At 61.7% G+C, this 115,343-nt stretch carries 105 protein-coding genes, 1 pseudogene and 1 riboswitch (1 of these 107 cut by a window edge); of the genes and pseudogenes, 65 read left to right on the top strand and 41 right to left on the bottom strand.

The window, feature by feature from the left end:
- Nucleotides 1–213 precede the first annotated feature (213 nt).
- The gene (locus CO657_RS18000; RefSeq protein WP_003590057.1) at nt 214–1,173 is read right to left on the bottom strand and encodes a helix-turn-helix domain-containing protein; all 960 of its coding nucleotides are present in this window, start codon (nt 1,171–1,173) and stop codon (nt 214–216) included.
- A gap of 199 nt (nt 1,174–1,372) precedes the next feature.
- On the opposite strand from CO657_RS18000, the gene msrB reads away from it, so the two are divergent.
- Nucleotides 1,373–1,858 (top strand): peptide-methionine (R)-S-oxide reductase MsrB, encoded by a 486-nt coding sequence (msrB, locus tag CO657_RS17995; protein WP_054186015.1) that lies wholly within the window; start codon nt 1,373–1,375, stop codon nt 1,856–1,858.
- Nucleotides 1,859–1,904: 46 nt separating this feature from the next.
- Here the strand turns inward: msrB and CO657_RS17990 are convergent, their stop codons facing one another.
- Both CO657_RS17990 and CO657_RS17985 read right to left on the bottom strand, forming a co-directional pair.
- A complete protein-coding gene (locus CO657_RS17990; RefSeq protein ID WP_054186016.1) occupies nt 1,905–3,113 on the bottom strand; it encodes a TIGR03862 family flavoprotein in 1,209 nt (402 codons plus the stop codon).
- Nucleotides 3,114–3,180: 67 nt separating this feature from the next.
- Nucleotides 3,181–3,603, bottom strand: coding sequence for a MerR family transcriptional regulator (locus CO657_RS17985; RefSeq protein ID WP_003590060.1), 423 nt, complete (start codon nt 3,601–3,603; stop codon nt 3,181–3,183).
- A gap of 71 nt (nt 3,604–3,674) precedes the next feature.
- Between CO657_RS17985 and CO657_RS17980 the strand changes: the two genes are divergently transcribed.
- From CO657_RS17980 to CO657_RS17955, 6 genes are all read left to right on the top strand, one after another.
- Entirely contained in the window at nt 3,675–5,951 is a 2,277-nt protein-coding gene (locus CO657_RS17980) for a heavy metal translocating P-type ATPase (protein ID WP_054186017.1), read from the top strand.
- A gap of 202 nt (nt 5,952–6,153) precedes the next feature.
- Nucleotides 6,154–6,380, top strand: a riboswitch (cobalamin riboswitch).
- A 254-nt stretch (nt 6,381–6,634) separates the two neighbouring features.
- The gene (nrdH, locus tag CO657_RS17975) at nt 6,635–6,856 is read left to right on the top strand and encodes a glutaredoxin-like protein NrdH (protein WP_012559071.1); all 222 of its coding nucleotides are present in this window, start codon (nt 6,635–6,637) and stop codon (nt 6,854–6,856) included.
- 15 nt (nt 6,857–6,871) lie between these two features.
- Nucleotides 6,872–7,288, top strand: a complete 417-nt coding sequence (nrdI, locus tag CO657_RS17970; protein ID WP_054186018.1) for a class Ib ribonucleoside-diphosphate reductase assembly flavoprotein NrdI — start codon at nt 6,872–6,874, stop codon at nt 7,286–7,288.
- Nucleotides 7,267–9,471 (top strand): class 1b ribonucleoside-diphosphate reductase subunit alpha, encoded by a 2,205-nt coding sequence (gene nrdE, locus CO657_RS17965; RefSeq protein ID WP_054186019.1) that lies wholly within the window; start codon nt 7,267–7,269, stop codon nt 9,469–9,471. Before nrdI ends, nrdE begins: the two co-directional genes overlap by 22 nt.
- A 199-nt stretch (nt 9,472–9,670) precedes the next feature.
- Complete coding sequence (nrdF, locus tag CO657_RS17960) at nt 9,671–10,645, top strand: class 1b ribonucleoside-diphosphate reductase subunit beta (protein ID WP_054186020.1); 975 nt, start codon at nt 9,671–9,673, stop codon at nt 10,643–10,645.
- Between the two features lie 99 nt (nt 10,646–10,744).
- Entirely contained in the window at nt 10,745–11,968 is a 1,224-nt protein-coding gene (locus CO657_RS17955; protein ID WP_054186021.1) for an adenylate/guanylate cyclase domain-containing protein, read from the top strand.
- Nucleotides 11,969–11,983: 15 nt separating this feature from the next.
- Here the strand turns inward: CO657_RS17955 and queE are convergent, their stop codons facing one another.
- The 4 genes from queE to CO657_RS17935 all read right to left on the bottom strand — a co-directional run bounded on the left by queE (nt 11,984) and on the right by CO657_RS17935 (nt 14,918).
- Nucleotides 11,984–12,712, bottom strand: a complete 729-nt coding sequence (queE, locus tag CO657_RS17950; RefSeq protein ID WP_054186022.1) for a 7-carboxy-7-deazaguanine synthase QueE — start codon at nt 12,710–12,712, stop codon at nt 11,984–11,986.
- The gene (gene queD / locus CO657_RS17945) at nt 12,709–13,065 is read right to left on the bottom strand and encodes a 6-carboxytetrahydropterin synthase QueD (RefSeq protein WP_054186023.1); all 357 of its coding nucleotides are present in this window, start codon (nt 13,063–13,065) and stop codon (nt 12,709–12,711) included. The genes queE and queD overlap by 4 nt, the downstream gene beginning before the upstream one ends.
- Nucleotides 13,065–13,775: a 7-cyano-7-deazaguanine synthase QueC gene (gene queC, locus CO657_RS17940; protein ID WP_054186024.1), complete on the bottom strand. Its 711-nt coding sequence runs from the start codon at nt 13,773–13,775 to the stop codon at nt 13,065–13,067. The genes queD and queC overlap by 1 nt, the downstream gene beginning before the upstream one ends.
- Before the next feature lie 90 nt (nt 13,776–13,865).
- Nucleotides 13,866–14,918 carry a LacI family transcriptional regulator gene (locus CO657_RS17935; protein ID WP_054186025.1) on the bottom strand — a complete coding sequence of 351 codons (1,053 nt, stop codon included), beginning with the start codon at nt 14,916–14,918 and terminating at the stop codon, nt 13,866–13,868.
- Nucleotides 14,919–15,225: 307 nt separating this feature from the next.
- On the opposite strand from CO657_RS17935, the gene CO657_RS17930 reads away from it, so the two are divergent.
- From CO657_RS17930 to CO657_RS17915, 4 genes are all read left to right on the top strand, one after another.
- Nucleotides 15,226–16,485: an ABC transporter substrate-binding protein gene (locus CO657_RS17930; RefSeq protein ID WP_054186026.1), complete on the top strand. Its 1,260-nt coding sequence runs from the start codon at nt 15,226–15,228 to the stop codon at nt 16,483–16,485.
- Between the two features lie 103 nt (nt 16,486–16,588).
- Nucleotides 16,589–17,542: a carbohydrate ABC transporter permease gene (locus CO657_RS17925; RefSeq protein ID WP_054186027.1), complete on the top strand. Its 954-nt coding sequence runs from the start codon at nt 16,589–16,591 to the stop codon at nt 17,540–17,542.
- On the top strand, nt 17,539–18,510 hold the full coding sequence (locus tag CO657_RS17920; protein ID WP_054186028.1) for a carbohydrate ABC transporter permease: 972 nt from the start codon (nt 17,539–17,541) through the stop codon (nt 18,508–18,510). The genes CO657_RS17925 and CO657_RS17920 overlap by 4 nt, the downstream gene beginning before the upstream one ends.
- 3 nt (nt 18,511–18,513) lie before the next feature.
- Nucleotides 18,514–19,629, top strand: coding sequence for an ABC transporter ATP-binding protein (locus CO657_RS17915; protein ID WP_128715568.1), 1,116 nt, complete (start codon nt 18,514–18,516; stop codon nt 19,627–19,629).
- A 6-nt stretch (nt 19,630–19,635) separates the two neighbouring features.
- Here CO657_RS17915 and CO657_RS17910 read toward each other — a convergent pair whose 3' ends face one another.
- From CO657_RS17910 to CO657_RS17900, 3 genes and pseudogenes are all read right to left on the bottom strand, one after another.
- Nucleotides 19,636–21,882 (bottom strand): glycoside hydrolase family 2 protein, encoded by a 2,247-nt coding sequence (locus CO657_RS17910; protein ID WP_054184136.1) that lies wholly within the window; start codon nt 21,880–21,882, stop codon nt 19,636–19,638.
- 139 nt (nt 21,883–22,021) lie between these two features.
- The gene (locus tag CO657_RS17905) at nt 22,022–23,020 is read right to left on the bottom strand and encodes a LacI family DNA-binding transcriptional regulator (protein WP_054184137.1); all 999 of its coding nucleotides are present in this window, start codon (nt 23,018–23,020) and stop codon (nt 22,022–22,024) included.
- A 6-nt stretch (nt 23,021–23,026) separates the two neighbouring features.
- Nucleotides 23,027–24,034, bottom strand: a pseudogene (locus CO657_RS17900) (Gfo/Idh/MocA family protein).
- Nucleotides 24,035–24,238: 204 nt separating this feature from the next.
- Between CO657_RS17900 and CO657_RS17895 the strand changes: the two are divergent.
- The 5 genes from CO657_RS17895 (at nt 24,239) to CO657_RS17875 (ending at nt 29,306) form a co-directional block, all read left to right on the top strand.
- A complete protein-coding gene (locus tag CO657_RS17895; RefSeq protein ID WP_054184138.1) occupies nt 24,239–25,531 on the top strand; it encodes an ABC transporter substrate-binding protein in 1,293 nt (430 codons plus the stop codon).
- Between the two features lie 102 nt (nt 25,532–25,633).
- Entirely contained in the window at nt 25,634–26,521 is an 888-nt protein-coding gene (locus tag CO657_RS17890) for a carbohydrate ABC transporter permease (protein WP_054184139.1), read from the top strand.
- Between the two features lies 1 nt (nt 26,522).
- On the top strand, nt 26,523–27,434 hold the full coding sequence (locus CO657_RS17885; RefSeq protein WP_054184140.1) for a carbohydrate ABC transporter permease: 912 nt from the start codon (nt 26,523–26,525) through the stop codon (nt 27,432–27,434).
- Between the two features lie 18 nt (nt 27,435–27,452).
- Nucleotides 27,453–28,535, top strand: coding sequence for an ABC transporter ATP-binding protein (locus tag CO657_RS17880; protein WP_054184141.1), 1,083 nt, complete (start codon nt 27,453–27,455; stop codon nt 28,533–28,535).
- Nucleotides 28,536–28,556: 21 nt separating this feature from the next.
- Nucleotides 28,557–29,306: a ThuA domain-containing protein gene (locus tag CO657_RS17875; RefSeq protein WP_054184142.1), complete on the top strand. Its 750-nt coding sequence runs from the start codon at nt 28,557–28,559 to the stop codon at nt 29,304–29,306.
- A gap of 38 nt (nt 29,307–29,344) precedes the next feature.
- Here CO657_RS17875 and CO657_RS17870 read toward each other — a convergent pair whose 3' ends face one another.
- The 3 genes from CO657_RS17870 to CO657_RS17860 form a co-directional block, all read right to left on the bottom strand.
- Nucleotides 29,345–30,256: an SMP-30/gluconolactonase/LRE family protein gene (locus tag CO657_RS17870; RefSeq protein WP_054184143.1), complete on the bottom strand. Its 912-nt coding sequence runs from the start codon at nt 30,254–30,256 to the stop codon at nt 29,345–29,347.
- Between the two features lie 92 nt (nt 30,257–30,348).
- Complete coding sequence (locus tag CO657_RS17865) at nt 30,349–31,170, bottom strand: SDR family oxidoreductase (protein ID WP_054184144.1); 822 nt, start codon at nt 31,168–31,170, stop codon at nt 30,349–30,351.
- Nucleotides 31,171–31,377: 207 nt separating this feature from the next.
- A complete protein-coding gene (locus CO657_RS17860; protein ID WP_054184145.1) occupies nt 31,378–32,565 on the bottom strand; it encodes a phytanoyl-CoA dioxygenase family protein in 1,188 nt (395 codons plus the stop codon).
- A 92-nt stretch (nt 32,566–32,657) separates the two neighbouring features.
- On the opposite strand from CO657_RS17860, the gene CO657_RS17855 reads away from it, so the two are divergent.
- Together CO657_RS17855 and CO657_RS17850 are read left to right on the top strand one after the other, a co-directional pair.
- Nucleotides 32,658–33,686 carry a LacI family DNA-binding transcriptional regulator gene (locus tag CO657_RS17855; RefSeq protein WP_054184146.1) on the top strand — a complete coding sequence of 343 codons (1,029 nt, stop codon included), beginning with the start codon at nt 32,658–32,660 and terminating at the stop codon, nt 33,684–33,686.
- Nucleotides 33,687–33,750: 64 nt separating this feature from the next.
- Nucleotides 33,751–34,968, top strand: coding sequence for an adenylate/guanylate cyclase domain-containing protein (locus CO657_RS17850; protein ID WP_003590104.1), 1,218 nt, complete (start codon nt 33,751–33,753; stop codon nt 34,966–34,968).
- An 18-nt stretch (nt 34,969–34,986) separates the two neighbouring features.
- Here the strand turns inward: CO657_RS17850 and CO657_RS17845 are convergent, their stop codons facing one another.
- The 4 genes from CO657_RS17845 to CO657_RS17830 form a co-directional block, all read right to left on the bottom strand.
- A complete protein-coding gene (locus CO657_RS17845; protein ID WP_054184147.1) occupies nt 34,987–35,766 on the bottom strand; it encodes an SDR family oxidoreductase in 780 nt (259 codons plus the stop codon).
- Between the two features lie 71 nt (nt 35,767–35,837).
- Entirely contained in the window at nt 35,838–36,233 is a 396-nt protein-coding gene (locus CO657_RS17840) for a DoxX family protein (protein WP_012559051.1), read from the bottom strand.
- A gap of 97 nt (nt 36,234–36,330) precedes the next feature.
- Nucleotides 36,331–37,479, bottom strand: a complete 1,149-nt coding sequence (dgoD, locus tag CO657_RS17835; RefSeq protein ID WP_012559050.1) for a galactonate dehydratase — start codon at nt 37,477–37,479, stop codon at nt 36,331–36,333.
- Nucleotides 37,480–37,534: 55 nt separating this feature from the next.
- Entirely contained in the window at nt 37,535–38,290 is a 756-nt protein-coding gene (locus CO657_RS17830; protein ID WP_054184148.1) for a FadR/GntR family transcriptional regulator, read from the bottom strand.
- 209 nt (nt 38,291–38,499) lie between these two features.
- Here CO657_RS17830 and CO657_RS17825 point away from each other — a divergent pair, with 209 nt between their 5' ends.
- The 10 genes from CO657_RS17825 to CO657_RS17780 all read left to right on the top strand — a co-directional run bounded on the left by CO657_RS17825 (nt 38,500) and on the right by CO657_RS17780 (nt 51,538).
- Nucleotides 38,500–39,483, top strand: coding sequence for an arabinose ABC transporter substrate-binding protein (locus CO657_RS17825; RefSeq protein ID WP_012559049.1), 984 nt, complete (start codon nt 38,500–38,502; stop codon nt 39,481–39,483).
- A gap of 65 nt (nt 39,484–39,548) precedes the next feature.
- A complete protein-coding gene (gene araG, locus CO657_RS17820; RefSeq protein ID WP_012559048.1) occupies nt 39,549–41,054 on the top strand; it encodes an L-arabinose ABC transporter ATP-binding protein AraG in 1,506 nt (501 codons plus the stop codon).
- Nucleotides 41,055–41,071: 17 nt separating this feature from the next.
- A complete protein-coding gene (gene araH / locus CO657_RS17815) occupies nt 41,072–42,022 on the top strand; it encodes an L-arabinose ABC transporter permease AraH (RefSeq protein WP_012559047.1) in 951 nt (316 codons plus the stop codon).
- Entirely contained in the window at nt 42,019–42,909 is an 891-nt protein-coding gene (locus CO657_RS17810; protein WP_054184149.1) for an aldose 1-epimerase, read from the top strand. The genes araH and CO657_RS17810 overlap by 4 nt, the downstream gene beginning before the upstream one ends.
- Nucleotides 42,909–43,688, top strand: a complete 780-nt coding sequence (locus tag CO657_RS17805) for an SDR family oxidoreductase (protein ID WP_054184150.1) — start codon at nt 42,909–42,911, stop codon at nt 43,686–43,688. Before CO657_RS17810 ends, CO657_RS17805 begins: the two co-directional genes overlap by 1 nt.
- A gap of 151 nt (nt 43,689–43,839) precedes the next feature.
- Complete coding sequence (locus CO657_RS17800) at nt 43,840–44,271, top strand: OsmC family protein (RefSeq protein ID WP_054184151.1); 432 nt, start codon at nt 43,840–43,842, stop codon at nt 44,269–44,271.
- 212 nt (nt 44,272–44,483) lie between these two features.
- Nucleotides 44,484–45,092, top strand: coding sequence for a TetR/AcrR family transcriptional regulator (locus tag CO657_RS17795; protein WP_003590122.1), 609 nt, complete (start codon nt 44,484–44,486; stop codon nt 45,090–45,092).
- Nucleotides 45,093–45,142: 50 nt separating this feature from the next.
- Nucleotides 45,143–46,282: an efflux RND transporter periplasmic adaptor subunit gene (locus CO657_RS17790; protein ID WP_054184219.1), complete on the top strand. Its 1,140-nt coding sequence runs from the start codon at nt 45,143–45,145 to the stop codon at nt 46,280–46,282.
- A 25-nt stretch (nt 46,283–46,307) separates the two neighbouring features.
- Nucleotides 46,308–49,454, top strand: a complete 3,147-nt coding sequence (locus CO657_RS17785; protein ID WP_054184152.1) for an efflux RND transporter permease subunit — start codon at nt 46,308–46,310, stop codon at nt 49,452–49,454.
- A 173-nt stretch (nt 49,455–49,627) separates the two neighbouring features.
- Nucleotides 49,628–51,538 (top strand): beta-N-acetylhexosaminidase, encoded by a 1,911-nt coding sequence (locus CO657_RS17780; RefSeq protein ID WP_054184153.1) that lies wholly within the window; start codon nt 49,628–49,630, stop codon nt 51,536–51,538.
- Here CO657_RS17780 and CO657_RS17775 read toward each other — a convergent pair.
- Nucleotides 51,528–52,451, bottom strand: coding sequence for an ROK family protein (locus CO657_RS17775; RefSeq protein WP_054184154.1), 924 nt, complete (start codon nt 52,449–52,451; stop codon nt 51,528–51,530). The genes CO657_RS17780 and CO657_RS17775 overlap by 11 nt on opposite strands.
- A 294-nt stretch (nt 52,452–52,745) precedes the next feature.
- Here CO657_RS17775 and CO657_RS17770 point away from each other — a divergent pair, with 294 nt between their 5' ends.
- The 9 genes from CO657_RS17770 (at nt 52,746) to CO657_RS17730 (ending at nt 62,659) form a co-directional block, all read left to right on the top strand.
- Nucleotides 52,746–53,324, top strand: coding sequence for an exopolysaccharide biosynthesis protein (locus CO657_RS17770; RefSeq protein WP_172643306.1), 579 nt, complete (start codon nt 52,746–52,748; stop codon nt 53,322–53,324).
- A gap of 136 nt (nt 53,325–53,460) precedes the next feature.
- On the top strand, nt 53,461–54,411 hold the full coding sequence (locus tag CO657_RS17765) for a sugar-binding transcriptional regulator (RefSeq protein ID WP_003590141.1): 951 nt from the start codon (nt 53,461–53,463) through the stop codon (nt 54,409–54,411).
- A 145-nt stretch (nt 54,412–54,556) separates the two neighbouring features.
- The gene (locus tag CO657_RS17760) at nt 54,557–55,867 is read left to right on the top strand and encodes an ABC transporter substrate-binding protein (RefSeq protein ID WP_012559024.1); all 1,311 of its coding nucleotides are present in this window, start codon (nt 54,557–54,559) and stop codon (nt 55,865–55,867) included.
- A 137-nt stretch (nt 55,868–56,004) separates the two neighbouring features.
- The gene (locus tag CO657_RS17755; protein ID WP_003590143.1) at nt 56,005–56,877 is read left to right on the top strand and encodes a carbohydrate ABC transporter permease; all 873 of its coding nucleotides are present in this window, start codon (nt 56,005–56,007) and stop codon (nt 56,875–56,877) included.
- Nucleotide 56,878: 1 nt separating this feature from the next.
- The gene (locus tag CO657_RS17750; protein WP_054184155.1) at nt 56,879–57,709 is read left to right on the top strand and encodes a carbohydrate ABC transporter permease; all 831 of its coding nucleotides are present in this window, start codon (nt 56,879–56,881) and stop codon (nt 57,707–57,709) included.
- Between the two features lie 17 nt (nt 57,710–57,726).
- On the top strand, nt 57,727–58,725 hold the full coding sequence (locus CO657_RS17745) for an ABC transporter ATP-binding protein (protein ID WP_003590145.1): 999 nt from the start codon (nt 57,727–57,729) through the stop codon (nt 58,723–58,725).
- Between the two features lie 82 nt (nt 58,726–58,807).
- Nucleotides 58,808–60,289 (top strand): mannitol dehydrogenase family protein, encoded by a 1,482-nt coding sequence (locus tag CO657_RS17740; RefSeq protein WP_054184156.1) that lies wholly within the window; start codon nt 58,808–58,810, stop codon nt 60,287–60,289.
- A 97-nt stretch (nt 60,290–60,386) separates the two neighbouring features.
- Nucleotides 60,387–61,076 (top strand): HAD family hydrolase, encoded by a 690-nt coding sequence (locus tag CO657_RS17735; RefSeq protein ID WP_003590147.1) that lies wholly within the window; start codon nt 60,387–60,389, stop codon nt 61,074–61,076.
- The gene (locus tag CO657_RS17730) at nt 61,076–62,659 is read left to right on the top strand and encodes an FGGY-family carbohydrate kinase (RefSeq protein ID WP_054184157.1); all 1,584 of its coding nucleotides are present in this window, start codon (nt 61,076–61,078) and stop codon (nt 62,657–62,659) included. The genes CO657_RS17735 and CO657_RS17730 overlap by 1 nt, the downstream gene beginning before the upstream one ends.
- 4 nt (nt 62,660–62,663) lie before the next feature.
- Here the strand turns inward: CO657_RS17730 and CO657_RS17725 are convergent, their stop codons facing one another.
- Nucleotides 62,664–63,518: a MurR/RpiR family transcriptional regulator gene (locus CO657_RS17725; RefSeq protein WP_003590149.1), complete on the bottom strand. Its 855-nt coding sequence runs from the start codon at nt 63,516–63,518 to the stop codon at nt 62,664–62,666.
- Between the two features lie 235 nt (nt 63,519–63,753).
- Between CO657_RS17725 and CO657_RS17720 the strand changes: the two genes are divergently transcribed.
- Complete coding sequence (locus tag CO657_RS17720) at nt 63,754–64,467, top strand: sulfate transporter family protein (protein WP_054184158.1); 714 nt, start codon at nt 63,754–63,756, stop codon at nt 64,465–64,467.
- 29 nt (nt 64,468–64,496) lie between these two features.
- Here the strand turns inward: CO657_RS17720 and nth are convergent, their stop codons facing one another.
- Nucleotides 64,497–65,306, bottom strand: a complete 810-nt coding sequence (gene nth, locus CO657_RS17715) for an endonuclease III (RefSeq protein WP_172643267.1) — start codon at nt 65,304–65,306, stop codon at nt 64,497–64,499.
- On the opposite strand from nth, the gene CO657_RS17710 reads away from it, so the two are divergent.
- Together CO657_RS17710 and CO657_RS17705 are read left to right on the top strand one after the other, a co-directional pair.
- Nucleotides 65,305–65,802 carry a DUF2244 domain-containing protein gene (locus tag CO657_RS17710; RefSeq protein ID WP_037073447.1) on the top strand — a complete coding sequence of 166 codons (498 nt, stop codon included), beginning with the start codon at nt 65,305–65,307 and terminating at the stop codon, nt 65,800–65,802. The genes nth and CO657_RS17710 overlap by 2 nt on opposite strands.
- 78 nt (nt 65,803–65,880) lie before the next feature.
- On the top strand, nt 65,881–66,753 hold the full coding sequence (locus CO657_RS17705; RefSeq protein ID WP_054184159.1) for a methylated-DNA--[protein]-cysteine S-methyltransferase: 873 nt from the start codon (nt 65,881–65,883) through the stop codon (nt 66,751–66,753).
- A 138-nt stretch (nt 66,754–66,891) separates the two neighbouring features.
- Here the strand turns inward: CO657_RS17705 and CO657_RS17700 are convergent, their stop codons facing one another.
- Nucleotides 66,892–67,869: a sugar-binding transcriptional regulator gene (locus tag CO657_RS17700; RefSeq protein ID WP_003590156.1), complete on the bottom strand. Its 978-nt coding sequence runs from the start codon at nt 67,867–67,869 to the stop codon at nt 66,892–66,894.
- Between the two features lie 419 nt (nt 67,870–68,288).
- Here CO657_RS17700 and tal point away from each other — a divergent pair, with 419 nt between their 5' ends.
- The gene (gene tal / locus CO657_RS17695) at nt 68,289–69,254 is read left to right on the top strand and encodes a transaldolase (protein WP_054184160.1); all 966 of its coding nucleotides are present in this window, start codon (nt 68,289–68,291) and stop codon (nt 69,252–69,254) included.
- A gap of 93 nt (nt 69,255–69,347) precedes the next feature.
- On the top strand, nt 69,348–70,016 hold the full coding sequence (locus CO657_RS17690) for a DUF1345 domain-containing protein (protein ID WP_054184161.1): 669 nt from the start codon (nt 69,348–69,350) through the stop codon (nt 70,014–70,016).
- A 60-nt stretch (nt 70,017–70,076) separates the two neighbouring features.
- Here the strand turns inward: CO657_RS17690 and CO657_RS17685 are convergent, their stop codons facing one another.
- Nucleotides 70,077–70,874, bottom strand: coding sequence for an anti-sigma factor family protein (locus CO657_RS17685; RefSeq protein WP_054184162.1), 798 nt, complete (start codon nt 70,872–70,874; stop codon nt 70,077–70,079).
- Nucleotides 70,871–71,623, bottom strand: coding sequence for a sigma-70 family RNA polymerase sigma factor (locus CO657_RS17680; RefSeq protein WP_054184163.1), 753 nt, complete (start codon nt 71,621–71,623; stop codon nt 70,871–70,873). The genes CO657_RS17685 and CO657_RS17680 overlap by 4 nt, the downstream gene beginning before the upstream one ends.
- A 299-nt stretch (nt 71,624–71,922) precedes the next feature.
- Here CO657_RS17680 and CO657_RS17675 point away from each other — a divergent pair, with 299 nt between their 5' ends.
- From CO657_RS17675 to CO657_RS17640, 8 genes are all read left to right on the top strand, one after another.
- On the top strand, nt 71,923–72,897 hold the full coding sequence (locus tag CO657_RS17675) for an MBL fold metallo-hydrolase (protein WP_054184164.1): 975 nt from the start codon (nt 71,923–71,925) through the stop codon (nt 72,895–72,897).
- A gap of 20 nt (nt 72,898–72,917) precedes the next feature.
- Entirely contained in the window at nt 72,918–73,379 is a 462-nt protein-coding gene (locus CO657_RS17670; protein WP_054184165.1) for a tetratricopeptide repeat protein, read from the top strand.
- A 59-nt stretch (nt 73,380–73,438) separates the two neighbouring features.
- Nucleotides 73,439–73,885: a DoxX family protein gene (locus CO657_RS17665; RefSeq protein ID WP_054184166.1), complete on the top strand. Its 447-nt coding sequence runs from the start codon at nt 73,439–73,441 to the stop codon at nt 73,883–73,885.
- Nucleotides 73,886–73,983: 98 nt separating this feature from the next.
- Nucleotides 73,984–74,475, top strand: coding sequence for a hypothetical protein (locus CO657_RS17660; RefSeq protein WP_054184167.1), 492 nt, complete (start codon nt 73,984–73,986; stop codon nt 74,473–74,475).
- A 122-nt stretch (nt 74,476–74,597) separates the two neighbouring features.
- Nucleotides 74,598–74,876 carry a hypothetical protein gene (locus tag CO657_RS17655; RefSeq protein WP_054184220.1) on the top strand — a complete coding sequence of 93 codons (279 nt, stop codon included), beginning with the start codon at nt 74,598–74,600 and terminating at the stop codon, nt 74,874–74,876.
- Nucleotides 74,877–75,064: 188 nt separating this feature from the next.
- Entirely contained in the window at nt 75,065–75,805 is a 741-nt protein-coding gene (locus CO657_RS17650) for a response regulator (RefSeq protein ID WP_054184168.1), read from the top strand.
- Nucleotides 75,802–77,175, top strand: coding sequence for an ATP-binding protein (locus CO657_RS17645; protein WP_054184169.1), 1,374 nt, complete (start codon nt 75,802–75,804; stop codon nt 77,173–77,175). The genes CO657_RS17650 and CO657_RS17645 overlap by 4 nt, the downstream gene beginning before the upstream one ends.
- 152 nt (nt 77,176–77,327) lie before the next feature.
- The gene (locus CO657_RS17640; protein WP_054184170.1) at nt 77,328–77,984 is read left to right on the top strand and encodes a DUF3313 domain-containing protein; all 657 of its coding nucleotides are present in this window, start codon (nt 77,328–77,330) and stop codon (nt 77,982–77,984) included.
- 192 nt (nt 77,985–78,176) lie between these two features.
- Here the strand turns inward: CO657_RS17640 and CO657_RS17635 are convergent, their stop codons facing one another.
- The gene (locus CO657_RS17635) at nt 78,177–78,350 is read right to left on the bottom strand and encodes a DUF1328 domain-containing protein (RefSeq protein ID WP_003590176.1); all 174 of its coding nucleotides are present in this window, start codon (nt 78,348–78,350) and stop codon (nt 78,177–78,179) included.
- Between the two features lie 269 nt (nt 78,351–78,619).
- Here CO657_RS17635 and CO657_RS17630 point away from each other — a divergent pair, with 269 nt between their 5' ends.
- Entirely contained in the window at nt 78,620–79,243 is a 624-nt protein-coding gene (locus CO657_RS17630; RefSeq protein WP_054184221.1) for a YjbE family putative metal transport protein, read from the top strand.
- Between the two features lie 141 nt (nt 79,244–79,384).
- Here CO657_RS17630 and CO657_RS17625 read toward each other — a convergent pair whose 3' ends face one another.
- From CO657_RS17625 to CO657_RS17600, 6 genes are all read right to left on the bottom strand, one after another.
- A complete protein-coding gene (locus tag CO657_RS17625; RefSeq protein ID WP_054184171.1) occupies nt 79,385–80,812 on the bottom strand; it encodes a gamma-aminobutyraldehyde dehydrogenase in 1,428 nt (475 codons plus the stop codon).
- 13 nt (nt 80,813–80,825) lie between these two features.
- Nucleotides 80,826–81,638 (bottom strand): ABC transporter permease, encoded by an 813-nt coding sequence (locus CO657_RS17620; RefSeq protein ID WP_054184172.1) that lies wholly within the window; start codon nt 81,636–81,638, stop codon nt 80,826–80,828.
- A complete protein-coding gene (locus CO657_RS17615) occupies nt 81,628–82,590 on the bottom strand; it encodes an ABC transporter permease (protein WP_012559007.1) in 963 nt (320 codons plus the stop codon). Before CO657_RS17615 ends, CO657_RS17620 begins: the two co-directional genes overlap by 11 nt.
- Nucleotides 82,587–83,573, bottom strand: coding sequence for an ABC transporter ATP-binding protein (locus CO657_RS17610; RefSeq protein WP_054184173.1), 987 nt, complete (start codon nt 83,571–83,573; stop codon nt 82,587–82,589). The genes CO657_RS17615 and CO657_RS17610 overlap by 4 nt, the downstream gene beginning before the upstream one ends.
- A gap of 146 nt (nt 83,574–83,719) precedes the next feature.
- The gene (locus tag CO657_RS17605) at nt 83,720–84,880 is read right to left on the bottom strand and encodes an ABC transporter substrate-binding protein (RefSeq protein ID WP_054184174.1); all 1,161 of its coding nucleotides are present in this window, start codon (nt 84,878–84,880) and stop codon (nt 83,720–83,722) included.
- A gap of 119 nt (nt 84,881–84,999) precedes the next feature.
- Entirely contained in the window at nt 85,000–85,908 is a 909-nt protein-coding gene (locus CO657_RS17600; protein WP_017995223.1) for a LysR family transcriptional regulator, read from the bottom strand.
- 179 nt (nt 85,909–86,087) lie between these two features.
- Between CO657_RS17600 and CO657_RS17590 the strand changes: the two genes are divergently transcribed.
- Entirely contained in the window at nt 86,088–86,828 is a 741-nt protein-coding gene (locus tag CO657_RS17590) for a hypothetical protein (protein ID WP_054184175.1), read from the top strand.
- Between the two features lie 67 nt (nt 86,829–86,895).
- On the opposite strand, the gene lysS is transcribed toward CO657_RS17590, so the two are convergent.
- The 5 genes from lysS to CO657_RS17565 all read right to left on the bottom strand — a co-directional run bounded on the left by lysS (nt 86,896) and on the right by CO657_RS17565 (nt 92,726).
- Nucleotides 86,896–88,389 (bottom strand): lysine--tRNA ligase, encoded by a 1,494-nt coding sequence (gene lysS, locus CO657_RS17585; RefSeq protein WP_003590188.1) that lies wholly within the window; start codon nt 88,387–88,389, stop codon nt 86,896–86,898.
- A 109-nt stretch (nt 88,390–88,498) separates the two neighbouring features.
- Entirely contained in the window at nt 88,499–89,953 is a 1,455-nt protein-coding gene (gltX, locus tag CO657_RS17580) for a glutamate--tRNA ligase (RefSeq protein WP_054184176.1), read from the bottom strand.
- Nucleotides 89,954–90,197: 244 nt separating this feature from the next.
- Nucleotides 90,198–90,947, bottom strand: coding sequence for a TerC family protein (locus CO657_RS17575; protein ID WP_054184177.1), 750 nt, complete (start codon nt 90,945–90,947; stop codon nt 90,198–90,200).
- Nucleotides 90,948–91,101: 154 nt separating this feature from the next.
- A complete protein-coding gene (locus tag CO657_RS17570; RefSeq protein WP_054184178.1) occupies nt 91,102–91,941 on the bottom strand; it encodes an AraC family transcriptional regulator in 840 nt (279 codons plus the stop codon).
- A gap of 104 nt (nt 91,942–92,045) precedes the next feature.
- Complete coding sequence (locus tag CO657_RS17565; RefSeq protein ID WP_003590194.1) at nt 92,046–92,726, bottom strand: TetR/AcrR family transcriptional regulator; 681 nt, start codon at nt 92,724–92,726, stop codon at nt 92,046–92,048.
- A gap of 152 nt (nt 92,727–92,878) precedes the next feature.
- On the opposite strand from CO657_RS17565, the gene CO657_RS17560 reads away from it, so the two are divergent.
- The 5 genes from CO657_RS17560 to xylA all read left to right on the top strand — a co-directional run bounded on the left by CO657_RS17560 (nt 92,879) and on the right by xylA (nt 99,953).
- Nucleotides 92,879–94,099: an HlyD family secretion protein gene (locus CO657_RS17560; protein ID WP_054184179.1), complete on the top strand. Its 1,221-nt coding sequence runs from the start codon at nt 92,879–92,881 to the stop codon at nt 94,097–94,099.
- A gap of 27 nt (nt 94,100–94,126) precedes the next feature.
- Nucleotides 94,127–95,725: a DHA2 family efflux MFS transporter permease subunit gene (locus CO657_RS17555; RefSeq protein ID WP_003590198.1), complete on the top strand. Its 1,599-nt coding sequence runs from the start codon at nt 94,127–94,129 to the stop codon at nt 95,723–95,725.
- A gap of 206 nt (nt 95,726–95,931) precedes the next feature.
- On the top strand, nt 95,932–96,954 hold the full coding sequence (locus CO657_RS17550; RefSeq protein ID WP_054184180.1) for a LacI family DNA-binding transcriptional regulator: 1,023 nt from the start codon (nt 95,932–95,934) through the stop codon (nt 96,952–96,954).
- Between the two features lie 19 nt (nt 96,955–96,973).
- On the top strand, nt 96,974–98,428 hold the full coding sequence (xylB, locus tag CO657_RS17545) for a xylulokinase (RefSeq protein WP_054184181.1): 1,455 nt from the start codon (nt 96,974–96,976) through the stop codon (nt 98,426–98,428).
- A 214-nt stretch (nt 98,429–98,642) separates the two neighbouring features.
- Nucleotides 98,643–99,953, top strand: a complete 1,311-nt coding sequence (gene xylA, locus CO657_RS17540) for a xylose isomerase (protein ID WP_054184182.1) — start codon at nt 98,643–98,645, stop codon at nt 99,951–99,953.
- 61 nt (nt 99,954–100,014) lie between these two features.
- Here xylA and CO657_RS17535 read toward each other — a convergent pair whose 3' ends face one another.
- Nucleotides 100,015–101,046, bottom strand: coding sequence for a LacI family DNA-binding transcriptional regulator (locus CO657_RS17535; RefSeq protein ID WP_003590203.1), 1,032 nt, complete (start codon nt 101,044–101,046; stop codon nt 100,015–100,017).
- A gap of 274 nt (nt 101,047–101,320) precedes the next feature.
- Here CO657_RS17535 and CO657_RS17530 point away from each other — a divergent pair, with 274 nt between their 5' ends.
- From CO657_RS17530 to CO657_RS17510, 5 genes are all read left to right on the top strand, one after another.
- Nucleotides 101,321–102,847, top strand: coding sequence for a sugar ABC transporter ATP-binding protein (locus tag CO657_RS17530; protein ID WP_054184183.1), 1,527 nt, complete (start codon nt 101,321–101,323; stop codon nt 102,845–102,847).
- A 59-nt stretch (nt 102,848–102,906) separates the two neighbouring features.
- Nucleotides 102,907–103,911 carry an ABC transporter permease gene (locus CO657_RS17525; protein ID WP_054184184.1) on the top strand — a complete coding sequence of 335 codons (1,005 nt, stop codon included), beginning with the start codon at nt 102,907–102,909 and terminating at the stop codon, nt 103,909–103,911.
- Nucleotides 103,912–104,011: 100 nt separating this feature from the next.
- A complete protein-coding gene (locus CO657_RS17520) occupies nt 104,012–104,959 on the top strand; it encodes a substrate-binding domain-containing protein (RefSeq protein WP_003590207.1) in 948 nt (315 codons plus the stop codon).
- A gap of 249 nt (nt 104,960–105,208) precedes the next feature.
- Nucleotides 105,209–106,261, top strand: coding sequence for a sugar phosphate isomerase/epimerase family protein (locus CO657_RS17515; RefSeq protein WP_003566650.1), 1,053 nt, complete (start codon nt 105,209–105,211; stop codon nt 106,259–106,261).
- Between the two features lie 198 nt (nt 106,262–106,459).
- A complete protein-coding gene (locus tag CO657_RS17510; RefSeq protein WP_012558993.1) occupies nt 106,460–107,647 on the top strand; it encodes a Gfo/Idh/MocA family protein in 1,188 nt (395 codons plus the stop codon).
- Between the two features lie 76 nt (nt 107,648–107,723).
- On the opposite strand, the gene CO657_RS17505 is transcribed toward CO657_RS17510, so the two are convergent.
- Nucleotides 107,724–108,128, bottom strand: a complete 405-nt coding sequence (locus CO657_RS17505) for a DoxX family protein (RefSeq protein ID WP_003590210.1) — start codon at nt 108,126–108,128, stop codon at nt 107,724–107,726.
- Between the two features lie 236 nt (nt 108,129–108,364).
- Here CO657_RS17505 and CO657_RS17500 point away from each other — a divergent pair, with 236 nt between their 5' ends.
- Nucleotides 108,365–109,738, top strand: coding sequence for a GH1 family beta-glucosidase (locus CO657_RS17500; RefSeq protein WP_054184185.1), 1,374 nt, complete (start codon nt 108,365–108,367; stop codon nt 109,736–109,738).
- Between the two features lie 135 nt (nt 109,739–109,873).
- Nucleotides 109,874–112,087 (top strand): putative bifunctional diguanylate cyclase/phosphodiesterase, encoded by a 2,214-nt coding sequence (locus CO657_RS17495; protein ID WP_054184186.1) that lies wholly within the window; start codon nt 109,874–109,876, stop codon nt 112,085–112,087.
- A 54-nt stretch (nt 112,088–112,141) separates the two neighbouring features.
- Here the strand turns inward: CO657_RS17495 and trhO are convergent, their stop codons facing one another.
- From trhO to CO657_RS17475, 4 genes are all read right to left on the bottom strand, one after another.
- Nucleotides 112,142–113,071 carry an oxygen-dependent tRNA uridine(34) hydroxylase TrhO gene (gene trhO / locus CO657_RS17490; protein WP_054184222.1) on the bottom strand — a complete coding sequence of 310 codons (930 nt, stop codon included), beginning with the start codon at nt 113,069–113,071 and terminating at the stop codon, nt 112,142–112,144.
- Nucleotides 113,072–113,142: 71 nt separating this feature from the next.
- Complete coding sequence (locus tag CO657_RS17485) at nt 113,143–113,619, bottom strand: VOC family protein (protein ID WP_054184187.1); 477 nt, start codon at nt 113,617–113,619, stop codon at nt 113,143–113,145.
- A gap of 124 nt (nt 113,620–113,743) precedes the next feature.
- On the bottom strand, nt 113,744–114,652 hold the full coding sequence (locus CO657_RS17480) for a CHAD domain-containing protein (protein ID WP_054184223.1): 909 nt from the start codon (nt 114,650–114,652) through the stop codon (nt 113,744–113,746).
- On the bottom strand, nt 114,630–115,118 hold the full coding sequence (locus tag CO657_RS17475; RefSeq protein ID WP_003590219.1) for a CYTH domain-containing protein: 489 nt from the start codon (nt 115,116–115,118) through the stop codon (nt 114,630–114,632). The genes CO657_RS17480 and CO657_RS17475 overlap by 23 nt, the downstream gene beginning before the upstream one ends.
- Before the next feature lie 152 nt (nt 115,119–115,270).
- Here CO657_RS17475 and CO657_RS17470 point away from each other — a divergent pair, with 152 nt between their 5' ends.
- Nucleotides 115,271–115,343, top strand: the 5' end (the start) of a protein-coding gene (locus tag CO657_RS17470; protein ID WP_054184188.1) for a 2-dehydro-3-deoxy-phosphogluconate aldolase. Its footprint extends 566 nt past the window's final position; only the first 73 of its 639 coding nucleotides appear in the window; it begins with the start codon at nt 115,271–115,273; its stop codon lies beyond the right edge, outside the window.

Below are 115,343 nucleotides of genomic sequence, written 5' to 3'. Positions count from 1 at the left end.
CCAGGTTCCCAAGCGAACCGGTGGAAGGAAAATGTGCGCGTTTTGCCGAAGGGAACAGAGGAGGTCTTCGATACCGCAGCGCACACTGTCGCACAGATGCGACAGCTCGGGTCACGATCGACGGTGTCGGTGGAACGTTCGGGCGTTAGCTCTTTGTTTTGATGCATGTCGTTATGCCGGAACCGCTGCACACTTCCGGGCGACATGCATTCGTCAGTGCAGGTCGAACTTCTTCATCTTCCGATGCAGGGTGGCGCGGCTAATGCCGAGGGCGACGGCCGCCTGCGAGACGTTGCCGCTGGTGCGCGACAGCGCCCGCAACAGAGCTGCTTTTTCCGCCTCGACGATCTCCTCCTGCTGCGAGACTCCAGCCTCATGCAGGGCATCGGCCGCCGGAATGCCGGCGGCGATTCGCTTGTCGTCCAGCTGCAGCGCGATGCGGGCAGCGCGCGTTGCTCCCAGCACCAGATCGTGCCGGTCGACGGCAAGCAGGGCGGCGGCGGAATTGGCGCCGGCCGGAACCATCAGGAAACGGGCGCTGGGAAAAGCCGAGCGGAAGAGGTTGAGCTCGATGCGCATCGCCGCATCGCGCACGGTCTGCGTCAGGATCGTCAGCGTCATCTCGTTGACGTCTTCGCGGCAGGTGGAAATATCGAGGGCCGCGGCCACCCGGCCACGGTGATCGCGGATCGGTGCCGTGGTGCAGCTGAGGCTGGTATTGGCGCAGAAAAAATGCTGGTCGCGGAAGATGGCGACGGCGCGTTCGTCGGCAAGCGCGGTGCCGATGCCGTTGGTGCCGATGCTCGCCTCGGTCCAGACGGAGCCGGTCCATAGGCCGAGTTTGTGGAACTCCTTGTCGTCGCCGGCAGCCCCCCGGCGCTCCAATGCAATGCCGTTCCTGTCGGTCAGAAGCAGGCAGCAGCCGGCCCTGCCGACGGTGGTAAAGAGACGATCGAGTTCTTCGGTCGCGCTGGCGATCAGCTGCCCGGACTGTTCGCGGGCACGGCGGAATTCCTCGTCGGTGACACGCAGTGGCGCCCGTTCGTCTTCCGGAGCGAGTTGATGCATGGTCATGCATCGCCGCCAGGAGGCGACAACGGGAGAACTGGCCGCGGCGGAATCGCGCTGGGCAGAGGTGTAGACATGCTCGGCGTGTGCTGAGTGTTCGTGCATCGGCTCCTCCCACGGAACTTCAGCACAGTCTGATGGAAAAGCCGCTGGTTTGCAATCAGGCGGCGCGTGGCGGCCGTCAGCGTGCGGCGGAAGGGGCAGCATCACATTTCGGTGTTTGAGCGGTGAGGGTGTAACAAAGATGTCTCCCGCCCGTATTTCCTTAGAGAGCGAGGCTTTGCCAGATGGGGAGATCCTGATCATGCTGAACAGACGATTATTGCTGATGACGACCGTTTTCGGGGCGCTTGCCGTTCGCGCGAGCCTGGCCGGCAAGGCGATCGCCGGCGAGACGTTTGCGGTGATGCACACAGAGGATGAATGGCGCAAGCTGCTGACGCCGGATCAGTTTGTCATTCTCCGTCAGGCTGGGACGGAAAATCCCTTCACCAGCGCCCTGCTGCATGAGGAGCGGAAAGGCACTTTCGCCTGCGTCGGCTGCGACCAGAAGCTCTTTTCTTCGGCAACGAAATTCGACAGCGGCACCGGCTGGCCGAGCTTTTGGGCACCGCTCGACCATGCGGTCGGCACCACGAACGACACGACTTTCGGGATGGCACGCACGGCCGTCCATTGCGGTCGCTGTGGCGGCCATCTCGGCCACGTCTTCGATGATGGTCCGAAGCCAACCGGGCTTCGCTACTGCATGAATGGCCTTGTCATGACGTTTCATCCAGCCTCGGCCTAGTCGAAGGAGGTCTTGCTTGCTGTTCAGTGCCGGCGAGCGCCGGGGCCTATCCTCGCAGCCATGCCTCGATGCCGCGGGCGGCGGCGCGGCCGGTCGCAAGGCAGGCGGTAAGGAGGTAGCCGCCGGTCGGCGCCTCCCAGTCGAGCATCTCGCCGGCGACGAAGGTGCCCGGCAGCGCCTTCAACATGAAGCCGTCGTCGATGCCGCTCCAGCGGATGCCGCCGGCCGAGGAAATGGCCTCGGCGATCGGCCTCGTATCGAGAACGGGCACCGGCAGGGCCTTGATCAGGCCGGCGATACGTCCGGGATCGGTTCGATCGCGCTCGGGAGCGAGTTCTCGCAGAAAGGCCGCCTTGACGCCGGCGAGGCCGGCGCCCTTGCGCAGGCGGTTCGAGAAGCTCGATTTGCCGTCCTGCCGCGCGAGGTCACGGGTCAGCCTTTCGACCGTCCGGCCGGGGGCGAGGTCGAGCGTCAGGGCAGCGCTGCCGCGGTCCAGCAGCCGGTCGCGGAGGCTCGCCGCATGGGTATAGACCAGGCTGCCCTCGATGCCGCTTGCGGTGATGACGAATTCGCCGGGAAAGGTCCCGGCTTCGGAGGTGGCGGTGACCGACTTCACCGGCTCGCCGGCGAACCGCTCTCTGAAGTTTTGGCTCCAGCCGACGACGAAGCCGCAATTGGCGGGCCGGAAGGCATCGATCTCGACACCCTTCTCCGATAACCACGGCAGCCAGCCCGCATCCGAGCCGAGGCGCGGCCAGCTTGCGCCGCCGAGCGCCAGCAGGGCGGCGTCGCAATGGACGATGCTGCGCCCTTCCGGCGTTTCGAAAACATAGCCCTCATCGGCAAAACCGATCCAACGGTGGCGGGTGCGGAGCACAGCACCCTGCGCCTCCAATCGCTTGAGCCAGGCGCGCAGCAAGGGAGAGGCTTTCATCACCATCGGGAAGACCCGGCCGGACGAACCGACGAAGGTCTCCGTCCCGAGCCCTGCCGCCCAGTCCCTGATATCGACAGGGGTAAAGGCATCCAGGGCGGGGCGCAGGCGGGCGGAGGCCGGGCCGAAGCGCGTGGCGAAACGGGCATAATCCTCGGAATGGGTGATGTTCAGACCCGATTTGCCGGCCAGCAGGAACTTGCGGGCGAAAGTCGGCATGGCGTCGTAGACGGTCACCGCATGGCCGGAGAGCGAAAGCAGTTCGGCAGCCGCCAGGCCCGCCGGGCCGCCGCCGATGATGGCAATTCGCTTCTGGCTCATGGATGTCTTTGCCCGATTCTTTCTGGTGCCGTTTTGGCGCGGCTGCGCCTTGCCTGCAAGGGCGGGATCAGTGATGCGAATGCGTGCACTGGCCGTGGTCGGCGAGAACCTCGATGACACGGCATTGGTCGACGCGGCCGTGGCCGCAGCCTTCCACCATGGTTTCCAGCTCGGCCTTCAAAGCCATCAGGCTGCGGATGCGCTGCTCGACTTCGACGAGACGAGCCTTGGCGATGGCATCGGCGGAGGCGCAGGATTGGTGCGGATCATCCTGCAGGGTCAGCAGCGTGCGGATCGCCTCGATCTCGAAGCCGAGTTCGCGGGCATGGCGGATGAAGGCAAGCCGGCTGATATCGGCAGGTTCGAAGGAGCGCTGGTTGCCTTCGCTGCGGCTCGGCGCCGCGAGCAGGCCGATGCTCTCATAATAACGCACCGTCGGCACTTTGACCCCACTCTGGCGAGCCACTTCACCGATCGTGATCTTTTTCATGATTTTCCTCTTGCACCTCTAGTCGCTAGAGGATGTAGGAGGGATGCTTCTGTTTGACAAGGAAGCGGATCATGGCTGAGACGAACGAGACACGATACCGGGTCGGCGGCATGGATTGCGCCGCCTGCGCGAGCAAGATCGATACCGCGGTCAGGCGCGTGGCCGGGGTGGCCGATGTTTCCGTCTCGGTGATGGCGGGAACGATGACCGTCCGGCATGACGGCAGCAGCGACCTCAAGGCGATCGAGAAGAAGGTGACGGGGCTCGGTTATTCGGTCTCGCCCTTTGCCGGAAGCGCGGCGCCGGCGCATGAGCGCGGTTCTCACGATCATCACGACCATGATCACGGCGATCACGCGGGCCACGATCACGAGGGGCATGATCATGCCGGCCATGGTCATGATCATGCAGGTCACGATCATGACCATGCTGCTCATGGCGAGACGGAAATCGAAGGTCTGCATGGGCACGATCATACGCCGATGACCGGCCCCTGGTGGCAGAGCAGGAAGGGCCGGCTGACCATCCTCTCGGGTGCCGCGCTCGTCGCCGCCTATGCCATCGGCCATCTCGTGCCTGCGATCGCATCCTATGCCTTTATCATCGCCATGCTGGTCGGGCTGGTGCCGATTGCGCGGCGCGCGGTCATGGCGGCTCTCTCCGGCACGCCGTTTTCGATCGAGATGCTGATGACGATCGCTGCCGTCGGCGCCGTCATCATCAATGCGGGAGAGGAGGCGGCGACCGTCGTGTTCCTGTTCCTCGTCGGCGAGCTGCTGGAAGGCGTCGCGGCCGGCAAGGCGCGCGAAAGCATCCAGTCGCTGACGGCCCTGGTGCCGAAGAATGCGCTGCTCGAAGACAATGGTCAGACGCGGGAGGTTCCGGCGGAAAGCCTCGCCGTCGGCGCGATCATCATGGTGCGTCCGGGCGACCGCATCTCGGCGGATGGCATCATCGTCTCGGGCGAGAGCGCGATCGACGAGGCGCCGGTAACGGGCGAGAGCACGCCGGTGCGCAAGGGTGTCGACGCCATCGTTTTTGCCGGAACGGTGAACGGCGATGCGGTGCTCCGGGTTCGAGTCACGGCAGCCGCTGTCGACAATACCATCGCCCGCGTCGTCAAGCTGGTGGAAGTGGCACAGGAATCGAAGGCGCCGACGGAACGTTTCATCGATCGGTTCTCGCGTTATTACACGCCCGGCGTGGTGGTGGTTGCCGCACTGGTCGCGGTCGTTCCGCCGCTCCTCTTCGACGGCTCATGGAGCGAATGGGTCTATAAGGGCCTTGCCATTCTGCTGATCGGTTGCCCCTGCGCGCTTGTCATCTCGACGCCGGCGGCGATTGCCGCCTCGCTTTCAGCAGGCGCGCGGCGCGGGCTGCTGATGAAGGGCGGCGCGGTATTGGAAACGCTCGGCAAGGTGACGATGGTCGCCTTCGACAAGACAGGCACGCTAACCGAAGGCAAGCCTCAGGTGACCGACATCGTTTCCTTCGGATTGAGTGAGGCGCAGGTCTTGTCGCGCGCGGCGGTGCTGGAGCAGGGTTCCAGCCATCCCCTAGCGCTGGCGATCCTCAACCGCGCCAAGGCCGACGGCGTCCCCGTGCCGCCGGCCTTCGAGCTGGAGGCGCTGCCGGGCAAGGGCGTCAGCGGCAATGTCGGCGGCGAGACGCTGGATCTGCTGTCACCGTCCGCTGCCCGTGAGCGCGGAGCACTCGATGGCGACAAGGATGCACGCATTACTGTGCTGAACGACGAGGGCAAGAGCGTGTCGGTGCTGCTCGTCAACGGTGTCGCGGCCGGCCTGATCGCCATGCGCGACGAGCCGCGCGAGGATGCCAAGGCCGGGCTTTCCACGCTCAAGTCGGCCGGCGTCAAGGCGATGATGCTGACGGGCGACAACAAGCGGACGGCAGCAGCCGTTGCCGGCATGCTCGGCATCGACTGGCGCGGCGAGATGATGCCTGAGGATAAGCAGCGGGTCGTCGGTGAATTGAAGCGCCAGGGCTTCATCGTCGCCAAGGTCGGCGACGGCATCAATGATGCTCCGGCGCTGGCTGCCGCCGATATCGGCATCGCCATGGGCGGCGGCACCGACGTGGCGCTGGAAACTGCGGATGCCGCCGTTCTCCACGGGCGCGTCGGCGACGTGGCGCGGATGATCGAGCTGTCCAAACGGACGATGCGCAATATCCTGCAGAATATCAGCATCGCGCTGGGACTGAAGGCGGTGTTCCTGGTGACGACGATTGCCGGCATCACCGGTCTCTGGCCGGCAATTCTCGCCGATACCGGCGCCACCGTGCTGGTGACGATCAATGCGCTTAGGCTGCTTCAGGTCAAGGGATAAACCCTATTCGCAGCGACGATGCGGCTGATCGGGAATCGACAATCGTAGAGCCGGCTACAAGCCGGCTCTCTTCGTTCCGGCCTTCTTCACAGCCTGTTTGCTTAAGCCTTCGTTATCCATGTTTTTCACAGGAACGTAGTGATTTCAAACTTGCCGTAACGCAACGCACAAACCATCCGTTGACGTGATTTTGGATTCGCGTACTATATCTAGTGTTCAAGGTTCCTTCGATTCGTGTCGGATCGCGGGCTAAGACGGGAATACGGTGCGTTTCGCCATGACGGCGCAGCAAGGCCGGAGCTGCCCCCGCAACTGTAAGCGGCGAGCAACTGTCCGATTTCAGGTCACTGAGGCATGATGCCTCGGGAAGGCTGGGGCAGGGTGCTTCGACCCGCAAGCCAGGAGACCTGCCTTGAACTAGATGTCCACGGGCGGGGTGTCCGGAAGGTCGCGTGCATGACAGCGGAATGATCCGCGCCTGTTGCGCTGCCCGAACGTCCGCATGAGCACTTCGGGGTTGAAGTCATGTTCAGAATATCAAGGCCGCCGCCCGCGCTAATCCCGATCGTCTCAGGCGTCTAAAGCGCCGACTTGCCAGATCACCATCAAGCATTGACCCGGACGCCACAAGGCGCCCGATCCCTGTCTTGCGTCCTGAATTCTTTGACATCACGAGGAACATGATGAGCGTTACCGTCTACAGCAAACCCGCCTGCGTCCAATGCACTGCCACCTATCGCGCCCTCGACCGTCTGGGCGTCGATTACGACATCGTCGATATCTCCGAGGATGCCGAAGCGCTCGATCGTGTCCGCAGCCTCGGCTACATGCAGGCGCCGGTCGTGATCGCCGGCGAGCGGCATTGGGCGGGTTTCCGCCCCGATATGATCAGCGCGCTCTCCTGACCGAGGAAAAAGGCGATGGGGCTGATCGTCTATTATTCCAGCCGATCCGAAAATACCCATCGCTTCGTTGCCAGGCTCGGACTGCGCGCGGCGCGCATTCCGGCGGGCGGTGCGGATGCGTTCCATATCCGCGAACCCTTCGTGCTTGTCGTGCCGACCTATAGCGGCGGCGACGGCCCAGGGATCATAAAGGGCGCCGTTCCCAAGCAGGTGATCCGTTTCTTGAACGATGCGGAGAACCGAGGACACATTCGTGGCGTGATTGCCGCGGGCAACAGCAATTTCGGCGAGACATACGGGCTCGCCGGCGACGTGATCTCGCAGAAATGCCGGGTGCCGTACCTCTACAGGTTCGAGCTCATGGGCACGGAGGAGGATGTCGCCAACGTCAAACACGGAATGGAACGATTTTGGACACGGGAACAACTCTGACGCGGGATGCGGGTGCAAAACCGCATAACAGTTTTGCTCATCCCGCCGGCGAACGCCCTTTGAAAGCGGTGGAAACGCTCGACTATCACGCGCTGAACGCCATGCTGAACCTCTATGACGATGAGGGCAGGATCCAGCTCGAAAAGGACCGCATGGCGGCGAAGCAGTATTTCCTGCAGCATGTGAACCAGAACACCGTGTTCTTTCACAATCTGAGGGAAAAGCTCGATTACCTCGTGACCGAGGGCTATTACGAGCAGGAGGTTCTCGACCAATATTCCTTCAATTTCGTCCGCGACCTGTTCGACCAGGCCTATGCCAGGAAGTTCCGGTTCCCGACTTTCCTCGGCGCCTTCAAATATTACACCAGCTATACGCTGAAGACCTTTGACGGAAAGCGCTATCTCGAGCGCTACGAGGACCGCATCTGCATGGTGGCGCTGACTTTGGCGCGCGGCGACGAGGCCCTTGCCCGCGACATGGTCGACGAGATCATCTCCGGCCGCTTCCAGCCGGCGACGCCGACCTTCCTCAATGCCGGCAAGAAACAGCGCGGTGAACTGGTTTCCTGCTTCCTGCTGCGGGTCGAGGACAATATGGAATCGATCGGCCGGTCGATCAATTCGGCGCTGCAATTGTCGAAGCGCGGCGGCGGCGTGGCGCTGTCGCTGACGAACATCCGCGAGGCCGGCGCGCCGATCAAGCAGATCGAGAACCAGTCATCGGGCATCATCCCGGTGATGAAGCTGCTCGAAGACAGTTTCTCCTATGCCAACCAGCTCGGTGCCCGGCAGGGAGCCGGTGCTGTCTATCTCAACGCCCATCACCCTGACATCATGCGCTTCCTCGACACCAAGCGTGAGAATGCCGACGAGAAGATCCGCATCAAGACGCTGTCGCTCGGCGTCGTCGTGCCCGACATCAGCTTCGAACTCGCGAGGAACAACGAGGACATGTACCTGTTCTCGCCCTATGACGTCGAGCGCGTCTATGGTGTGCCCTTTACCGAGATTTCGGTGACAGAAAAATATCGGGAGATGGTGGCAGATGCCGGCATCTCCAAGAAGAAGATCAAGGCGCGGGAATTCTTCCAGGTGCTTGCCGAAATCCAGTTCGAAAGCGGTTATCCCTACATCATGTTCGAGGACACGGTGAACCGGGCGAACCCGATCGCCGGGCGTATTTCGATGAGCAATCTCTGCTCGGAGATCCTGCAGGTCAGTGAGGCGAGCGAATATAATGACGACCTCTCCTACAAGCATCTCGGCAAGGATATTTCCTGCAATCTCGGCTCGCTGAACATTGCGGCCGCCATGGATTCCGCCGATTTCGGTAAGACGATCGAGACCTCGATCCGGGCGCTGACGGCGGTTTCCGATATGAGCCATATTGCCTCGGTTCCGTCGATCGAGAAAGGCAATGACGAAAGCCACGCGATCGGCCTCGGCCAGATGAACCTGCACGGATACCTCGCCCGCGAACGTATCTTTTACGGTTCCGAAGAAGGCGTCGATTTCACCAATATCTATTTCTACACGGTGACCTATCACGCGATCCGCGCCTCGAATCTCCTGGCGCTCGAACGCGGCACCAGCTTCAAGGGTTTCGAGAACTCGAAATATGCCTCCGGCGAATATTTCGACAAATATACCGAGGAGGAATGGCAGCCGACGACGGAGAAGGTGCAGGCGCTATTCGACGATGCCGGCATCCCTGTTCCGACACAGGAAGATTGGGCAGCGCTGAAGACGGCTGTCATGGCCTCCGGTCTCTATAACCGGAATCTGCAGGCGGTGCCGCCGACCGGGTCGATCTCCTATATCAACCACTCGACCTCCTCGATCCATCCGATCGTCTCGAAGATCGAAATCCGCAAGGAAGGCAAGATCGGCCGTGTCTATTATCCGGCGCCGTTCATGACCAACGACAATCTCGATTATTACCAGGATGCCTACGAGATTGGCGCGGAGAAGATTATCGACACCTATGCGGCGGCGACCCAGCATGTCGACCAGGGCCTGTCGCTAACCTTGTTCTTCCGCGATACCGCGACGACGCGCGACATCAACAAGGCGCAGATCCACGCCTGGAAGAAGGGCATCAAGACGATCTACTACATCCGCCTTCGCCAGATGGCGCTGTCCGGCACCGAGGTGCAGGGCTGCGTGTCTTGTACGCTGTGATTTGAATTCGGCTTTGGACCAGCAAGATGCCCCTCACCCTAACCCTCTCCCCGTAAAAACGGGGAGAGGGGACGTGCCCTGCGAGAGGTTGCGAGGGAACGGAGAGCTTGCGGCTTGCCCCCTTCGCCCCGTTTACGGGGAGAAGGTGCCGGCAGGCGGATGAGGGGCAGATTCGGACATTCCTCAAAAGGACCACCCAATGAACATGCAATTGAAAACCGTCTCCCGCGTGCGCGCCATCAACTGGAACCGCATTGAGGACGACAAGGATCTCGAAGTCTGGAACCGGCTGACCGGCAATTTCTGGCTGCCGGAGAAAGTGCCGCTGTCCAACGACATTCCCTCCTGGGCGACGCTGACGGCGGCCGAGCAGCAGCTGACGATCCGGGTCTTCACCGGGCTGACGCTGCTCGACACGATCCAGAACGGTGTGGGCGCCGTCGGGCTGATGGAGGATGCGGTCACCCCGCATGAGGAGGCAGTGCTTTCCAACGTCTCCTTCATGGAGGCGGTGCACGCGCGCTCCTACTCCTCGATCTTTTCGACGCTCTGCTCGACGCCCGACGTCGACGATGCCTATCGCTGGTCCGAGGAGAACGAATTCCTGCAGCGCAAATCGACGCTGATCATGGAGCAGTATCGCTGCGGCGATCCCTTGAAGAAGAAGGTCGCCAGCGTCTTCCTCGAAAGCTTCCTGTTCTATTCCGGCTTCTACCTGCCGATGTACTGGTCGAGCCGCGCCAAGCTCACCAACACGGCAGACATGATCCGGCTGATCATCCGCGACGAGGCGGTGCACGGCTATTATATCGGCTACAAATTCCAGCGCGGACTGGAGCGGCTTTCCGAGCAGAGAAAACAGGAGATCAAGGATTTCGCCTTCGACCTCTTGCTCGAACTCTACGACAATGAGGCGAGATATACCGAAGCGCTTTATGACGGCGTCGGGCTCACCGAGGACGTCAAGAAATTCCTGCATTACAATGCCAACAAGGCGCTGATGAACCTCGGCTACGAGGCGCTTTTCCCGGCCGAAGCCTGCAAGGTCAATCCGGCGATCCTGTCGGCGCTTTCGCCGAATGCCGACGAGAACCACGATTTCTTCTCGGGCTCCGGTTCCTCTTATGTGATCGGCAAGGCTGTCGCGACAGAAGACGAGGACTGGGATTTCTGAGGCTTTATCGCAGTCGGCCCTTATCATTTGCATCCCCATCGCCCACATTCAGCGGAAATCAAGTCGATCCTCGCCGATTGTGGCGCAGCGGAGTTTTTAATGTTGTCTTATCCAAACAAGGCCGGAACTGCTTCCGAAGCAGACGAAGGCGTCTGGCCGATCCGCAGGAGACGGATCCTCGACTGGCTGGTGAACGAGACGCGCGGCGAGCGCTTCATCGACAATATCCTGGTGGAGATGTGCGGGAAGCTGCTGGCGGCAGGCGTGCCGGTGGCGCGGGCGACGCTGCATTTCAGGGTGAACCACCCACAATGGATTGGTGCCCGCCTTCTCTGGAAGGAGGGACTGCCGGAGGCGAAGATCGATACATTCGCCTATGGCGTCGAAAACACGCCGGATTTCCTGACCAGTCCCGTCAACGCGATCCATCAGGGTGCAGAGGAGGTGCGCAGGCAGCTGGAGGGTACAGCCGCAGGCGACTTGGATTCATTCTATCAGGAACTGCGTGACGACGGCCTGACCGAGTATATCGCCTGGCCGCTCGAGCATACTTTCGGCAAACGGCATGTGGCGACATTTTCCACCAGCCGGCCGGGCGGCTTCGAGCGCGAACATGTCGATTTCCTGCGCGATCTGCTGCCGGCCTTGACCCTCGTCAGCGAAATCAGGCTGAAGAACATCATGGCGCGTACGCTGCTGCAGACCTATGTCGGGCCGCATGCGAGCGAGCAGATCCTGTCGGGCGTGACGACGCGCGGCAGCGGCGCCACCGTCGGCGCGGCGATCATGATCTGCGACCTGCGCGACTTTACGGCAATCTCCGATCTCTGGCCGCGCGACGATGTCATCCATCTGCTCAACGATTATTTCGATGCGATATCGGATCCGATCGAACGGTTTGGCGGCGAGATCCTGAAGTTCATGGGCGACGGATTGCTGGCGATCTTCCCACTGAGCAAGGAAACGGCCTGCGCCGATCTGCTGCAGGCGATCCGCGAAGGGCAGGCGTCGATGGCCGAGCTGAACGAGGAGCATGTGCGCATGGGCCGCGATCCGCTGCGCTACGGCGTCGGGGTGCATGTCGGCGACGTCATGTACGGCAATATCGGCTCACGCCGGCGGCTTGATTTCACCGTCATCGGCCCGGCGGTCAATGTCGCCTCGCGGCTGGAAAGCCTGACCAAGGAGGTCAAGCGCCCGGTGCTCTTGTCGCGGGCCTTCGTCGAGATGGCGGACTGCGCCAAAGACATGGACAGTCTCGGCACCTTCCCGCTGCGCGGGCTCGGAGAGCCGGTCGATGTCTTCGCGTTTCCGGAGCGGTAGGCTAGCTAGGCAGAGTCAGACACCGCGTTTGTTGCCCCACAGCAGCACGTGCAGCTGCGGCAGCACCCGGGGAGCAAACCATCGGTCGGCCGTCACCTTCTCGACCAGCCAGTGCATCCGGTCCATTACGCCGTCGATATCGATGCGGGCATCGTCGTCATCGGGCGGCGGCGGTGTACGGTTGCCCGGCTGAAGGAACAGGGGAATAGCGGGATAGCGCTCGCCCGCCTCCCGGGCGAAGGCATAGTCGGCATCATCGAAGACGACGATTTTCAAGACGATGTCCGGCCCGCCGGCGGCGAGCCGGAGACAGTTGTCGACCTCATCCCAATCCGTCAGCATTCCGCTTGACGGCGGCTTGGGGCTCAAGACCAGCATGTCGAGATCGCGAAACCAGTCCCGGGCGACGCTCCCCTGCGTTTCCAGCGCGAAACGGTATCCTTGCGAATGCCCGAATTCGATCAATGGCCCGAGCGGCTGGATCGCGGGATTGCCTCCGGAAAGGGAAACCGTCAGAGGCCTGCCTCCGGAGAGCTTTGTGACCTCCTGCCAGACCGCCTCGACGGACATGGGAAGCCATTGATCCCGAAAGGCGCTGTCGACCGCATGCAGGCTGTCGCACCAGGAACAGCGATAGTCACAGCCGCCTGTCCTGACGAACACTGTCGGCAGCCCGATCAACGCGCCTTCGCCCTGTATGGTCGGGCCGAAGATCTCGCTGACGCGAATGGTCTCTCCGCTCACGGACGGTACTCCGCCCAGGTCTTCGGCGTCTCGCTGACGCGGACAGAGGACGTCTCCGGGAAACGCTCTTTGCACCAGTCGTAGAAATGCTTTGCCAGGAACTCGGAGGTGACTTTCGAATGGCCGAAGACCTCGTTCAGGTGGCGATGATCGAGAGCTTCGTCGATGTACCGCTTGAGCGGTGACAGGTCGTGATAGTCGCGAACGAAGCCGTCAGCGTTCAGGTTTTCGGCGGAGAGCTCAACGACCACGACGTAGTTGTGGCCGTGGAGCCTGGCGCATTGATGGTCGGCCGGCAGATGATCCAGCTGGTGCGAGGCGGAGAGATGGAACTCCTTGGTGATGCGGTACATCAACGCACCTCCGCGGCAGAGTATTGCGACACCGCCGCTTTCCAGAAATCCTGGTCTTCATATTCCGTCGGATCCGGAATACCGGCGAGATGGAAAGCCTCGCGACGTTCGACGCAGGTTCCGCAGCGCCCGCAATGGAGCCGGCCGCCTTTATAGCAGGACCATGTTTCCGCAAACGGCGTCGCATGTTTTTCGCCGTCTGTAACGATCGCCGCCTTGGATATATCGACATAGGGCGCAAGCAGTCTGACGTTGGCATAACCGTCCAGCGCCTCGTTCTGCATGCGCTGGAAGGCGTCGATGAAGCCCGGCCGGCAATCGGGGTAGATGAAGTGGTCGCCGCCATGCACGGCGACGGCAACGGCATCCGCTTTTTGCGCGGCCGCCAAGCCGAACGCGATGGCCAGCATGATGGCGTTGCGGTTCGGCACCACGGTGGCCTTCATGGTCTCCTCGGCATAATGGCCGTCCGGAACCTCGATGTCGTCGGTCAGGGCCGATCCGCTGAGATGGCCGCCGATGGCTGATATATCGATGATATGATGGGGAACGGCGAGGCGCGCGGCGCACCGGGCGGCGAAATCGAGTTCCTTGCGATGCCGCTGGCCGTAGTCGAAGGAGACGAGGCCAATAAGCTGTTGTTCCGCTGCTATCTTGTGGGCAAGCGAAACGGAGTCGAGTCCGCCGGAGCAGACGACGATAGTCTTCATATTTTGGATCCCTTGTTTTGACCGGGTGGGCTGCGACCGGATTACGGCGTGCTTCTAGGGCAAATCACGCCTGTTGGGAATAGCCTGGGCTTAACCGACCGGGAAATTGATCTGCGGCGGCAGCAGAAGATGCAGGCCTTCGGTGTCGGCATTGTTGATGCGCTGCAGCAGCATGCGGCCGAGATCCTCGCCCGCCGCCGTCAGGTCCTCGTGGATCGTGTCGACCTTCGGCTGCAATTGGGTGAGAAGGCGGGACGTTTCCTTGGCGACGATGTCGTAATCGACCGCGAGTGTCCGGCCGGCGTCGCTCATGCCGCTGATGACGGCGAGTGCGGAGACTTCGCCGGGACAGATGAAACCATCGGGCGCTTCCGGAGCGGCGGCGCGGCTGGAGATGAAATCGCGCAGCACATCCGCCGGCGTATCGAGATCGACCGTTTCGGGGATCTCATAGGCAATGCCCGCCTCCCGCACCGCCGTCATGAAGCCGTGCAGGATATGCTGGCAGAAGGTCAGCCGTTTCGGCGGCAGGACCACGGCCACCTTCTTGCGGTCCTTTGCGATCAGCCGGCGCGTCGCCTCATAGGCAAAGGTGAAATTGTCGTAGTCGACATAAGGGTGCGGCGTCGAAAATTCCGTGCGGCCGTGGCAGATGAAGGGAAAGCCGGTTTCGAGCAGCAGGCGGACGCGGGCATCGAGCGGTTCGGTTCGCGTGAAGATCAGCCCGTCGGCGAGGTGGTTGCGGACGATATATTCGGCGGCCTCGACATCGGTGGTCGACAGGAAGTTCGGGGCGACGACGAGATGGTAGGAAGTCTCCTTCAGCGCCTTGGCAATGCCGTACATGATCGAGGTGCTGAAACCGACGACTTCCTCGTGCGAATCAAGCAGGATGGCGATGACATTGGTGCGACCGGTCTTCAGGCGCTGCGCGGCCCGATCGGGGAGATAGCCGATCTCGCGGGCAATGCGGTGCACGCGCTGGCGGGTCTCCAGCGAAATCTGCGGTGCATCGGAGAGCGCCCGCGACACCGTCGTCACGGCAAGGCCGGCGATCGTGGCGATCGTTCGCAAGGTCGGCTTGCCGCGCTTATGCGTGATCTCGAGATTTTCGCCGCTTCGCGGCCGGGACGGTTCGGTCACTCTCGGCTTTCCATGCTGGAATTGGCGATACAATAACACGATGACTTGGACGCGCAATCGAGGAATGAAAACGTTTTAAATTTTAACGATCTGTTAGCCAAATCAAAAATATCTATAAAATTCAATCATATATAGGAATAACCATATTTTTCTCGGGAGTCGAGAAAGGGCTTGACGATCAGCGACTTATAACGTTTTAAATTAGCAACCGCGCAGAGGAGTGCGGCCGTATGTCGACCGTCGCAACGGCGGAAAACATCGGGCGGCAGGGAAGGCCCGCCGCCGATTTTCAAATGGGAGGAAATTCATGCGCAAGTTTATGAGCTCAGCGGCGGTTGCCGTCGTGATGATGGCTGGCCTCGGTGCGGCGCAGGCAGCCGACGTGAAGGAAGTTCAGATGCTGCATTGGTGGACGTCCGGCGGCGAGGCGGCGGCTTTGAACGTGCTGAAGCAGGATCTGTCGAAGGAAGGTTTTGCCTGGAAGGACGTTCCAGTGGCCGGCGGCGGCGGTGATGCGGCGATGACGGCACTGAAGGCGATGGTTGCGGCCGGCACCTATCCGACGGCCTCGCAGATGCTGGGCTATACCGTGCTCGATTATGCCCAGGCCGGCGTCATGGGCGACCTGACCGAGACGGCCAAGAAGGAAGGCTGGGACAAGTCGGTGCCGGCGGCGCTGCAGAAGTTCTCGGTCTATGACGGCAAGTGGGTCGCAGCCCCTGTTAACGTGCACTCGGTCAACTGGCTGTGGATCAACAAGGCGGTGATGGACAAGATCGGCGGCACCCAGCCGAAGACCTTCGACGATCTGATCGCGCTGCTCGACAAGGCCAAGGCCGCAGGTGTCATCCCCTTGGCGCTCGGCGGTCAGAACTGGCAGGAAGCGACGATGTTCGATTCCATCGTGCTGTCGACCGGCGGGCCGGAATTCTACAAGAAGGCCTTCAACGACCTCGATGAGGAGTCGCTGAAGTCGGACACGATGAAGAAGTCCTTCGACAATCTGGCGACGATCATCAAATATGTCGATCCGAACTTCTCCGGCCGCGACTGGAACCTGGCGACCGCCATGGTCATCAAGGGTGATGCGCTGGTGCAGGTGATGGGCGACTGGGCCAAGGGCGAATTCGTCGCCGCCAAGAAGACCCCGGACAAGGACTTCCTGTGCTACCGCTTCCCCGGCACCGAAGGCAGCGTCGTCTACAACTCCGACATGTTCGGCATGTTCAACGTTCCCGACGACCGCAAGGCCGCACAGGTAGCACTGGCAACGGCGACGCTGTCGAAGAGCTTCCAGTCGGCCTTCAACGTCGTCAAGGGTTCGGTGCCGGCCCGCACCGACGTTCCCGACACCGACTTCGACGCCTGCGGCAAGAAGGGCATCGCCGATCTGAAGGCGGCCAATGAAGGCGGCACGCTGTTCGGCTCGCTGGCGCAGGGCTACGGCGCCCCTCCGGCCATCGCCAATGCCTATAAGGACGTGGTCTCGAAGTTCGTCCACGGCCAGATCAAGAGCTCCGACGAAGCCGTCAAGCAGCTCGTCCAGGCAATCGACGACGCTCGCTGAGACCGTGGTTGATGCACATGCTTCCCCGCGCATGTCGCGGGGAGGCTTCAGGCTCCGCAGCGATAAATGCCGAGCGATCCTGCGGGAAGGGAGACAAGATACCATGAGCACAGTTGCGACCACCGATCCGGTTCTGACGCCGGCGCATTCGACGGCGATCTCGCTGCGCGGCCGGCTGCAGGATGCGCTGCCGAAGATCGTGCTGGCGCCGAGCTTCGTCATCACGCTGGTCTTCGTCTACGGCTTCATCATCTGGACGGCCTATCTCTCCTTTACCAATTCCAAGACCTTTCCGTCCTATGCGCTGACCGGCGCACGCGCCTATCAGCGGCTGTGGCGCTGGACCTTCGAGAGCGATCCGCCGTCCTCCTGGTATACCTCGATCACCAACATGGCGATCTTCGGCTTCCTCTATGTCGGCATCTGCCTGGCGCTCGGTCTGTTCCTGGCGATCCTGCTCGACCAGAAGATCCGCGGCGAGGGGTTATTGCGGCCGATCTTCCTCTATCCGATGGCGCTCTCCTTCATCGTCACCGGGGTTGCCTGGAAGTGGTTCCTCGATCCCGGCCTCGGGCTGGAGCAGACGCTGCATCACTTCGGCTGGACGAGCTTCCACTTCGACTGGATCAAGAACAAGGACTTCGTCATCTATACCGTCGTCATCGCCGGTGTCTGGCAGGCGTCCGGCTTCGTCATGGCGATGTTCCTGGCCGGGCTTCGCGGCATCGACGGCGAGATCATGAAGGCGGCGCAGATCGACGGCGCTTCCCCCTTGCAGCTCTATCGCCGCATCGTCATTCCGCTGCTGCGGCCGATCTTTCTCTCCGCCTTCATCGTGCTCGCCCATATGGCGATCAAGTCCTACGACCTGGTGGTGGCGCTGACCTCGGGCGGGCCTGGCGGCTCGGCCTGGCTGCCGTCCAACTTCATGTATGAATATACCTTCAAGCGCAACGAGATGGCCGTCGGCTCGGCCAGCGCCATCATCATGCTGATGACCATCTCGGCAATCATCGTGCCCTATCTCTATTCCGAACTGAAGGAGAAGGCCCGATGAGCAGCGTCACCGCCTCGACCGTACCTTCGACCGCACCGCTTTCGCAGAGCGGCGACAGCAGGAATAACAACACACGCTGGATCGGCCGCCTCGCCATCTACGGGCTGCTGACGATCTTCGCCATCCTCTATCTGATGCCGCTCTTCGTCATGCTCGTAACCTCGTTCAAGACCATGGACGAGATCCAGGGCGGCAACATGCTGGCGCTGCCGCAGGCGCCGACCTTCGATCCCTGGATCAAGGCCTGGGGCGAGACCTGCGTCGGCCTGACCTGCGCCGGCATCAAGGGCTACTTCTGGAACTCGATCAAGATGGTGGTGCCGGCGGTGGCAATCTCCACCATCTTAGGCGCGCTGAACGGCTATATCCTGACCAAATGGCGGTTCCCCGGCCATACGCTGGTGTTCGGGCTGATGCTGTTTGCCTGCTTCATCCCGTTCCAGTCGGTGCTCTTGCCGATGGCGACGATCCTCGGCTCGCTCGGCCGCTTCGGCGTCACCCTGCAGAACGCCACCGGCTTTAACTTCGGCTTCGGCAATTCGACCGTCAACCTGGTCTTCGTGCATGTCGTCTATGGCTTGGGCTTCACCACGCTGTTCTTCCGCAATTTCTACGAGGCCTTTCCGACCGAGCTGGTCCGCGCCGCCCAGGTCGACGGCGCCAGCTTCTTCCAGATCTTCCGCCGCATCATGCTGCCGAACTCGCTGCCGATCATCGTCGTCACGGTCATCTACCAGTTCACCAATATCTGGAACGACTTCCTGTTTGCCTCGGCCTATGCCGGCACCGGCGACTCCATGCCGATGACGGTGGCGCTCAACAATGTCGTCAACACCTCGACGGGTGTGGTCGAATACAATGTCAATATGGCTGCGGCGATGATCGCGGCCGTTCCCACACTGATCGTCTATATCCTCGCCGGCCGCTACTTCGTGCGCGGTCTGATGGCGGGGGCAGTCAAAGGGTAAGTCATGGCCTTCCTCGAAATCTCCGGTCTCAGAAAGCGTTTCGGCGCCGTCGACATTCTCAAGGGGATCGACCTCGAACTCGAAAAGGGCGGCTTTCTCGTGCTGGTCGGCCCGTCCGGCTGCGGCAAGTCGACCCTGCTTAACACCATTGCCGGGCTGGAGACGATCACCTCCGGCGATATCAGGATCGACGGGCGCGCCATCAACGGCCTGCACCCGTCCAAGCGCGACATCGCCATGGTCTTCCAATCCTATGCGCTCTATCCGAACATGACGGTGGCGGGCAATATCGCCTTCGGCATGGAGATCCGCGGCGTGCCGAAGGAAGAGCGCGCCAAGGCGATCAAGCAGGTCTCCGACATGCTGCAGATCGGCCATCTGCTCGACCGCAAGCCGTCGCAATTGTCCGGCGGCCAGCGCCAGCGCGTCGCCATGGGCCGGGCCTTGGTGCGCAATCCGCAGGTCTTCCTGTTCGACGAACCTTTGTCCAATCTCGACGCCAAGCTGCGCGTCGACATGCGCACCGAGATCAAGCGGCTGCATCAGCGCATGGGCACCACCTTCGTCTATGTCACCCACGACCAGATCGAGGCGATGACGCTGGCGACCAAGATCGCCGTGCTCAAAGACGGCGTGCTGCAGCAGTTCGGCACGCCGGCCGAGATCTATAACAGCCCCGCCAATCTCTTCGTCGCCGACTTCATGGGATCGCCGGCGATGAACCTGCTCAACGCCACCGTCGAGAATGGCGCCGGTGGACTGCAAGTCTCACTCGAGCGGCCGAATGGCGCCCCGCTCCGACTGCCGGTCGTCGCAGGCAACAACGGCCTGTCCTCCTATGCCGGCCGCCAAGTGATCTTCGGCATCCGCCCCGAAGCCTTGACCGACCCCGACGGCGCCGACCGCAAGGCGCGCTCGCTGACCGAGGACGATTGCCTGATCGAAGTCGTCGAACCGGCCGGCTCCGACACCTTCGCCGTCACCAAGCTCGGCGGCAAATCCGTCGTCGCCCGCCTGCGCGCCGATGCCGGCATCGCTCCCGGACAAAACACACGCCTCGCCTTCAATCTCGACAAGGCCGTGTTCTTCGATCCGCAGAGCCAGCTCAGGATTTCGTGACAGCCGTCAGGCGGCGGCCGTCACATTGAGGGTCACCGGGGGGAAGCGCGAGGAGACCGCTTCGACGGTGATCTCGCCGACCATCCCCGTCGCTTCCAGCCAGAAGCCCGCGGTGCCGCCCTGCAGCGGTACATTGGCCGGGCCGACGATCTTTGCGGGCCCATGCACCTTCAGCGAAATGCTGTCGTTCATGAAAGGCAGGCGCTGGCCGCACTGGTCGAGGGCGCGAATGATGACGCGGGTGCTGTCGCGTTCGCGCGCCCTCAGCGTGTGGCTGTCGGCGACGATTTCCAGCGTCGTCGGCAAGGGATCGGCGGCAAAGGTCAGGCTCGTCACCGGCTCGCCGCCGATATAGCCGGTCAAGGTGCCGTCGATCCATTCCAGACCCCAGGTGCCGAGTTCATCGGCGGTGAAGTGGCGATGATCGAGCACGACGGGCGGATGCGGCAGATGCGGATAGTTCTCGCGGTCCGGGCCGATGCGCTTGCTGAGCCCGCCATATTGCAGTTCCACCTCGTCGCAATTGGTCAGGATGATCAGCGGCAGCACGCCGCCGATATTGCGCTCGCCGCGAGCCCAGAAGGTCACCGGCTTCATGACGATCTCGTCGGACGGATCGCACTGGCTGATATAGGCATAGGCCGCGAATTTCGGCTCGCGGAACATGTCCATGACGCCGTGATAGCAGATGCGGTCGCCGGAGCCGAAATCCTTGTGGGTGTTGTAATCGAACATGCACCAGCCGATGGCGCCCGAGATATCGGGATCGCCATAGGCGGCATTCAGCACCTCCAGGTGACGGCGCACATGCTCGGCCTGGCGCTGTTCCTGGTCGTAGATTTTCGTCGGATGCATGTGGCCGTTGAACTCGGTGATGAGATACGGCACCTTCCGGGACAGACCGGTATTTTCCTCCTGGCCGCGCAACGCGGTGCGCGGGCGGTTGGCGCCCGGCAGTTCTTCGTTGCCGAGGATGAAGTCGTTCATCGTGTAGACGTCTTCGAGCAGTTCGCTCTCGGTGATATAACGCACGCCGCCGGTCTGGCGGGTGCTGTCGAGCTCACGGGCGAGGCGATTGGTCTCGACGTAGAAATCGTGACTATCCTGGGACTCGTTGATGCGCACGCCCCAGATGATGATCGAGGGATGGTTCCAGTCGCGCTCGATCATCCGGCGGACGTTTTCGATCGATTCCTTCTGCCAGTCGGCATCGCCGATATGCTGCCAGCCGGGGATTTCCTCGAAAACCAGCAGGCCGATGGCGTCGCAGCGGTCGAGGAACCATTTCGATTGCGGATAATGCGAGGTGCGAACGATATTGCACTTCAGCACCGTCTTCATGATGTCGGCGTCACGCTCCTGGGCGGAGCGGCCGGCGGCATAACCGACATAGGGGAAGGACTGGTGGCGGTTGAGGCCGCGCAGCTTCAGCGGCTTGCCGTTGAGAAGGAAACCTTCCGGAGTGAATTCAGCGGTGCGGAAGCCGAAGCGGGTGGAGATACGGTCGGAGCCGTGCTCGGTCCTGAGTTCGACGGTGACGTCGTAGAGGGTGGGATCGGTAATGTCCCAGAGCGTGATGCCGGTGAGGCCGCCGAAAGAAAGCCTGGTGCGGTCGCCGATCGTCTCGGTTGCTGCGGTGGCGATCACCGTACCGTCCGCCTGCTTCAGCGTGGCGGTGACGGTTGCCGAGAAGCTGCGGCCATCGGGGTTGGCGATATCGACACGGATGGTTGCCGATTTTTCCGGGGCAAGAACGTCTGCGGTTTCGATCTTGAGATTGCGGATCGAGACGGGGTCGGTGACCTTCAGCCAGACGTCGCGGTAGATGCCGGCATAAGTCAGATAATCGATGCGGCCGCCGAAGGGCGGGATCTCAGGGTTTTCGCTGCCGTCGATCTTGACCGTCACCAGGTTCTCGCCCTTGACGAGCTTGCCGGTGAGGCGAGCCTCGAAGGGGGTGTAGCCGTCCTTATGGGCGATGATCTCTTCGCCGTTGAGGTAGACGACGCTGTCGGCCATGGCGGCGTCGAAGACGAGCGACACCTCGCGGCCCTCGAATTCAGGCAGCCAGCGCAGCACTTTCTGATAGGTGAAGGCGCGCTGATAGCTCTTTTCGTCGAAATAGTTGAAAGGCAGTTCGACGGCGGTATGGGGCAGGCTGACCGACTTGGCGGCGTCGAAGCTTTCGAGCAGACGCTGTCCGAAGCCCTCATGGAAACTCCAGCCTTCGTTGAAGGAAACGACGGAACGCATCTCAGGCTCTCCCGATCACGGCATCAGGAGCGGTGCGGCGCTTTTCGGTGCGTGAAAATCGGGTCATGGTATTCCTCCTTGATGCAATTGATAGGTGAGCCTTAGAACATGCTGCCGAAAAGGCCAAGCCGGCCAGATCCTAGGCGGTAGAGCCCCAGCGGGCGGTGCAGGTGAGGGTGATGCTGTGCGGGCCTTCGATCTCGGCGTCATGGCGTTCGATCAGTTCGACGACGGCATCGATAAAGGCGACGTGGTCGAGGCTCAGCGTGGTGAGGTCGTTGCAATCCCAGGCGGCCATGGCGATGCCATCCTGGCCGACGATGGCGATATCGTCGGGCGTGTTTTTGCCGAGCACGCGGCGGGCCGCATCGCGTGCACCGATCGCCATGACGTCGTTGCCGCAGATGATGGCGTCGACCTTTTCGCGATGCAGCAGCAGTACGGCTTCCTTGAAGCCGGAATCATAGGAATAATCGCCAAAGGCCTGGGCTGCGAAGGACAGGCCGCGCTTGGCCAGCGGATCGGCAAACCATTTGCGCCTGAGCTTGTCGATCCAGCTGGAATTGGTGCCGGAGAGATAGGCAAAGCGCTTCTTGCCCTCGCGGACGATCTTGTCGATGATCTCGTCGGCGGCTGCGGATCCATCGATGCGGATCGAGGAGACGTTTTCGTTTTCGAGCGGCTCGAAGGAGACGATGATCGGCTTCGTCGTGTGGAAAATATCGACGGCATCCTGCATCGAGACCATGTCGGAAAAGACGACGACGTGATCGACCTGGTAGGTGGAGGCAAGCCGCATCAGCTGCAGCCGGTCGGAATGATCGGCGCAGCAGAGGATGATCGGCAGCAATTGCCGCGCCTGCAGGCGGTGGACGAGAAGCTGCTGCTCTTCGGCCTCGCACGGATTGCCGATCGCATTGACGACGAGGGCGACCAGCCGCGAACGCTGGTTGTTCAGCGAACGGGCGATGGCATTCGGCTGGTAGCCATGTTCACGCGCGACGGCGAGGATGCGGTCGCGCGTCGCGCTGCCGATGCGCGAATCCGGCGAGAAGGCGCGGGAAATGGTGGCGGAGGAGACGCCGGCGAGTTTCGCCAGTTCCTTCGAGGTGATCCGCCGTCTGTTCATTCCGCTCATCTGCGCCTATTGGGCGACGATCCTGACGGAGGCGCCGCCGGCCGCTGCCGATTCCTTGATTGCGTCCCATAGCCTAGCGAATCTGAGGCCCATTTCAACGGAGCCGGAGTTTTCCATTTTTCCCGCGCGAATGGCGAGGAAATTTTTCATCGGATTGCCGAGAATCTCGGCTTCCTCGCGCGGCTCGGCGTTGCGGCCGACGCTGACCTCGCGCCAGCCGCCCCACGCATCGATGCGCACGATCGCCTTTGAATAGAAGAAGGTGATGTGCGAGGCGCAGCCGGGAGGGCCTTCGCCGGCGGCCGTCAGCGTTGCCAGCGCGCCGTTCTTCAGCCGGGCGGAGACGGCGGTTGCTATATCCACCTTTTTGCCGTGATTGGCCATGTAGGCCGAAACGCTGTCGAAATCGGAATTGGCGAGCAGGCAGACGGTGTTCATCATATGGGCGCCGGTATCGAACATGAAGCCGCCGCCGGAGATCTCGGGCTGCTGCTTCCAATGGCCGTCGTAATTGGACGACCAGCTTTCCCAGATCATGCCCGATATGGCGATCAGCTCACCGAATTCGCCGGAAAGCGCCCGCCGGCGCGTGTCGAGCACCAGCGGCGACAGACCGCCCTGGAAGGCGGTGACGATGGTAACGCCGCTCTTCTTCTGCGCCGCGATCAGCCGCTCGGCCTCGGCGACCGTCGTCACCATCGGTTTTTCCAGGAAGAGGTCGAGACCGGCTTCGGCGACGGCAGTCGCCTACTCGGCATGGAAGGCATGCGGGGTGGAGATGTAGACGATGTCGAGTTCGTCCCGGCATTGGACGAGCATTTCGCGATAGTCCTCGAAGCTTCTCGGCTCGGCTGCGCCGGCGGCGAGGCAGACGTCGATCAGGCGCCGGCGCGAGGCCGCCGTGGTGTCCGCAAGCGCAGCGAATTCGATCTCCGGCATCCCAGCCCAGCTCTCGGCATATTCCGCCGCCTTCAGCCCGGCGCCGATGACGCCGAGGCGCAATTTCTCAGCCATGAAAATTTCCTCCCTGAATGTTTGTGTACACGATTACACAGGCAACATGCGAATGGCAATATTTGGATATCCCAGTAATATCAGTAAATTGAAGTCGATGTTCGAATCTTTTCAAAACCCGACTTGCCAGTTACGGGAATGCGTGTACATTTTCGCAGCCGGTGCTGGAGGGCACCGTGTCTGCAAAAAAAGGGAGGACTTCCGTTGAAGAAGACAGTTCTTGGTGGCCTGTGCGCCATTCTGCTGAGCGCGGTTTCGACGCTGGCGCAGGCTGAAACAATTCGAATTGCCAATCACGGCCAGGCCGGCATCGATGCGATGAAGTCGACGGTCGAGCGGATCGAAAAGAAATACGGCGTGACCGTCGAGGTCATCGAATATCCGGCGCCCGACAAGGATTACCTGACCAAACTGCTGACGGAACTCGGAGCCGGCAACGCGCCCGATCTGTTCTCCATCCCGACGACGGCTGCCGTCGCCGACATGGTGGAAGCCGGCTACCTCACGCCTATCACCAAGGAGTTCAAGGCCTGGGAGGGTTATGCCAACCTCTATAACGTCGCCAAGGAGCTTGCCGTCAGTCCGGATGGCGAGACCTATGTGATGCCGTTCATGCTCGGCATTCAGGAAATCTATTATCGCAAGGACGTACTCGAAAAGGGCGGCATCTCCACCGAGCAGCCGAAGACCTGGCAGGAGCTTCTCGACCGTGCGGCCGAGATCAAGCAGAAGACCGGCGCCTACGGCCTGCTCTTCCCGGCCGGCGTCTCCTGGGGAAGCGGTGCCTTCGACGAGGGCTTCCAGCACCTGCTCGTCGGCTCCAAGACGCCGCAGCTGGTCGATGCCGACGGCAAGCTCGATCTCAACGGCGAGGGCATCAAGGATGTCTTCAACGTCTACAAGGAGCTGATCGACAAGGATCTGATGCCGACGCAGCCGCTGCTCGGGCCGGAGCCCTGGGTCGTGCCGAAATACCAGATGTTCCCGGAAGGCAAGCTCGCCGCGACCAGCTGCGGCTCCTGGTGCTATATTTTCGACTGGGGCCGCGAGAGCAAGAACCCGATCCCCGAAGTGACAAAGGTTGTGGGAACCTGGACAGTTCCGGGCCAGAGCACCGGTCAGTATGTGCTCGCCAACCTTGCCGCGCCGTGGGCCGTCAATTCCAAATCGCCCAATACCGAACTCGCGATCAAGGCGCTGATGGAGATCGGCTCGATCGAGACGCAGGTTTCCTACGCCGCCCGCATCGGCAACATCCCCGCCAGCAAGGATGCGGCCGACAATGCCGACTTCCAGAAACTGACGGAGCCGGTTCCGATCCATGCGGCGGCCGGAAACGGCGTGTTCCTCAAGCAGGCCTCCGGTTTCGGCACGGTTTCGGAAGGCGTGGCGCGGGCGACGGAAGCGCTGCTGCGCAAGGAAACCGATGCCGCCGGCGCCCAGAAGATCCTGGTCGACTACGTCAAGGAAACGCTCGGCGACGACATGGTGAAGTAAGCCTCGGCTTGCTTTCCCCGCGAACGGGGACGCGGCGCCAAGGCCCCGCGTCTTCCCGTCCTTGTTTGATGAGCCGGTTCATTCGTCAGGTTGCGAGCTTCCATGGCCAGAAACTCTCATGAAAAGCGCGCCGAGCGGCAATGGCTGCTGATCCTGCTGCCCTCGCTCGTGCTGCTTCTGGCCTTCGTCATCTATCCGGCCATCTATTCCATCTATCTGAGCTTCACCAACGAGGCGCTGACCGGGGCGGCGGCCCTCCGGCCGCGTTTCGTCGGTTTCCGGAATTATGCCAGGCTGTTCAACGACGCGAAGTTCTGGAATTCGCTGTTCGTCACCTTCGTCTTCGTCATCGGTTCCGCGGTGATCGGCCAGTTCGTGCTCGGCCTGATCTCGGCAATCGCGCTGCGCCGGCCGATCCGTTTCCGGCGTGTGTTCTCATCGATCATCCTGCTGCCCAATGCCGCGCCCGAGGTCGTCGCCGGCTTCATGTGGATCTCGATGCTGGCGGGCGGCGACAATGCCACGCTCAGCCGCATCGTCAGCTTCTTCGGCGTCACACCGGCCGACTGGCTGCAGGTCTTCGCGCTGTCGATGATCATCATCGTCAACACCTGGCGCGGCATCGCCACGGCGATGATCCTGCTGACGGCGGGTCTCAGCACCATACCGGCTGAGATTTACGAGGCGGCGCGCATGGACGGCGCCACGCCATCGCAGATGTTTCGCCGCATCACCCTGCCGCTGATGATGCCGACGATCCTGCTTTACATGTTGATCTCGGCCGTCTCGACCATCGCCGTCTTCGGTCTCGTCTATGCGCTGACACGCGGCGGGCCGGGCGGCGCGACCGAGGTCGTCAGCATTTATATCTACAATCAGTCCTTCACGGCGTTCCAGCTCGGCTACGGCGCCGCGGTCGCAGTCGTCGCGCTCGTCATCTCGCTGATATTGGGCATCGGCTATGTCCGAGCCATGAAGGTGGAGGTCTGACATGGCCGTCGTTTCCCCGAGCGAGACCGCCAACAAGAGCCGTTCCGACCTGATCGCCTATGCGACGCTGTCGCTAATGTCGATTTTCTGCGCCGTACCCTTCTTCTGGGTGCTGCTTGCCTCTTTCGACGGCAATGCCCAGCTCTTCCTGCATTGGCCGCAGCAATGGACCTTCGCCAATTATGTCAGAGTCTTCACCAAGGAAGACGGGGCGAAGTGGCTGTTCAACTCGCTCTTCGTCGTCGGCAGCGCCACGCTGCTCGTCATGGTGCTGGCGGGGCTCGGCGGTTACGCCTTGTCGCGCACCCGCGCCTGGTGGAAGCTGCCCTTCCTCTATGCGATCCTGCTCATCCGCGTGCTGCCGCCGACGGCGCTCGTCGTGCCGCTCTACAAATTCCTGCTGACGCTGAACAATGCCGAAGCGGCGATGCTCAGGCCGATCTTCGGCAGCTATGCCCGCGGCATCATGCGCTGGACTGGCTTCATCGACGGTTATCTCGGGCTGATCCTGGTGCTGGCGACGATGCAATTGCCGCTGGCGCTCTGGATCATGAAGACCTTCTTCGACGGGCTGCCGAGAGACTATGAAGAGGCGGCGCTGATGGACGGGGCGACGCTGATTCAGCGCATCCGCCGGGTGCTGATCCCGCTGGCGCTGCCGGGGCTTGCTGCCGCCGGGCTGTTCGCTTTCATGTCGGCCTGGGGCGATTTCCTGCTGCCGCTGATCTTCCTGTCGTCGCCGGAGCTGCAGACGCTGCCGCTCGGCCTCTTCCGCGCTTTTCTCCGCATCAACGAGATCGACTACGGCCTGCTGACTGCGCTGGCCTTCATCTATCTGCTGCCGGCCGTCGTCGCCTTCGGCTTTGCGCGGCGCTTCCTCGTCCAGACATTTTCGGGCGGCGTCAAGGGCTGAGATCAAGAGGAGAAACGGATGATCAATCTCAGAAACGTTCGCAAGTTCTACGGCGCGCTCGAGGTCATCAAGGGCGTCGATATCACCGTTGAGGACGGGGAATTCGCCGTCTTCGTCGGTCCGTCCGGCTGCGGCAAGTCGACGCTGCTGCGCATGATCGCCGGCCTCGAAGGCATCGACGAAGGCGATCTCGTCCTCGACGGCAAGCGCATCAACGACGTGCCGCCCGACAAGCGCGGCATCGCCATGGTGTTCCAGTCCTATGCGCTCTATCCGCATATGACCGTTGCCGAAAACATCGGCTTTTCCCTCAGCCTGAAAAAGGTGCCGGAGGCGGAAATTCGCCGGCAGGTGGAAGGCGTCGCCGAGATCCTGCAGCTCACCGACTATCTTGACCGCCGCCCGGCCGCCCTTTCCGGCGGCCAGCGCCAGCGGGTGGCGATCGGCCGCGCCATCATCAAGAAGCCGTCGCTGATCCTGTTCGACGAGCCACTCTCGAACCTCGATTCGGCGCTGCGCGTGCAAATGCGCGCCGAGCTGCAGCGCCTGCACCGCGAGCTGAAGGCGACCGTCGTCTACGTCACCCACGATCAGGTGGAGGCGATGACGATGGCCGACCGCATCGTCGTGCTGAACAAGGGCCTGGTGGCACAGGAGGGCGCGCCGATGTCGCTCTACCATCAGCCGCAGAATGAATTCGTCGCGACCTTCATCGGCTCGCCGAAGATGAACGTCATCCCGGTCACCGCGACGCGGGCCTCTGTGGGTGCGCTGCATCTCGACAGTCCGATCGGGCTGTCGCTCGATCTTGCCGATGCCAATGGCTCGGTGCCGCAGGGCGAGGCCAAACTCGGCATCCGGCCGGAGCATCTGAAGATCGCGCCGGAAGGGAAGGGCCATTTCACGGCAGAAGTCGTCATCGTCGAGCGGCTCGGCGTCGAGACCTACATGACCGTCGGCTCCGGGCAGCAGCCGATCGTCGTGCGTGCCGAGGGCGATATCGCTGTGCGGCCGGGCGACCGCGTGTCGCTGACCGCCGATCCCGCCGCCTGCCATCTATTCGATTCCGCCGGCCGGGTGATCCGTCCGGCAACCGCCTGACCGCAAACATCGAGGAATGCCATGACAATCAAGGTCACCATCTGGAACGAGGGACGCCACGAGCAGCTCCATAAGGAGGTCCAGGAGATCTATCCCGATCGCATCGACGGCGCGATCGCTGCCGGCATCGCCAATCCGGATTTCGAAATCCGCCGCGGCACGCTCGACGATCCCGATGAAGGCCTGCCGGACAGCGTGCTCGATGATACCGACGTGCTGCTCTGGTGGGGGCACATGGCGCATGAGGAGGTCAGCGACGGGCTGATCGAGCGCGTGCAGCAGCGCGTGCTGAAGGGCATGGGCCTGCTGGTGCTGCATTCCGGCCATCATTCCAAACTCTTCCGCAGGCTGATGGGGACCAATGCCAATCTTTCCTGGCGCGAGACGCCGGATGGAGACCTGGAGCGGGTCTGGGTGGTCAATCCCTCACATCCGATCGCCGAGGGACTGCCGCCCTATTTCGAGGTCAATGCCTCGGAAATGTATGGCGAGCCTTTCGACATCCCCCAGCCGGACGAGCTGGTGTTCATCTCCTGGTATTCCGGTGGCGAAGTGTTCCGCAGCGGCTGCACCTTCCAGCGCGGACGGGGGCGGATATTCTTCTTCAGCCCCGGCCACGAGACCTATCCGATCTATCACGACAAGACCGTGCACAAAGTGATCTCGAACGGCATCCGCTGGGCGCGGCAGAAACACACCGATGGCCGCATCCTGGAAAACTGGCACCGCGCCGAGCCGCTGCATGGCAGGCCGGACGGGGTGAAGGCCTGATCTTATGCCACGGGCCGGCGCCGGCAGAGCGCCGGTACCTACGGATATTGGGCGCCGTTGGTCTTCGTATAGATCGAATAGACCGAGCGCGTCGCGGTGATGAACAGCCGGTTCTTCTTGGGGCCGCCGAAGGTGAGGTTGGACACCGTCTGCGGCACCCTGATCTTGCCGAGCAGGGTGCCGTCCGGCGAAAAGCAGTGCACGCCGTCGGACGCACTTGTCCAGAGGTTGCCGCTGACATCGAAGCGGAAACCGTCAGGATTGCCGACGTCGAGGCTGCAGAAATAGCGGCTGTTTGCGAGCTTCCTGCCGTCGACGACGTCGAAAACTCTTATATGGCGCGGCACTTCATGTTTTGCCGAGCCGGAATCGGCAATGTAGAGCTTCGTCTCGTCGGGCGAAAAGGCAAGGCCGTTCGGCTGGATAAAATCGTCGATGACGGCCTCGATCGCGCCGCTTGCGGGATCGATTCGGTAGACGTTGCGGGTCGGCTGCTCGGGCTCGGCCCTGTGGCCTTCGTAATCCGACAGGATGCCGTAGGTCGGATCGGTGAACCAGATCCCGCCGTCGGAATGCACGACGACATCGTTCGGCGAGTTCAGCCGCTTGCCCCTGTAGCTGTGGGCGAGAACGGTGATGGTGCCGTCCGGCTCTGTGCGGGTGACGCGGCGGCCGCCATGTTCGCAGGAGACCAGCCGGCCCTGCCGGTCGCGGGTATTGCCGTTGACGTAGTTGGAGGGCGAGCGAAAGACGGAGACCGTACCATCCGGCGTCCAGCGCATAATGCGTTCGTTCGGAATATCGCTCCAGAGAAGGCAGTTCAGGTCGGAAAACCAGACCGGGCCTTCCGTCCAGCGGCAGCCGGAATAGAGTTCTTCGAGCGCGGCGCTGCCGATGACCAGAGCGCTAAAACGTTCATCGCGGATGTCATAAAGCGGATTGTCGGCCACGCCAGTTTCTCCCTGAATGCTGCCGCATCTTCCTAGCGGCAAATCCTGGGAGGTGCCAGAGCCCGGCATGGAAATGCCGGGCTCCCGACCTATCAGAGTGCCGCCACCGGATGCGGCGAGCCGTCATAGGCACCCCAGATTGACTGGTCGAAGCAGATGACTGAGCCGGTCATCAGGCCGGATTCGGCCGACGACAGGTAGGCGCAGGCGCGCGCCACCTCATGCGGATCGACGAGGCGGCCGAAGGGCTGGCCTGCCGCCGCCTTCTCCAGCCAGTCGGCGGGGGCGTCGTGATATTCGCGCTGGATGCGATCCTCGCCTTCGGAGGCCATCCAGCCGATGTTGAGGCCGTTGACGCGGATGCGGTTGCGCAGCAGCGCGTAAGCTGTGTTCTTCGTCAGCGTTTCCAACGCCCCCTTGGAGGCGCAATAGGCGGCGATGAACGGCTGGCCTGCCTTGGCCGACATCGAGCCGATGTTGACGATGGTGCCCTCGGTCTTTTCGCGGCGCATGACCTTCACCGCCTCCTGCATCAGGAAGAACGGTGCGCGCACGTTGACGGCGAACATGGCGTCGAAGAGTTCAGGGCTGGTGTCGAGGATGGTGCCGCGATCGGTGATGGCAGCGGCATTGACCAGCGCGTCGACCCGGCCGAAGGCCTCGTCGCAGGCGTGGACGACATTTCTGGCGTCCTCGACCTTGCCGAGGTCGGCCCTGACGTAGACGACCTTCACGCCGGTCGCGGCCGAAATCTCATTGGCCTTCGCCTGGCCCTTGGCTTCGTTGCGGCCGCAAATGACGATACCTTCGGCACCGCGTTCGGCGAAGAGACGGGCGATGGTGGCGCCCAACCCCTGCGTGCCGCCGGTGACGATGGCGATCTTGCCGTCGAGGCGGCCGTGATCCGTGCTCATGTGGTTCCTCCTTGGTGGTGATATGCGAATGGCCTCCCGCGGGTGCGGGAGGCGCGGTTATGTCAGTGCGAGCGGCCCCCTCATCCGCCTGCCGGCACCTTCTCCCCGATGGGTAGAAGGGATATGCCGCGCCGTCTCTATTCCCCCCTTCTACCCATCGGGGAGAAGGTGCCCGTAGGGCGGATGAGGGGGCTTCAATCTCCAAGCTCAGCTCAGCTTCTTCTCAGCCTGCTCGGCAAGCGCTGCCGCAAAGGCTTCGTCGCTCCAGCCTTCCTTCAATGCCTCGTGCATCAGCTGCGCCTGCGTCTTCGGCGCCAGGCCACCGAGCGGCGGGTCGCGGTCGAGATTGGTCGGGAAGGAATAGCCTTCGGCGCAGGCGGCGACGGCGTTGGCGATCGCATCGGGCGACAGCCTGTCCTGCAAGGTCTTCAGGGCGGGAAAGAGTCTGGCGCTCATCCTCTCGCGATTGATGGTTTCCATCGCCCGGCCGAAGGCGGAGGAGACCTGCAACAGGTTGGCGACGCGCTTGATATCGGCCGAGCGGTTGGTGCCGGCGGCGTGGAAGAGGGCGGGATTGAAGAAGACGACGTCGCCTTTTTCGAGCGGCAGCTGGACGTGGTTGGCCTCGAAATAATCCCGGAATTCCTGGCGCTTGAGCGCGAGATAGCCCGGCACATAGGTCTGGCTGTGCGGCAGGAAGAGCGTCGGGCCGCTTTCGAGCGGCATGTCGCAATGGGCGACCGCACCCTGCAGCGTCAGCACCGGCGAAAGCCGGTGCACATGCACCGGAAACTGCTCGATCACCGCAGACGATTGGAAGCCGAGATGATAGTCGCGATGGGCCGACTGCGCCGCGCCGCCCGGATTGACGCGGTTGACCTGGGCGGTCATCTGGTAGCTCGGGCCGAGCCAGGCTTGGCTTGCCAGTGCGACGATGGCATTGCCGTAATATTCAACGAAGTTCGCAGGATCGGCGAGGCAATGTTTCTCCAGCGAATTCCAGATGCGGTCGTTGGCGCCGGGCTTGGCGAAGTGATCGCCGCCGCCGCTTGAGGTTCGGTGCTGCTCCTCGATGATCTGATCGAAGACCTCGCTGGCGCGGTCGATGATGCCTGTATGCTCGTACGCATGCTTGAAGACGGCGACGCCGGGACCGTCGCCGAAGGCCTCTGAGATTTCGGCCAGCACGGCGCGCCGGCCCTCCGGCGTTGCGGCCGCCGCCGTCACCTTGCGGCTGTCATAGATCAGCACGTTTTTTTCGACGGCAGAGGCCGTGGGGTAATCGGCAAGCGCGGTGGTCTTTTCCGCCAGGCGGCGAAAATCCTCGAGATCGCAGCTGTCTTCGCTGAGCCAGACACGGTCGGCGCGCAATTTCTGCTGATTGTCGGTTTTCATGATGGCTCCTCCTCTTTCGATGAAGGCACTATACGCCGCGCTGCCGGGTGATATAGATCAGGAATCCATCAAAAAACCATCAAACGGAATCCATGGCCCATCTCTTCCTCGTCAAGGACATCGCCTTCCAGGCTGGATTGAGCACCGCAACCGTCGACCGCGTGCTGAACGGACGGCCGGGTGTGCGCCAGCAGACGGAGATGCGGGTGAAGGCGGCGATCGCGGAGCTCGAAAAGCAGCAGGCCGGGGCGGTGGCGAGCGGGCGCATGCTGGCGATCGACATCGTCATGGAGACACCCCAGCGTTTCAGCGATGCGGTGCGCGCCGCCTTCGAGGCGGAGATGGCGGCCTTCCTGCCCGGCATCTTCCGATGCCGGTTCCATTTCGCCGAGGTGATGAAGCCGGCCGAGATGGTGCAGCTTCTCGACCGCATCCGGCTGCGCGGCACACACGGCATCGTGCTGAAGGCGCCTGACGTTGCCGAGGTGGCCGCTGCCGTTGCGCGGGCGGATGCGGCCGGCATTCCGGTGGTGACACTGGTGACTGACCTGCCGAATTCGGCGCGCATCGCCTATGCCGGCGCCGACAACCGGGCGGCGGGCGAGACCGCCGCCTATCTCATCGGCGAAGTCCTTGCGAGCGGTGGCGGCGGCAAGGTGCTGGTTACGCTGTCGAGCGGGCGGTTTCGTGGCGAGGAGGAGCGCGAGATCGGCTTTCGCCGCATCATCCGCGCCGATTATCCCGGGATCGGCATCACCGAAATCAGCGAGGGCCACGGCACCGATACGGCGACGGGAACGCTTGCGGCGGCTGCCCTTGCCGCCGATCCCACCGTCAATGCCGTCTATTCGATCGGTGGCGGCAACCGGGCTGTGCTGGCAGCCTTCGATGCGGCCAGACGCCCGGTCCACGCCTTCGTCGCCCATGATCTCGACGTCGACAACCGCGCCCTGCTTGCCGCCCGCCGGATCGGCTTCGTGCTGCACCATGATCTCAGGACCGATGCGCGTTCGGCCTTCAGGGCGATCATGGGCCGAGCGACGTCACCGGGTCGGGCGGTTCCGGCCTCGCTCTCATCGGTCGAAATCGTCACGCCTTACAACATGCCCGTCGGCGATTGAGCCAATTGGCTTCCTTCGATGCCGAATTCGGACTACAGCTTGGGCGAGAGTGAAGGTGAGCGGCATGGATTATAGCGACGTCAGCACAATTGCAGCCTGGATCACGGAGCAGGGACTGAAGGGCGCCTCGGAAGCCGAGCTCATGACCGGTTTCTGTGCGGCCTGTCGCAATGCCGGGCTGCCGCTCGACCGCGGCTTGGCGCTGATGGATACGCTGCACCCGGTGCATGAGGGCCGCGCCTTCCGCTGGGACAGCGAGGAGGAGATCGAGACCGAGTTCGAATATGGCTCGACGAGCTCCGGGGAAGCCGCGGCGAACTGGCAGCGCTCGGCCTTTTATTATCTTTGGGCCAATAATGAACGGGAGATACGCCGACGTCTCGGCTTTGGTGATCCGATCGATTTCAGCCTGCTCGATACGATTGCTGAAGCCGGCCACACGGATTTCGTGGCGATGGTCCATCGTTTCAGCGAGGCTGGAACGATCGGCGAAATGGATTGTTTCTTCTCGCATTTCGCGACCAAACATCCCGAGGGTTTTTCCGATCACGACCTCGCCATCCTGCGCAAGCTGGTGCCGGTGCTGGGACTGGCGATCAAGTGCATCGGGCTCGGGCGCATCGCCCGCACCATCGCCGAAGTCTATCTCGGCGAGGACGCGGCGCGTCAGGTCATGGAGGGCAAGATCAGCCGCGGCAAATCGGAGCGGATTTCCGCCGCACTCTGGTTTTCGGATCTGTTGAACTACACCAAGATCTCCGACAGCGTACCGCCGGAAGAAATCATCCCCTTGCTCAACGACTATAGCGAGGCGGTGATCACGGCGATCCACGAATCCGGCGGCAATGTGCTGAAGCTGATCGGCGACGGCGTGCTGGCGATCTTCAAGGGCGAGGTGCCGGCGGAGACCTGTCGTGCGGCGCTCCACGCCGAAGCGCTTCTGCGGGAAAAGCTCGCCAAGCTGAACGCCGAACGCAACGCCGACGACCGGCCAACGACGGATGTCTATATCGGCTTGCATATCGGCGACGTCTTTTACGGCAATATCGGCAGTCAGGACCGGCTGGACTTCACGGTCATCGGCCCTGCCGTCAACGAGGTCAGCCGCATCGCTTCGATGTGCCGATCAGTGGATCTCAATCTTTTGATCTCCTCCGATTTCGCCACAGCGATACCGGAGGCACAGCGCGCCGCACTTGCCTGTGTCGGACGTTATGCGTTGCGCGGCGTGCAGCGCGCGCAGGAACTCTATACGCTCGATAACGCCCGGCTGAACGCCTGATTGTCGCAGGACGCAGGCCTATCGCAGCAGTCCCTGGCCGCCGTCGATCCAGATCGGCGTGCCGGTGATATGTCGAGCCCGGTCTGAGGCGAGGAAGAGAATGGTTTCGGCGACATCCTCGCTCTTGCCCGCCTTGCCGCCGGCGATCGGGATATCTCCCTGCGGCCAGATGACCGGCACCTCGGTCTCCTCGCGATGGCGGCTATTGGTGTTGGCGCCGATATTGGTCTCGATCTCGCCGGGGCAGACGGCATTGACGCGGATGCCGTGCCGGCCGAGTTCCAGCGCCAGCTGCTGAACCATGGCGACCTGGCCTGCCTTGGTTGCGGTATAGGCGGTGGCGCCCGGCGTCGTGAATGTCCGGGTGCCGTTGATCGAGGAGACGACGACGATCGAGCCGCCATTCCTCTTCAGATGCGGGACCGTCAGATGCAAGGTCAGATAGGTGCCGCGCAGATTGACGGCGATGGTCTTGTCCCATTCATCCGGCTTCAGATCGTCGATCGGCGCCCAGACGCCGTTGATGCCGGCATTGGCGACAACGATGTCGATGCCGTGGAACGCATCGGTCAGCTGCTCCACGGCTCTGCGCATCTGCGCCTCGTCGCTGGTGTCGGCGATCAGCGCGATCGATTCGCCGCCCGCCGCCTTGATCTCGGTGCACGTCTTTTCCACCTCGTCGGCGGTGCGGCTCAGCACGGCGACCCTCGCGCCTTCCGCGGCGAGCCTGAAAGCAGCCGCTTTGCCGATGCCGGACCCGGCGCCGGTCACCAATGCGATCTTTCCCTTCAGCTCCATGGGCGCCCTCCTTGCCATTGTAAGCCAATGTTCCGCTCGGCTCTTGGTTCCGGAAGGAAAGGCCGGTGGCGCTATCTGAGAAGATTATACCGAAGCGCCCATTTCTCCGGCCCGTGGACGGCGGCAAAGAGCAGGCCGGCGAGGAAGGTGAAGTGATCCACGAAGAAGCCGAATTCGGCCTGGTTCTGCTGCCAATGGGATGGCCCGTGGAAGGCAAAGGCAAGGAAGATCACGTAGATGCCCGCCAGCAGGCTGGCCTCGGTGAAGAAGGCCCCGGTTATGAAAGCGAGCGCCAGGGCGATCTCGAAGAAGGCCGCGACCCAGGCAAGGAATGTCGCCATCGGAAAACCGGCAGCGGCGATGTAACCCGCCGTCGCGCCGATATCGGCGAATTTGAAGCCGGCGGCCATGAAGAAGATGAAGCTGAAAATGATGCGGGCGACGATGATTGCGATTGCTCTGGCCATCGTAAGATCTCCTGTTTGCGTTTCCACCATGACGGACGAGATGACCGATTTGCTACACGGCGAATGAAAAAAGGGCCGCTTGCGCGACCCTTTCTTCTTACCATTCGGCGAAACTGCCGTCGGCGTGGCGCCAGATCGGGTTGCGCCAGCGGTGGCCTTCCCTCGCGCGCTCGATGACATAGGCCTCGTCGACTTCGATGCCGAGACCGGGCCCCTGGGGGATCGAGACGAAACCATCGGCATATTGGAACACCTCCTTGTTGGAGATGTAGTCGAGGATGTCGTTGCCCTTGTTGTAATGGATGCCGAGGCTCTGTTCCTGGATGAAGGCATTATAGCTGACGGCATCGACCTGCAGGCAGGCGGCGAGTGCGATCGGGCCTAGCGGGCAATGCGGCGCCAGCGCCACATCATAGGCTTCGGCCATCGCCGCGATCTTGCGGCACTCGGTGATGCCGCCGGCATGCGACAGATCCGGCTGGATGATGTCGACATAACCGTCCGACAGAACCTGCTTGAAGTCCCAGCGCGAAAAGAGCCGTTCGCCAAGCGCGATCGGCGTCGAGGTATGGTTGACGATGTCGCGCAGCGCCTCCTTGTTTTCCGAAAGAACCGGCTCCTCGATGAACATCAGCTTGTAGGGTTCGAGTTCTTTGGCGAGAACCTTGGCCATCGGCTTGTGCACGCGGCCGTGGAAATCGACGCCGATGCCGATATGCGGGCCGATCGCCTCGCGGATGACGGCGATGGTTTCGACCGCCTTTTCCACCTTCTCGTTGGTGTCGACGATCTGCATTTCCTCGCAGCCGTTGAGCTTGATCGCCTTGAAGCCGCGGGCGACCACCTCTCTGGCATTGTTGGCGACATCCGCCGGACGATCGCCGCCGATCCAGGAATAGACCTTGATGCGGTCGCGCAGCTGGCCGCCCAGCAGGGAATGGATCGGCTGGCCGAGGGCCTTGCCCTTGATGTCCCACAGCGCCTGGTCGATGCCGGAGATGGCGCTCATGTGTACAGCGCCGCCGCGATAGAAGCCGCCGCGATACATGACCGTCCAGTGGTCCTCGATCAGGAAGGGATCCTTGCCGATCAGATAGTCTTCCAGTTCGTGGACGGCGGCTTGGACGGTCAGCGCGCGGCCTTCGACGACCGGTTCGCCCCAGCCGATGATGCCCTCGTCGGTCTCGATCTTCAAAAACAGCCAGCGCGGCGGAACGATATAGGTGGTGAGTTTGGTGATCTTCATCGCTGCTCTTCAGTCTCTCTTCAGATTTTTGACCGGCGGCCCAGCCACGGATTGCTTATTTCGTTCTGCCGATCGCCTTTTCGGCGGCGGCAAGGTCGCGCACCGCAAGATCGAGCATGCGGTTGGCGCAGTCGCGGGCGCCTGTCTTGTCGCGCATGCGCAGGGCCTCGACCAATTGACCGTGAACGAGCACCGCATCCTCGCGATTCTCGACGCCGATGTTGGAGGCATGCAGCGCATATTTCAGCGCCGCATGAATGGCGCTCGACAGGCGGCGGAAGACCTGGTTGTGGCTGGCGGTCAGCAGCACCGTATGAAACATGACGTCGGCATCGGTGAAGCTTTCCGGATCGCCGGCACTGTCGCGCATCTGCCGCCAAGCCTTGTCGAGATCGGCGATCTCCTGGGCGCTGGCGCGCTCGGCGGCATATTCCGCCGCTGCCGGCTCGATGGTGCGGCGAGCTTCGAGAATGCAGCCGAGCAGGTCGAAATCCTTGATATAAGGACCAATCCAATCGAGCACGTCGGCATCCAGGATATTCCAGTCGACCCGATCGCAGACGGTGGTGCCGATCCGCGGCTTTCCGCGGACAAGGCCCTTGGATTCCAGCACTTTCAGCGATTCGCGGATGACGGTGCGGCTGACGCCGTAGAGTTGGCAGAGATCGTTTTCGCGGGGCAACGGCGAGCCTGAGGGATACCGCTCCGCGCAGATATCCTGTGCGATCGCCGCGGTGACGTTGCGGCGTACACGTGGACGGCGCTCGATGCCGGGGCTTTCGGCCCCGTCCTGTCGCTCGTTTGTTTCCAACTCACCTCTCCGCTCTATCTCTGGCGCCAGGCAATCGAACCTCATTATCCGAATTCGATCCGCTTTGCGACGCTTCCTCCAGCACCTCGTCAATATCGTATTATTGCAATCATCATACATTGGCAATTGACTGGTATGATGATTTATCTTAATTCATAGGCGCTGCCTGGGAGGCGGCTGCATGATTTTTAGAATTTCGGGAGAGAGACATGCGCTTGTTCAAAGCAGCCATCCTGGCTGGCACCTTCGCCATTCTGGCAGCCGGCTCGGCATTTTCCGCAGACGTGAAAATCGGGTTCATCGTCAAGCAGCCTGAGGAGCCGTGGTTCCAGGACGAATGGAAATTCGCCGACCAGGCCGCCAAGGAAAAAGGCTTCACCGTCGTCAAGATCGGCGCCGAAGACGGCGAGAAGGTTCAGTCGGCGATCGACAATCTCGGCGCTCAAGGTGCGCAGGGCTTCATCATCTGCACGCCCGACGTCAAGCTCGGCCCCGGCATCGTCGCCAAGGCGGAAGCCAACCAGCTGAAACTGATGACTGTCGACGATCGCCTCGTCAGCGCCGACGGCAAGCCGCTGGAAGAGGTGCCGCACATGGGCATTTCGGCCACCAAGATCGGCGAGACTGTCGGCCAGGCCATCGTCGACGAAATCAAGAAACGCGGCTGGGACATGAAGAATGTCGGTGCGATCCGTGTCTCCTACGATCAGCTGCCGACGGCCGTCGACCGCGTCGAGGGCGCCATCTCGGTGCTGAAGTCCGCCGGCTTTCCGGCCGAGAACATCTATGACGCGCCGCAGGCGAAGACCGATACCGAAGCGGCGCTGAATGCAGCGACCACCGTTCTCAACAAACATGCCGACGTCAAATACTGGGTCGCCTTCGGTCTCAATGACGAAGCCGTCCTCGGCGCCGTCCGCGCTTCGGAATCTGTGGGTATCCCCGCGGCCAATGTCATCGGCGTCGGCATCGGCGGCGCGGAATCGGCGATCAACGAATTCAAGAAGCCGGCAGCGACGGGCTTCTTCGGCACGGTCATCATCTCGCCGAAGCGTCATGGTTACGAGACGGCGCTCAACATGTACGACTGGATCGCCAACGACAAGGCGCCGGAAAAGCTGACGCTGACCTCCGGTTCGCTGGCGCTGCGCAGCGATTACGACAAGGTCCGCAAGGATCTCGGCATCGAGTAAACCTTCCACGATGATATAGACGGCGGCCGCTCAGCGTGCCGCCGGATCCTCTCGGCGGAGCGGTGATGGCTTTCCTCGAATTCAACAATATCTCCAAGGGTTATCCCGGCGTGCAGGCGCTGGCGGATGTTTCATTCTCAGTCGAGAAGGGCGCCGTGCACGGCCTGATGGGCGAGAACGGCGCGGGCAAATCGACGCTGATCCGCGTGCTATCAGGTGATCAGGCCGCCGATACCGGCAGCATCCTGATCGGGGCGGAGGAGCAGAAATACGGATCCGTGCGTGACGCCTTTCATGCTGGTATCGTCGTCATCCATCAGGAATTGCAGCTCGTTCCGGAGCTGACGGTGGCCGAAAATCTCTGGCTCGGGCGTTTTCCGGCCAAGGGCGGCATGATCCATTCGAGCAGGCTGATCGAAACGGTGCGGGGAAAGCTCGAAGAGATCGGCATCGACGTCGATCCGGCGGCCAAGGTCGCCACGCTTTCGATCGGCGCGCGGCAGATGGTCGAGATCGCCAAGGCCGTCATGCTCGACGCACGGGTGATCGCGCTCGATGAGCCGACCTCCTCGCTTTCATCGCGCGAGAGCGAGATCCTGTTTTCCCTGATCGAGAGGCTGAAGGCGAAGGGAACGGTCATTCTCTACGTCTCGCATCGTCTCGACGAGATTTTTCGGCTTTGCGACAGCCTAAGCGTGTTGCGCGACGGCAAGCTTGCCGCCCACCATCCCGACATCGCCGAGACGACACGCGAGCAGATCATCTCGGAAATGGTCGGGCGCGAGATCAGTAATGTCTGGGGATGGCGCGAACGTCCGCTCGGCGACATCAGGCTGGAGGTCAAGGGCCTGTCGGGGCCGAGGCTGCGCAATCCCATCGGTTTCTCCGTCCGCCAGGGCGAGATCCTCGGCTTCTTCGGCCTGATCGGCGCCGGCCGCAGCGAGATGGCGCGGCTGCTCTACGGCGCCGATGTCAGGCATCAGGGTCAGGTCGCGATCGATAGCGTTGTCGTCTTGCCGAACAGTCCGAAGGCGGCGATCAAGGCCGGCATGGTGCTCTGCCCGGAGGACCGCAAATTCGACGGCATCGTCCAGGGCCGGTCGATCGAAGAGAATATCGCGATTTCGTCGCGCCGGCATTTCTCGCCCTTCGGCATTCTGAGCCCGAAAAAAGAGGCGGCGCTGGCCGATCGGTTCATCGCCCGGCTTCGGGTGCGAACCCCGTCGCGCAAGCAGGACATCATCAATCTCTCCGGCGGCAACCAGCAGAAGGTCATTCTCGGCCGCTGGCTTTCCGAGCAGGGCATCAAGGTCCTCGTCATAGACGAACCGACGCGCGGCATCGACGTCGGGGCGAAATCGGAAATCTACGAGATCCTTTACGAACTTGCGGCCGGCGGCATGGCGATCGTGGTCATATCAAGCGAATTGCCCGAGGTCATGGGCATCTGCGATCGCATCATGGTGATGTGTCAGGGCAAGGTGGCGGCCAATGTCGCCCGCCAGGATTTCGACGAGCGCGCCATCCTCACCGCTGCGCTCCCCGATAAGAATGCCGCAGGCAGCATTTAGCACCAGGAATACGGATAATGAATTCGTTGAAAAAAATCCTTCTCGGCGAACAGGGGTTGGTGGTGATCTTCGCCGCTGCCTTCGTGATCGTCTCGCTCTTCGTGCCGAATTTCCTGACCGAGCGAAACATGCTGGGGCTGCTGCAGTCGGTGGTCACCATCGGTATCGTCGCCTGCACGATGATGTTCTGCCTGGCGTCGCGCGATTTCGATCTTTCGGTCGGGTCGATCGTCGCCTTCTCCGGCATGATCGCCGTGATGGTCTCGAACGCCACGGGCTCCATCCCTCTCGGTTTGCTCGCCGCCCTGCTGTGCGGCGCCGTCGTCGGCTTCGTCAACGGCATCGTCATCGCCCGGTTCCGCATCAACGCGCTGATCACGACGCTTGCGACCATGCAGATCGTGCGCGGGCTGGCGCTGATCGCCTCGGATGGCCGTGCCGTCGGCATCAACGATCCGGCCTTTTATCAGCTGGCCCTGTCGCGCTTTCTGACAGTGCCGACGCCGATCTGGATCATGCTGATGCTCTTCGTCCTTTTCGGTTTCGTGCTCAACCGCACCGTCTTCGGCAAGAACACGCTGGCGATCGGCGGCAATCCCGAAGCCTCGCGGCTTGCCGGCGTCAATGTCGTCAACATGCGCATCTGGATCTTTGCACTGCAGGGGCTCGTCTGCGGCATTGCCGGCATCCTGCTTGCCTCGCGCATCACCTCCGGCCAGCCGAATGCGGCGACGGGACTTGAGCTGTCGGTGATTTCGGCCTGCGTTCTCGGCGGCGTTTCGCTGGCCGGCGGCAGGGCGGCGATGAGCGGCGTCATCGTCGGCGTGCTGATCATGGGCATTGCCGAAAACGTTATGAATCTCTTGAATATCCAGGCATTCTATCAGTATGTCGTGCGCGGGCTGATCCTGCTGATTGCCGTGCTGCTCGACAATTTGCGATCTTCGGCTGCGGGACGACGGGGATGAGTGAAGGACAGACCGGACGCGATATCGAACTGAGGCAAGGCGATCTCGCCGTCCGGGTCAGCCCTCGGGGCGCCGCGGTTACCGCCGCGACGTTTCGAGGCATGCCCTTTCTCGTTGCGGCCGGCGGGCCTGACGGAACAATGGCGAATTTTGCGATGGTGCCGTTCGGCAATCGCGTCGAAGGCAACAGCATGTCCTTTGCCGGACGCGATTACGCCTTCCAGCCGAATACCTCAGATCCGCTCTATCGGCACGGCGACGGCTGGCTCGGCCTGTGGCAGCTGGAAGACTCCAGTTCAGAACATGCGCGCTTTACCTTTTCCCGGACCGCCGACAGGGTTTCACCCTATGCCTATCTCACCCGGCAGGAGATCCGGGTCGCCGGCGATGCGCTGATCCTGACGCTCTCCGTCGAAAACCGCGGCGAGGCGGTGCTTCCCTTCGGGCTCGGTCAACACCCTTTCTTCGTACGGACGCCGAAGACGCGTCTGACGATTGCCGCCGATTGTTATTGGAGCGAGCGGCCGGACCATCTCCCTGATCTGCCCGGCCCAGTGCCCGGCTATTTCGATTTCAGATCAGAAAAACTGTTGCCGCAGAGATGGATGAACAATGCCTTCGAGGGCTGGAACGGGCGGGCCGCCATCGCCTGGCCGGAACTTGGCCTTCAGGCGGCACTGGAAGCCGACGGCGCGCTCGATCGCTTCATGCTCTATATGCCGGTCGACCGGAGCGACTTCTTCTGCCTCGAGCCGATGAGCCACCTGCCGAACGGCCACCATTTGCCTGATTTCGGCGGACTCGCGCCGCTTGCGCCCGGCGAAATTCTTGCCGGCACGGTGACGATTCTGATGTCGGCGCTGCCGGTTCAATCGGAGGGGAGATGATGGGCGGCCGGCTGCAGGGCAAGCACATCCTGGTAACCGGTGCCGCGCAGGGCATCGGTCTTGCGATTGCGAAGGCCTTTATGACTGAGGATGCGGCTGTCTTTCTCGTCGACCGCGACGCCGCACTGCTCGCCAAGTCAACGAAAGAGCTGCAAAGCATCGGTGGACGGCTCGGTTATCTGCCGGCCGATATTACCGATGCCGGAACGATCACGACGTTGGTCGCGCAGGCGAATGAGGAGATCGGGCAGCTGAACGCGCTCGTCAACAATGCCGGCGTCAATGTCTTCGCCGAACCGCTCGAGACGACCGACGAGATGTGGAACCGCTGTTTCGACATCAATCTCAAGGGTGCGTGGAACTGCTGCAAGGCGGTGCTGCCTGGCCTGATCGAACAGGGCGGCGGCGTCATCCTCAACATCGCTTCGACGCACGCTTTCACCATCATCCCGCACACATTTCCCTATCCGCTGGCAAAACATGCGCTGCTGGGGATGACGAAATCCCTGGGGCTCGAATATGCGGCCCGCAACATCCGGGTGAACGCGCTGGCGCCGGGCTATGTTTCGACGCAGAAGGTGATCGACTACTGGAACGGCTTTCCCGATCCGGAGGCTGCCAAAGCCGAGACGATGAGGCTGCATCCCGGCGGGCGCATCGCGACGCCTGAGGAGATCGCCATGGCGGCCGTGTTCATGATCTCCGACGAGTGCCCGTTCATGAACGCCACCTGCCTGACGATCGACGGCGGTCTCAGCGTGCTGCAGCATCCGGCCTGAAAACGCTTCCACTCCTGCTGATTTTTACAGGCCTGTCGTCTTCTCAAGATAGAGCATTATATTGTCCATCGGGAAGGCTCTCAGAACTCCCGAAGGCATGGAGCGGCGCCCTGCCGCTTGCTCGAAAGCACAATCGAAACAGGAGGACGGCATGCAGATCAATCGTACGGCTTCGGCCCATTGGACCGGTGGCCTCAAAGACGGCAAAGGCCTGATCTCGACGCAGAGCGGCGCTCTCAAGGATTATCCCTACGGCTTTGCCAGCCGCTTCGAAGGCATTGCCGGCACCAACCCGGAAGAGCTGATCGGTGCCGCCCATGCCGGTTGCTTCACCATGGCGCTGTCGTTGATCCTCGGGGAAGCCGGTTTTACCGCCGAGCATATGGAAACCTCCGCCAAGGTAACGCTCGAAAGCGTCGAGGGCGGCTTTGCCATCACCGCCATCCATCTTTCGCTCACCGGCCGGATTCCCGGCGCCGATGAGGCGACCTTCACCGAACTTGCCAACAAGGCAAAGGCCGGCTGCCCGATTTCCAAGGCGCTCGCCGCCGTTCCGATCACGCTCGACGTCAAGCTGGCCTGATTTCCTGCTGTCGCCGACGATGTGCCGCGCGCTTCCGCGCGGCACTTTCAATTTTACCGGGTGTTCATCATCTCCCTCTAAACCCTGACTACACCATCGGTGCGATCGGTTGACGACGCCTGTCTGCTCCGCCCACTATTGACAAATGACGCTTGATATTTTACGACTGACGAAATTCAAAAATCGTCAGTCGTAATTCGGGCATCGAAACCATGGACGACATCACGGAAAATACGCTGGACGTCACCCGGCAGGAGAATGTCACCCGCATTCTCGATGCGGCTGAGCGGCTGTTCCGCCATTATGGCTACAGCAAAACGACGGTGGCCGACATTGCCCGTGATCTCGGCATGTCGCCGGCCAATATTTATCGTTTCTTCGCCTCCAAGGTGGAGATCCACCAGGCGCTCTGCGGGCGCATGCTCGCCACCGCCTATCAGATCGCCTACGACATCCGCCATCAGCCGATCAGCGCCAGCGAGCGGCTGCGCCGCTATGTCGAGACACAGCATCAGTTGACGCTCGATCTGATGCTCGACGAGATGAAGGTGCATGAGATGATCATCGTCGCGATCGAGCGCGACTGGCATGTCATCGAAAAACATATCGACCGCGTCCACGATCTTATTGCTGAAATCATCGCCGAAGGCATTGCAGCCGGAGAATTCGCCGAGCAGGACCCGGTCGTTGCCTCGCGCTGCTTCGGCGCGGCGACGATCAATCTCTGCCATCCGCAGATGGTGGCGCAATGTCTTGCCAAAACCAACCGCGCGAGCGTCGACGAACTGATCGACTACGTGATCAGGGCGCTGAAGAAATAATGGACGGCAGCCGCCGTCAAGACCCCCGAAACGATCCAGGAGTGCGGAAGATGTTTTCGCTCAAGACCTTTAGCCGTCGCATGCCGTCCGTCGCCCGCCTCGTGTTTGTCGGCGCCATCGGTATCGGCGTTTCCGCCTGCTCGGAAGAGAAGGCGGAGGTCAAGCAAGTCATCCGGCCGGTAAAGGTCGTCGAGATCGCCAAGGCCGGCGATACCCGCAAGCTCGACTATTCCGGCTCGGTCAAGGCGCGCACGGAGATGAACCTCGGATTTCGCGTTGCCGGCAAGATCACCGAACGCCTCGTCGATATCGGCGACCGGGTGATGCCGGGTGACGTTCTCGCCCGTGTCGACGCCACCGATTACCAGCTGGCGGTCAAGACGGCGGAAGCCAATCTCGCGGCGGCCGAAAGAAGCGTCGAAACCGCCGATCTTGCCAACAAGCGCGCCGAGCAGCTTTTCGACAAGAGCGTCGCTCCGAAATCGCAGCTCGAACAGGCCGCCCTCAGTCACGATCAGGCGATTTCGCAGCGCGATGCCGCGCTCTCCGCGCTCGATCAGGCGAAGAACCAGGTGAGCTACACCGAGCTCAAGGCCGGCCAGAACGGCATCGTCACATCGATCAATGCCGATACCGGTCAGGTCGTCGGTTCCGGTACCGCCGTCGTCACCGTTGCCGTCGACGGCGAGAAGGAAGTGCAGATCGCCATTCCGGAAAATGACATTGCCGAATTCAAGCCGGGGAAGACCGTCAAGACAAGCTTCTGGGCCGACAAAAAGCTGCTGCTTGACGGCAAGGTGCGCGAGGTTTCCGGCAGCGCCGACCAGCAGTCGCGCACTTTCGCGGTGCGCGTCAGCCTGCCGAACGATCCGCGCGTGCTGCTCGGCATGACGGCGACGATCGAGGCCGATGTCAGCACCGGCAACAGCTATGTCTCGATCCCGCTCAGCGCACTGGCTGAGAAAGACGGCAAGCAGATGGTCTGGACGGTCGACCGCGATACGGCGACCGTGCATGGCCGCGACATCAAGGTCGCCGATTTCACCGGCGACGGCGTGCATGTGACCGAAGGCCTCGATACCGGCGATCTCGTCGTCGCGGCCGGCACGCAGTTCATGAGCGAAAATCTGAAGGTGAAGGTGCCGGACCAGCAGTCGGCGCTCGCCGATACGGAACAGACGGTCCGCTGATCGCGTCGCAAAAGGGAATAGAACCATGGACGCCAACACCACCGAAAAGCGGCCCTTCAATCTGTCGCGCTGGGCGATCGGCCATCCGAGCATCGCCCGCTTCCTCTTCGGGCTGATCATCATCACCGGTGTGCTCGGCCTGATGCGCATGGGCCAGCGCGAGGATCCTGAATTCACCTTCCGCGTCATGGTCGTTCAGGCGATCTGGCCGGGCGCCTCCATCCAGGAAATGGAAGACCAGGTCGTCAACAAGATCGAGCGCAAGCTGCAGGAAACGCCGCATATCGACTGGGTCAAGTCCTATACCCGGGCCGGCAGTGCGATCATCACCCTGCAGGTCAAGGGCGACACGAATTCGAAGGATGTGGCGGATGCCTTCTACCAGGTGCGCAAAAAGGTCGGCGATATCTCTAACGAGCTGCCGCAGGGCCTGCTCGGCCCCTATTTCAACGACGAGTTCGGCGATACGTTCATCACGCTGCATTCGATCAGCGGTGAGGGCTATTCCTATCCGGAACTGAAAAAATTCGCGATCCAGGCGCGCGATATGCTGCTGACGACACCGGGTGTCGAGAAGGCCGTGATCATCGGCGACCAGCCTGAAAAGATCTATATCGACGTCTCGTCCAAGGCGCTCGCCGAGCGCGGCCTGACCATCCCAGATCTGCAGAACGCCATCAAGGGCCAGAACAACGTCGATCCGGCCGGCTCCGTCGATACCGGCCTGCGCTCGGTGCGTATCTCCGTCGAAGGCGACGTGAAAAAGGCGGAGGATATCCGCGAGCTGCGCCTTCGCGCCGGCGGCCAGGTCACGCGTCTCGGCGATATCGCCACCGTCAGTTCCGGGCTCGAAGATCCCTATCAGCGCAAGTATCGTTTCAACGGCCATGACAGCGTCCAGGTCGGCGTCGTGATGGCCAAGGGCTTCAACGTGACCGACGTCGGCAAGGGCGTCGAGGCGACCTATCAGCGCTTCGAGGAGGCGCTGCCTTACGGGGTTGCCGTCGATCAGATCGCCAATCAGCCCGACGTGGTGACGGATGCGGTCAGCGAATTCATGCATGCGCTCGGCGAAGCCCTCGTCATCGTGCTGGTGGTCTCGTTCCTGTCGATCGGCTGGCGCTCGGGCCTGGTCATCGCCATCGCCATTCCACTGGTGCTCGCCGCCACCTTCGCGCTGATGTACGAACTCGGCATCGACCTGCAGCGCATTTCGCTCGGGGCGCTGATCATCGCGCTCGGCCTGCTCGTCGACGATGCGATGATCGTCGTCGAGATGATGGAGCGAAAGCTGGAGGAGGGGCTGGTCAAGATCGAAGCGGCAAGCTTCGCTTATTCCTCGACCGCCTTCCCGATGCTGACGGGCACGCTGATTACCACGGCCGGCTTTATTCCGGTCGGCTTCGCCGCATCGACGGCCGGTGAATATGTGCGTTCGCTGTTTTATGTCGTCGGCATCGCGCTCGTCACCTCGTGGTTCGTCGCAGTCTATTTCACGCCATGGCTCGGCTATATGATCCTCAAGCAGCGCCATCACGCCGGCGAGCATCACGACGCCTTCGACACGCGCTTCTATCGGCGTCTGCGCGGCACGGTCGGCTGGGCGGTGCGCCACCGGGTCATCGTGCTGCTCCTGACGCTCGGCACCTTTGCCACCAGCCTCTGGGCCTTCCAGTTCATTCCGCAGAATTTCTTCCCGCAATCCTCGCGGCCGGAAATCCTCGTCGATCTCTGGCTGCCCGAGGGCACCAGCATCAAGGAAGTCGAGGTCCAGGCCAAGGCGCTGGAAGCGAAGATGATGGATGATCCAGATAAGCGGTTCATCGCCACCTATATTGGCGAAGGCGCGCCGCGCTTCTTCCTGCCGCTCGACCAGCAGCTGCGCAATCCGAACTTCGCTCAGCTCCTCGTCATGGCCAACGACGAACCGGCGCGCGAACGGCTAATCGTCAAGCTGCGCACGATTCTTGCGGAAGATTTCCCCGAGATCCGCGGCAAGGTCGACCGGCTCTTCCTCGGCCCGCCCACAGGCTGGCCGGTGCAGATGCGGGTCATGGGACCTGACCGCCAGGAGGTGCGAGCGATCGCCGACCAGGTGAAGGCGCGCTTTCAGGCTAACCCGATGCTCGGCGCCATCCACGACGACTGGCTGGAACAGGTGCCGGCAATGAAGCTGGTGATCGACCAGGACCGTGCCCGGGCGCTGGGTGTTACCTCGCAGCGCGTGCGCCAGATGCTGCAGACCGCCATGTCGGGTGCCGCCCTCGACGATTTCCGTGACGGCGAGGAGACGGTCTCGATCGTCGCCCGTGAGCCGGATGCCAGCCGCTCGCTGCTGTCGGCGGTCAATTCGGTCTATGTGCCGACGGATTTCGGCGGCTTCGTGCCGGTCTCGCAGCTTGCCAAGGTCGTGCCTGTGATGGAGCAGGGCATCGAATGGCGGCGCGATCGCCTGCCGACCATCACCGTGCGAGCGACGCTGCCGGATGGTGTGCAGCCGAACGACGTGGTGATGAAAATGTATGCCGACATGAAGGACCTGCGCGACCGCCTGCCGGCCGGCTACAACGTCGAGATCCAGGGCGGCGCCGAGGATGCGGCGGAAAGCCAGATGTCGATCGCCGCCAAGGCGCCGATCATGCTCGCCGTCATCATCGTGCTGCTGATGGTGCAGCTGCAGCATTTCGGCAAGGCGATGCTGGTGCTCGCCACCGGGCCGCTCGGCATCATCGGTGCGGCCGCCGCCCTGCTGATCAGCGGCGCGCCCTTCGGCTTCGTCGCGATCCTCGGCGTCATCGCGCTGCTCGGCATCATCATGCGCAACTCGATCATCCTGGTCGATCAGATCGACCAGGATATCAAGGCCGGCATGCACCGGCAGGAGGCGATCGTCGGTGCTGCCGTGCGGCGTTTCCGGCCGATCATGCTGACGGCGCTGACCGCCGTCTTGGCGCTGATCCCGATCTCGCGCGGCGTCTTCTGGGGTCCGCTCGCCTATGCAATGATGGGCGGCATCCTGGTTGCAACCGTGCTCACCATTCTGGTTCTGCCCGCCGGTTACGCCCTGTTCTTCGGCCGGGAGCCGAAGGCAAAGGACGAGCCAGGCCGGGATGCCGACGCCATCCAGGAAGAGGCGGATGACAGACATCCGCCGGCGTTGGCAGCAGAGTGAGGACGGCGCGGCGAAAGCCGCGCCGTTTTCCCTCCTGGCCCCGGGTCTTCGTCAAAAGTCCGCGTCGCCTGAGTTCGCGCCGATTCCATTGAAGTCCCGAACAGGCTAAGCTGCGAAGGAATGCCGGAAGACCAGCCGTGATCCCGGCCGTTCGTTGACGGGGAGGGCGCGACATGGCCGATTATAGTCTGGAGACAAGCTGGCGCCCGGTCGAAGGCAGTTTCGGGCGCTTGACTTTCACGCTCCACAATCTTTCGGCCGAGCAGCTGTCCGGCTTCTCGCTCTGCTATACGTCGGAGACGCGGGTTGCCGACAAACATGTCTGCGACGGCGCCAGCCTCAAGCGACAGGTCGCGCATTTCCATGAGTTCCTGCCGTCCGAGGAGTTGACGGTACCGCCGGGTGGGCGCTGGCGGTTCACTGTGGAGGGGCTGAGCCGAGAGCCGAAACATCTCACGGCTGGCGTTAAATCGGCCTATCTGACCCTTGCCGACGGTCGTCACCTTCCCGTCGATTTCGGCGATCTGATGCTCGAAGGCCGGGATGGTGGTGTGTCGCCGCCGCTCTTGCCGCCGGGTAAAGCCGATGAACCCTACGCGCTGCTCCCCTGGCCGCTGTCGCTCGGGTTGAAGGCGGGTGACTTGCCCGCCACCCTCTATCCGGCCGAGAGGACGCGGCCTGATGCGATCGAGGCCCTCTCCCAGGTTCTTTCTCTCTACCAGCGCCTCTACCCAGTCGAAGACGCGCCGTTTTCGCTGAGGGCCGTCGAAGGCGGACGACGCGTTCGTTTCGTCGCCGAATCGTCGATCGCCGCCTTTGCCTACGAGCTGCGTTTCACCGCGCATGAGATCGTGCTTTCGAGCGCCGATGAAGCGGGGCGGTGCTACGGGCTGATCAGCCTGGCGCAGTTGCTGCATGGCGCCCGTGCCGATGGCGAACGATTCAAATTCCCCAATTTCGGCACGATCGCCGACCAGCCGCGTTATGACTGGCGCGGCTGCCATCTCGATGTGTCCCGGCAGTTCTATCCGGTCGACGATGTCCTGCGGCTGATCGATATTCTCGCCTGGAACAAGCTCAATATCTTTCATTGGCACCTGACCGACGACGAAGCCTGGCGACTGGAGATCAAGGCCTATCCAGCGCTGACGGAGATCGGCGCGCGGCGCGGGCCGGACGAGGTCCTCGTGCCACAGCTCGGCGACGGAGCGGAAACACGCGCCGGCCATTACACGCAGGATGATATCAGGCGGATCGTTGCGCATGCCGCCTCGCTCGGTGTGGAGGTGGTGCCGGAAATCGACATTCCCGGCCACAGCACCGCGACCTTGTTCTCGCTGCCCGAGCTCGTCGACGGGCAGGAAGCGCCGGACAGCTATCGCGCGGTGCAGGGTTATCCCAACAATGCGCTCAATCCTGCGGTCGAATTCACCTATGAATTTCTCGGCAAGGTGTTCGACGAGATCGTGGCGCTGTTTCCGAGCGAGTATCTCCATATCGGCGGCGACGAGGTGGCAGAGGGCGCCTGGCTTTCCTCCCCTCTCTGCCAGGCGCTGATGAAGCGGGAGAAGCTTGCCGGCACCGCCGAACTGCAGTCCTATTTCCTGAAACGCATCAAGGCGATGCTGTCGGAGCGCGGCAGGAAGCTCGCCGGCTGGAACGAGGTCTCGCATGGCGGCGGCGTCGACCCCGACGGCACGCTGCTGATGGCCTGGGAAAAGCCCGCCGTCGGCATCGAGCTGGCGCAGCAAGGCTACGACGTGGTGATGACGCCTGGACAGGCCTATTACCTCGATATGGCGCAGGCCGAAGCCTGGGCGGAGCCCGGCGCCGCATGGGCGGGCTATTCGCCGCCGGAACATAGCTATGCTTACGAGGCCGAGGGTGAGCTGCCGGAGGCGCTGCAGGAGAAGATGCGCGGCATCCAGGCCTGCATCTGGACTGAAAACTTCATCTCACGCGCCTATTTCAACCGGCTGGTCTTTCCGCGTCTTCCGGCTGTTGCCGAGGCCGCATGGACGCCGTCGGACCGGAAGGATTGGGACCGGTTCGCAGCGATCGTGCGGATGTGGCCTATGCTTTAGAAAGCAATGCTTCGGCTTTCAGCCCGAGCAGCGCTGCGCCGATCAGGCCTGGTTCGATGCGGCATTGGCTGCGCACCACCAGCGGCCGGTCGAATTTGCGCAGGATGCGGGCGCGCACGGCGTGGTCGAGTTCGGCAAGCAATGGCTCGACATTGGACAGGCCGCCGCCGACCGGCACGATGGTCGCGCCGGTGATGTTGATCGTCAGCGCCAGCGGCGAGGCGACGAGATCGACATAGACGTCGATCGTCCGTGTAGCCTTTTCCTCGTCCTGTTGCCATTGCGCGATAATCTCTTCGCTCGAAAGGTCGAGATCATGCAGCGTCTTGTGCAGCCGTTCCAGGCCACGGGCGCCGCCGACGGTGTCGACGCAGCCTTTCTGGCCGCAGCCGCAGGCATAGGCGGGAATGGCGGCAGGCGGATTGCCGGCTACCGAGGCGATGATCGGCCCGTGACCCCATTCGCCGGCAAAACCACCGGCCTCGTTGACGAGACGGCCATCGGCAATCAGGCCGCCGCCGACGCCGGTGCCGAGGATGGCGCCGAAAACGATGCGGTGGCCGCGACCGGCGCCGAGGCCGGCTTCGGCCATGGCGAAACAGTCGGCGTCGTTGGCGATCAGTGCCGGCAGACGGAGTTCGGCTTCGAGATCGGCGGCCAGCGTGCGGCCATGGATGCAAGGAATGTTGGCGCAGATCAGCCGCTGCGTATCGGGATCGACCACGCCTGCGATGGACAGCGCGATACGGCTCGGTTCTTCACCGGTTTCGGCGATGATGGCACGCAGGGTGTCGACGAAGGCGGCAAAATCATCCCTAGGCGTCGGGCGCCGGCCGAGGGGGACGATAACCGTCTCGGAGCGGGCAATGCCACCCTTGATGGCGGAGCCGCCGATATCGAATGAGATGATCATTGCCACCCTGCCATTTCTCTGGTCTGTGCTGTCTGCTCGCACTGTTGGCGGGGAATTACAAGCCTTCATTCCGCCACCCGACGCACGCTTGCGGCGCAAAGCGGAATGATCGAACCAAATCGTCTTTGACAGTTATTCCCGTTCCGCAAGTCATTCAATTGGCATATTGCGCGGCCAAAATCCGAGCCTGCACGTCCATCACTCACTGGTATCATGACCATCGAAAACGCCGATTCCCACAGACGCAGAAGACCCCGTCCACCCCGCCCCAAAGGCCGTCGCCTTTCATCCATCCTGCGGCAGCTGGCCGCCGACCGGAGCCGGGAGCGGATTTCGATCGGCGACCTGTTCCAGACGATGGGCGACAGGGCGATCAGCGCGCTGATGCTGATCTTCGCGCTGCCGAATGCTTTTCCGACGCCGCCAGGGACTTCGGCAGTGCTCGGCGCGCCGTTGGTCTTTCTGGCGGCACAGTTGACCTTCGGGCTGAAGCCCTGGCTGCCGAGGGTGATTGCCGACCGTTCGATGAGGCGGGAGGATTTCGAAACCATTGTCGGCCGCATCCACCGCTGGCTCGCCTGGGCGGAGCGGATGCTGAAACCGAGGCTGGCGATCTTCGCCGAGCCGCCCGCCGAATATATCGCCGGGGCCGCATGCCTGCTGCTGTCGATCGTACTGCTGCTGCCGGTGCCGCTCGGCAACATGCTGCCGGCGATCACGATCTCGGTCTTCGCTTTCGGCATATTGGGCCGCGACGGGCTTTTTGCGCTGATCGGCTTCATCATGACGGCCGTGTCGCTGGTCGTTGCCGGCGGCGTGATTTACGGCCTGGTGAAGGCGGCGATCTATCTCGTCATGCAATGGTTTGCCTGAGTAAGCGCCGGTTATTTGGCGGAGCTCTTTTCAACAGGCTCGACATTTGCCGGATTTTTGTTTTGATCTGGCGCGATACAGTTTCAAATCATGTTCGGCGGCGGCACGCCGGCTCACTTTGCGTGGTAGGCATTCAATGGCAAAAAGATCCGAGACCGCGGCACGCCTCGACGATGCGGCACGTGCCGGCTGGCTCTATTACGTCGCCGGGCGCACGCAGGATGAAATCGCCGCCACGATGGGCATCTCGCGGCAATCGGCGCAGCGGCTGGTATCGCTGGCGGTTGCCGAGCGTCTGATCAAGGTGCGGCTCGATCATCCGATCGCCGCCTGCCTGGAACTCGCCAGCCAGCTGCGGCGGAAATTCGGGCTGAAACATGTGGAAGTAGTGCCGAGCGATTCCGGATCGTCGGCGACCGTCGGCATTGCCGAGGCGGCCGCGGCCGAGATCGAACGATGGCTAAAACGGGCCGAGCCGATCGTGCTTGCCGTCGGTACCGGCCGTACGCTGAAGGCGGCCGTCGACCAGCTTCCGGCGATCGAATGTCCCAATCACCGAATCGTCTCGCTGACCGGCAATATCGCCCCGGACGGATCGGCCGCCTATTACAACGTCATTTTCAGCATGGCCGATGCGGTGAAGGCGCGGCACTATCCGATGCCGCTGCCGGTGCTCGTCACCTCGGCGGAAGAGCGGGAGCTGCTGCATGGCCAGCAGCTGGTGCGCTCGACGCTCGATATGAGCGCGCAGGCCGACGTCACCTTCGTCGGCATCGGCGAGCTCGGCATCGACGGGCCGCTCTGCGTCGACGGTTTCCTCGAGAAGGACGAGATGATGGAGCTGATGCGCGGGGGTGCGGTCGGCGAGATCTGCGGCTGGATTTTCGACGTCGACGGCAGGTTGCTCGACAACCCGATCAACGAGCGCGTCGCGTCGGCGCCGATCCCGTCCCGGGACGCATCGATGGTCATCGGTCTGGCCAAGGGCAAGCGCAAGTTCAAGGCGATCCGGGCCGCCGTTGTCGGGCAGCAAATCAATGGGCTGATTACCGACGAAGAGACGGCTGAGTTTTTGCTCAGGAATTGAGCAAAAAATAATTATTTTAAATCAATTGGATAGCTAGTTCCTTCGGCACCGCAGCAACGATTGCCGATTGACATTCTTTATCGTTTATTGAGTAATTGCCCATGAGCGAAGCGAATGCTCACACCCCATCTTCTGGGAGGAAGATATGACATTGAGAACTTTTCTGCTGGGCGCCTGCTCAGCACTGGCGTTTGCCGGCATGGCTTCGGCTGAGACGCTGACAATCGCAACCGTCAACAACGGCGACATGATCCGGATGCAAAAGCTGACGGATGATTTCAAGGCGAAGAATCCCGGCATCGACCTTGAATGGGTCACCCTCGAAGAGAACGTGCTGCGCCAGAAGGTCACGACCGACATCGCGACCAAGGGCGGCCAGTACGACGTTTTGACGATCGGCACTTACGAAGTTCCGATCTGGGCAAAGCAGGGTTGGCTGCTGCCGCTCGACAATCTCGGCGCCAATTATGACGTCGACGACCTGCTGCCGGCGATCCGCAGTGGCCTGACCGTGGACGGCAAGCTCTATGCTGCGCCGTTCTACGGCGAAAGCTCGATGGTCATGTATCGCAAGGACCTGTTTGACGCCGCCGGCCTGAAGATGCCCGACGCGCCGACCTGGGATTTCGTTGCCGACGCTGCCCGCAAGATCACGAACAAGGACAAGGAAATCTACGGCATCTGCCTGCGTGGGAAGGCCGGCTGGGGCGAGAACATGGCCTTCCTGACGGCCATGTCCAACTCCTTTGGCGCGCGCTGGTTCGATGAAAAGTGGAAGCCGCAGTTCGATCAGCCGGAGTGGAAGGACACGCTCGACTTCTACGTCAAGCTGATGAAGGATGCCGGCCCTCCGGGCGCTTCCTCCAACGGCTTCAACGAGAACCTGGCGCTGTTCCAGACCGGCAAGTGCGGCATGTGGATCGACGCAACGGTTGCCGCTTCCTTCGTCGCCGATCCGAAGCAGTCGCAGGTCGCCGACAAGGTCGGCTTTGCGCTCGCCCCGGACAAGGGCCTCGGCAAGCGCGGCAACTGGCTCTGGGCCTGGAGCCTCGCCGTCCCGGCAGGTACGCAGAAGGCGGAAGCTGCCGAGAAGTTCGTCGCCTGGGCGACGAGCAAGGAATACAGCAATCTCGTCGCTGAGAAGGAAGGCTGGCTGAACGCACCTCCGGGCACCCGCAAGTCGCTCTATGCGAATGCGGACTACCAGAAGGCGGCGTCGTTTGCCAAGATGACGCTCGACTCGATCGAGGCGGCCGATCCGACCAAGCCGACCGTCAAGCCGGTTCCTTATGTCGGCGTCCAGTTCGTGGCGATCCCGGAATTCCAGGGTATCGGTACGGCGGTGGGTCAGCAGTTCTCGGCAGCCCTTGCCGGCCAGATTTCGGTCGACCAGGCGTTGAAGAGCGCACAGCAGCTGGCGACGCGCGAAATGACCAAAGCCGGCTACATTAAGTAAAACCTCCTGAGCAAGAGGCGGATTCTTGACGATCCGCCCCTCTGGGCCGCCGATTGCCCGAACTGCATCGGCGGCCGCTTTTTCAGACAAAGCTTTCCTGCGGCCGCTCCCCGCTTCAGATCAGATCGGTGATTGCCATGGCAACCTTGCATACCCGCTCCGCAGCGCGCCTGATGATTGCGCCCTCCGTGCTGCTCCTCTTTGCATGGATGATCGTCCCACTTGCGATGACGATCTATTTTTCGCTGCTGAACTACAATCTGCTCAGCCCGGGCATGGAGAGCTTCGTCGGCTTTCTGAACTACGAATATTTCCTGTCCGATCCTGCCTTCTTCGCGGCGCTGGTCAATACGCTGGTGCTCGTCGCCGGCGTTCTGTTGATCACCGTGATCGGCGGCATCGCCTTTGCGCTGCTGCTCGACCAGCCGATGTACGGCCAGGGTATCGTGCGCATCCTGGTGATTGCGCCGTTCTTCGTCATGCCGACGGTGGCCGCGCTGGTGTGGAAGAACATGTTCATGAACCCGGTCAACGGCCTGTTTGCGCATCTTGCCAAGGCGCTCGGCCTGCAGCCGATCGACTGGCTGGCGAATGCGCCGCTGTTCTCAGTCATTCTCATCGTCGCCTGGCAATGGCTGCCCTTTGCCACCCTCATCATGCTGACGGCGCTGCAGTCGCTCGACGAGGAGCAGAAGGAAGCCTCCGAAATGGACGGCGCCGGGCCGATCTCGAAATTCATCTACATCATCCTGCCGCATATGGCCCGCGCCATCACCGTGGTGATCCTGATCCAGACGATCTTCCTGCTCTCGGTCTTTGCTGAAATTCTCGTCACCACCAATGGCGGGCCGGGCACCGACAGCACCAACCTCACCTACCTCGTCTATGCCCAGGCGCTGCTGCAGTTCGATATCGGCGGCGCTTCGGCGGGCGGTATCGTCGCCGTCGTGCTTGCCAATATCGTCGCGATCTTCCTCGTCCGCCTCGTCGGCAAGAATCTGGAGGCTTGAGATGGCCAGAAAAGTCACAGCCCGGCGCAAGGTCATCGTCACCGCGATCGCCTGGACGCTCGGCATCCTAATCTTCTTCCCGATCCTCTGGACCTTCCTGACCAGCTTCAAATCGGAAGCCGACGCCATCGCCTCGCCGCCGCAGTTCCTGTTCTTCCACTGGACGACAGAGAACTATGCGGAGGTGCAGAGCCGGTCGAACTATCTCAGCCACTTCATGAACTCGGTGATCATTTCCTTCGGCTCGACGCTGATCGGCCTGATCATCGCGATCCCGGCCGCCTGGGCGATGGCGTTTTCGCCGACCAAGCGGACCAAGGACGTGCTGATGTGGATGCTGTCGACCAAGATGATGCCGCCGGTGGGCGCATTGATCCCGATCTATCTCTTGTTCCGCAATTCCGGCCTGCTCGACACGCGCACCGGCCTGGTGATCGTGCTGACGCTGATCAACCTGCCGATCATCGTCTGGATGCTCTACACCTACTTCAAGGAAATTCCCGGCGAGATCCTCGAAGCGGCTCGCATGGACGGCGCATCGCTGATGAAGGAGATCGTCTACGTGCTGACGCCGATGGCGGTGCCCGGCATCGCCTCGACGCTGCTTCTGAACATCATCCTTGCCTGGAACGAGGCGTTCTGGACCCTCAACCTCACCGCCTCCAAGGCGGCGCCGCTGACGGCCTTCATCGCTTCCTATTCCAGTCCGGAAGGCCTGTTCTATGCCAAACTCTCGGCGGCATCGACGATGGCGATCGCGCCGATCCTGATCCTTGGCTGGTTCAGCCAGAAACAACTTGTCCGCGGCCTGACCTTCGGCGCTGTGAAATAAGATAAAGGGAGACAAACATGGGCAGCATTACCCTTCAGAAGGTTTCCAAGGTCTTCGGCGAAGCCAAGGTCATCCCTTCGATTGATCTCGACATCAAGGACGGCGAGTTCGTCGTCTTCGTCGGCCCGTCGGGCTGCGGTAAGTCCACGCTGCTGCGATTGATCGCCGGCCTCGAGGATGTCTCCGGCGGCAAGATCGTCATCGACGGCCGCGACGCCACCGAAAAGGCGCCGTCGGAGCGCGGCCTTGCCATGGTGTTCCAGTCCTATGCGCTTTATCCGCATATGAGCGTGCGCAACAACATTGCCTTCCCGCTGAAGATGGCGGGGGTCGACAAGGCTGAGATCGACCGCAAGGTCTCGGATGCCGCCCGGGTGCTTAATCTCACCGACTATCTGGAGCGCAAGCCGCGCCAGCTTTCCGGCGGCCAGCGGCAGCGCGTTGCGATCGGCCGCGCCATCGTGCGCCAGCCTTCGGCCTTCCTGTTCGACGAACCGCTGTCGAACCTCGATGCGGCGCTGCGCGTCAACATGCGCCTCGAAATCAGCGAGCTGCACCAGCAGCTGAAGACGACGATGGTCTACGTCACCCACGACCAGGTCGAGGCGATGACCATGGCCGACAAGATCGTTGTCTTGAACAGGGGCAATATCGAGCAGGTCGGCTCGCCGCTGGAACTCTACAGCCGCCCGCGCAACCTTTTCGTCGCCGGTTTCATCGGCTCGCCGAAGATGAATTTCATCAAAGGCCAGAACGCCGCACAGCTCGGCGCCCATACGATCGGCATCCGCCCAGAACATATGCTGTTGTCGATGGAGAGCGGCGACTGGAAGGGCAGGGTCGTGGTCGCCGAGCATCTCGGCTCCGACACTTTCCTGCACATTGATGCCGACGGCATCGGCATGGTGACCGCGCGCGGCAGCGGCGATTTTGCCGCCAAGGCGGGCGATACGGTCTATCTGACGCCGGACCGTTCGCGTATTCACAAATTCAACGAGGGTGGTCTTGCCATCTGAGGCAGCTGCGGGCTGGGGGCAGGCATGCGAGCCGGGCGATGGCGCCCGGCCGTTTCGGCAAGACCTTCAAGAGGACTGAAACATGACGTGCAAACTATCGCTGGCAACGCTTTCCCTAGCGGCACGCACCGCCGCCGTCCCTGGATATGACAGGGCGTCGCTGAAAGCCGGCATCGTGCACTTCGGCGTCGGCAATTTCCACCGGGCCCATCAGGCGGTCTATCTCGACGACCTCTTCAACGCAGGCGCAGATCACGACTGGGCGATCGTCGGCGCCGGTGTGCTGCCCTCGGATGCCGCCATGCGCGAAAAGCTTGCGGCCCAGGATTTTCTGACGACGGTGGTCGAGCAGGACAACAACAAGACGGCGGCGCGCGTCACCGCGCCGATGATCGATATCCTGCCGGTCGGCGATCCTGCCGCGATCATTGCCAGACTCGCCGATCCCGAAATCCGCATCGTTTCGATGACGATCACCGAGGGCGGTTATTTCATTGATGCATCGGGCACGTTCAATCCGGCCCATCCGGCAATTGCCGCCGACGGAAACAGCCCCGATGCGCCGAAGACGGTGTTCGGCCTGATCGTCGCCGGCCTGAAGGCGCGCAAGGCGAGGGGTATCGCTCCTTTCACCGTCATGTCCTGCGACAACATTCCCCATAACGGCATCGTCACCGCCAATGCCGTGGTCGGCACGGCGGCACTGTCGGATCCCGGCTTTGCCGAGTGGATCCGGGAAAACGTCGCCTTCCCGAATGCGATGGTCGACCGCATCACGCCGGCGACCGGCCAGCGGGAGATCGATTTCCTCAAGGATAATTTCGAGATCGAGGACAATTGGCCGGTCTATTGCGAGGAATTCAAGCAGTGGGTGCTCGAGGACAAGTTCACCGCCGGCCGGCCGGCGCTGGAAAAGGTTGGCGTGACCTTTGTTCCCGATGTCACGCCCTATGAGCACATGAAGATCCGCATCCTTAACGGCGGACATGCGGCGATCGCCTATCCGGCAGCACTGATGGACATTCATTTCGTTCATGATTCGATGGAAGATCCGTTGATTCGCGCCTTCCTCGCCAAGCTCGAGAAAGACGAGATCATCCCGATCGTGCCGCCGGTGCCGAACACGTCGCTGTCGGATTATTTCGCGCTGATCGAACATCGGCTGCTCAATCCGAAGATTGCCGACACCATTCCGCGGCTGGCCCAGGACGGCTCCAACCGCCAGCCGAAGTTCATCCTGCCGTCGACGCTCGACAATCTCAGCCAGGGCCGGGATGTCGTCGGCCTGGCGCTGGTTTCGGCGCTCTGGTGCCGCTATTTCGCCGGCAAGACCGACAGCGGCAAGGATATCGTCTTCAACGACGCCAGCGCCGAGCGCCTGCACGCGGCAGCGCTGAAGGCCAAGGACGATCCGTCGGCCTTTCTCGCCTTCGACGATATTTTCGGCGAGGTGGCGAAATCCGAACTTTTCCGCAAGCGTTTCGCCCATGCTCTCAAAACTCTGTGGGAAAAGGGCACGCGGGAGACGCTGCAGCTCTATCTCGACGGCAAGCTCGCAGTGTAGTGAATCCGGATGGCGGCATTCATTGCCGCCGTCCATCCGGCCTTGCGAGGAAGCGGGACGGTCGTGCGTCCGAAATTGAACTCAGGTTGGGTCCTCCATGGCTGATGCTGAACCGCAGCTGATCATCTTCGATTGCGACGGCGTGCTCGTCGACAGCGAGCCGATCTCGATCAGCGTGCTGGTCGCCGCGATGAACGATCTCGGCGTCTCGATCACCGAGGACCAAGCCTATGAGCGCTTTCTCGGCCGCAGCCTGTCGACGATGGTCGACACGCTGGACACCGAATTCAACGTCCATGCCGGCGAGGAATTTCTCGAGCGCATCCGCACCGATCTCTACGCCCGCTTTCGCACCGAATTGAAGCCGATCGACGGTATCGCCGCAGCGATCGATGGGCTCGGCGTTCGCTGCTGCGTCGCCTCCTCAAGCCAGATGGAGCGGATCCGGCTGTCGCTGTCCGTCACCGGGCTGCTCGGCAGGCTGCCCGACATCTTCAGTGCGACGATGGTCAAGCGCGGCAAACCGGCGCCCGATCTTTTCCTGCATGCAGCGCGTGAAATGCAGGTAGAGCCTGCGCACTGCATTGTCGTCGAGGACAGCCCGGCCGGCATTGCCGCCGCCAAGGCGGCGGGTATGACGGTGTTTGCCTTCACCGGCGGATCGCATGCCAACTTCGCCGGTTATCGCGCTGAACTCGACCGGCTTTCGCCGGAAGTGGTGTTTGACGCCATGCCTGAATTGATACACCTTGTCCGCAACCATAAGCTGGACGGGATCAAGATTTGATGCGGGATCATGTGGTTGCGGTGGATGTCGGCACCGGCAGTGCGCGCGCCGGCGTCTTCGATGCCCGTGGCCGCCTGCTCGCCAAGGCCGAACATCCGATCGTGATGAACCGACCGCGCGAAAACCATGCCGAGCACGATTCCGAGGACATCTGGTCTGCCGCCTGCACGGCGGTGCGCAGCGCCATGGCGCAATCCGGTATCGCTGCAGCCTCGGTTGGCGCGATCGGCTTCGACGCCACCTGTTCGCTTGTCGTCCGCGATGCCGAGGGCCGGCAGCTCAGCGTTTCCATCGGCGGCGAGAGGCGGTTCGACACGATCGTCTGGCTCGATCACCGGGCGCTGAAGGAAGCGGATTTCTGCACTGCGACGGAGCACGCTGTGCTTGAACATTCCGGGCATGTCATGTCGCCCGAAATGGAGATGCCGAAGCTGATGTGGCTGAAGAAGAAGCTACCCTCCACGTGGGAAAAGGCCGGCTACTTCTTCGATCTCGCCGATTTCATGACGTGGAAATCGACCGGATCGGCTGCCCGATCGCGCTGCACGCTGACGGCGAAATGGAACTATCTCGCTCATCTCGAAAAGGGCTGGCAGCAGGATTTCCTAAGGCGGATCGGTCTCGAGGACCTTCAGGCGCGCGGCCAGCTGCCGGATGAGACCGTGCCCGTCGGCGGCAGCGTCGGCCGGCTGACGCCTGGTGCGGCAGAGGCGCTGGGGCTGACCACGGATTGCCATGTCTCCGCCGGGATGATCGACGCCTATGCCGGTGCGCTCGGTGCACTCGGCCAATATGCCGCCGATCCTGCAAAGCGCGAGCACCAGCTGGCGCTAATTGCCGGCACGTCGAGCTGTATTGTCACCTTCTCCAGGGAACGCAAGCCGAGCCATGGCATGTGGGGCCCCTATTACGAGGCGGTCTTTCCACAATCCTGGCTGGTGGAGGCCGGGCAATCGGCGACCGGTGCGCTGCTCGACCACATCGTGCGCATGCATGCCGCCGGCGGCGAGCCGACGGCGGCGCTGCATCAGAAGATCGTCGCACGCATTGCCGAATTGCGGGCAGAGGAGGGCGATGCCTTCGGGGCGCGCATTTTCGTGCTGCCGGATTTCCACGGCAATCGCTCGCCGCTCGCCGATCCGCACGCCGTCGGTGTCGTCAGCGGGCTGAGCCTCGATACATCCTTCGATGGCCTCTGCACGCTTTACTGGCGCACTGCGGTGGCGATTGCGCTCGGCATCCGCCATATCCTGGAAATGATGAAGGAATACGGTTATGTGCCCGATACGCTGCATATTGCCGGCGGGCATGTGAAGAACCCGGTGCTGATGGAGCTCTACAGCGATGCCACCGGCTGCAAGGTCGTGGTGCCGAAGATGAACGAGGCGGTGCTGCTCGGCACGGCGATTGCCGCATCCGTCGCCTGCGGCTTGCACGGGGATTTGGCGGCGGCTGGCGAAGCGATGTATCCGGGCGGCGACGTACGGTTTCCCGACAAGGCGAAGCAGGCGCTCTACGACCGCGACTACCGCCGCCTTCTTGCCATGCACCGGCATCGCGCCGAGCTGGAAACGATGCAATAACGGTTCAGTGGTTGGCCGTCTCGCCAAGGACGGTGGCAAATTCCAGCATGCGGCGGCGGCGAAGGGCTGCCTCTTCCCCGACTTCGAGGACCACGGATTCCGACAGGCAATCGAGCAGCGCGATCAGCGGCGGCAGATTGTCGAGATCGGGCGCGCGGGCGGGCGGCAAAGGCAGCATGACGTTCGACTGATCCGCCATCCAGTCCGCCTGCTGCGGTGAAATGAGCACGACCTTATAGCCGTAGCGCCGCGCCGTCCTGGCAAGCAGCCGCGCCTTGGCGAAGCGGCGACAGTCGATGATGACGAGCAGCGCGTCGTCGACCGCCAGCCGGGCGAAGAGCTCGGCAAAACGGTTGTCGGCGCCGTCGAGCGTGCGCACGCCGTCACGGGCTTGCGTCAGCCGCTGGCAGAAATGATGGGCGAGGCTTGCAAGCCGGGCATGCGTGGCGATCGACACTTCGCGGGCAGTGCTGATCAGGCTGACGGCTTCGGACCAATGCGGCTGCGCCGTCAGATGGTAGATATGGTGGAGCGCCTGGATCTGTTCGGCAACCAGCACGGCGAGCGGTTTGCCCTCGGCGGCGTCCTGATGCAGCTCGCTCATGGCGCTTTGCAGTTGCGCCGGCGATGTCGTCACGGTTTCGCGAATCTCGACTTTGACACTGTCCAATCCCTGATAGCCGAGCGCGCGCAGGAAGCGCCCGACGGTCATCGGCGAGAGATCCAGCCTGTCGGCGACCGACGCAGCCGTCTCGAAAGGCAGGTCGTTCAGATGTTCGGTGAAATATTTCGCAATGCGGCGTTCGGCCGGAGTGCCGTTTTTTGCGTATTGCCTGAGTTTTTGCACAAAGTCTTCCACATCAGCCTCCCCCGTTTTTCCTTAGAGGCGTTCCGCGGATGCGCTGTTGCGACCCCTTGTCTTTGCAACTATTTCGGAAGCTGCTTCTCAGGCCCATGCATATTCAGATACGTGACAATACTATATTAGCATTTAATTTTCGACAAGTTTTCTATTAGCGCCTGCAATTTTATTCTCTCTTGTGGGTGGCATCAATCTTTCCTACATCTTCGGCGCAACCGGAGACAGCTGAGACATGATCCTTGACGCCGCTCGACAATCGCTGACCAATTTGTTCGCGCCGGAAACACGTTCGGTCTTCTGGAAAGTGCTCGGGCTGACGATTCTCGTGCTGGTCGGCCTCTGGTTCGCGCTGCGCGGGGCCTTCATGGCTTTCCTCTTTCCCTGGCTCACCAGCTTCTTTCCCGATGTGCCGGATTGGGCCGGGTGGCTCGCCCTGATTTTCGCAATCCTTGCCGGTATCGGCCTTGCGCTGATGCTGGCATTGCTGCTGTCGCCGGTCACGGCGCTGATCGCCGGCCTGTTCCTCGACGATGTCGCCGACGTCATCGAAAAACGCGATTATCCCAACGACGCGGCGGGGACCGCCATGCCGCTCGGCCCGGCGATGGCAAGCTCGATCAAATTCCTCGGCGTGGTGATCCTCGGCAATATCGTGGCGCTGCTGCTGCTGTTCATCCCCGGCGTCAATCTGGTCGCCTTCTTTCTGGTGAACGGCTATCTGCTCGGACGGGAATTTTTTGAATTCGCCGCCATGCGCTTCCGTTCGCCCGAGGAGGCACGGCTCTTCCGCGCCAAGCACGCCTCTACTGTCTTTCTTGGCGGGCTGGTGATCGCGCTTTTTCTGGCGATCCCCTTCGTCAATCTTCTGACCCCGCTCTTTGCCGCCGGCATGATGGTGCATCTGCACAAGATGGTTTCCGCCCGCGACGCCGGTTTTCGGGTGTGAGGTCAGCCGGGCAGGGTCAAGGCGACCTGCTACTCGACGGCCTCGCCGATCACCTGCGGCGGTAGTTCGACGAGCGGCGCCGGCACATCCCAACTCTTTTCCGGCGACTTGCAGAGATCGGCGATGACGCAGCGCTCGCATTCGGGGCGGCGCGCCTTGCAGGTGTAGCGGCCGTGCAGGATCAGCCAGTGATGGGCATGATAGAGGTAATGTTGCGGGATCACCTTCATCAGCCGCGCCTCGACCTCGTCGGGCGTCTTGCCGGGGGCAAGCTTGATGCGATTGGCGATGCGGAAGATATGCGTGTCGACGGCCATCGTCGCTTGGCCGAAGGCCATGGAGAGCACGACATTGGCGGTCTTGCGGCCGACGCCCGGCAGTTTCACCAGTTCGTCGCGCGTCTCCGGCACCTTGCCGGCGAAATCATCGACCAGCATCTGCGAGAGGGCGATGACGTTTTTCGCCTTGTTGCGATAGAGGCCGATCGTCCTGATGTAGTCGCGCAGCCGCTCCTCGCCGAGATCGAGCATCTTTTCCGGCGTATCGGCAACCTTGAAGAGGGCGCGGGTCGCCTTGTTGACGCCGACATCGGTCGCCTGCGCCGACAGCGCCACCGCGACGACGAGGGTGAAGGGATTGCTATGCTCGAGTTCGCCCCTCGGCTCCGGCCGCTGCACCGAGAAGCGGCGGAAGATCTCCTCGCGCTCGGCGAGCGAATAGGCGGTCTTCACCGCCGCCGTCGCCGGTTTGCGACGAGCGATCACATTCGAGTTTTGCGACGGTCTGGTCACGGATTTGAGTTTCGGATTCGCCATGGTGAATCTATACTCAGCAGCCATGATGGAAAGCAACGCCGACAGCCTCAACGAGCAGCCTGTTTTCGCTGCCGAGCTTTTCCCCCACCGATCGCTCGGCCGCCGGGGCTTCAGGGTGCTGCTGATCCTGTCCGGCGCCGTCTGCTTCCTCTATGGGATGTTCTTCATCGCCACCGGCGCCTGGCCGATCGGCTTTTTCTTCGGGCTGGATTTCGCACTGCTTTACGGCGCCTTCTGGCTGAACTACCGCTCCGGACGAGCGCGCGAGGAGATCACGGTGTCGCGCACCGACGTGTCGGTACGAAAGTTTGCGCCATCGGGGCGGATGGTGGAGCACCATTTCAATCCGTTCTGGACGCGCTTCCTCGTTCGCCGGCATCAGGAGATCGGCATTCTCTCGATGCAGATCTTCGGCGAGGGCCGGCGCACCGATATCGGCTCCTTTCTCAACCCCGACGATCGTGAAAGCTTTGCCAAAGCCTTCAAGGGAGCGCTCGCCACGGTCAAGCAGCGTATCTGAACTTACCTCGCGGTGCGCAAGAAACGGGTGGTTTGCGAGCAGCCTATTGATTATCTCCTTATGACAAGGAGAAAGACGATGAATATGATTGCGAACCTGCAGACAGACATCACGCCTGACGGCCCTGATTATGACATTGTCCGCCGGGTGATCGAACTCATCACCGAGGATTACCGCGACCAGCCTTCGCTGGAGGTGATCGCGGCGCGGCTGAACCAGTCGCCGACCCAGCTGCAGAAAACCTTCACCCGATGGGCCGGCCTGTCGCCCAAGGGTTTCCTGCAGGCGGTGACGCTCGACCACGCCAAGCGGCTGTTGCGCCAGGAAGATATGCCGTTGCTGGAGACCTCGATCGAGGTCGGCCTCTCCGGGCCGAGCCGGCTGCATGATCTCTTCGTCACCCATGAGGCGATGTCACCCGGCGAGTGGAAGGCCAAGGGTGGTGGTCTCACCATCCGCTACGGCTTCCACATCTGCCCCTTCGGCATCGCGCTGATCATGGTGACCGACCGCGGCCTTGCCGGCCTTGCCTTCAGCGATTCCGGCGACGAGCGGGCCTGCCTCGAGGACATGACCTGCCGCTGGCCGAATGCCCAATATGTCGAGGACCTGCAGGCGACCGTTCCCTACGCCGCCCGCATCTTCGAGCCCGGCAAATGGTCATCGGAACAGCCGTTGCGCGTCGTGCTGATCGGCACGGACTTCCAGGTGCGCGTCTGGCAGAGCCTCCTGAAGATCCCGTTCGGCAAGGCCGTCACCTATTCCGATATCGCCAACGATATCGGCCGGCCGACGGCGCAACGCGCGGTGGGGGCTGCGGTCGGGGCCAACCCGATCTCCTTCGTGGTGCCCTGCCATCGCGCGGTCGGTAAGAACGGCGCGCTGACGGGTTACCATTGGGGCCTGACCCGCAAGCGGGCGATGCTCGGCTGGGAATCGGCGCACGCCTGAGCGGCGTTTTTCGTCAGGAGCGGCGGGTCGTTCGTCGCTTATCGCTCCGACCGTTCGCTCCTCGCGTCGCTCACCCCCTCATCGCCTCGCTAGCGCTTCGGCACTTCTCCCCGCTGGGGAGAAGAGGGACGGGAGATGTCACTCTGCCAGTTCCAACAGTGCCCGTGCCGCACTTTCATCGGTGATCAGCGTATTGCAGCCGATGCGCTTGATCGTGGCGCGGATGGCGACGGCGCGGTGGGCGCCGCCGGAGGAGAGCACGATATGCTTGGCCTCCTTCAGCGTGTCGAGATCGACGGACATGACGCGCCGATTGATCGAGTGGTCGACCGAATTGCCGTCCTTGTCGAGGAAGTTGAACATGGTGTCGCAGACGCAGCCGGCAGCGATCAGCTCCCGCAGCTCGGCCTTCGAGATCCAGCCCTCCGACAGCGAGGTCGAATGCGGGCCGATATCGCCGCAGCTGACGATCGCCAGATCAAGGCTCTCGGCCAGACGATAAATCGTGTCCAGCCCGCATTTCTCGATCAGATTGCGCTTGGTCTCGACGGAATCGACGAGGAGCGGCGCCAGGAACATATAACATTCGGCACCGAGCTGATTGGCCAGCCGCCATGTGTAATCGATGGGGTTCGTCTGGTGCACGGCGACGATGCCGCCGAGCAGCGAGACGACCTTGCAATTGGCGCGGCGCGGCGGCCGGAAGCTCGACAGCGAGGCGGTCATGGTGCGGCCCCAGCCGACGCCGATCGTATAGTCGTCGGGGATGGCTTCGGAGAGGAACTGGCCAAGCGCCAGGCCGACATTCTTTGCCAGAGAATTGACGTCGCTGCCGATGGGTGACGGCACGACGATCGCCTCGTCGAGGCCGTAGGCGCGCTCCAGCTTTACCGCAAGTTCGACGCAATCACCGATCGAATCGTTGATCCAGATCTGGACTTCGCTGCGCTTCATCGCCTCGTCGAGCAGACGGATCACCGTGGTACGGCTGATGCCGAGCTGTTCGGCGACGTCCTTCTGGGTCAGCCCCTCATTGTAGTAGAGCCACGCAGCCCTCAACCGCAGCGAGGATGCTTCCGAAAAGGCCGTGTGCGTGCCGCGTTTAAGCTTGACCACATCTCCTCCGCACAATTCCTGCCCTGAATCCCTGATGAGATGAAAGGTCGCAGCGATACGCTTGTGGCTGGATAATGACCGGTGTGACACTTATGTCAATTGAAATGCACAAATGTCCTTGACTTTTCCCTGACCGAATGGCGATAGTCCTGACGATAAAAGTCGTTCTGTCTGTCCGAGGAGGACATAGTGCGGGCATGCCGAAAGTCACGACCGGCCTTCCAGCCGCAGGCGATATCGCTTGCGTACGGCGTGCGGTTTGCCCGCGGGAACAGGGCTACTGTGCTACACGTTTATGAATCATCCGTGACGGATGCGCGCATTCTCGCCTGCAGCATGCAGACAATCTGTCGGTAGATCACACTTGCCGGGCGGAACTCGCGCCGGTCGCAGCCCAAGTTCAACAAGGATTATTGACCATGACATCCAAGCTTGACCAACTCCGCGAGATTACCACCGTTGTCGCCGATACCGGCGATATCGAAGCCGTCGCCCGCCTGAAGCCTGTGGATTGCACGACGAACCCGAGCATCGTGCTGAAGGCCCTCGGCACGCCGATGTTTGCCGACGCCATCAAGGAAGCCGTTGCCTGGGGCAAGAAGCAGGGCGGCAATCCTGACGCCGTTTCTTCCGCCGTCGCCGATCGCCTCGCCATCTCCGTCGGCGCAGCTCTGGTGAAGCTCGTCCCCGGCCGCGTCTCGACCGAGGTCGACGCCGACCTTTCCTTCGACACCGAGGCTTCGCTTGCCAAGGCGCGGTCGATCATCGCCGCCTATAAGGATCGCGGTATCGGTCAGGATCGCATCCTCATCAAGCTCGCTTCCACCTGGGAAGGCATCCGCGCTGCGGAAGTGCTGCAGAAGGAAGGCATCGACTGCAATCTGACGCTGCTCTTCAGCAAGGCCCAGGCAATCGCCTGCGCGGACGCCAAGGTGTTCCTGATCTCGCCCTTCGTCGGCCGCATCCTCGACTGGTACAAGAAATCGACCGGCAAGGACTACACCGCCGAGGAAGATCCGGGCGTCATCTCCGTCCGTGAAATCTACAACTACTACAAGGCGAACGATATCAAGACGATCGTCATGGGCGCCTCCTTCCGCAGCGCCGGCGAAATCGAAGCGCTTGCCGGTTGCGACCGCCTGACCATCAGCCCGAACCTGCTCGACGAACTCGCCAAGGATGAAGGCAAGCTGGAGCGCAAGCTTTCGCCGGAGGCCCGCAAGCCGGATCCGAAGGTCTCTGTCGACGAGAAGACCTTCCGCTGGATGATGAACGAGGATGCGATGGCGACGGAAAAACTCGCCGAAGGCATTCGCGCTTTCGCCAAGGATTTGGGAACGTTGCGCACCATGGTGCAGAAGGAACTGCAGCTCGCCGCCGCCTGATAGGACGCGGCATGCAATCGAAGGCGCGGCTGCCGGCTGGCAGGCGCGCCTTTTTCGTGCTGTTATCAAAGACATATGCTGTCGGAGACTGGTATGGCGGGTGAGGGACGGGCAAATTCGCTTGCAGCATTTGCCTACAAGCATGCGAGCTTCATCATATCAATCCTTGCCGGACTGGTGGTCTTCTTGGCTGTGACCTCGCGCGATGTCAGCGCCGGCAACATCCTGTTCGGCTGGAATGTCAGCGCCGGCGTTTTTGTCGCGCTCAGCTGGCGCAAGATGCTGCGGGCAACGGTCGAAAGCATCCGGAAAAAGGCCGAGGATCTCGATTTTTCCGATACGGTTCTTTTGGCTCTTTCGATCGGCGCAGCGCTTGCCAGCATCGCCGGCATCGGCATCGAGCTGCATTCCATCAAGGAAGCGGCGCCTGACGCGGCGCTGGCGCGGGCAGGTGCTGCGGTGCTGACGATCCTGATCTCGTGGATGTTTCTGCACACGCTCTTCACCATCCACTACGCCCATTATTTCTATGGCGGGACGGACGGGGAGGGCGGCCTGAAATTTCCCGACGGGATCGAAGAGCCCGGCTACTGGGATTTTCTCTATTTCTCCTTCACCATCGGCGTTGCCGCGCAGACGGCGGACGTCGCGGTCAGCTCGACCAGCATGCGTAAACTGACGCTGCTGCATGCCGTTCTGTCGTTCCTGTTCAATACGACGATCCTGGCGCTGGCGATCAATGTCGGTGCGAGCCTGCTTTAGCTTTTTGTTTTGATGCATGTTGTTATCCCGGAACCGCTGCACACGTCCGGGCGACATGCATCAACCTTTTGCCGCTGCCCTGAAGAGGGTCTCGAACTCGGCCAGGTCGCCTGCGGCGACATCCGAAATCGCCCAGAACACCAGCCCTCCGTCCGACCATTGCTTCATGTTATAGCCGTCATCCACCGTCGTCGTCTCAGCGGCCGAGGCCGCCGGCCAGATGAACAGGTTGATGACATGGCCGTGGCGCCGGTAGACGAGAGCCGCAACGGCGCGATCACCGATATAGTCGACACGGCCGCCGATCAGCGGAAAACCGCCCTTGGCGAGATCGCTGACCGGTGGTGAAAAATCGATCTTGCCGTTGAACCACGGTTTTACCGTGTGCTGATCCGAGGTCAGCACGTCGGTCAGATGATCGGCCATCATCGACCTGACATGGCTCGCCATGATCTGCTCCTGCAAAAGCAAGGCCGGCGACGGTGCGTTGATGAACAGGAAGGCGCCTGCTCCCAGCGCCGCGAGCGAAGGCACGAAGCTCCATTGCCGGATGACATCCAGGGCACGGCGCCAGACCGGCGCTTGGCGCGGGAGCGGCAGGCCGGATACAGCCGCCTGCTCGAAAGACAGCATCGACAGCACTTGCGCGCGCAGCGCCTCCGGCGGCTTCCATTTGATGCCATCCTGATCGATGATCTTTCTCACGGCACGAACCCTTTCCATCTCCGCCCTGCAATTTGGGCAGATGGCAAGATGATCCTCGAATTGCGCTGTGTGGACGGAATCGAGTTCGTTATCGACAAAGCCGTGCAGCATGATGCGCCATTCCGGGCAACTTTTCTGTTGGGCTTCACTCATCCTGCCGTCTCTCTTTTGCTGCATGCGTCCCAGGCTTCGCCAAATTCACGCCGCGCCCTGGCAAGCCGCGACATGACGGTGCCGATCGGCGCATCGATGATCTCGGCGATCTGCCGGTAGGAAAGATCTTCAAGCTCGCGCAAGACAAGGATTTCCCGCATCGCCTCCGGAAGCCGGCTGATGACAGCGCGTACGCGCTGCTGTTCGCTTCGTCGGATCGTCGCCGTCTCCGGCGAATCCTCCTCCGAGGCGATCTGGTATTCGCCGCCTTCGTCGAGGTCAGCATAGCCGTCATTGCCCAAAGACTGCTCGAACCGCGCTTTGCGGCGATCCTGCTGGCGCCAGACATGACAGCAGTTCCTGACAATGGCAAAGAGCCAGGCGCGCGGGTCGCCGCCACGATAGGTTTCGAAATTGCGATAGGCGCGCAGAAACGCTTCCTGGACAATATCCTGCGCGGCATCGGCGTCGCGGCTGAGGAAGCGGGCAAAACTATAAGCCGCGTCAAGATGGGGAACGATCAGGTCCTGAAAGGGCTGCATCAATTCATGCTGCACGCTCGTCCCGGCTGCCGAAGCGACCCGATCGCTGCGCGCTTTTCCCGAGACCATGAGATTGAACAGCCACGCCGCACCGCCGCGAAATACGGCCAGCGGTGATGGTGGAATACGGGCTTCCGACGCATGCCGGACGAGCAGCATGCAATCGGTCGACCCGAAGGGATAGGTGATCTGGACGTTTGTCATCATTCTCCCTGCCTCAACAGCAGCCGAATTTGGGCGTCGGACCCGCAGGCATGCAATGCGGCCCCTTGCGATCTAGACCGATCGGCAAGCGGTTTTATTCCATGTCGACGCCAGTTTTTTGCAAGCAGCGAGGCGTCCGTCGTGCGCGATAGAAATAGAACAACATTTTCAACAGCTTGAAGAAATAACTCCCGAGATTGGGAATAAGTGCGCCGTGCCGGCGATCTAGTTCGGCAGTGAGGACATCTGAGCAAATCCAGTCTTCGCCACCAGAAATGCCATCAACGAGAGGAGGCATAATCATGTTTACCATGTCACGTCGCGCCGTCCTGGGATCGGCTGCCGCGGCGGCTGCATTCGGTCTGTCGTCGAAGCTCGAATTCGTCATGCCGGCGCTCGCCGCAACGCCGCTGGAGCCGATGGTCGGCTTCTACAAATACACGATCGGGGATGTCGAAGTCACGGCGATCTATGACGGCATCTGGAAAAAGCCGCATGACCCGACCTTCATCAAGAATGCTTCGATCGAGGACACCAAGGAGGCGCTTTCCAAGGCCGGGCTCACGACGGAATTCATGCCGATTCCGCTGACAGTGGTCGTCCTGAAACTCGGCGACCGACTGATCATGATGGACGCGGGCTCGGGCGTCGGTCAATGGCAGGCGAATGCCACGCATCTGCCGGCGAACATGGCGGCCGCCGGCATCGACTACAAGAAGATCGACACGATCATGATCTCGCATTTCCACCCCGATCATGTCTGGGGACTGATGGAAAAGGGAACGAACGATCCTGTCTTCCCGAACGCCGAACTCATCGTCAACGCCGTCGAATACAATTGGTGGACGGAGCCCGGCCGGGTCGAGAAGCTTGCGGAAGGCCGCAGGCCGGCCGGCAAGCGCATTGCCGAGGTTTTCCCGAAATGGAAGAACTGGAAGCAGGTTGACGATGGGGCCGAGGTTGCACCGGGAGTGCGTCTTCTTGCTGCGCCCGGCCACACTCCGGGTCATTCGGCCTATCTTGTCACCTCCGGCAACAGGCAACTGCTTGTCTCGGCCGACATCATGTATGTGCCGGCCCTGCTCGCGCCGCATCCCGAATGGCAAGGCAGCTACGACCAGGACGGGCCGATGGCCGTCGGCACGCGCCGGCGTCTGATCGACCGCATCATCGCCGACAATATCGCGATCTGCGGCTCGCATTTCCCTTTCCCCGGCTCGGGCACCTTCGTCAAGGACGGCAATGCCTATGGCTTTACACCGACAGTCCAGGCCTGAAAGGCCGAAAGGAGACCATCATGAAATATGCAATTCTCGGATTCATCTGGCTTTGTGCCATATGCGCGGGCTTTTCGGCGGTGACGGCGCTTCCCGCCTTTGCTGTCGACAATATGGAATCGACGGACGCTCCCGACCTGACGTCGGTGCGCGCCAAGATCGATGCCAAGGATTACGACGGCGCCCTGGCGGAGCTTCGCGGCCTTACCGAGGACAACCAGCAGGCGGATGTCTATAATCTGATGGGATATACGCTGCGCAAGACGGGCGACTACAAAACGTCGCTGACCTACTACACCAAGGCACTGGAGCTTCAGCCCGATCACAAGGCAGCGCGTGAATATCTCGGCGAACTCTATATCGAAACAGGCGAGATGGCGAAGGCCGAGGAGCAGGTGTCAACACTGAAGCAACTTTGCCCGAGCGGCTGCGAAGAACTCGAAGACCTGCAAAAGGCCATTGCGGCCAAGGGCGGCAATTGACGAGCATAGGAACGCAAGAGCAGGCGGCAGAACCGCCTGTTCTTCTCAAACCGGAGGATATGATGGAAAGCGTCTCAAGCCGGCCCGGATTGGCCGATCTCATTCTTCTCCTCGGCAGGCTTCTGCTGTCGCTGATCTTTCTGCATGAAGGTTGGTCGCTGGCGACGGATATCACCGCGACCGTCGATACTTTCGCAAAACTCGGGCTCTCGGCGCCGGTTGCCTTTGCCACCATCGCCCTTCAGATTGGTGCCGGCCTGTCCATTGCGACAGGCTTTCTCTGCCGGTTTGGCGCCTTGGCGCTGGCCTTCTTCTGCCTGGCGACCGCCTTGCTCTTCCACACCAATCTTGCGAGCCAGAACGAGCTCTTGCATTTCGAGAAGGACCTGGCGATTGCCGGCGGCATGTTCGTCCTGGCGGCTTCGGGCGCGGGATCGATATCGATCGACAATTGGCTGCGAAAGCGCACAAACGGACTGCATCCCTGGTTGCGGGCGGTGCTCTAGTCGAGGTCGGCGAGCATCCTGCGGCGCAATAAAATCGAACAAAACCGAACAAACGGCGGCGTCGATGCGGGCTACACTTATGGCGACAGGTCAGGAGTGTGCCAGTGATGTCTTCCGCGCAAAACAATCAGCAAAAGCCAATTCTCGTCTTTCTCGGAAAAGGCGCTGCCAACGATATCGTCTCGAAATTGAATGAGAACGGATATGCCGCGGCTTCTGTATCCTCGGTGCCGGAACTCTTCGACGCCTTGCGGTCGGACCGATATTTGCTGGCGGTAACAACGCGGCCGGATATCGATATGGTCCGAAACATCAAGCCGATACCGGTCATCAATCTCGAAGTGTTTTTCCATGCTGCCCAGCCGACGGCAAAGTCCGCTCATCCCTCGAAGGAATTCGACGGCGACGCCTTTCTAAGAAGGATCGCGGCACTCACGGAGTCAAAAACAGCCAGGATTGCTGCGGTCCAAAAGGCACCTGCTGCAAACGGGACGTCGATTGCAGGCACCGTCAAGGCGTCTCGGTGGCGTGCCGCCACGTCTCTTCTTTTAAGCCGTCGTGCCACATCCAACGCAGAGCGGGCTGATTAGGCGTGGGCGAATTCCAACCGGTAACGAACCGGACGCTGCGCTTCATTCCTTCTGCGTGGCCTGGCCGGCTTGAAAGCGTCATTCCGAAATCGGAGCTTTTCACCTGGTGCGGGTGTCTTCTCATGTTTCAGTTGTTAGGGGCAGCCGCAGCAAGCGGCTACATCATCACGGCATTGTTCCTGCTCGTGGCGATCGGTCGTCTCGCCAGACGTCTTCTCCATAAGCTCACGGCACGGCTCCCGAAGCGCTCGGCGTTGAAGCATTATGCGACGGCGATCGTCTCGCTGGTGTTCTTTTGCCTGCTGGTCGTTCGGATGTGTTTCATCGCCACCGTCATCATCGATTGCGCAATCCAAGGCGACAAGGTGGAAATCAGCGGCGATCCCCAAAGCCAGTTTTGACGCCGGATTGCCTCTCGGAAATCCGCAACATATCTCAACATTATCGAACATATCATCGCACGGCACCTGATATGCTGAAGGCGGAGCCCGGCGCGCCGGCTGGAATCGTGTGGTATCCCTCAGAGATCTTTGACCCGGCCATGGTGAAACCTGGTAATTTCGCGCCGCAGCTTCCGGCAAGAGAACGAATGACGATGGCATATGAAACGGCAGTTCCCAATCACGCTCGTATCCTCATCGTCGAGGACGATCCCGCGATCGCGGATATGCTGGTGGACTTTCTTCGAAGCAGCGGCTTTGGGGCCTCGTCGGTGGAGAACGGCGCGGCTATGGATCGACTGATGGCGCGCGAGCAATTCGACCTCATCGTCCTCGACGCGATGCTGCCGGGCGAGGACGGTTTCAGCATCTGCAGGCGGCTTCGTGCTTCGTGCCAGGTGCCGATCCTGATGCTGACGGCGCTCCAGGAGGATATCGACCGGATTCTGGGCCTGGAGCTCGGTGCCGACGACTATGTCACGAAACCATTCAACTCCCGCGAACTGCTGGCCAGGATCAAGAGTATTCTCCGCAGAGCGTCATATGCGCATCATCAGGAGGAAGCGCTTGGCCCCATGACGTTCTCGGGATGGCGCATCGATCCGAAAAGCCGTCAGCTCCTCGATGCCGATGGCGCCCAAGTTTCGATGACGACTGCGGAGTTCGATATCCTCCTGGCATTCTGCTGCAATCCGAACCAGGTTTTGACGCGCGAACAGCTGCTATCAATGACGCATGCCGGATCGGCGGGGCCGGTGGAGCGCAGCATCGACGCCCATATCAGCCGGGTCAGGCAAAAGATCGAGCCCAATCTGAAAGATCCGACATTCATAAAGACGGTGCGGCTGGGCGGCTATCTTTTCGCATCCAAGGTAGAGCGCCTCTCTTGAGAAATTTTCGACGCGCTTCGATCCAAAACCAGATTCTCATCTTAGCGACGCTGCTGGTCGTGCTGGTTTCCGTGGTGGCGACAGCCATGGAGCCATTCATCTACGGCCGTCATGATCGCGGTTTTCAGAACGGCCTCTTTGCCGCGAGAGCGGCGATGGTCGCGCAGCAATTTGATGAGGCAAGGTCGGCGCAGGATGAAGACGCCGTCCTGGAGAGGGCTGCGGCAATCGGCATTGCGGTCGAAAGGACGTCCCCGGACCAGTCACGCGGAGGGGAGCAACGGATATCGCCTGGCGAATTCGTCGCGCGCATCGACGCGATGCTCGCCGACAATGTCTTGACGGCATTTCACCGCTTCGTCATGGGCCAATCGCACCCTGACGTCCTGACCGTCGGAATTGACGACAAGCGGGCACTGATCTTTCAACTGCCGGTATTTCCCAGCTATTTGTGGTTCGTTCCTGCCGCTGTCAGCGGATTTCTGAAAATCGTCATCCCTTTGGTGCTGCTTGCCTATTTCAGCAGCCAACTGATCACCGAACCCTTAAGACGGTTTGCCGCCGCTGCAAAACGAGCAAGCACGGAAGGCAGTTTGGAAAAGCCTTTCGAAGCGGATGGTGCAGCCGAGATCCGCAGTCTGGCGGAATCGCTGAACGTCATGAGCGATCGAATCCAAAGCATGTCGGAGGATCGAACCAGAATGCTGAGTGGTGTGGGTCATGATCTCAGGACGCCCCTGACGAGATTGCGGATGCGGGCCGAGCGTTCCGCAGAACCGGAACTTCGCAGCCTGATGCTGGCCGATATCGCCACCTTGAATTTCATGATCGACGAGTGCCTGGCCTATTTCAAAGACCCATCCGTGATGGCGGTCGATCTAAAGGTCGATATCTCAAGCCTGCTGCAGACGATCGCGACCGATTTTTCCGATACTGGTGTCGATGTGCGGTTCACCGGCCCGCGGCGGCTGGCGTTTGTCTGCAAACCTCAGGCGCTGAGTCGCGCGATCACGAATCTGGTCGAGAATGCGTCCCGCTATGCGACGCAGGTCGAAATCGATCTGGAACGTCGCGACGATGGCGGGATCAAGATAAAGGTCAGCGACAATGGCCCCGGCTTGACCGATGAGCTCAAGGCGAAGGTTTTGGAGCCATTCTTCAAAGCGGATAAATCGCGGCAGTTCGGCGCGAAGAGCGGTTCCGGGCTTGGGCTAGGTCTTCCGATCGCTAACGGGATGATCACCAGAGGACACAACGGACAATTGACGTTGTTGGACAGGAAACCGAACGGCCTAGTCGTCGTCATCGATCTTCCGGTCGCTCAAGCGACCCAGACCGATGGCCTGCCGCCGATTTCTTCACCGCGCTAACTTCCAGCCGGTGCGTTGTCGTTGCTTCGTCTCGATGACGGTTCACGAACATTTCCACACATCATAGCAAACACAGCAACACTCGAATTCCATAAAACCGGTCCCAGCCGATCCCATGCCTTTCGGCATTCCCAAAAGCTGGAGCCAGATCCTTGATAAAAAAGCTGAAAATCGGTGCCGCGCTGCTCGCCTGCCTGAGCCTTGCCGCCTGCTCGACCCCTGACCCGACGGTTTATGCCGGACTTGCTTCGGCATCGCAGCTCCAGCCGAACATTGCGGATAAAACCGGCCGCATGCCGTATCGTTACCAGACGAACGTCAACTGGAGCCAATACAGCAGGATCATCGTAGATCCCGTGACCGTCTATAACGGTCCAGACAATCAGTTCGGCAAGGTCCCTGAAAAAGACAAGGCTTTGCTGGCCAATTACATGCAGCAGCAGTTTACGGAAAAATTGAATACGCGCTTTGCAATCGTCAACGTCGCTGCTCCTGCAACACTCAGATTGCATCTGACGCTGACGGGCGCAAAGGCGACGACGGCGGTCCTCGGAACGGTCTCGCACATCGACGTCGCAGGTGGATTGTACAACACCGTCCAGGCCGCTCGCGGCCGCGAAGGCTCGATGACCGGTTCGGTGAATTATGCCGTTGAGATCTATGATGCGACGAGCAATCGCCTCCTGTCTTCCTACGTCACCAAACAATATCCCAATGCGATGAATATCGGCGCCAGCTTCTCGGCGATGGATGCCTCGATGGTGGGCGTCCGCAAGGGCGCCGACGCTCTCCTTGCCGAGTTGAAATAGGCTGCAGGCTCGGAAAGCGGCTGCGCAAAACAGTCAAGGACTGTTCAAGATGGCCGGGTACAGGGCGAGAGGCGCTGTATTCGGCCAGAGGCGCGTCAGTGGGAATGGGGCGGCAAGCGCAAGCCATGCGGCCGCCCATTCATCTCCCTCTCCCCAAATCGTGTGTTGGGAAGAAACCAGAGCGTTTCTCCGTCAAAAGACCGCCTGGCCGGCCATCAGCGCGAGAACCAGGAAGATCAGGAAGATCACCAGCGCGATGCCGAAGAGAACGCGGGCGATCGTCGCGGTGGCTGCCGAGACGCCGGAGAAACCGAAAAAGCCGGCGATGATCGAAATTACGAAAAATATCAGAGCCCATTTCAGCATGACGTCATCCTTTGCGGTTGCCTGAGAAAGACGCTGCAACGGGCAAATTGTTCCGGATCGTTTGGAGTGGAATGACGTTCTCTTCCAAAGCGCGCCGCATCGAATATGATTCATGCGACGCGCTTTAGCTCTTGTTTTGATGCATGTCGTTATCCCGGAACCGCTGCACGCTTCCGGGCGACATGCATCAGGAATACGGGTCTTTTCAAAGCCTGTCCGATCTGTTTGAAGAGACTGTCGATTGCCCCGTCGATGAAAGCTCGATCACCATGCCAGCTTTTCTGGATCAGCATACGTTTTCCGCCTATTTCGAAGTGATCATGATCAATCTCCTGCTGTCGGGAGACAATGTCATCGTCATCGGCATGGCTGCCGCTGGCCTCGTCAGCGAGCTGCGCGGCAAGGCAATCGCCGTCGGTATTGCGGCGGCTGCCGTCATCCGCATCGTCTTCGCGGTCATCGCCGCCAAGCTTCTGGCGATCACCGGCATCACGCTCGCCGGCGGCCTGATGCTGCTCTGGATCTGCTGGACGATGGGCCGCGAGCTCATATCGGGGGGCGCGGACGAGGCTCACGCCGGCGAAGCCGTCGCGCATATCAAGCCGAAACTCTTCCGGCAGGCGATTGGCCAGATCATCTTCGCCGACGTCTCGATGTCGCTCGACAATGTGCTCGCCGTCGCCGGAGCGGCGAAGGACAATATGAGCGCACTGATCTTCGGGCTGATCCTCTCGGTGCTGTTGATGGGCGTCGCGTCGAATTTCGTCGCCAGGCTGCTCAACCGCTTTCGGTGGATCGGTTGGTTCGGCCTTGCGATCATCGTCTATGTCGCGATCGACATGATCTGGAGCGGTGGCAGTCAATTGCTGGCACTTTATAACCACACAGCCTGAGATCCCCCGGGGCGAACCAATGCCGAAAACCCGCCTCCGCCGGCAACGACGGATCGTGGCGTCTGGGTCTCCCTCCGAATCCTGTTCTCAATTAAAGAGTTAGCGCATGATGCCATGAGAAACATCATGCTCTAACGAAGGTCAGCTGTGATTGATCATCACATGGCGCACGGCGGTGTAATCCTCCAGCGCGTAGGTCGACATGTCCTTGCCGTAGCCCGATTGTTTCAGACCGCCATGCGGCATTTCGTTGACCAGCATGAAATGCGTGTTGATCCAGGTGCAGCCATATTGCAGCCGGGCGGCCGTCTTCATGCCGCGGCCGATATCCTTGGTCCAGACCGAGGAGGCGAGGCCGTAATCGCTGTCGTTTGCCCAGGCGACGGCATCGTCGGCATCGGAAAAGCGAGTGACCGAGACGACCGGGCCGAAGACCTCGCGTCGGACGATCTCGTCGTCCTGCAGCGCGCCAGCAATGACCGTCGGGGTGAAGAAGAAGCCCTTGTCACCGGAGACCTTGCCGCCGGTGGTGACCTCCATGTGCTTGTGCTCGGAAGCGCGGGCGACGAAGCTTTCGACGCGGTCGCGCTGGCGCCTGGAGATCAGCGGGCCGATCTCGTTTTCGGTATCGTCGGCCTGGTTGAAGCGGATGCTCGATACTGCCGAGGAAAGATCGGCGACGAAATTGTCGTAGACCTTGGCATCGGCATAGATGCGGCAGGCGGCTGTGCAGTCCTGGCCGGCATTGTAATAGCCGAAGGTGCGGATGCCTGACACGACGGCGTCGATGTCGGCATCGTCGAAGACGATGACCGGGGCCTTGCCGCCGAGTTCCAGATGGGTGCGCTTGACCGTCTTGGCGGCGGCCTGCAGCACCTTTTTGCCGGTGGCGACATCGCCTGTGATCGAGACCATGCCGATCTTGGCATGGTTGATGAGGGCGTTGCCGACGCTTTCGCCGCGGCCGAGGATGACGTTGACGACGCCTTCGGGCAGGATGTCGGAGAGCAGCTTGGCCATCTTCAGTGCCGTCAGCGGCGTCTGCTCGGAAGGCTTGAAGACGACGGTATTGCCGCCGGCGATCGCCGGCGCCAGCTTCCAGGCCATCATCATCAGCGGATAGTTCCACGGCGCGATCGAGCCGACGATGCCGATCGGATCGCGGCGGATCATCGAGGTGTGGCCGGGCAGGTATTCGCCGGCGGCCGGGGCGTGCAGGTTGCGCACGGCGCCGGCGAAGAAGCGATAACAATCGACGATTGCCGGGATTTCGTCGTTCAGCACCGCATTGATCGGCTTGCCGCAGTTCAGCGCCTCCAGTGTGGCGAAGCCGGCGGCATCCTTCTCGATGGCGTCGGCGATCTTCAGGAGGTAGCCGGAACGTTCGCCCGGTGTCATCTGCGACCAGCTCCTGAAGGCTTTTTCGGCGGCATCGACGGCGGCGTCGACCTGGGAGAGCGAGGCCTCGGGCAGGTCGGTCACCGTCTCGCCGGTCTTCGGGTTCAGGATGTGCTCTTCCGTCTCCGTGCCGTTTTCGAAGCGGGAACCGATCAGCATCTGCGTATCCATGATGTTCTCCCTGTTATTTGCCGGCGCCGGCAATCTGGTCGCCGTCGCGGGTGAGGTAATAGGCTGCCAGGATCGGCAGAAAGGTGACGAGCACCACGAGCATGGCGACCACATTGGTGACGGGCCGCTGGCGCGGGCGGATCAGTTCTTCAAGCATCCAGATCGGCAAGGTCGATTGTTGGCCGCCGGTGAAGGTGGTGACGATGACCTCGTCGAAGGACAATGCGAAAGCCAGCATGCCGCCGGCGAGGAGGGCGGTGCCGATATTCGGCAGGATGACATGGCGGAAGGTCTGGAAGCCGTCGGCGCCGAGATCCATCGACGCCTCGATCAGCGAGCCGGAGGTGCGGCGGAAGCGGGCGACCGCATTGTTGTAGACGACGACCACGCAGAAGGTGGCGTGGCCGAGCACGATGGTCCAGACCGAGAAGGGAATGTCGAACAGACTGAAGGCGGATCGCAGCGCAATGCCGGTGATGATGCCGGGAAGCGCGATCGGCAGGATGACGAGCAGCGAGATCGCCTCGCGGCCGAAGAATTTCGTCTGGCTGACGGCCGCCGCGCAGAGTGTGCCGAGGATGAGTGCGATCGCCGTGGCGATGACGGCGACCTGCACGGAAAGGCCAAGCGCCGACCAGACGTCCGGCCGGTTCCAGGCGACAGCGAACCACTGCAGCGTCAGGCCGGGCGGCGGCCATTGATAGCTCTTCTCCTCGGTGGTGAAGGCATAGACGAAGATCAGCAGGATCGGCAGGTGCAGGAAGAGCAGCCCGCCGGCGGCAGCGATCTTCAAGGGCAGCGGCGACGTTTTGAGATCAGAGCGCATCGAAGGCTCCCAGTTTTTTGGCGAGCGACAGGTAAAGCGCCATGATGACGATCGGCACGACGGAGAAGGCGGCGGCGAGCGGCACGTTGCCGGCCGTTCCCTGCTGGGCATAGACGGCCTGGCCGATGAAGAGCCTGGACGAGCCGATGATTTGCGGGATGATGTAATCGCCCAATGTCAGCGAGAAGGTGAAGATCGAACCGGCGACGATGCCGGGGAGCGCCAAGGGCAGCAGCACGGTGCGGAAGGTCTGGCGCGGGGTGGCGCCGAGATCGGCCGAGGCCTCGATCAGGTTGCCTGGCACGCGTTCGAGGGCCGCCTGCGTCGGCAGGATCATATAGGGAAGCCAGATGTAGACGAAGACGATGAAGGTGCCGAGGTAGCTCACCGAGAGCGAATTGCCGCCGACGACCGGCAGATTGAGGATGCCGTCGAGCAGCCAGGAGAGATGCAGCCTCTCGAAGATCCAGGTGAGGATGCCTTCCTTGGCGAGGATCAGTTTCCAGGCGTAGATCTTGACGAGATAGCTCGACCAGAGCGGCAGCATGACGCCGAGATAAAAGAGCACCTTCCATTTGCCTTGGGCATAACGCGCCGCGTAGTAGGCGATCGGGAAGGCGATCAATGCGGAAGCGATGGTGACCAGCGCCGCCATCACGACTGTGCGGATGATGATGTCGAAATTCGTCGGGCTCAGAAGCTGGGCATAGGTCGCAAGGGTGAATTCGTAATTCACCAGGCCGGAAAAATCGTCGATGGAGAAGAAGCTCTGCAGCAGCAGGGCGATCAGCGAACCGATATAGATGATGCCGAGCCAAAGCAGCGGCGGCGTCAGCATCAGGAAGAGTAAGAGCTTCGGGTGCCGCCAGAAGGCATCCGACATCCGGCCGAAGAAACCGCTGCGTCCGGGAAGGATCGATGTCTTGGCGTTGGAGATGGTGAGTGCCGTCATGCCGCGTCGTCCATGTAGTGGATATCGGCAGGCTGCCAGGCGAGGCGGATGCCGGCGCCGACATCAGGCACAGGCGCGCCTGCCGGCAGCATCACATGCAGCCGGCTGCCCCTGAGATCGACGCCGAGACGGGTGGCGGCGCCGAGGAAGCTTGCATTTTCGATCGTCGCCTCGACGCCGTCGTTTGCCAGGTGGATCGCCTCGGGGCGCAGGCTCGCCCAGCGTTTCTCGCCGCCGAGCGAGGCCATCAAATCTGGTGCGATCACGTTCGAGGAGCCGACGAAATCGGCGACGAAGCGGGTCTTCGGGCGGCGGTAGATATCCTGCGGCGTGCCTTCCTGGACGATATTGCCATTGTTGAAGACGGCGACACGATCGGCCATGGACAGCGCCTCGCCCTGATCGTGCGTCACGAAGACGAAGGTGATGCCGAGCGCGCGCTGCAGGCTCTTCAATTCCTCCTGCATCTGCTCGCGCAGCTTCAGGTCCAGCGCACCGAGCGGCTCGTCGAGCAACAGCACCTTCGGCTTGTTGACGAGGGCGCGGGCAAGCGCCACACGCTGCCGCTGGCCGCCGGATAGCTGACCGGGCCGGCGGGCGCCGTAGCCCGGCAGCTTGACGAGTTCGAGGGCATCGCCCGCCGCCTTCATCCGCTCCGCATTGCCGATCCCCTTGACCATCAGCCCGTAGGCGACATTGTCGAGGATATTGAGATGCGGGAAGAGGGCGTAATCCTGAAACACGGTGTTGACGTTGCGGCGATAGGGCGGAACGCCGTCTGCCGTCTCGCCGAAGATCTGGATATGACCGGCGCTCGGCTGCTCAAAGCCGGCGATCAATCTCAGGCATGTCGTCTTGCCGGAGCCGGACGGACCGAGCATGGCGAAGAATTCGCCGGGCGCGATCTCAAGATCGACGCCGTCGACGGCGCGAACCTGGCCGAAATGGCGCGATACCTGCTGGAAGCGGACGGCTGAGGTCATTGGGAACTCCGGATCACTATGTTCTGCAGTGTCGGCCCCTCATCCGCCCTGCCTCGTGGCGCTGCTTTCGTTCACAGGGCTTGTCGCAGGGCACGTCCCCTCTCCCCGCAAGCGGGGAGAGGGTTAGGGTGAGGGGCTTGACGCAATTACCGTCCGCCGATCACGCCGATATAATCCGACACCCAGCGATGATAGGGTACGCATTCGCTCTGCGTCGTGCACTTGGCGACCGGGGTTTTCCAGAACTTGATCTTGTCGAAGTGATCGAAGCCGTTGGTGGCGCAGCCGGCATCGCCCATCAGTTCGTTGCCCTTGCAGGCGGCGGGAACCGAGGGCACGGCGCCGAACCAGGCGGCGGCGTCGCCCTGGACCTTGGCCTGCAGCGAATGTTCCATCCACATATAGGCGCAGTTCGGATGTTCGCTGTCGACGTGCAGCATGGTGGTGTCGGCCCAGCCCGTGACGCCTTCATCCGGGAATGTGGAAGCGATCTTCTGCTTGTCGGCCTGCAGTAGGTTGACCTGGAAGGGCCAGGAGCCGGAGGCGACGACACCTTCGTTCTTGAAGTCGTCGATCTGAATCATTGCATCGTGCCAATAGCGGGAGACGAGCTTGCGCTGGCCGCGCAGCAGGTCGAGGGCCGCCTTGTACTGGTCTTCGGTCAGTTCGTAAGGGTCCTTGATGCCGAGATCCGGCTTGTGAGCCATAAGATACAGGGCGGCGTCGGCGATATAGATCGCGCCGTCATAGGCCTGGACGCGGCCTTTGTTCGACTTGCCGTCGGGCAGGGTCTGCTCCTCGAAGACGACATTCCAGCTGGTCGGCGCCTCGTCCTTGAAGGTATCGGTATTATACATCAGCACATTCGGCCCCCAGAGATAGGGCACGCCGTAGTGCACGTCGCCGACCGTATACCATGGGCCTTTCTGCAGGCGCTCGTCGACCGTCTTGAAACTCGGGATCAGATCGGTGTTGATCGGCTGGACACGCTTGCCGGCGATGAGGCGCAGCGACGCGTCGCCCGATGCGGTGACGAGGTCGAAGCCGCCCTCGTTCATCAGCGAAACCATTTCATCCGAGGTGGCGGCGGTCTTGACGGAGACCTTGCAGCCGGTCTCCTTTTCGAAATCGCTCACCCAGTCGTAGTTCTTATCGGTTTCGCCGCGTTCGATATAGCCGGCCCAGGCGACAATGCTGACCGCTCCTTCGCCCTTGCCGAGCGCCTTCAGCGGTTCGGCGGCAATCACCTGCGTCGCGAAGCTCAGGCAGGCGAGCGCTGCCGTGCAGGATTTCAAGCGATTGATCATCATCCGTCTCCCGGTCTGTGCCACTTTCCGTGGCGGTTTGTTCCCTAGGAAGAAGGTGACGCGAAAAGGCCGCTTTCGCAAATTCATTTATCAGAAAGGCGTTATCGGAAATTCCGATATCAGCGGATGCGGCCGGACCGCAGACTCTCGGCGATGCCGACGAAATCGCGTGCCGCCTGCGGCAGGCTGGAGCCCTTGCGCCAGACCATGCCGACCTGGACGACTGGCAGCGATCCGGAGACGTCGCGGCTTTCGATCCGGTCGCCTTCGAGCGACCATGGACGGTAGACAAGGTCGGGAAGCAGCGCCACGCCGGCGCCTGTCGCCACCAGGCTGCGCACCGCCTCCACCGAGCGGGTGCGGAAGGCGACGTGCGGACGGGCGCCGAGGGCCGAGAGCAGCTTGCCGGTATTCTCCTCGATTTCGTCGACGGTCAGCATGATCAGCGGTTCGCGGGCGATGTCGGCGACGGAGATGATGTCGGCCGATACCAGCGGATGGCCCATCGGCAGCCAGAGCCGATAGGGCGAGGTTTCGAGGATCTCGGCCTGCAGCGCCATGCGGTCGCGCAGGTTCGAGATCACCATGACGGCTACGTCGAGTTCGCCGCCGACGAGGAGATGTTCGAGGTAACCGCCATTGTCCTCGATGGCGCTGACCTCGATGCCCGGGCAGGCACGCCGGTATCGCGCCAGGAGGTCGGAGAGCACATAGCCGGCGACAAGCGAGGTGACGCCGATGTTCAGCGTGCCGGAAAGCGCGCTTTGCTGGCCGGAGAAGCTGGTGCGCGCATCGGAGACGGAGGCGAGAATCTTCGTCGCGTGACGCAGGAACTGGTGGCCGTTATGGGTGATCGTCAGGCCGCGCGGATGGCGCTCGAAGAGCGCAACGCCGAGGTCGGTTTCGAGTTCTTTCAGCGCCTCCGTCACCGAGGATTGCGAGATCGACAGGTTCTGTGCGGCGCGCGTTACCGAGCCCTGTTCGGCGACGGCGACAAAATATTGAACCTGGCGAAGCGTGAAGGCCATCAGCGTTTAGAGCATGGCGAAACAGGCCGTGGCAAGCGGCTGAAAAAAGCGGACCTTTTTTGGTCTTTTCTCAAAATGGCGCAGGCTTCGCACCCTCACTTAAACTTTCGGAAACGTCATTTCCTTAGCATTATCAGCACTTGTCCTGCGTTGGAGTTTCAGATGGCGGAGCAGTTGGCGTGAAGGCCTTACTGCGCATGTTCCGGCCTTCCCGGAAATTGGCAATCATCATCGGTGGAGTCGCTCTTCTGGCGGGCGTTTCCGGCGGCGCGGCCGTTTATGTCGGCAAGGACAGGCTGATCGGTGCCGCCGGTGGTGGCTACGGGCTCGAATGCAGCGACGTCAATCTGGTGACGATCCGGAAGCAGAACCACATCTGGGTGCGCAAATACATCAAGACCGAACCGACCGACGGGATGACCCGCGTCAGGACCGCGCTGCGTGTCGCGCAGGCCGTTTATGCCGCGCAGAAGCCGGATCTGGTCCAGGTGGTGGTGCTCGACGAGAATGGCCCGACATTGCGCGCCGACATCCGTGGCCGGGCAATTGGCGCCGATGTCGTCTATATCCCGCATCCCGACAAGACCGTTCCCGGCCTCGACGACAAGTCCTATACCGCGCGCTACTATGACGGCAGGGCCAGCGAAAACGGGCTGTTCTTCGGTGAGCGGATCGATCTGCCGGTGGATGAGATCGCCATGATCAGCGCCGGTTTCAAGGATCCCGAGGATTGCGTCGACCCGGTCGCGGTCGGCTCGACCAAGAGTGAGGAAAAGGGCAAGAAGGCCTCAGGCGGCGCACATGGCGCAGCACCGGCGGCCGAAAGCGAAACGGCGCCTGCCGCCGAGGGCGCCGGCACCGACGTGGTGGCCGAGGCACCGGCCGAAGAACCGCCGGCAGAAGCGCCAAAGACCCACTGAACGAACGGCATAAAAATGCGGAGCGCCGGCCGGCACTCCGCTTATGTTGTTTTGACGTCTATTCCCGTCAGTCGGCCTTGTTGCGGCGGGCCGGGAAGAGGATGACGTCGCGGATCGACGGGGCGTTGGTCAAAAGCATGATCAGGCGGTCGACGCCGATGCCGAGGCCGCCGGCCGGCGGCATGCCCTGGTCGATCGCGTCGAGGAATTCCTCGTCCAGCTGCTTTTCCTTTTCGCCGCGGGCATGCGCCTGTTCGAGCTGCTCGACCATGCGGCGGCGCTGCTCTTCGGGATCGTTGAGTTCGGAGAAGGCGTTGCCGAGTTCCCAGGCGTTGCAATAAGTCTCGAAGCGCTCGACGAGCCGCGGTTCGCCCGGCACTTCCTTGGCGAAGGGTGAAATGTCCTTCGGGAAATGCGTAACGTGAGACGGCTGGATCAATGTCGATTCAACCTTTTCCTCGAAGATGAAGGCAAGGCACTCGCCCCAGGTCCAATCCTTCTCGACAGCGAAGCCGGCAGCCTTGGCGGCGGCACGGGCTTCCTCGTCGGTCTTGATCGCAAGGAAATCGATGCCGGTCACCTGCTTGACGGCGTCAGGCATCGGTACGCGCTTGAACGGACCCTTGAAGGACAGCTGCTTGTCGCCGAAATCGAATTCGGTGGTGCCATGGATGGAGAGCGCCAGGGTTTCGAACAGCCGCTCGACAAGGTCCATCATGTCCTCGTAATCGGCATAGGCCCAATAACACTCCATCATCGTGAATTCGGGATTGTGCCGGGTGGAGACGCCTTCGTTACGGAAGTTCCGGTTGATCTCGAAGACCTTGTCGGTAAGACCGGAGACCAGCGTGCGCTTCAGGAACAGTTCCGGCGCGATGCGCAGATACATGTCGAGCTTCAGCGTGTTGTGATGCGTCTTGAACGGCTCGGCGGTGGCGCCGCCATAGATCGATTGCAGCATCGGCGTCTCGACTTCCATGAAGCCGTCATTCTCCATGAAGCGGCGGATGCCGGAGACGATCTTCGAGCGCTGCTGAAAGCGAAGCTTCGAATCCTCGTTGGTCATAATGTCGAGATGGCGCTTGCGATACCGCAGCTCGATGTCGGAGAGGCCGTGCCACTTCTCGGGCATCGGCAGCAGCGACTTGGTCAGCATCTCGATCTTCTGGGCGTTGATCGTCAGCTCGCCGCGCTTGGTGCGGCGCACGATGCCGGTGACGCCGATGATATCGCCGATGTCGATCATCGGCAGCAAAGCGCGGGCCTCTTCCGGCGTCGTGTCCTTGTGGCTGAAGATCTGGATCTTGCCGGAGGCGTCATGGATATCCATGAACATGCCGGAGTTGCGCGAGGAATAGACGCGGCCGGCGACGGTGACGACATCCTGCGTCTCGACGTCGGGCTCCAGAGATTCGTACTTGGCGCCAAGCTCGGCATTGGTCAGCGTCCGGTGGAAATGCGCCGGATAGACGTCGCCGATCTGCTCGCGCAGCAGCTTCAGCTTCTGGGCGCGCACCTCCGTCACGTCGGAGGAAAGGGTGTTTTCGGTCTTGTCGTTCATGTCATTCGCCTCATCGATGCGGCACGAATTCTAAATCAATGGTTCCGCGGTTCGAAGCGCGGCGGCTGGCTCGGCCTGACCCTCCCCACAAAGGGGAGGGCTTCGGCTGTCATTTCGAGCCGACGAGGGCGGCGACGGCCTGGGCGGCGAGCTTCAGGCGCTGGCGCACGACGGAGCGGCCGAGGATCGCCATGGAATCGAAGAGCGGCAGCGAACGCGACGAGCCTGATACGGCGACGAAGAGCGGCGAGACCACGACCTTCAGCTTCTTGCCCATGCGGTCTGCGATGGCGCGCAGCTCCGCCTCGATCGTCTCGACATTCCATTCCAAAATCTTTTCCAGATCCGGCTGAACGGTGTTGAGGATCTCCAGGATCTCCTCCGGCGGAGACTTGATCTTGGCGAAGTCGGACGGCTGCAGGCCGAGATCGGACTTCAGCAGGAAGCCAGCGAGATCGGGCAGCTCGCCGAGCTTGGAAATGCGCGTCTGCGACAGGCGGAGACCCGCCTTCAGGCGGTCGTTTTCCATCGCCCAGCTGAGCACCCGCGCCTGGAATTCCTCTTCGGACAGTTTCTCGCGGATCCAGCGGCCGTTCAGCCAGTCGAGCTTCTGGATGTCGAAGATCGCGCCGGCCTTCGAAAGGTTTTCCGGGTCGAACTTTTCCGACAGCTCGTCCATCGTCAACAGCTCTTCGCCTTCGGCGATCTGGATGAAGAACAGGCCGAGAAAGTTCATCAGTGCCTCGGGGATATAACCGAGCGCGGAATAATAGGAGATCGAGGTCGGGTTCTTGCGCTTCGACAGCTTCGACTTGTCGGCATTGCGCATCAGCGACAGATGCATGAAGACCGGTTGGTCCCAGCCGAAATAGCGATAGAGCAGGATGTGCTTCGGCACCGAAGCCAGCCATTCCTCGCCGCGCGCCACATGGGTGATCTTCATCAGATGGTCGTCGATGACGTTGGCCATGTGATAGGTCGGCATGCCGTCGGCCTTGATCAGCACCTGCATGTCGACCGAATCCCAGGGGATGGAGACATCGCCGTAGACGCCGTCGGTGAAGTCGCAGGAGCCCTCAGTCGGGATCTTCATGCGAATGACGGTCGTCTCGCCGGCTGCCATGCGCGAGGTCACTTCCTCTGCCGTCAGGCTGAGGCAGAGGCCGTCATATTTCGGCGGCTTGCCGGCGGCGCGCTGCGCCTCGCGCATCTGTTCGAGACGCGCGGGCGTGCAGAAACAGCGGAAGGCGTGGCCCTTGTCCAGCAGTTCCTCCGCGTAAGGCTGGTACATCGGCTTGCGGTCGGACTGGCGGTAGGGGCCGTAGGGACCGCCGATATCAGGGCCTTCCTTCCATTCCAGCCCGCACCATTTCAGGGCGTCCAATACCTTGGTCTCGAATTCCGGGGTCGAGCGCGTCGCGTCGGTATCCTCGATGCGCAAGATGAACTCGCCGCCGTGCTTCTTGGCGAAAAGGTAGTTGAAGAGAGCGATGTAAGCGGTGCCGACATGCGGCTCGCCGGTCGGCGAGGGAGCGATGCGGACGCGGACGCCGGAAGTTGTCATTGGTATGGCCCGTCAATGAACGCCGGACGGCTTTCCGGGGAAAGCGACGTTCGGCCGAAGGATGCAGATATCTTCATCGGCAAACCGGCCGAAAAAGGGCATCCGCCCGCACTATCCGCCGATCGTCCGTTCGGCTGGCCTTAGGCCATATTCAACCGGGCGCGTCAAGAAAAACCACGTCTGCAAAGGCCCGAGGGCGGTGAGGGACGGCGCACCGGTTGCGGCGCGCCGTCCCGCTTCGGTCTCAGTGGGCGCCGTCGCGTTTCCGGTTGCGGGCGTTGCGCGCGATCATGTTGAGCACCTCGACCGCTGCCGAGAAGGCCATGGCGGCGTAGATGTAGCCCTTCGGCACATGGAAGCCCATGCCTTCGGCGATCAGCGTCGTGCCGATCATCAGCAGAAAGGCGAGTGCCAGCATGACAATCGTCGGGTTCCTCTCGATGAAGTTGGCAAGCGGGTTTGCGGCAACCAGCATGACGGTGACGGCGGCGATGACGGCGATCACCATGATCGGCAGATGCGGCGTCATGCCGACGGCGGTGATGATGCTGTCGACCGAGAAGACGAGGTCGAGCAGCAGGATCTGGCCGATCGCCGATGCAAAGCCGGTGGTGACGGATTTCGCGATGAAATCCTCCTGATGGTCGATCGGGTCGACGGTGTGGTGAATTTCCTTGGTGGCTTTCCAGACGAGGAACAGGCCGCCGGCGATCAGGATCAGATCCTTCCAGGAGAAGCCGTGTCCGAAAGCCGTAAACAGCGGTTCGGTCAACTGCACGATCCAGGCGACGGTGCCGAGAAGAGCCAGGCGCATGACCAGCGCAAGACCGATACCGATCTTGCGGGCCCTCTCCCGGTGCTCGGGCGGCAATTTGTTGGTGAGAATGGAAATGAAGATCAGGTTGTCGATCCCGAGAACGACTTCCATCACCACCAGCGTGATGAGCGCCACCCAGGCGGCCGGATCCTGAATGAGCGTCATGATTTCCTGCATCAGCGTATACCTCTTTGCGTCACATGATGAATGACGCGCGCAATGTAATGTCGACGGCCTGCCACGCAAGCGCCGCAAGGGGGTATACGCAATCGATGTGACTTTTATTCCCTAGAACAGGGTGTCATGAGAAAACCGCTCACACTTTTCGGCGTCATGCTTTGATCGGCAACCAGATTTCGGTGATGCCCATGCCGGTATAGGGGTCGAAGCGCTCGTCGTAGCGTTCGAACATGTCGGGCGTCTCGCCGTGCTCCAGGCCGGAGGTCGGCCACCATGTGCCGAAAATCCGGTGCATGGTCGCGGGAATGCCGGAGACATGGCCGCGATGAGTGAAGACGACGTAGCGCTGGCCTGGAAGCTTGAGGGTTGCAAAGTCCGCCGGCAGATCACCGGCATCGGAGATCTCGACCGCGGCCATATAGCGGAATTTCTCCGCTTCGCCGTCGATATGCATGCAGATGCCGTAGGCGACGTTGCCTTTCTGGCCCGATATATGGCCGAAATGGGCATTGAACTTCTGCCAGAGCGAGGGAATGGCGGCATTGCCGCCATAGGGGTAGATCTCCTGCAGGCCGGCAAAGAGCATCGGCTGAAGGCTTTCGAAGCGGGGCGGTTCGAGGTCGTTGAGGTGGGCGGGGTCCATTCTGATCGGCTCCAGCAAGACAAGGTTACGGGCGTGCCCCTGCCGGCGCACCGCATCCGGCGTCATGCCGAACTGGTCGCGGAAGGCACGGGTGAAAGCTTCGTGCGAGCCGTAGCCCGCGCAAAGCGCAACCTCGAGAATGGTGGATGAGCCGCTAACAAGCGCGGGCAAGGCGCGGCTGAGGCGCCGGCCTCTGATATAGCCGCTGATCGAGTGGCCGGTGACGAGCCCGAAGACGCGTGACAGATGGTAACGCGACAATCCGGCTGCTTCCGATATCTCTTCCAGCGATAGATCGCTTTCGAAATGGCTCTCTATGAACCATATCGCCCGTGCGATGGCGCTCATCCTTACTCCCCTGGTTACCGCTCCTTTTTAGAGAAATGCCGGCAGCCGGGTTTGATCGTTGTTGCGGAGTTTCGGCCGGTCGGGAGCGGCCGTCAAGGATGCGATCAGGCGCTCTCGTGCCGGCGCGCGCCGTAGGCGGCCATGAAGACCCGGATCGCGCCGCGAATGACGCGCTCGATTTCGTCGCGATGCGGCGGCTCTTCCATGCTTCCGAACAGACGGAGCTTGAAGAAACTGCCGCTGGCGAGGTCGAGAAACTGGCCGGCAGCCAGATCGATATCGTCGATCTCGAGCCTGCCTTCGGTGATCTGCCGTTCGAGGAAATCGCGCATGATGGTGCGCAGGTTTTCCGGGCCTTTGAAGAAGCGTTGACAGAGCACCGGCATGCGGTCGCGCACGCCGAGAACGGTGCGCATGGCGTTGATGACCTTTTCATCGGTCATATGGGTGACGAAGCTGATCCCGAATTCGTACAGGCCGGCTTCCGGATCGTCATGTTCGGCAAGGGCTGTCCGCACGGCCGCCACGAAGGCGGCGCGTTCGGCCTCGATCATCGCCGAAAACAGTTCTTCCTTGTTGGTGAAATAGACGTAGAGCGTGCCCTTGGAGACGCCGGCTTCGCGCGTCACGTCGTTCATGCTGGCGGCGTCGAAGCCCATCTTCATGAAGACACGCTTGGCGCCGGCGAGAATCTGCTGGCGCTTGGCCGGGTCTTCGCCCGCGGCAAACCTGCCTCCGCCAACGGGAGGGCTGAAGACGGCGGCGTGGTCGGGTTTCAACGTCATATCTCTATTAACCGTGTTCACGGTTTCGCATTTTCTTTAAAGAAATCGAACCGATTGGTTCTATACATCTTGATATGACGATAAAACAGGTTTAAGTCAACTGAACCGAACCGTTCAGTTCGATTATTTACTCCAAGATCGGTAAAGTGGTCATGTCGAGCAACCAGAAAAGCAACGTCGCGCGGATTGTCAGCGAAAACGCCGAAGCCGGAGAGGCAAAGGCCGAAGTCGCGACCGTTGCCGAAGCTCCGATGGCGGAAGCCCTGGAAAAGCCGTCTGCGCCTGCGCAGTCGGCGCCGGCTTCAGCTCCGGTCGCTGCACCTGCAGCTCCGAAGAAGCGCCGCAGCCCGGTACTTCCGATCGTCGCTCTCGCCATTCTGGCGGGTGGCGGCTGGTATGGTTACGAATGGTGGACGAACGGCCGCTTCATGGTGTCGACAGACGACGCCTATATCGAGGGCGATATTGCAACCATATCGCCGAAGGTCACGGGCTACGTCGCTAGGGTGAATGTGGTCGCCAACCAGGAAGTCAAAGCGGGCGACGTGCTTGCCACGCTTGATAACGGCGACTATCAGAACGCCCTCGATCAGGCGCAGGCCCAGATCGCCACCGAACAGCTTTCGCTGCAGCGCATCGACGCGCAGATCGAAGGCGCCAATGCCAGCCTCGTACAGGCGCGGGCGCAAAAGGTGGCACTCGAAGCGGCCGTTCGCGGTGCCGAGATCACCCAGAAGCGCCAGAGCGAGCTGCAGGCGAAGTCGGTCGGCACTGCCGCCGATCTCGACAATGCCAATATCGCGCTCGACCAGGCCAAGGCCAATCTTGCCGGCGGCGACGCCAATATCACCGCCGCTCAGGCCAACATCACCATCCTCCAGGCGCAGCGCAAGGAGGCCGAAGGTTCGGTCCGGTCGCTGGAAATTTCGCGCGACAAGGCCGCCCGCGACCTCTCCTTCACCGTGCTCAAGGCGCCTTATGACGGCATCGTCGGCAACCGCTCGGTCCAGGAAGGCGATCTCGTTTCGCCGGGCCAGCGCCTGATGGCGCTCGTTCCGGTGCGTGAGCTCTATATCGACGCCAACTTCAAGGAAACGCAGATCCAGCATCTGGTTGCGGGCTCGAAGGTCAACGTCCATGTCGATGCCTATAGCGACCATCCTGTTGTCGGCACCGTCGAGTCCATCTCGCCGGCGTCCGGTTCGGTGTTCTCGCTGCTGCCGCCGGAAAATGCGACAGGCAATTTCACCAAGGTGATCCAGCGCGTGCCGGTGCGCATAGCGCTGCCGCAGGACGCGCTCGACAGCGGGCGTCTGCGCGCGGGCCTCAGCGTCGTCGTCGACGTCGATACCCGCACGGCGCCGAGCAAGTAAGCCTTTAGACAAGGCGGAGGTTCTCCGATGGCCGGTAGCGCGACAGCAACAGCGGGGACGATTCCGGCAGCGCCTGCCCACGCTGACGAACACATGGATCCGAGGAAGCTCATTGCCTTCTTCGCGATGGTGCTCGGCATGTTCATGTCGATCCTCGACATCCAGATCGTCTCGGCCTCGCTCGCCGAAATCCAGGCCGGTCTTTCGGCCGGCAGCGACGAAGTCGGCTGGGTGCAGACGGCCTATCTGATCGCTGAGGTGATCATGATCCCGCTTTCGGGCACGCTGGCGCGGATCATTTCGACGCGTTATCTTTTCGCGATCTCGGCCGCCGGTTTCACCATGGCAAGCGCGCTTGCCGCGACGGCGACGAATATCGACCAGATGATCGTCTACCGCGCCATTCAAGGCTTCATCGGCGGCGGCATGATCCCGTCGGTGTTCGCGGCCGCCTTCACCATCTTCCCGGCGTCGAAGCGCAGCATCGTTTCGCCGATCATCGGCCTGATCGCGACACTGGCGCCGACCATCGGCCCGACGGTCGGCGGTTATCTCAGCCACGCCTTCTCCTGGCACTGGCTGTTCCTCGTCAATATCGTTCCCGGCATCATCGTTACGATCGTCACCTGGAACTTCATCGATTTCGACAAGCCGGAACTGTCGCTCTTCAAGAAGTTCGACTGGTGGGGACTGATCTCGATGGGCATCTTCCTCGGCACGATGGAATATGTGCTCGAAGAGGGCAATTCGAACGACTGGTTCAACGACAGTTCCATCGCGATTGCCGCCGTCGCCTCGGGCGTTGGAGCCATCGTCTTCTTCTATCGCGCCTTCACGGTGGAGTTCCCCGTCGTCGATCTCAAGGCCTTTGCGAACCGGAATTTCTCTTTCGGCTCGATCTTCTCTTTCGTCATGGGTATCGGCCTCTATGGTCTCACCTATATCTACCCGGTCTATCTCGGCCGCATCCGCGGCTATGATTCGCTGATGATCGGCCAGACGATGTTCGTCTCCGGGCTGGCGATGTTCTTCACTGCACCGATCGCCGGGCGGCTGTCGACGAAGATGGACCTGCGGCTGATGATGGTGATCGGTTTCATCAGCTTCGCCGCCGGCACCTACATCATGATCCATCTGACGGCGGATTGGGATTTCTACGAACTGTTCATTCCGCAGATCCTGCGCGGTTTCGGGCTGATGATGTGCATGGTGCCGATCAACAATATCGCGCTCGGCACGATGCCGCCCTCGCGCATCCGCGGCGCATCCGGCCTGTTCAACCTGACCAGAAACCTCGGCGGCGCCGTCGGTCTCGCGGTCATCAACACCGTGCTCACCAACCGCCAGGACGTGCATTACGAGCGGCTGCGGGAGAATATGGACTGGGGCAATCCGGCGGCGATCGACCAGATGAACAACATGACCGCCAATTTCAACACATACGGCATGGACGGCGCCTCGGTCGCGATCAAGCAGATGGTCGGCCTTGCCACCAAGCAGGCGGTGATCCTGTCCTTCAGCGACGTGTTCCTGATCCTGACCGCGCTTTTCGTTGCGATGATCTTCGGTGTCGCGATGATCAAGAAACCCGCGCCGCAAGGCGGGGGAGGCGGTGGCGGCCACTGACCTCCGGCCTGCCGCCCCATGGAAAGGTCCTCTCCGGAGGACCTTTTTATTTGCCGTTTTCCAGCCCTTATGTCATCAGCATGTAATCCTCGGTCGGCTTGGTCCGAAGCAGACGGCCGTCGGAAAAACAGTGCGCCAATCGGCTTGTTCGATTTTTTGATTTACGTACATCAAATTTGGCGCTAATGGTCTCGTCAGGAGGAATGATGAGGCCAACAGTTCACGATATCGCCGCCGCCGCCGGGGTCAGTCTTGCGACTGTCGACCGGGTTCTCAACCAGCGCCCGGGTGTGCGTCACGTCACACGGGAGAAGGTCGAGACCGCAATCCGCGAGCTCGGTTATATCAGAGATGTCGCCGCGGCCAACCTCGCCAAGGGGCGCACCTATCCGCTGGTCTTCATCCTGCCGGCCAGCGACAATTCCTTCATGCATGGGCTGAATGCGGAGATCCGGCAGGCCGTTCTCCGCTCGCCGGCCGAGCGCACCGATATCCGCATTGTCGAAGTCCCGGCCTTCGATCCGGCCGCCCTCGTTTCAGTGCTCGAAGGGCTTTCCCGGGAGAAGCCTTGCGGCATCGCGATGGTCGCGACCGATGCGCCTGAGGTGCGCGCCGTCGTCGACAGACTGGTGCGCGAGCGCTTTCCCATCGTCACCCTGGTTTCCGATCTCACTGGATCGCTTCGCCATCACTATGCCGGCGTCGACAATATCGCGGCCGGCCGGACGGCGGCCCGTCTGCTCGGCCGTTTTCTCGGGCCGCGAAAGGGTGAGATCGCCGTGCTCGCCGGCTCCATGCTGGTGCGCGACCATCGCGAGCGGCTGGAAGGTTTTGCCGCTGTTATGGCGGAAGAATTTCCCGATCTTGCGATCCTGCCGGTTCTCGAAGGCCGCGACGACCCCGAGGTCGCCCATAGGCTGGTTGCCGATGCACTCGGGAATGCCGGCATCGTCGGCATCTACAGCCTCGGCGCCGGCAATCGCGGCCTCATTCGGGCGCTGAAGGAGAAGGCCGTCGACCGGACGCTGACCGTGGTTGCCCATGAACTGACCGCCCATACGCGCGCAGCGCTCATCGACAACACGATTGATGCGATCCTCAACCAGGATGCCGGCCATGAAGTACGCAGCGCCATCCGCATATTGAAAGCCAAGGCGGACGGCCTTGCCGTCATCGCAGCGCAGGAGCGCATCCGCCTCGACATATTCCTGAAAGACAATCTGCCGTAACGGCAAAGGAGAATACCCCATGTATCTCGGTCTCGATCTCGGAACCTCCGGCGTCAAGGCGATGCTGATCGACGGCGATCAGAAGATCGTCGGCTCGGCCAATGGTTCGCTCGACGTCTCGCGTCCGCATTCCGGCTGGTCGGAGCAGGAGCCGGCCCACTGGGTGCGTGCCACCGAAGAGGCCGTTGCCGGCCTGAAGGCGAAACATCCGAAAGAGCTTGCAGCGGTCAAAGGCATCGGCCTTTCCGGCCAGATGCACGGTGCGACGCTGATCGATGCGGCCGACAAAGTGCTGCGCCCCTGCATCCTCTGGAACGATACGCGCAGCCACGTCGAGGCTGCAGCCCTCGATGCCGATCCGCGCTTCCGCGCGCTGACCGGCAACATCGTCTTCCCCGGCTTCACGGCGCCGAAGCTCGCCTGGGTCGAGAAGCATGAGCCCGATGTTTTCGCCAAGATCGCCAAAGTGTTGCTCCCGAAGGACTACCTGCGTCTCTGGCTGACCGGCGACTATATCTCCGAAATGTCGGATTCGGCTGGCACTTCCTGGCTCGACACCGGCAAGCGCGCCTGGTCGTCCGAACTGCTCGCCGCCACCAATCTTTCCGAGGAGCAGATGCCGGCGCTTGTCGAAGGCACCGCGCAGGCTGGTCAGCTGCGGGCAGAACTTGCGGCGCAATGGGGCATCTCAGGCAATGTCGTCGTGGCCGGCGGGGCCGGCGACAATGCCGCCTCCGCCTGCGGCATGGGCACGGTCAGCGATGGCGCCGCCTTCGTTTCGCTCGGCACGTCGGGTGTGCTTTTTGCCGCCAACGGCTCCTATCTGCCGAAGCCGGAAAGTGCCGTGCATGCCTTCTGCCACGCGCTGCCGAACACCTGGCACCAGATGGGCGTCATCCTCTCGGCCACCGATGCGCTCAACTGGCATTCCGGCGTGACCGGCAAGTCGGCGGCCGATCTCACCGGCGAACTCGGCGAGACGCTGAAGGCGCCGACCGGCGTCACCTTCCTGCCCTATCTTTCCGGCGAGCGCACGCCGCACAATGATGCCGTCATCCGCGGCGCCTTCATCGGCCTCGAACATGAAAGCAGCCGCGCCGTTCTCACCCAGGCGGTGCTCGAAGGCGTGACCTTTGCCATCCGCGACAATCTCGAGGCGCTGCGTTCGGCCGGCACCGGCATCTCCCGCGTCACGGCGATCGGCGGCGGTTCGCGCTCGCATTACTGGCTGGCGTCGATCGCGACCGCGCTTGGCGTTCCGGTCGACCTGCCCGCCGACGGCGATTTCGGCGCGGCCTTCGGCGCCGCCCGCCTCGGCCTGATTGCCGCGACGGGTGCCGATCCGATTGCCGTCTGCACGCCGCCGGTGACATCAGGCACGATCGAGCCGGTGTCGGCGCTGAGCGGCGCTTACGAGGATGCCTATACGCGCTACCGCGCAGTTTATCCGGCGGTCAAATCGCTGACGCATTGAGAACTGGAGCCAGCGGCCCCCTCATCCGCCTGCGCACTGACCGGGTCGAGCCACGCGTCTCGACCCGTCCTTCGGACCCCCGCTGGGGAGAAGAGACTCGCAGCGGCGCCTCATTCCTCTTCTCCCCTCGGGGAGAAGGTGGCCCGAAGGGTCGGATGAGGGGGCCGGATGGCACAAACGCTAAGACTGAATTACGAACCCAAGGAGACCCAATATGAGCACCGGATTTTTCGGCGATATCCAAAAAGTGAAATACGAAGGCCCTGACAGCACCAATCCGCTGGCCTTCCGTTACTACCAGCCGGACGAGATCGTCATGGGCAAGCGCATGGAGGACCATCTGCGCTTTGCGGTGGCCTATTGGCACACCTTCACCTGGCCGGGCGGCGATCCCTTCGGCGGCCAGACCTTCCTGCGTCCCTGGTTCGAGGACACGATGAAGGCCGCCAAGCTCAAGGCTGACGTTGCCTTCGAATTCTTCTCGCTGCTCGGCTCGCCCTATTACTGCTTCCATGATGCCGACGTGCGTCCGGAGGGCAAAAATTTCGCTGAGAACACCAAAAACCTCAACGAGATCGTCGACTACTTCGCCGAGAAGCAGGCTTCCACCGGCACCAAGCTGCTCTGGGGCACGGCGAACCTCTTTTCCAACCGCCGTTACATGTCGGGTGCTGCGACCAATCCGGATCCCGATGTCTTCGCTTTCGCAGCCGCGACCGTGAAGACCTGCATCGACGCGACGCAGAAGCTCGGCGGTGAGAACTATGTGCTCTGGGGCGGCCGCGAAGGTTACGAGACGCTGCTCAATACCGATCTCAAGCGGGAGCTCGACCAGCTCGGGCGTTTCCTCAACCTCGTCGTCGAATACAAGCACAAGATCGGCTACAAGGGCACGATCCTGATCGAGCCGAAGCCGCAGGAGCCGACCAAGCACCAGTATGATTACGACGTTGCGACCGTCTACGGCTTCCTCAAAAAGCACGGCCTAGAAAACGAAGTGAAGCTCAATATCGAGCAGGGCCATGCGATCCTGGCCGGTCACTCCTTCGAGCACGAACTGGCGCTTGCCAATGCGCTTGGCATCTTCGGCTCGATCGACATGAACCGCAACGACTATCAGTCCGGCTGGGATACAGACCAGTTCCCGAACAATGTTCCCGAAATGGCGCTCGCCTACTACCACGTTCTGGCAGGCGGCGGCTTCAAGACTGGCGGCACCAACTTCGACTCGAAGCTTCGCCGCCAGTCTCTCGACCCGGCGGATCTGCTGATCGGTCATATCGGCGGCATGGATTGCTGCGCCCGCGGCCTGAAGGCCGCCGCCAGGATGATCGAGGACAAGGCTCTGTCGCAGCCGCTCGCCGATCGTTATGCCGGCTGGGAATCCGCCGAGGCGCAGAAGCTCTTCCGCGGCGAATATTCGTTGGACGAGATTACGAACTGGGTCGAGACCAAGGACGTCAACCCGCAGCCGAGATCCGGCAAGCAGGAACTGCTCGAAAACGTCGTCAACCGTTACGTCTAATCAAACGTGCCGGCGGTCATCGGCCGCCGGCACAATTTTTTGTCGCCGGCCAAATCTCTGTTCAGCGCTTCAACCAGTTGCGCGACGGCGCGGAGACGGAGTTTCGAACCACCAGATCCGGCCGCAGCAGGATTTCCGTCTCGGTCGGCTGGCCATCGGACAGGAGCTCCAGCAGCAGCGCCATCGCCTGTTTGCCGATCGCCGTCCGCGGCTGGCGGATCGTCGTCAGCGGCGGGGATATGAAGACGGCCTGCGGCACGTCGTCGAAACCGGTCACAGAGAAATCACGCGGAATGTCGTAGCCGCGCGCCCCGAGCCCGACCATGACGCCGATCGCCGTCTGATCGTTCACGCACATGAAGGCGGTGGGAAGCGTGTCGCGCATGAAAAGCTGTTCCACCGCATGCCGGCCGCTTTCGATCGTGCCGTCGCCTTCGAGCACGATCCTCAGATCGGGCGGGATGCCGGCGGCATCGAGACCGGCATCGTAGCCCATGCGGCGCCTGATATAGGCAAGCCGGGTGCGCGAATCGCCGATGAAGGCGATCTTGCGATGGCCTTCGGCCAGCAGCAGGTCCACGGCTTTCCTGGCGCCCTCGGTATCGTCGACGCCGACATAGGGAATGCCGCCGTTGAAGACGGGCTCGAAAACCCCCACACTCGGCGGCAGCCGCGCCGTCATCGTCTGATGCCCGAAGGGCAGGATGCCGGTGAACAGGATCAGCCCGGCAGCCTGGTTGGAATTCAAGAATTTCAGATATTCGAGCCCGCGCTGGGCGTCGTTCTGCGTGTGGCCGATCAGGATGCCGTAGCCGTGCGCGCGCGCCTCGTTTTCCAGCCCGACGAGAATGTTGGAGAAATTGGGGTCGCCGATGTCGGGCGCCACCACGAGGATCATGTTGGAACGGCCGAGCCTCAGGCTGCGGGCCATGGCATTCGTGGTATAGCCGGTGACGGCGATCGCCTGGTTGACCTTGAGCCGTGTGGAGTTGGCGACCTTCTCCGGCATATGGATCGCCCGGGACACCGTCGCGATGGAGACCTCGGCGATCCGGGCGACGTCTTCGATTGTTGCGGGCGTGGAATTCGACACTGAGCTCTGCCTTGGGCTGTCTTCGCCGCGACACTACACAGACTTGTCGACAGGTCAAAGGCAGGCTTCAACGGATCTGCGTAAATCCACCATGTAAACCTTTACACGCCTGATGTAAAGGTTTACATAAACTCCAAAGCGGACGGGAGCCGCAAGCGCAGAGCACCCGAAAACAGCAAGCGGTTTTCAGAATGGGAATGTGCGCTAGTTCAAGGTGATGGAGCGGCGCCGGCAGGTTCTGCCGGATGCAAGGCGCTCTTGGGGGGAGGGCATAATGACCGTGGAGATCGCCGACACCGCACCCGTGGTGCTGTCCGCCAGGCGTATATGCAAATCCTTCAGCGGCGTGCAGGTGCTCTTCAGCGTCAATTTCGATCTCCGCGCCGGCGAAATCCATGCGTTGATGGGTGAAAACGGCGCCGGCAAATCCACGCTCGTCAAGGTGTTGTCCGGTTTCGAACAGCCGAGTTCCGGCGAGATCCTGCTCGACGGCAAGCCCGTCGTCCTGCCGCCCAACGGCGCCGCCGAGGCGCTCGGCATCGTCATCATTCACCAGGAATTCAACCTCGCCGAACATCTGACCGTGACGGAGAGCCTCTTCCTCGGGCGCGAAGTCACGCGCTTCGGCGTGCTCGACCGCAAATATATGCGCTCGGAGACACGCAAGGTTCTCGATGTGCTCGGTTCGCATGTCGACGAGAATGCTCTGATCAGCACGCTTTCCATCGCCGACAAGCAGATGGTCGAAATCGCCAAGGCCATCAGCCGCGACGCGCGGGTCGTGTTCATGGATGAGCCGACCGCCGTCTTGTCGCGGGAAGAGACCAATATGCTGTTCAAGCAGGTCCGCAAGCTGCGCGATCAGGGCACCAGCTTCGTCTTCGTTTCGCATAAGCTCGATGAAGTGATGGAATTGACCGATCGTGTCACGGTGCTGCGCGACGGCCAATGGATCAAGACGTCGCCGACATCCATTCTGGACGGCGAATCGATCGCGCAGCTGATGGTCGGCCGCGAACTTTCCAGCCTTTATCCGGCCAAGGTCGAGCCTGATGTCGACGAGGAGATCGTCTTGAGCGTCGCCTCGGTTTCGACGGGCTATGTCAAAGGTGCGAGCTTCGAGGTGCGCAAGGGCGAGATCATCGGTTTTTCCGGCATGATCGGCTCCGGCCGCACCGAACTGATGGAAGCGATCGCCGGGTTGCGGAGCCGTCTTGAGGGCGAGGTGGTAATCAAAGGGGCCGCCGTTCCCTCCGGCGACGTGCATGCCGCCAATCGCTGCGGCTTGGCCTATATGACCAAGGACCGCAAGTCGAAGGGCTTGCTGCTGCGCTCCGGCATGGTCACCAATCTGACGCTGCAATCGCTCGGAAGACATTCTCGCCGAGGTTATCTCAGCCCCGGCAGCGAAGCGGCCGCGATGGCAAAAGCCAAGCGGCGCTTCGACATCCGGGTTCGCGACGGCAATATCGTCGCCGGCCGGATGTCGGGCGGAAACCAGCAGAAGCTGCTGCTCGCCAAGGTCATGGAGACCGAGCCCGACATCATCATCATCGACGAGCCGACGCGCGGCATTGATGTCGGCACCAAACAGCAGATCTATCATTTCATCTCGGCGCTGGCCCGGGACGGCCGGTCGATCATCATCGTCTCGTCGGAGATGCCCGAGGTCATCGGGCTATGCACGCGGGTGGTGGTGATGCGCGAAGGGCATATCGTCGGCGTGCTCGAAGGGGACGAGATCTCCGAGCAGGAGATCATGCGTTACGCCGCCGGGCTGAAGAGGAAAGCGGCGGCCTGAGGGTCGAAGCGGACAGATAAGATGCCCAGAAAGAATGGGGCGGGAGGTTGGTTTTGGAAATGAGTGTCAACGAGGAGACCAGGGAAATCCGGCGCCGATCCTGGCGGGATGTCGATCTGCGTGCGGTCGCGCCGTTCGTCGCCCTGGCGCTGCTTCTGATCGTCGGAGCTCTGGTCAATCCCAATTTCATCGGCATCACCAACCTTGCCAATGTCGCGACGCGCAGCGCCTTCATCGCCATCATCGCGGTCGGCGCGACCTTCGTGATCTCGGCCGGTGATCTCGACCTGTCGGTGGGTTCGATGGTGGCTTTCGTCGCCAGCCTGATGATCCTGCTGATGAACTCGGGCGCTATCGAAAACCCCGCTCTGATGCTGACGGTCGCGGTGGTCTTCACCATGGTCGCCGGCTCGCTTTGCGGCCTGGCGAATGGCCTGATCACCACGGTTGGCAAGATCGAACCTTTCATCGCGACGCTCGGCACGATGGGCATCTATCGCGGCCTGACGACATGGCTGTCGCAGGGCGGCGCGATCACGCTTCGCTCCGCCGATATCCAGACGCTCTATCGTCCCGCTTATTTTGGCACGATTGCCGGCGTGCCGATCCCGATCGTGGTGATCCTGGCGGTGACGGCGGTTGCGGCCTTCATTCTCTATCGCACCCGCTATGGGCGCCACGTTGTCGCTGTCGGGTCGAACAGCGATGTTGCCCGCTATTCCGGCATCGCGGTCAATCGCGTCAGGACGATCGCCTTCGTCATCCAGGGCCTGTGTGTTGCCATTGCAGTGCTGCTCTATGTTCCCCGTCTCGGCTCGACCTCGGCGACAACAGGCATCCTGTGGGAACTGCAGGCGATCACGGCGGTCGTGGTCGGCGGCACGGCGCTGAAGGGAGGCGCCGGCCGGGTCTGGGGCACGATCTGCGGTGCCTTCATTCTCGAACTCGTCGGCAACATCATGCTGCTTTCGAATTTCATCAGCGAGTACCTGATCGGCGCCATCCAGGGTGCGATCATCATCATCGCCATGTTCGTGCAGCGCTCGCTGGTGCGCAAATCATGAATTGCTCCGGTTTGCATTGATCGGGCTCAGGATTGACCGGACTTACAGGGCGTCCGGTCCCGATATGGAAAAGTCCCTGCAATTATTGGGAGGAAATGGCATGCGTAAATTGATGTTGGGCTTGGCGGTTGCGGCGGTGACGTTCGCCGGCGCCGCTCACGCCGAGGACAAGAAATTCACCATCGGCGTGTCCATTCCGGCCGCCGACCACGGCTGGACGTCGGGCGTGGTCTTCCACGCCGAACGTGTCGCCAAGCTGCTGATGGCCGAACATCCCGGTCTCAACGTCATCGTCAAGACCTCGCCGGATGCCGCCAGCCAGGCAAACGCCGTGCAGGATCTCGACACGCAGGGCATCGACGCCCTGGTCATCCTGCCGTCGGATCCCGATCCGCTCGTCAACGCCATCAAGGAAGTCAAGGGCAAGGGCAAGTTCGTCGCGCTTGTCGACCGTGCGCCTTCGAGCAACGACAACTCCGTGCGCGACCTCTATGTGGCCGGCAACAATCCGGCGCTCGGCGAAGTCGCCGGCAAGTACATCAAGGACACGACGCCGGATGCCGAAGTCGTGATTATCCGCGGTCTGCCGATCCCGATCGACCAGCAGCGCCAGGACGGCTTCGACAAGGGCATTGCCGGATCGAAGGTCAAGGTTCTCGACCGCCAGTACGGCAACTGGAACCGCGACGATGCCTTCAAGGTCATGCAGGACTACCTGACCAAGTACCAGAAGATCGACGTCGTCTGGTGCCAGGACGATGACATGGCTGTCGGCGTTCTGCAGGCGATCGAGCAGGCCAAGCGCACCGACATCAAATATGTCGTCGCCGGCGCCGGCTCCAAGGACATGGTCAAGAAGGTCATGGACGGCGACAAGATGATCCCGGTCGACGTTCTCTATCCGCCGGCAATGGTCGGCACGGCCATGGAACTGACGGCCGCTGCTCTCTACGATCAAGTCCCGGTTCACGGCAGCTATATCCTCGACGCGACCCTCGTCACCAAGGACAATGCCAAGGACTTCTACTTCCCGGATTCTCCGTTCTGATCGATTGGCTGGCGACATGCGCCCATTCGAAAGGATGGGCGCATTTTATGCTTCCATATATGTACGCAGCTGAAAATGCTGCACGTACCTCTTGCCCGCCAAAGCCCATCATGATTAGCTCGCAGCCATATCGCATCCGGCCTTGCGCCAAAACGCGAGCTGAGGGCGAGGAGGCGCCTTGCGCCCGCCAAATTGCGTGCTACAACACTTCAGAAACGTTTACGGTCGATATTCAGGGAGGAATCTGACATGAAGACGATCAAGGGCCCCGGCCTTTTCCTTGGCCAGTTCGCGGGCGATGCCGCGCCTTTCAATTCCTGGGACGCGATCACCAAATGGGCGGCCGACATCGGTTACAAAGGCGTCCAGGTGCCGACCTGGGCGAGCCAGCTAATCGATCTGAAGAAGGCTGCGACCTCCAAGGATTATTGCGACGAATTCGCCGGCAAGGCCCGCGAAAACGGCATCGAGATTACCGAACTCTCCACCCATCTGCAGGGCCAGCTCGTCGCCGTTCACCCGGCCTATGACGAGGCCTTCGACGGGTTCGCAGCCCCGGAGGTGCGCGGCAATCCGAAGGCGCGCCAGGAATGGGCCGTCGAGCAGGTCAAGATGGCGCTGACGGCATCGAAGAATCTCGGCCTCAAGGCGCATGCGACCTTTTCCGGCGCGCTCGCCTGGCCCTTCATCTATCCCTGGCCGCAGCGTCCCGCCGGCCTGGTCGAAACGGCCTTTGACGAACTCGCCCGCCGCTGGACGCCGATCCTCAACCATGCGGATGAGAACGGAATCGATGTCTGCTACGAAATCCACCCGGGTGAGGACCTGCATGACGGCATCACCTTCGAGATGTTCCTGGAGCGCGTGAAGAACCATCCGCGCGCCAACATGCTCTACGATCCCTCGCACTACGTCCTGCAGTGCCTCGACTATCTCGACAATATCGACATCTACAAGGACCGCATCAAGATGTTCCACGTCAAAGATGCGGAGTTCAACCCGACCGGACGCCAAGGCGTCTACGGCGGCTATCAGGGCTGGGTGGAACGGGCCGGCCGCTTCCGCTCGCTCGGCGACGGCCAGGTCGATTTCGGCGCGGTGTTCTCGAAGATGACGGCCAATAATTTCGACGGCTGGGCCGTTGTCGAATGGGAATGCGCGCTGAAACATCCGGAAGACGGCGCCCGCGAAGGGGCCGAATTCGTCGCCGCCCATATCATCCGCGTCACCGAGAAAGCCTTCGACGATTTCGCCGGCAGCGGTACCGACCAGGCGGCCAATCGGCGGATGCTGGGGCTTTAAGACATAGGGCGTGCCGCGACGTTTGCCCCTCACCCTAACCCTCTCCCCGTAAAAACGGGGAGAGGGGACGTGCCCTGCGAGAGGCCGTGGGGGCGGAGAGGTTGCGGCATATCCCCTTCGCCCCGTTTACGGGGAGAAGGTGGCGGCAGCCGGATGAGGGGCGCAGCCGCGCAAAGTTTCAAATTTCAGGAGGATAGAATGGCAATCGAAGCATCATCGGAACAGACCCGCGAGCCGCGCATTCGGCTCGGCATGGTCGGCGGCGGCGCCGGCGCGTTTATCGGTGCGGTGCACCGGATTGCGGCGCGGATCGACGATCAGTACGATCTCATCGCCGGCGCGCTGTCGTCGACGCCTGAAAAGGCGGTTCAGTCGGGCCGCGATCTCGGCCTCGATCCGTCGCGGACCTATTCCAGCTACCGCGAGATGGCGATCCGCGAGGCGAAGCTGAAGAACGGCATCGAGGCAGTGGCGATCGTCACGCCGAACCATGTGCATTACGACGCTGCCAAGGAATTCCTGAAGCGCGGCATTCATGTCATCTGCGACAAGCCGCTGACATCGAACCTTGCCGATGCGAAGAAACTGAGGAAAATTGCCGACGAGAGCGGCGCGCTCTTCGTGCTGACGCATAATTACACCGGTTATCCGATGGTCCGCCAGGCGCGCGAGATGATCACGAACGGTGAACTCGGCGATATAAGAGTCGTCCAGGCCGAATATCCCCAGGATTGGTTGACGGAGGCGGTCGAGCAGACCGGCCAGAAGCAGGCCGCCTGGCGCACCGATCCGGCGCAATCCGGCGTCGGCGGCTCCACAGGCGATATCGGCACGCATGCCTATAATCTCGCCTCCTTCATATCAGGCCTGGAACTCGACAGCCTCGCTGCCGATCTCGACAGCTTCGTCCCCGGCCGCCGGCTGGATGACAACGCCCATGTTATGCTGCGTTTCAAGGCAAAGGGCTCAGAGAAGCCGGCTAAGGGCATGCTCTGGTGCAGCCAGGTGGCGCCCGGCCATGAAAACGGCCTGATGGTCCGGGTCTACGGCAGCAAGGGCGGGGTGGAATGGACCCAGAAGGACCCGAACTACCTGTGGTACACGCCGTTCGGTGAGCCGAAACGGCTGATCACTCGGGGCGGCGCCGGTTCGGGCGCGGCTGCCGGCCGCGTCTCGCGCGTACCGTCAGGGCATCCGGAGGGTTATCTCGAGGCTTTTGCGACGATCTATACGGAAGCCGCGCATGCGATCAACGCCCGCAAGAAGGGCAAGGCCGTCGACAAGGCCGTGGTCTATCCGACAGTCGACGATGGCGTGAAGGGTGTGGCCTTCGTCGAGGCTTGCGTCGCGTCCTCGAAGAAGAACGGCGCATGGGTCAAGGTCTGACTTTAGCGATCCGCATCGCCCAATGAAAAACGCCGAGGCGGGCTTAAAAGTCGCCTCGGCGTTTTGTTTATGGTGATCAGGCAGCCGTGGTGCGGCCGCGCTTCAGCAGGTTATCGACGCTGAGCGGCCCGGCGCCTGCCGCGACCAGATAGAGAAACACGAAGCAGAACAGGATCGCGGCGACGCCGCCGTTCTGTGCGGGATAGATGCCCTTCGAGGCATGTCCGATGAAATAGGCGAAGGCCATCAGGCCCGAGAGCACGAAGGCTGCGATCCGGGTCTGGAATCCGACCAGAACCAGGAAGCCGAGGGTGAGTTCGATCAGCCCGGCGATCCAGGAGAGCGAGCCCGCGGGCGGCACGCTGGCCGCCGCCGGGAAATGCAGGATCTTCTGCGTTCCGTAGCTGAACAGCACAAGTGACGAGACGATGCGCAGCAGGCTCAGCAGATGGGGCTGCAGCAGATGGATCGAAGACAGCATCGGATTCCTTTCATGTTTGCGATGTCTTGTTTGCAACGTCTTGGCTGTGTCCGCGATCGCCGGTTCGACAGCAAGTCACGACTGCTGACATTCGCGTTATGAGGGCGGTCGCCGCCCATTCGTGTGCCTCCTGTAACGTTGCAGTTTTTCCAATCCCGGGCCTGTACTTTGCTTTCAGGCTTGGCTAAATCCGAGCCCGGACGATCCATTCACCCGCTGAGAAATGGGATTTACAGATGATCGATGCGAAGACGCTTGCAAGCCGCCTTCCCGGCGATTTTACCTTCGGCGTCGCCACCGCCGCCTTCCAGATCGAAGGTGCTGGTAAGGCCGATGGCCGCAAGCCATCGATCTGGGATGCTTTCTGCAATATGCCCGGCCGGGTCTATAATCGCGACAATGGCGACGTCGCCTGCGACCACTATAACCGGCTGGAGCAGGATCTCGATCTCATCAAGGATATGGGTGTCGAAGCCTACCGCTTCTCGATTGCCTGGCCGCGCATCATCCCCGACGGCACGGGCGCGGTGAACGAGGCCGGGCTCGATTTCTACGATCGGCTGGTCGACGGCTGCAAGGCGCGCGGGATCAAGACCTTTGCGACGCTCTATCATTGGGACCTGCCGCTGCTGCTTGCCGGCGACGGTGGTTGGACGGCGCGCTCGACCGCCTATGCATTTCAGCGCTACGCCAAGACGGTGATGAACCGGCTTGGCGATCGTCTCGACGCCGTCGCGACCTTCAACGAACCCTGGTGCATCGTCTGGCTGAGCCACCTCTACGGCATCCATGCGCCGGGCGAGCGCGCTATGCAGGCCGCCCTTCACGCCATGCACTACATGAACCTCGCCCACGGTCTCGGCGTCGAGGCGATCCGCGCGGAAGCCCCTGATGTGCCCGTTGGGCTCGTGCTCAACGCTGCCTCGATCATCCCCGGTTCCGACAGCCCTGCCGATCTTGCCGCCACTGAGCGCGCGCATCAGTTTCACAACGGCGCCTTCTTCGATCCCGTCTTCAAGGGCGAATACCCCAAGGAATTCGTTGAGGCGCTCGGCGACCGCATGCCTGTCATCGAGGACGGCGACATGACGCTGATCAGCCAGAAACTCGACTGGTGGGGTCTGAATTATTACACGCCCGAGCGCGTCACTGACGATGCCGAACGCAACGGCGATTTCCCCTGGACGGTGAAAGCGCCGCCGGCAAGCGACGTCAAAACCGATATCGGCTGGGAAATCTATGCGCCGGGATTGAAGCTGCTGGTCGAAAACCTTTACCGCCGCTACGAACTGCCGGAATGCTACATCACTGAGAACGGCGCTTGCGACAACACCGGTGTCGTCGACGGCGAAGTCGACGATACGATGCGTCTCGATTATCTCGGCGACCATCTCGATGTCGTGGCAAACCTCATCAAGGACGGTTATCCCATGCGCGGCTATTTTGCCTGGAGCCTGATGGATAATTTCGAATGGGCAGAAGGCTACCGCATGCGCTTCGGCCTCGTCCATGTCGATTATCAGACCCAGTTGCGTACGGTGAAGAAGAGCGGCAAGTGGTATCGCGAACTCGCAGCACAATTCCCGAAGGGCAATCACAAGGCGGGTTAGGTGAAACGGCTGACGTTGCTTCCCTCATTTTCTGCATCAGCAGGCAAGAAATAGCTCCTCGCAAATCTTCAACAGGTGGTTGCTTAAACGTTTTTGAACCCTTGGCTGGCAAAGTCGGACGGTCAGGGAGCCGTAATGCAGACAGCCGGAAAGTCGCAGAGCAAGGGTTTGGGAGTAGGCCGTCACATCACCGTTACGGGCGTGCTTTTTTCCTTTGCCGTCATCGTCGCAATTGTCACCGTCATGGTGCTGACGGCGCTCGAGCGCGTGGCCGAAAATGCCAATCTTCTCGATGACGAGCGCTCGCGCGAAACGACGATCGGGGCGTTGAAGACTTTCGAGGACCAGCTCGCCGCGACGCTCGACGATTACGCCGCCTGGGACGATGCCGCCGTCAACGTCTATTCGCCCGACGGCATGGCCTGGACGGTGAGCAATTACGGCGAGATGTCGGTCAACAGCTCGCTTTTCGACATGGCGATCGTCATCGATGACGGGAAGACGCCGATCATGGCCTATCGCGACGGCAAGCCGATGGAGGAGCCGCTTGCGGATTTCTTCGCGCCGTCGCTCTGGACCCTGTTCGAGACGGCGAAGGCGGCCGACACAGCCGGGACTCCCCAAGCAGTCGGCTTCGTCACCACCAAACGTGGTGTCGCCGCTGTCGGCGTCGCTCTGGTGCGGAAAAAATCCGGTGCGCTGGATGCGCCGGCCGGCCAGCACCGCTATCTCGTCTTCGCCCGCCATCTCGACAATGACCGGGTGACCGCGCTCGGCCAGACCTATGTCATTGGCGGGCTGAGGCTGGCGCCGCCGAGCTTCGAGGCTGACTATTTTGTGCCGATCGTCGATCCGACGGGGGCAACGCTTCAAAAGCTCGTTTGGACCTCGCGTTCGCCGGGTGATGTCGGCTACGCACAGGTGCGGCCGATGGTCCTGCAAGCGCTCGGCCTTGTCGGACTGTTCTTCGTGGTGCTGCTGGTCATCGGCTGGTTTGCCGGCCGCCGGCTGAAGGCCGATGAAAACAGCGCCCGCGAAGAGACGCTGCGCGACCGGCTGAGCGGCCTTTCCAATCGCGACGGTCTTGGGCTTGCTGTCGACCGTTTCGTCGTCGAGGCGCGCCAGACCAAACGCAACGTGCTGCTCCTGTATCTCGACCTCGACGGTTTCAAGGAAGTCAATGACAGTTATGGCCACGGCACCGGCGATCAGTTGATCCGCGGGGTGGCGGCCGGTCTCGACGTGCTTATTCCGCAAGGCGCGGTTCTCGCCCGCATCGGCGGCGATGAATTTGCGATCGCCTTTCTCTCGGACGGCGAGAATGCTGCGGCCCTGCAACTTGCCGAGCAGATCCTCGATTTTCTGGTCGAGCCGCTGGAGATCGGTCGCCGCGTCGTTGTTGTCGGGGCCAGCATCGGCATCGCCATGTCGCCTGCCGGCACGATCGGGCGCGAGGAACTGGTGCGCCGCTCCGACCTTGCCATGTACAAGGCGAAGGAAGCCGGCCGTGCGCGCATGACGCTTTACGATCCGTCGATGGATGCCGACCGGGAGCAGCGCAATGCGCTGGAACTCGACCTCAGGATGGCCATCGAAAGCGGCGATCTGACACTCGCCTACCAGCCGCTGATCGATGCGGCCTCCTATGCGCCGACCGGCGTCGAGGCGCTGGTGCGCTGGAACCGTCCGGGTCATGGCCCTATCTCGCCCGAGGTGTTCATTCCAATCGCCGAGACCAGCGGCCTCATCGAATCGCTCGGCCTGTTCGTGCTGCGCAAGGCGTGCGAGACAGCCAAGCAATGGCCGGAACTCAACGTTTCGGTCAACGTCTCTCCCGGTCAGTTCCGCAATCCCGCCTTCGCCGATTATGTGCGCTACGTGCTGAAGCAGACGGAGGTCGAGGCCGGCCGCATCACGCTCGAGATCACCGAAGGCTACATGATCCAGAATCCGCAGCGCACCCGCCAGTCGATCGAACGGCTGAAGGCGCTGGGGGTCAAAGTGGCGCTCGACGATTTCGGCTCCGGCTTCTCGTCGATCGGTTATCTCAGGCAGTTCGGCTTCGACCGGATCAAGATCGACCGCTCGCTGGTCATGGGGGTCAATGAGGACAAGCGCCAGCGCGAGATGCTGCAGGCGACCGTGGCGCTTGCCCGCTCTCTCGACATTCCGGTGACGGCTGAGGGCATCGAGACCGAGGAGCAGGCAATCGCCATGCGCCTCTTCGGCTGCGATTGCCTGCAGGGCTATCTGTTCGGAAAACCGATGACGGCCGATCTGATCACCGAGATGCTGGACGCGCGGCATGCAGCCGAGCCGGAAGGCCGGCGCCGTCTTGGCGCAGCCTGACGGGCGCTGACAGAGATTCCGGAAAAATGAGGCTGATCGGGAAAGGGTCCTGGCTCAGCTGCCGATATGCCGCCGGCCGCGTTTCCTGGCGAGGGCGATCTGGTGCTGCCGCTGACGGTAGCGCAGCCGATCCTCTTCGGTGCGGGTGCCGTAGCAATGGCTGCAGGAAACGCCTTCCTCATAGAGTGGCGAGGTGATCTCTTCTGCGGTGATCGGGTTGCGGCAGGCATGGCATAGCCGGTGTTCGCCTTCCTTCAGCCCGTGCTCGACGGAGACGCGCTCGTCGAAAACGAAGCAGGCGCCGTCCCACAGGCTTTCCTCCTTCGGCACTTCTTCGAGATATTTCAGGATGCCGCCCTTCAGATGATAGACCTCGTCGAAGCCCTCGGCCTTCATGAAGGCGGTGGCCTTCTCGCAGCGTATGCCGCCGGTGCAATACATGGCGATCTTGGGCTTGTTGTGCAGGCCGGAATTGCTGCGCACCCAATCTGGAAATTCGCGGAAGGTCTTCGTCTTCGGGTCGAGAGCGCCGCGAAAGGTGCCGATTGCCGTTTCGTAATCGTTGCGGGTGTCGATGACGATCGTATCGGGATCGGAAATCAGCGCGTTCCAGTCCTCAGGCGCCACATAGGTGCCGACGACTTTGTTGGGGTCGATATCCTCGACGCCCATGGTGACGATCTCTTTCTTCAGCTTCACCTTCATGCGCAGGAAAGGCATTTTCGAGGCGCGGCTTTCCTTATGCTCCAGGCCGGAAAATTCCGGCTGGGCCCGCAGGAAGGAAAGCACGGCGGCAATACCGGCATCCGGGCCGGCGATCGTGCCGTTGATGCCTTCATGCGCCAGAAGCAGCGTTCCCTTGACGCCGCTCTGCTCGCACAGCGTCTGCAGCGGCGCCTGGAGGCTCTCAAAGCGCGGCACGGAAACGAAATGGTAGAGTGCGGCCACGAGGAACGGGCTGGTGTGTGTCAGGCTGTCGGTCATGGGGCGGAAATACAGAAAATCGGCGGCTCGCGCAATTGCCTTCAGCGGTGGCGGCCTTGGCGGATGAGCGGCTACGCTTTCGCCTGCCATTCGGAAAACGGCCGCACGCCAAAGCTTCGGTCGGGAGTGTCGTCGAGGATGCTGATGAACTCGATCGAGTGTCCGTCGGGATCCTTGAAATAGATAGACAATGCCGGCATCCAGCCGAGAACCACCGGCTCCGTCGCGGGTTCACCGGTAAAGCCGAGAGGCTCCACCCCCTTTTCCTTGAGCAGGGTGGGCGCCTGCAGCACGCCGGCGGTGGTCATCCGGAAGGCAATGTGCAGCCGCATCTTCAGCGGCCCGGTTCCGGTTTCCCAAAGGCCGAGCATGCCGGTCTTCCTGTCGTCCACCCAGAGGAAAGCGACCTTGCGCTCCTCGAACGAGGCCGCCGGTTCGAGCCCGACGACATCGCGGTAGAAGTCCGTGGAGGTCTGGAGGTCGGCAACGGTCAGATGGGTCTCGTAGAGCCCGAGCAGCTTTGGCATCGCGATATTTTCGGCGATCATTTCTTCCTCGCGGGGTCAGGTCTGTGCTTTCTTGACCGCCGGAGGCTAGGACCTCAACATTAGTTGAGGTCAATAGGTCTTGCTGAAATATTTCAGAGGCGTTGGCGCCCATAGTGATGCCGCCTCAACTCCCGGCCGTTAGCCAGAGAAGCTCGATGCGCTGTGCTTCCTCGTCGGGATCATCGGCGAAGACGGTTTCGGCTTTGACAAGCGCTTGCCGCCGGTCTTCTTGCTGGCGGAAGATGATGGCGTCGAGCAGATGGGCCAGGTCGTCATTGCGGGTGAAGAGCTGCGGCTCGGCCTCGACCAGTTCGGAGAGCACGGCAAGATCATGGATATGGCCGAGATCCTCGACGAGTTCCTTGGCCGCGTCGCGCTTGGCCTTCATCGCTCCGGGCCAGACATCGCGCAACAGGCTATGATAGAGCCGATAGTCGTAGGTGCGTTTGCGCAGCTTGTGGAAGTCGTCGGCAGATGCCTCACCATGGCAGGCGGCAAGTGCCGCCTTCGCCTTTCGTGCGGTGCGGCGCCAGCTCTTCGCCAGCTTGCGGGCATTCTTCCGGTGGCCGCCATTGAACGAGACCCCATCCAGGGCTGCGGCCGCCTCTGTCAGAACGTCGGTAGTTTCCGCCAAGCGCTGTTTGAGGCCGCTTTCGGCCTGCGCCATCCAGTCACGGCGGCCTTCAAGCACGGTGATGATGCGGCCGAGTGCCTCGCTCTCTTCTTTCCCGCGGGCACTCCGCTGCAGATATTGCGCCGTGCCGATGAGGGCGTTGGCATCGCGGATCGCCGAAAGCGAACGGGCGGCATCGCGCAGCCTGGCATTTTCGCGATCCTGGAAATCCGGCGCCTCGCGGGCCACGAGCCGGTAGAGCGAGCGCAATCGTTTCAGGTTCTTGCGAAAGGAATGGATGGCCTCATGGGCGCCGTCCGGCTGTTCTTCGATCAGTGCGATCGCATCGTCCAGCTGCTCTTTCGCGGCGCTGCGGAACTCGCTGGTGAAATCGGCCTTAGGCCGAATGCGATAGGCCATGCCTGTCGTGCCCATATTCTGTGGCAAGGGCCTGGTTGGAATAGCGGAAATCGCCGGTTACTTCACGGCCGAGCCAGGCGGGCAGGGCTGGATCGTCGGTCTCTGCGGTCATCTCGACCTCGGCAATCACCAGGCCGCGATGTTCGCCGGCAAAGACGTCGACCTCCCAGACGAAACCCTCATGCGGAACGCGGTAACGCGTCTTCTCGATGACGATGCCGATCGCGTTCTGCAACAATTCCTCGGCATCGGCGATCGGGATGTCGTATTCGAATTCGTCACGGGTGATGGCGCTGCGGCCGATCTTGATCGTCAGTCTGGCCTTCCTGCCATCGAGGATACGCACCCGGACGGAACGATCGTCCATCGAGGCGATATAGCCCTGTCTCAGGGCAGACTTCGTCTCGACGGCGGAACGCCATCCATCGCTGCGTACGAGGAACTTCCGCTCGATCTCTTTCGCCATACCGGTGAACCTTTTGTGACGATGCCGCACGGTAGCCCACTTTCCCGGGATTTCATACCCACCCTGTCGCAGGAATTGGTTTTATCTCGACAAGGTTCCATTAGGACGTTATTCGGGGTCGAATTCAATCGTTTCAAGGAAGTCGCACGGCTATGGGCGAGAAAACAGAGAAGCTCCTTTCCATCCTGAAACTCCAGCCTGTCGTTCCGGTCCTGATCGTCGACG

The organism is Rhizobium acidisoli (assembly GCF_002531755.2).
GTDB classification, from domain to species: domain Bacteria; phylum Pseudomonadota; class Alphaproteobacteria; order Rhizobiales; family Rhizobiaceae; genus Rhizobium; species Rhizobium acidisoli.
Note: the sequence above shows the minus strand (reverse complement) of the source record. Positions and strands in the feature narration are given on the sequence as shown.

Coding starts and splice junctions, on each gene's coding strand:
- CO657_RS17990 (WP_054186016.1), bottom strand. CDS start 3,113: ATGAGCCAGAAGCGAATTGCCATCATCGGCGGCGGCCCGGCGGGCCTG.
- CO657_RS17630 (WP_054184221.1), top strand. CDS start 78,620: ATGCCAGCTTTTCTGGATCAGCATACGTTTTCCGCCTATTTCGAAGTG.
- CO657_RS17765 (WP_003590141.1), top strand. CDS start 53,461: ATGGCAAAAAGATCCGAGACCGCGGCACGCCTCGACGATGCGGCACGT.
- CO657_RS17790 (WP_054184219.1), top strand. CDS start 45,143: ATGTTTTCGCTCAAGACCTTTAGCCGTCGCATGCCGTCCGTCGCCCGC.
- CO657_RS17915 (WP_128715568.1), top strand. CDS start 18,514: ATGGCCTTCCTCGAAATCTCCGGTCTCAGAAAGCGTTTCGGCGCCGTC.
- CO657_RS17855 (WP_054184146.1), top strand. CDS start 32,658: ATGGCCCATCTCTTCCTCGTCAAGGACATCGCCTTCCAGGCTGGATTG.
- CO657_RS17905 (WP_054184137.1), bottom strand. CDS start 23,020: ATGAGCGGAATGAACAGACGGCGGATCACCTCGAAGGAACTGGCGAAA.
- CO657_RS17515 (WP_003566650.1), top strand. CDS start 105,209: ATGAAGACGATCAAGGGCCCCGGCCTTTTCCTTGGCCAGTTCGCGGGC.
- CO657_RS17920 (WP_054186028.1), top strand. CDS start 17,539: ATGAGCAGCGTCACCGCCTCGACCGTACCTTCGACCGCACCGCTTTCG.
- CO657_RS17510 (WP_012558993.1), top strand. CDS start 106,460: ATGGCAATCGAAGCATCATCGGAACAGACCCGCGAGCCGCGCATTCGG.
- dgoD (WP_012559050.1), bottom strand. CDS start 37,479: ATGAAGATCACCAAACTCACCACCTATATCGTTCCGCCGCGCTGGCTG.
- CO657_RS17850 (WP_003590104.1), top strand. CDS start 33,751: ATGGATTATAGCGACGTCAGCACAATTGCAGCCTGGATCACGGAGCAG.
- CO657_RS17750 (WP_054184155.1), top strand. CDS start 56,879: ATGGCCAGAAAAGTCACAGCCCGGCGCAAGGTCATCGTCACCGCGATC.
- CO657_RS17955 (WP_054186021.1), top strand. CDS start 10,745: ATGTTGTCTTATCCAAACAAGGCCGGAACTGCTTCCGAAGCAGACGAA.
- araG (WP_012559048.1), top strand. CDS start 39,549: ATGGCTTTCCTCGAATTCAACAATATCTCCAAGGGTTATCCCGGCGTG.
- CO657_RS17575 (WP_054184177.1), bottom strand. CDS start 90,947: ATGCAGGAAATCATGACGCTCATTCAGGATCCGGCCGCCTGGGTGGCG.
- CO657_RS17530 (WP_054184183.1), top strand. CDS start 101,321: ATGACCGTGGAGATCGCCGACACCGCACCCGTGGTGCTGTCCGCCAGG.
- CO657_RS17680 (WP_054184163.1), bottom strand. CDS start 71,623: ATGATGACAAACGTCCAGATCACCTATCCCTTCGGGTCGACCGATTGC.
- CO657_RS17615 (WP_012559007.1), bottom strand. CDS start 82,590: ATGACGGCACTCACCATCTCCAACGCCAAGACATCGATCCTTCCCGGA.
- CO657_RS17865 (WP_054184144.1), bottom strand. CDS start 31,170: ATGAGCACGGATCACGGCCGCCTCGACGGCAAGATCGCCATCGTCACC.
- CO657_RS17710 (WP_037073447.1), top strand. CDS start 65,305: ATGATGGAAAGCAACGCCGACAGCCTCAACGAGCAGCCTGTTTTCGCT.
- lysS (WP_003590188.1), bottom strand. CDS start 88,389: ATGAACGACAAGACCGAAAACACCCTTTCCTCCGACGTGACGGAGGTG.
- CO657_RS17500 (WP_054184185.1), top strand. CDS start 108,365: ATGATCGATGCGAAGACGCTTGCAAGCCGCCTTCCCGGCGATTTTACC.
- tal (WP_054184160.1), top strand. CDS start 68,289: ATGACATCCAAGCTTGACCAACTCCGCGAGATTACCACCGTTGTCGCC.
- CO657_RS17720 (WP_054184158.1), top strand. CDS start 63,754: ATGATCCTTGACGCCGCTCGACAATCGCTGACCAATTTGTTCGCGCCG.
- CO657_RS17550 (WP_054184180.1), top strand. CDS start 95,932: ATGAGGCCAACAGTTCACGATATCGCCGCCGCCGCCGGGGTCAGTCTT.
- CO657_RS17665 (WP_054184166.1), top strand. CDS start 73,439: ATGATGGAAAGCGTCTCAAGCCGGCCCGGATTGGCCGATCTCATTCTT.
- CO657_RS17605 (WP_054184174.1), bottom strand. CDS start 84,880: ATGATCAATCGCTTGAAATCCTGCACGGCAGCGCTCGCCTGCCTGAGC.
- CO657_RS17810 (WP_054184149.1), top strand. CDS start 42,019: ATGAGTGAAGGACAGACCGGACGCGATATCGAACTGAGGCAAGGCGAT.
- CO657_RS17620 (WP_054184172.1), bottom strand. CDS start 81,638: ATGCGCTCTGATCTCAAAACGTCGCCGCTGCCCTTGAAGATCGCTGCC.
- nrdH (WP_012559071.1), top strand. CDS start 6,635: ATGAGCGTTACCGTCTACAGCAAACCCGCCTGCGTCCAATGCACTGCC.
- CO657_RS17555 (WP_003590198.1), top strand. CDS start 94,127: ATGGCCGGTAGCGCGACAGCAACAGCGGGGACGATTCCGGCAGCGCCT.
- CO657_RS17685 (WP_054184162.1), bottom strand. CDS start 70,874: ATGAGTGAAGCCCAACAGAAAAGTTGCCCGGAATGGCGCATCATGCTG.
- araH (WP_012559047.1), top strand. CDS start 41,072: ATGAATTCGTTGAAAAAAATCCTTCTCGGCGAACAGGGGTTGGTGGTG.
- CO657_RS17485 (WP_054184187.1), bottom strand. CDS start 113,619: ATGATCGCCGAAAATATCGCGATGCCAAAGCTGCTCGGGCTCTACGAG.
- CO657_RS17505 (WP_003590210.1), bottom strand. CDS start 108,128: ATGCTGTCTTCGATCCATCTGCTGCAGCCCCATCTGCTGAGCCTGCTG.
- xylB (WP_054184181.1), top strand. CDS start 96,974: ATGTATCTCGGTCTCGATCTCGGAACCTCCGGCGTCAAGGCGATGCTG.
- CO657_RS17690 (WP_054184161.1), top strand. CDS start 69,348: ATGGCGGGTGAGGGACGGGCAAATTCGCTTGCAGCATTTGCCTACAAG.
- trhO (WP_054184222.1), bottom strand. CDS start 113,071: ATGACCGACAGCCTGACACACACCAGCCCGTTCCTCGTGGCCGCACTC.
- CO657_RS17930 (WP_054186026.1), top strand. CDS start 15,226: ATGCGCAAGTTTATGAGCTCAGCGGCGGTTGCCGTCGTGATGATGGCT.
- CO657_RS17650 (WP_054184168.1), top strand. CDS start 75,065: ATGACGATGGCATATGAAACGGCAGTTCCCAATCACGCTCGTATCCTC.
- CO657_RS17480 (WP_054184223.1), bottom strand. CDS start 114,652: ATGGCCTATCGCATTCGGCCTAAGGCCGATTTCACCAGCGAGTTCCGC.
- msrB (WP_054186015.1), top strand. CDS start 1,373: ATGCTGAACAGACGATTATTGCTGATGACGACCGTTTTCGGGGCGCTT.
- CO657_RS17785 (WP_054184152.1), top strand. CDS start 46,308: ATGGACGCCAACACCACCGAAAAGCGGCCCTTCAATCTGTCGCGCTGG.
- CO657_RS17805 (WP_054184150.1), top strand. CDS start 42,909: ATGGGCGGCCGGCTGCAGGGCAAGCACATCCTGGTAACCGGTGCCGCG.
- CO657_RS17775 (WP_054184154.1), bottom strand. CDS start 52,451: ATGATCATCTCATTCGATATCGGCGGCTCCGCCATCAAGGGTGGCATT.
- CO657_RS17520 (WP_003590207.1), top strand. CDS start 104,012: ATGCGTAAATTGATGTTGGGCTTGGCGGTTGCGGCGGTGACGTTCGCC.
- CO657_RS17475 (WP_003590219.1), bottom strand. CDS start 115,118: ATGGCGAAAGAGATCGAGCGGAAGTTCCTCGTACGCAGCGATGGATGG.
- CO657_RS17525 (WP_054184184.1), top strand. CDS start 102,907: ATGAGTGTCAACGAGGAGACCAGGGAAATCCGGCGCCGATCCTGGCGG.
- CO657_RS17875 (WP_054184142.1), top strand. CDS start 28,557: ATGACAATCAAGGTCACCATCTGGAACGAGGGACGCCACGAGCAGCTC.
- nth (WP_172643267.1), bottom strand. CDS start 65,306: ATGGCTGCTGAGTATAGATTCACCATGGCGAATCCGAAACTCAAATCC.
- CO657_RS17845 (WP_054184147.1), bottom strand. CDS start 35,766: ATGGAGCTGAAGGGAAAGATCGCATTGGTGACCGGCGCCGGGTCCGGC.
- CO657_RS17560 (WP_054184179.1), top strand. CDS start 92,879: ATGTCGAGCAACCAGAAAAGCAACGTCGCGCGGATTGTCAGCGAAAAC.
- CO657_RS17780 (WP_054184153.1), top strand. CDS start 49,628: ATGGCCGATTATAGTCTGGAGACAAGCTGGCGCCCGGTCGAAGGCAGT.
- CO657_RS18000 (WP_003590057.1), bottom strand. CDS start 1,173: ATGCACGAACACTCAGCACACGCCGAGCATGTCTACACCTCTGCCCAG.
- CO657_RS17755 (WP_003590143.1), top strand. CDS start 56,005: ATGGCAACCTTGCATACCCGCTCCGCAGCGCGCCTGATGATTGCGCCC.
- CO657_RS17735 (WP_003590147.1), top strand. CDS start 60,387: ATGGCTGATGCTGAACCGCAGCTGATCATCTTCGATTGCGACGGCGTG.
- CO657_RS17495 (WP_054184186.1), top strand. CDS start 109,874: ATGCAGACAGCCGGAAAGTCGCAGAGCAAGGGTTTGGGAGTAGGCCGT.
- CO657_RS17800 (WP_054184151.1), top strand. CDS start 43,840: ATGCAGATCAATCGTACGGCTTCGGCCCATTGGACCGGTGGCCTCAAA.
- CO657_RS17840 (WP_012559051.1), bottom strand. CDS start 36,233: ATGGCCAGAGCAATCGCAATCATCGTCGCCCGCATCATTTTCAGCTTC.
- CO657_RS17635 (WP_003590176.1), bottom strand. CDS start 78,350: ATGCTGAAATGGGCTCTGATATTTTTCGTAATTTCGATCATCGCCGGC.
- CO657_RS17730 (WP_054184157.1), top strand. CDS start 61,076: ATGCGGGATCATGTGGTTGCGGTGGATGTCGGCACCGGCAGTGCGCGC.
- CO657_RS17910 (WP_054184136.1), bottom strand. CDS start 21,882: ATGCGTTCCGTCGTTTCCTTCAACGAAGGCTGGAGTTTCCATGAGGGC.
- CO657_RS17760 (WP_012559024.1), top strand. CDS start 54,557: ATGACATTGAGAACTTTTCTGCTGGGCGCCTGCTCAGCACTGGCGTTT.
- nrdF (WP_054186020.1), top strand. CDS start 9,671: ATGAACATGCAATTGAAAACCGTCTCCCGCGTGCGCGCCATCAACTGG.
- CO657_RS17655 (WP_054184220.1), top strand. CDS start 74,598: ATGTTTCAGTTGTTAGGGGCAGCCGCAGCAAGCGGCTACATCATCACG.
- CO657_RS17985 (WP_003590060.1), bottom strand. CDS start 3,603: ATGAAAAAGATCACGATCGGTGAAGTGGCTCGCCAGAGTGGGGTCAAA.
- CO657_RS17565 (WP_003590194.1), bottom strand. CDS start 92,726: ATGACGTTGAAACCCGACCACGCCGCCGTCTTCAGCCCTCCCGTTGGC.
- CO657_RS17880 (WP_054184141.1), top strand. CDS start 27,453: ATGATCAATCTCAGAAACGTTCGCAAGTTCTACGGCGCGCTCGAGGTC.
- CO657_RS17600 (WP_017995223.1), bottom strand. CDS start 85,908: ATGGCCTTCACGCTTCGCCAGGTTCAATATTTTGTCGCCGTCGCCGAA.
- CO657_RS17885 (WP_054184140.1), top strand. CDS start 26,523: ATGGCCGTCGTTTCCCCGAGCGAGACCGCCAACAAGAGCCGTTCCGAC.
- CO657_RS17675 (WP_054184164.1), top strand. CDS start 71,923: ATGTTTACCATGTCACGTCGCGCCGTCCTGGGATCGGCTGCCGCGGCG.
- nrdI (WP_054186018.1), top strand. CDS start 6,872: ATGGGGCTGATCGTCTATTATTCCAGCCGATCCGAAAATACCCATCGC.
- queD (WP_054186023.1), bottom strand. CDS start 13,065: ATGTACCGCATCACCAAGGAGTTCCATCTCTCCGCCTCGCACCAGCTG.
- CO657_RS17670 (WP_054184165.1), top strand. CDS start 72,918: ATGAAATATGCAATTCTCGGATTCATCTGGCTTTGTGCCATATGCGCG.
- CO657_RS17625 (WP_054184171.1), bottom strand. CDS start 80,812: ATGGATACGCAGATGCTGATCGGTTCCCGCTTCGAAAACGGCACGGAG.
- CO657_RS17925 (WP_054186027.1), top strand. CDS start 16,589: ATGAGCACAGTTGCGACCACCGATCCGGTTCTGACGCCGGCGCATTCG.
- CO657_RS17890 (WP_054184139.1), top strand. CDS start 25,634: ATGGCCAGAAACTCTCATGAAAAGCGCGCCGAGCGGCAATGGCTGCTG.
- CO657_RS17610 (WP_054184173.1), bottom strand. CDS start 83,573: ATGACCTCAGCCGTCCGCTTCCAGCAGGTATCGCGCCATTTCGGCCAG.
- xylA (WP_054184182.1), top strand. CDS start 98,643: ATGAGCACCGGATTTTTCGGCGATATCCAAAAAGTGAAATACGAAGGC.
- queC (WP_054186024.1), bottom strand. CDS start 13,775: ATGAAGACTATCGTCGTCTGCTCCGGCGGACTCGACTCCGTTTCGCTT.
- CO657_RS17705 (WP_054184159.1), top strand. CDS start 65,881: ATGAATATGATTGCGAACCTGCAGACAGACATCACGCCTGACGGCCCT.
- CO657_RS17740 (WP_054184156.1), top strand. CDS start 58,808: ATGACGTGCAAACTATCGCTGGCAACGCTTTCCCTAGCGGCACGCACC.
- CO657_RS17825 (WP_012559049.1), top strand. CDS start 38,500: ATGCGCTTGTTCAAAGCAGCCATCCTGGCTGGCACCTTCGCCATTCTG.
- CO657_RS17795 (WP_003590122.1), top strand. CDS start 44,484: ATGGACGACATCACGGAAAATACGCTGGACGTCACCCGGCAGGAGAAT.
- CO657_RS17980 (WP_054186017.1), top strand. CDS start 3,675: ATGGCTGAGACGAACGAGACACGATACCGGGTCGGCGGCATGGATTGC.
- CO657_RS17745 (WP_003590145.1), top strand. CDS start 57,727: ATGGGCAGCATTACCCTTCAGAAGGTTTCCAAGGTCTTCGGCGAAGCC.
- gltX (WP_054184176.1), bottom strand. CDS start 89,953: ATGACAACTTCCGGCGTCCGCGTCCGCATCGCTCCCTCGCCGACCGGC.
- CO657_RS17570 (WP_054184178.1), bottom strand. CDS start 91,941: ATGAGCGCCATCGCACGGGCGATATGGTTCATAGAGAGCCATTTCGAA.
- CO657_RS17860 (WP_054184145.1), bottom strand. CDS start 32,565: ATGAAAACCGACAATCAGCAGAAATTGCGCGCCGACCGTGTCTGGCTC.